This is a genomic window from Pseudomonas sp. PDM09, assembly GCF_014852305.1.
Lineage (GTDB): Bacteria > Pseudomonadota > Gammaproteobacteria > Pseudomonadales > Pseudomonadaceae > Aquipseudomonas.
Genome location: NZ_JACVBI010000006.1, coordinates 114,522 through 229,864, shown reverse-complemented (window position 1 = coordinate 229,864; position 115,343 = coordinate 114,522). Strand labels below are relative to the sequence as shown.

The window sequence follows — 115,343 nt, the reverse complement described above, 5'->3', positions numbered from 1 at the left end:
GGCTGGCCGGCAAGCTGACGATCCAGGTGCAGACCTCGGTCAACGGCAGCGAACAACGCTGGCAGCATCTGTTCGCGCGGATGTTCGACGGCCAGACACCGCCCGCGATGGCGATCGATATCCACGATTTCGGCGCCACCCCCGGCGTGGTGCGTTTGCGCCTGGAACAAGGTTTCGAGGAGATCGGTCATGACTGATAGCGCAGCCTTGCTGAATAAACACAGCTTCGTCGAACTCGGCGCCCGGCAACGGGCGAGAGCACTGCTCGACACCGGAACCTTCCGCGAACTGCTCGACCCGTTTCAGCGCGTCATGTCGCCATGGCTGTCACGCCAGGGCGTGGTGCCGCAAGCCGATGACGGCGTGGTGATCGCCAAGGGCAGCATCGGCGGTTTGCCGGTGGTGATCGCTGCCATCGAAGGCGCGTTTCAGGGCGGCAGCCTCGGTGAAGTCGGTGGGGCGAAAATTGCCGGCGCGCTGGAACTGGCCGCCGAGGACAACCGCAAAGGCATTCCCACTCGCGCCGTGCTGCTGCTGGAAACCGGTGGCGTGCGTTTGCAGGAGGCCAATCTCGGGCTGGCGGCGATTGCCGATATTCATGCGGCGATTGTCGATTTGCGCCAGTACCAACCGGTAGTTGGCGTGGTCGCCGGCAGCGTCGGCTGTTTTGGCGGCATGTCGATTGCCGCCGGGTTATGCAGTTATTTGCTGGTGACTCAGGAAGCGCGCCTTGGCCTCAACGGCCCTCAAGTGATCGAGCAGGAAGCCGGACTTGAGGAATACGACTCCCGCGATCGCCCGTTTATCTGGAGCCTGACCGGCGGCGAGCAACGTTTCGCCAGTGGTCTGGTGGATCGCTACGTGGCTGACGACGTGGCGCAGATTCAGCAGCAGGTCGGTGAATTGCTCCAGCAGGGCTTGCCGGCGCAGCAACGTAGCCGCCAGGCCGAATGGTTTCTGCAACGACTGGCCAAGCTGGACGCTGAACCACAAATCGAGCCGGCGACGGTTCGCGATCTGTATCAAGGAGAGCGCTCATGAGTTCGTATTCCCTGAGAGGCTTGAACTGGTTCAACGCCTTGAGTGCCGTCGCAAAACCGGTCGCGGGTTTGCCGGCATCGTTGAAAGTCGCCGATGGTTTGTTGGGTGAGCAGCCTGCGCGTTTTATCGCGGTGGTGGCCGATCCCGACAACCGTTTCGTCCGCGCTCGCAATGGCGAGGTCGGTTTGCTGGAAGGCTGGGGCCTGGCCAAAGCGGTGGATGACGTCATTGCCGCGGATAACGACAAACCTCAAAAACGCGCCTTGATCGCCATCGTCGATGTGCCGAGCCAGGCTTACGGCCGGCGCGAAGAAGCCCTCGGCATTCATCAAGCCTTGGCCGGTGCGGCGGACAGTTATGCCCGCGCCCGACTGGCCGGGCACGCAGTGATTGGTTTACTGGTGGGCAAGGCGATGTCTGGCGCCTTTCTCGCTCATGGCTATCAGGCCAACCGGCTGATCGCGTTGCGCGATCCGGGCGTGATGGTGCATGCGATGGGCAAGGCGTCGGCGGCACGAGTGACGTTGCGCAGTGTCGAAGAACTTGAAGCCTTGGCCGCCAGCGTGCCGCCGATGGCGTATGACATCGACAGCTTTGCCAGCCTGGGTTTGCTTTGGGAAACCCTGTCGGTGGATCAGATCGAGCAGCCGACCACGGCAGATCTGGCGCGGGTGAACGAGTGTCTGGTTCAGGCGATTGAAGATGTCGGGGCAGGTCGTCGCGATTTGAGCGGCCGCTTGGGTGCGAACAATCGCGCCGCGTCGAGCAAGGTTCGCCAACTGCTGAGAGAGCAGTGGTGAGCACGCTTCTGGCCCACGACCTGCTGTGGGGGATGACCCCGGAGCAGTTGCCTGCGGATGCGCCTGCGTGGGTGATCGAGTCGATCAGCGCGGGTCAGCCGGTGGTGGTTCGGCGCGCGATGACCGCACCGGATCAAATCGCGGTCGGGGTACGCGGACGCTTGCGCGAGCAGCGTTATGCAACGTCGATGGCGATCACGGCGATTTCACGTCGGGTAAGGCCGGAAGAGCTGTGTCATGTCGAGACGACTCGGGACCTGCCGGCCCTGCGAGCGCTGGCGCAATTGCGACCAATGCTCGACGCCTGCGGTTGGGTGTGGGGTGTCAGCGGCAGTGCCGGGTTTGAATTGGCCAGTGGTTTTGCGGCGTTGCATGAGCGCAGCGATCTCGATTTGATCCTGCGTACACCGCAACCGTTGAGCCGGCTTCAAGCGCGAGAGTTGGCGACTCTTCTCGGCGCCGCTGAGTGTCTGGTCGACATGCAACTGCAGACACCTTACGGCGCTGTGGCCTTGCGTGAATGGGCTGGCTCGTCGCAACGGGTGCTGCTCAAAAACGCTCAGGTCGCCTGCCTGGTCACCGATCCCTGGAACCCGCAGGAGCAAGCAGCGTGAGCAGTTTGCTGGTGTTCCCCGGCCAGGGCGCGCAGCAACCGGGCATGCTTCATCGCTTGCCTCGGGAAACGCTGATCGAGGCGAGCGAGGTGCTGGGTGAAGATGTTTTGTTGCTGGATTCCGCCGAGGCGTTGCAGTCGACGAGGGCGGTTCAGTTATGCCTGCTGATCGCCGGAGTCGCCGCTTCACGTCAGTTGTTATTGAGCGTGGATTACGTGGCCGGATTGTCCATCGGCGCCTATCCAGCGGCGGTGGTCGCCGGTGCCTTGAGCTTCAGCGATGCGTTGCATCTGGTCAGCCTGCGCGGTGAGCTGATGCAACAGGCTTATCCTCAAGGCTATGGCATGACCGCGATCATCGGTCTGGATCTGGTGACGGTGGAAAGGTTGCTGGCGCAGGTTCACAGCGTCGACACACCGGTTTACCTGGCCAACATCAACGCCGATAACCAAGTGGTGATTGCCGGCAGCGATGGTGCGATGAAAGCGGTTGCCGAGTTGGCGAAAGGTTGTGGTGCAGGTCTGGCCAAGCGTCTGGCGGTCAGCGTGCCATCCCATTGCCCGCTGCTGGAAGCACCGGCAAAAACCCTGGCCGAAGCTTTCGCCAAGGTGCAGTTGAAAACGCCGACCGTGGGTTACCTGAGCGGCAGTCGCGCCCGGCCCGTTATCAATCCCGAGGCGTTACGCGACGACCTGGCCTTCAACATGTGCCGTGTGGTGGATTGGCGGGGCACGGTGCAAAGCGCCTATGAGCGTGGCGTACATCTACAGATCGAACTGCCGCCCGGTGCGGTGTTGACCGGGCTGGCGCGCCGGGTGTTCGAGCAGGGCACCGTGATTGCCTTCGACGGTGCGCGGCTCGATACCTTGCAGGCGCTGTTGCGTGAGGAGGGAAGCCGCCAACCCTAGAACTCAGGCTGCGAACGACAAAAACAACAATTTCGACGATGCACTTTGAGGACTACAACAATGATTATTTACGGTGTGGCGCTGTTGGCGATCTGTACGCTGGCAGGGGTGATCATGGGCGATATGCTCGGCGCGTTGCTGGGCGTCAAATCCAACGTCGGCGGGGTCGGGATCGCGATGATCCTGCTGATTTGCGCGCGGTTGTGGATGCAAAAACGCGGCGGCATGACCAAGGATTGCGAGATGGGCGTCGGCTTTTGGGGCGCCATGTACATTCCGGTGGTGGTGGCGATGGCCGCGCAACAGAACGTCGTTACCGCCCTGCACGGCGGCCCGGTGGCGGTGCTGGCGGCGATTGGTTCGGTGGTGCTCTGTGGCTGCACGATTGCGCTGATCAGCCGGACCCACAAAGGTGAACCCTTGCCCGATGAACCGGCGGACATAACGTCGGTTGGCGCACCGGCAGGAGGTCGCTGATATGTGGGATCTCATCGAGAAAGGTCTGGAACATAACGGGTTGGTGACAGCGTTCGCGTTCGTTGGCGTGATCATGTGGGTGTCGGTGGTGTTGTCCAAACGCCTGACCTTCGGACGAATTCACGGTTCGGCGATTGCCATCGTCATCGGCCTGGTGCTGGCCTGGGTCGGCGGCACCATGACCGGCGGGCAAAAAGGCCTGGCGGATTTGTCGCTGTTTTCCGGTATTGGTTTGATGGGCGGCGCGATGCTGCGTGACTTCGCCATTGTCGCCACGGCGTTTGAGGTGCAGGCCACGGAAGCGAAAAAGGCCGGGATGATTGGTGTTATCGCGCTGCTGCTGGGCACGATCCTGCCGTTCATTGTCGGGGCGAGCATGGCCTGGGTATTCGGTTATCGCGATGCGATCAGCATGACCACCATTGGCGCAGGCGCGGTGACGTACATCGTCGGGCCAGTGACCGGGGCCGCGATTGGTGCCACGTCCGACGTGATGGCGTTGTCGATTGCCACCGGGCTGATCAAGGCAATTCTGGTGATGGTCGGCACACCGATGGCGGCGCGCTGGATGGGGCTGGATAACCCGCGCTCGGCGATGGTGTTTGGCGGGTTGGCCGGGACGGTGAGTGGGGTGACGGCAGGGTTGGCGGCAACGGATCGGCGGCTGGTGCCGTATGGCGCGTTGACCGCAACGTTCCACACCGGGCTTGGGTGCTTGCTTGGGCCTTCGTTGCTGTACTTCATCGTTCGCGGGATTGTGGGGTAGGGTCGAGAGTGACTGATCGTTCCCACGCTCCGCGTGGGAATACAGCCCGGGACGCTCCGCGTCCCAAAGCGGACGCAGAGCGTCCATTGAGGCATTCCCACGCAGAGCGTGTGAACGATCATTGGGTGGCCTGCCGATTGGCATACATCCGACACTCCGCCAGCAACGCCAGCAAATTCGGGTCACGCTCCTTGGCCTTCAGAAACACCACGCCGATATGCTGCTGCAACCGATACTTTTCCTGCAATGGAATCAGTTTCACCCGGTTCTCATACACCGCTGCAATCCTTCCCGGCAGCAACGCATAACCCACCCCCGAGCTGACCATGCTCAGCAGGGTGAAGATGTCGTTGACCTGCATCGCCACCTTCGGCTCGAACCCCGCCTGCTTGAACACCCGAATACCGTCCTGGTGCGTGGCGAAGCCTTGGGTCAAGGTGATGAATGTCTCGTTGCGCACCTCGGCCAGATCGACTTCTGTTCGTTGGGCAAAGGGCGAGTCAGCCGGGGTGGCGAGGAAGATGTCATCGGAAAACAGCGGAATCTGCTCGCAGTCCGGGTCGTTGACGCTGTCGTCCAGCGACACCAGGATCGCGTCGACTTCCATGTTCTTGAGCTTGTACAACAGGTCGATATTCGAGCCCAGGATCAGGTCGATATTGAGTTCGCTGCGGCGAATTTTCAGGCCCATGATCAGCTGCGGCACGGTCTTCACCGTCAGCGAATACAGTGACCCGAGTTTGAAACGCTCAGCGGAGAAACCGGCCGCTTCGCGGGTCAGGCGCACGCTTTCGAGCACGTCCTGAATCAGCTTCTGCGCCCGTTCTTCCAGCACATAAGCGCTTTCGAGTGGGGTCAGGTTGCGGCCTTCGTGTTTGAATAGCGGGCAACGCAGGGCGCTTTCCAGAGAATGGATGGCGCGGTGCACGCTGACGTTGCTGGTTTGCAACTCGGCAGCGGCGCGGGCCAGGTTGCCGGTGCGCATGAAGGCCAGGAACACCTCGAGTTTTTTCAGGGTCAACTCTTCATCGATCAGCATGGGCGTGACTCTTATTCGAATCGTTCGATTGTGCCCAATTGGCTGAGGTTTGGCTCGATGGCTTTTTGTAGGCGCTGCCGAAGGCTGCGATCTTTTGATCTTTGGCATCCTAAGATCAAGATCAAAAGATCGCAGCCTCGTTTCACTCGACAGCTCCTACACAGCTCCTACACAGCTTCTACACCGGTCTTACAGGGGCTTTGTGTTAATGAATTTTGAGGTGAGCAACGCATGTATCACGGGGAAAGATTGAACGCCTGGACGCATTTGGTCGGGGCGGTGGCGGCGTTTGTCGGCGGCGTGTGGCTGTTGGTGATTGCCAGTATGGACGGCAGTCCGTGGAAGATCGTCAGTGTGGCGATTTATGCGTTTACCTTGTTTGTGCTCTACAGCGCCTCGACCGTGTACCACAGCGTGCGCGGGCGCAAGAAAGCGATCATGCAGAAGGTTGATCACTTTTCGATTTACCTGTTGATTGCCGGCAGTTACACACCGTTCTGCCTGGTGACCTTACGCGGGCCATGGGGCTGGACGTTGTTCGGGATCGTCTGGGGGCTGGCGCTGATCGGCATCCTGCAAGAGATCAAACCGCGCTCGGAAGCGCGGATTCTGTCGATCGTGATTTACGCGGTGATGGGCTGGATCGTGCTGGTGGCGGTCAAGCCATTGCTGGCAGCGCTGGGGCCAGTCGGCTTTACCTGGCTGGCGTCGGGCGGGGTGCTGTACACCGTGGGGATTATCTTTTTTGCCCTCGATCATCGTTTGCGGCATGCGCATGGGGTCTGGCATTTGTTTGTGATTGCCGGGAGCTTGCTGCACTTTGTGGCGATTTTGTTTTATGTCCTCTGAGGCCATTACGGGATCAAGCGATCCAATTGCGCCTGCGCCTGTCGGCTGAACACCTGCAACAAGTCGCTCAAGGTGTGCGGCGGTGGTTCGTCGGCGCGGGTCACTGCGTACAGGGTGATCGGTAGCGCCGGGGCCAGGGGGCGAATCGCCGTAGTGGCGGGGGACGCACCGAGCGCGGTGAACGGGTCGATCACTGCTAGCCCGGCACCGGATTCAACCATCGCCCGCGCCAGCGAATAGGTCTGCACCGCGATGCGTACCTTTGGCGGCGGATTGACCGCTTCAAGGTAGCTGTCGAGTCTTGCGGCCAGCGGGTCGGCGCTGGATAAGCCAATCAGCGGCGCACCGGCCAGTTCGATCAACGGCAGCGGTTTACCGTGAGTGTCGTCGGGCCAAAAGCCCTTTGGCGCCAGCGCCACCAGCATCCCACAGGCCAGGGCCTGCGCCTTCAGGCCCGGATGATCGGGCAGTTGCAACGTCAGGGCGACATCCACTTCGCGCATTAACAGGTTCTGCATCAGCTCGCGGCTGTGGGCGCTGGACAGTTCGCAGGCGATTTGCGGGTAGCGTTGCGTCCATTCGTTGATCGCCGGCGGCAGCAGCGACAAGGCCAGTGCCGGGATCGCGCCAATCCGTACACTGTGGCCCGGCTCGCGGCGCAGGCTCTGGGCCAGACGTCGCACGCCTTGCAGGCTTTCGGTGACCTTGTCGACCTCGCGCTCAAGCTCCAGGGCTTCGGGCGTCGGCTGCAATTTGCCGCGCACCCGCAGGAATAACGCAAAGCCCAGTTGCTGTTCGGCGTGTTGCAGCACTTTGCTCACCGCCGGCTGCGACACGTGCAGCAACTGGGCGGCGCCACTGACCGAACCGGTCTGGCGAATGGCCTGGAAAATCTCGATGTGTCGCAGTCGCATGGCAAGTCCATAACCTTTGTTTATGGCTCAGGCATCTTTATGCATTGTTCAGCGTCTGTCACCTGGTCCTAAGCTGAGGGCACGTTTCAACAACGCTTAAGGACTGACATGGCTCAGCGGGTTTGCATCATCGGTGGCGGCGTCATCGGGCTGACAACGGCTTACGCACTGGTGCGCGACGGCATCGACGTGACGCTGATCGAGGCCCGGGATTCATTTGCCAGCGAGACCAGTTTCGCCAATGGCGGCCAGTTGTCCTACCGCTACGTCGCGCCACTGGCCGATGCCGGCGTACCGTTGCAGGCGCTGGGATGGATGTTGCGCGGTGATTCGCCCTTGAAGCTGCGCCCGCGTCTGGACCCGGCGCAATGGCGCTGGATGGCGTCCTTTCTGGCGGCCTGCCGGCGTTCGGTGAATCAGCGCAACGGCGCGCATCTGCTGCGCCTGGCGCTGCTGAGCCAGGCCACGCTGCAAGGCTGGCGCGACGAAGACCGCCTCGACGGTTTCGACTGGCGGCGCAACGGCAAACTGGTGACGTTTCGTGAAGCCGCAAGCTTCGAGCATGCACGCCAAGGGCTGGCTGATCCGCGACAGCAACAGGTGTTGTCCCGGGCCGAGTGCGCACAGCTGGAGCCGGCACTCGCCGAGGCGCCGTTCGTAGGGGCGATCTACACGCCCGATGAAGAAGTCGCCGACTGCCATGCGTTCTGCCAGCAACTGGTGGCCCGGCTCAAGGCGTCGGGGCGTTGCGAGTTTTTGCCGGGCCGCACGGTCACCGGCATTCGCCACGGGGGCGGCGCGGTGCAGGCCGTTGAAATGGGCGCGCAGGTGCTGCCTGTCGAGCAACTGGTGATCGCTGCCGGTCATCGCAGCCCGGCGCTGGCGTTGCCGGGTATGAACTTGCCGCTGTATCCGCTCAAGGGCTACAGCCTGACCATGCCGATCCGCGCCGAACACCGCGCGCCAGAGCTGAGCATCACCGATTACAACCGCAAGATCGTTTACGCCCGCATCGGTGCACAACTGCGAGTGGCGGCGATGGTCGACATTGTCGGTTTCGACCCGGCGCTCGATCCCAAGCGTCTGGCGCTGATCAAACGCCAGGCGCAGGAAACCTTGCCCAATGCCGGCGATTATGACGCCGCCATCGAATGGGCCGGCATGCGCCCGGCGACCCCCAGCGGCGTGCCGTTGATTGGCGCCACGGCGTACCGCAACCTCTGGCTCAACCTCGGCCATGGCGCCTTGGGTTTTACTTTGGCCTGCGGTAGCGCGCGGCTGCTGAGTGAGTTGATTGCCCGGCGCGCACCCTCGATCGAAATGCAGGGCCTCGCACCCCGCGTCGCCCGCTGCTAAACGCTTAACCCACAACGGAGAATAACAATGCAAAAAATCACGTTGATCGGCTGCACCCTCGGCCTGCTGCTCGCCAGTCAGGTCCAGGCCAACGAAGCGCCGCTGACCGGCACGCTGAACAAGGTTGCCAATGCCAAGAGCATCACGCTGGGCTATCGCGATGCGTCGGTGCCGTTCTCTTACGTGGGTGATCACACGGGGCAGCCGATGGGCTATTCGGTGGACCTGGCGAGCAAGATTGTCGAGCGCATCAAGCAAAAACTCGAACTGCCGGACCTGCAGGTGAAGTACAACCTGGTGACTTCGCAAACACGCATTCCGCTGGTGCAGAACGGCACGGTCGACCTTGAATGCGGCTCTACCGGCGTGACCGCCGAGCGCATGCAGCAAGTGGCGTTTTCCTATGGATTCATCTACGTGAAGGGGCAGTTGCTCACGGCGAAGGACAGCGGCATCAAGCGCTTCGCCGACTTGCGCGGCAAGAACGTCGTGACCACCGCCGGCACCACTAATGAGCGGTTTCTGAAGAGCTACAACGTCGATCACAAGATCGATATGTTCGTGATCAGCGCCAAGGACCACGGCGAAGCCTTCCAGATGCTGGAGTCAGGGCGGGCAGCGGCGTTCTACATGGACGATGCGTTGCTTTACGGCGAGCGCGCCAAGGCTCGCGATCCGCATAAGTGGGTCGTGGTGGGCGAGGAGCAATCGCGGGAAATCTACAGCTGCATGGTGCGCAAGGGCGATCCGCAATTTCTCGAGTTGGTGAACTCGACGCTCGCCGACTTGTACAGCTCAGGGGAAATCAACGGCATCTACAACCGCTGGTTCCAGCAGCCGATTCCGCCTAAAGGTTTGAACCTTGAGTTTCCGATGACCAGCGAGTTGAAAGCGATTATCGCCAAACCAGTGAGTGATCCGGTGCAGTAGTTCCTGAAAGATCGTTCCCACGCTCTGCGTGGGAATGCCTCTACGGACGCTCCGCGTTCGGCTTTTGATGGGCCGCGGAGCGTCCCGGGCTGCATTCCCACGCAGAGCGTGGGAACGATCAAACCTAAAAATCGCCCCATAACTGCTGGGCCACCGCCAACGCCACCACCGGCGCGGTTTCGGTGCGTAATACGCGAGGGCCGAGGCGGGCGGCATGGAAGCCGCCAGCCTTGGCCTGCTCGACTTCAGCGTCAGACAACCCGCCTTCCGGGCCGATCAGAAACGCCAGCGTCGCCGGTTTCGCATGGCTCACCAATGGCTCGGCCACCGGGTGCAGCACCAGCTTCAATTCGGCCTGCGTCTGCTTCAGCCAATCGGCCAACAGCAGCGGCGGATGAATCAGCGGCACCGATGAACGCCCGCATTGCTCGCAGGCGCTGATCGCCACCTGACGCCAATGCATCAGGCGTTTGTCGGCGCGCTCGTCCTTGAGGCGGACTTCGCAGCGGTCGGTGAAGATCGGGGTGATTTCGCTGACGCCCAGTTCGGTGGCTTTCTGAATCGCCCAGTCCATCCGTTCGCCACGGGACAAGCCCTGGCCGAGATGGACCGCAAGAGACGACTCGACCTGCCCGGCGAAGCTTTCATCGATTTGCACCACGACGCGCTTCTTGCCGACTTCCGCCAGCGTGCCGCGAAACTCATGGCCTGAGCCGTCGAACAATTGCACCGCATCACCCTCGGCCATGCGCAGCACGCGGCTGATGTAATGGGCCTGGGCCTCGGGAAGCTCGTGCTCGCCGATGCTCAAGGTGGCGTCGATAAAGAAGCGGGACAGTCTCATCAATGGTCTCTGTAATTCGTCTGAACTGATCGTTCCCACGCTCTGCGTGGGAATGCCTCACCGGACGCTCCGCGTCCGCTTTTGGGACGCAGAGCGTCCCCGGCTGCATTCCCACGCAGAGCGTGGGAACGAGAGAAACTAGCCCGGATCACGGTAGCCCGGATGAAAGTCCTTCGGCACCGCCACGCTGATGCTGTCACGGGTGGCGATGTCGATGCCTTCGCTGGCCACCTCGGCCAGAAAATCGATCTGCTCCGGAGTAATCACATATGGCGGCAGGAAATACACCACGCTGCCCAACGGCCGCAGTAAAGCACCACGCTCCAGCGCATGCTGGAAGACTCTCAAACCGCGACGCTCCTGCCACGGGTAAGCGGTCTTGCTGGCCTTGTCCTTGACCATCTCGATGGCCAGGACCATGCCGGTCTGGCGCACTTCGGCAACGTTCGGGTGATCGACCAGGTGCGCGGTGGCGGTGGCCATGCGTTGGGCCAGGGCCTTGTTGTTCTCGATGACGTTGTCTTCTTCGAAGATATCCAGCGTCGCCAATGCCGCCGCGCACGCCAGTGGATTGCCGGTGTAGCTGTGGGAGTGCAGGAAGGCGCGCAGGGTCGGGTAGTCGTCGTAGAAGGCGCTGTAGACCTCATCGGTAGTCAGCACCGCCGCCAACGGCAGGTAACCACCGGTCAGTGCCTTGGACAGGCAGAGGAAATCCGGACGGATGCCGGCCTGTTCGCAGGCGAACATCGTTCCGGTGCGGCCGAAGCCGACGGCGATTTCATCGTGGATCAGGTGCACGCCATAACGATCACAGGCGTCGCGGAGCAACTTCAGGTACACCGGGTGGTACATGCGCATCCCGCCAGCGCCCTGAATCAGCGGCTCCAGAATCACGGCGGCCACGGTGTCGTGATTTTCGGCCAGGGTCTGCTCCATGGCGTCGAACATGTTGCGCGAGTGTTCTTCCCAACTCATGCCCTCGGGGCGCAGGTAGCAGTCGGGGCTCGGCACCTTGATGGTGTCCATCAGCAGGGCTTTGTAGGTTTCGGTGAACAGCGGCACGTCGCCCACCGCCATCGCCGCCATGGTCTCGCCGTGGTAACCGTTGGTGAGGGTGACGAAGCGCTTTTTGTTCGGCTGGCCGCGGTTGAGCCAGTAGTGAAAGCTCATTTTCAGCGCGACTTCGATGCACGACGAACCGTTATCGGCGTAGAAGCACCGGGTCAGGCCTTCGGGCGTCATCTTTACCAGGCGCTCCGACAATTCAATCACCGGCTGATGGCTGAAACCGGCGAGGATCACGTGTTCCAGCTGATCGACCTGATCCTTGATGCGCTGGTTGATCCGCGGGTTGGCGTGGCCGAACACGTTGACCCACCAGGAGCTGACCGCGTCGAGGTAGCGTTTGCCTTCGAAGTCTTCCAGCCAGACGCCTTCGCCGCGCTTGATCGGGATCAGCGGCAGCTGTTCGTGGTCTTTCATCTGGGTGCAGGGATGCCACAACACCGCGAGATCGCGTTGCATCCACTGATTATTCAGGCCCATGTTCAGTCTCCTCGAGGCGGCTCGCTTGGTGCGCGGGCAAACAATCGCGCAAGCCTATGCAATGCGCGTCATCGGGACAACCCATTGTGTCGATTGAGCTACTTTGTATAAGGAGATAGACGTCGCTGGCGGCGTTTTGATGGCTGACGTATTCTTCGCGGTTCTTTGAGTCGTCTGACTCGTAAAACCGCTATTTCCTCGTGTATTTCCGGAGTTCGCTGAATGTCTGCTGGTTGGCTGCGCGCCTGTGCGCTGGTGATGTTGGGGCTGTTCAGCGTTTCGGCGCTGGCCAAGGATAAAACGGTGATCGTGGTCGGCGGCGGGCTTTCGGGCCTCACCGCGGCGTACGAGCTGCAGAACAAAGGCTGGCAGGTCACCCTGCTGGAAGCCAAACCGACGTTGGGCGGTCGCTCCGGCATGGCCACCAGTGAGTGGATCGGCAACGACAAGACCCAACCGGTGCTGAACAAGTACGTCTCGACGTTCAAGCTGACCACCACGCCAGCCCCTGAATTCGTGCGGACTCCGGGCTACCTGATCGACGGTGAATATTTCACCGCCGCCGATCTGGCGACTAAACAGCCGGCCACCGCCGAGGCGCTGAAACGCTACGAAAAGACTCTGGATGATCTGGCGCGTTCGATCGAAGACCCGCAGAACCCGGCCGCCAACAGCACGCTGTTCGCCCTGGACCAGATCAACGTGTCCAACTGGCTCGATCGCTTGAATCTGCCAGCCACTGCGCGTCAGTTGGTGAATCAGCAGATCCGTACCCGCTATGACGAACCTTCGCGCCTGTCGCTGCTGTACTTCGCACAACAGAGCCGCGTCTACCGTGGCGTTGCCGACCGTGACCTGCGCGCCTCGCGTCTGCCCGGTGGCAGCCCGGTGCTGGCCCAGGCCTTCGTCAAACAACTGAAAACCATCAAGACCAGCTCGCCGGTTTCGGCCATTACTCAGGACAAGGACGGCGTGACCGTGAAGGTCGGCAGTGTTGGCTATCAGGCCGACTACGTCGTGCTGGCCGTGCCGCTGCGTGCACTGAACAAGATCCAGATGACCCCGGCGCTGGATGCCCAGCACCTGGGCGCCATCAAAGGCACCAACTACGGCTGGCGTGACCAGATCATGCTGAAGTTCAAGACGCCGGTGTGGGAAAGCAAGGCGCGCATGTCTGGCGAGATCTACAGCAACACCGGCCTGGGCATGTTGTGGGTCGAGCCGGCCCTGAAGGGCGGCGCCAACGTGGTGATCAACCTGTCCGGCGACAACGCGCGTGTGATGCAGGCCTTCGGCGACAAGCAGATGGTTGATCAGGTACTGATTCGCCTGCATGCGTTTTATCCACAGGCACGCGGTTCGTTCACCGGTTATGAAATCCGTCGCTACAGCACCGACCCGTCGATGGGTGGCGCATACCTGGCCTTCGGCCCGGGTCAGATCAGCAAGTACTGGCGCCTGTGGGAGCGTCCGCTGCAGCGAGTAGCCTTTGCCGGCGAACACACCGACGCCTTGTACCCAGGCACTCTGGAAGGCGCATTGCGCACCGGTCAGCGTGCGGCCAGTCAGGTAGAAGACCTGGCGGCGGGCAAATCGTTTGAACCGGCGAAAGTTGTTCCGGCGGCGACCGCTGCAGCGGCAGGTGCAGTGGCGGCGAAGAAAGGTAACTTCTTCACCAACCTGTTCGGTGGTTCTGACGACAAACCGGAACCAGCCAAGGCGCCAGCACCCGTGGCACCGGTTGCTCCGGCACCCGCCCCTGTACCTGCGCCGACTCCAGCGCCAGCACCAGTTGAGGCGCCGAAGCCTGCGGCACCGGTGAAAGCAGAACCTGCCAGGAAAGCGCCGGCCAAAGCGCCAGTGAAAAAGCCGGCGGCCAAAGCCGAGTCCAAAAAAGCCCCGGTCAAGGCGACGGTGAAAAAGACTGAGCCGGTGAAGCCAGCGGTCAATACTGCTGCGAAGACCCCAGTGACGACTGAAACCAAGACGCAGTAAGTTCTGGAATCAAAAAAAGCGCGGCAGTGATGCCGCGCTTTTTTTATATCTTGCGTATGTCGCTGCTGATTTTTCTTTGACGCTAAGCTAGATCGACACTATGGACTTCGTCACTTTGGTAGTCGCTGACATAGGCATGGTTATGTTGATCAAGAACCATGTCATACGGTTCGGAAGCACCAGGGATGGGCACCCGGCGAACAATTTCATACGTGGCGGTATTAATTTCCACGACCTCTTTTTTGATTTGATCAACGGCATAAGCGTTTTTTTCGCCGAACACTATTTTCCCTTCGCAAGTCACAAAATCGAAATGCCTGGTGGTCGATAACCTAGGGTCCAGTACGGTCAGTTTTTGAGCGTCCAGACACACGATATACACTTCTTTGTCGTCGGGACTGACGGTAACTGCTGACGGATACCTCTCGGTTCTGATGATATCGAGGACTTTGAAAGTCTTGCTGCTGATGATCGTTAGTGCGTCCTGATAAGGGCCATCAGGAGAGTTTGTGCTGGAGATATAAAGACGCGAATCGTCCTGGCTGATATCCACACTTATGGAGGGGGAGGGTAATCCTCTCACTCTGCTCACCGCATAAGTGCGGGTATCAATAATTGCCAGCCACTCTTTGTTTTGTCGAACGGTGACGTAAACATGCTTGCCGTCTCGGCTCACGACGATTCCCCGAGGATATCTTCCCACCGTGACGTTACCCACCGCATAGGTTTCAGTATCAATAACCGAAACCGAACTTGACCCGTAGTTGGTCACATAAGCTCTTTTCCCTCCATGGGCAAGGACGATGTTTTGGGGGTAATGCTCGACGGCGATGGTGTGGATTACCTTTCTGTTCCGGGTGTTGATCACTGACACATTGCCTGAAATGTAATTGCAAACAAAAACCCGTGATCCATCGTTGTTGATGGCTATCCCTCGCGGCCCTGCCCCTACGGGTATCGAATTGGATAGGTTTCCCGTAATCGTGGGGGATGAACTCGAATGGTGACTCATGGTAGAACTCCTGTTCAGACGCTCGGGCTAACGCCCGAGATCAGGTTCATCAATGACCTGTAATGGTGGCTACTGTCAGATATGACAGTTCTGACGAGTGGTAAAGACTTTTTGGAAGCGAGCATGGGACAGCGTCTGTAGGTTTTTTCTTCTGGTTAACACTCTCTTAATATCTCGACCCCAAGGTCTTGATCGTATTTTTCGATATTTCAGAGCGAAATTTTCCGCTTTAAATCGATAGATAACTCGATAGTCTTGGGCGCAGTTCTTACAGGATTTGGGCAATGCAGCTACGTAACTCTTCTTCCCGCTACGGTTGGGTCAGCATCTTCATGCACTGGGGGGTGGCGCTCGCGGTCTTCGGCCTGTTCGCATTAGGGCTGTGGATGGTCGGTCTCGACTACTACAGTTCCTGGCGCAAAGATGCGCCGGATCTGCACAAGAGCATTGGCCTGGTGTTGTTCGCAGTCATGTTGCTACGGGTGTTGTGGCGCTTCATCAGCCCACCTCCACCGCCCCTGCAAAGTTATAGCCGCATGACGCGTCTTGGCGCCGTGTTCGGCCATGCCTTCCTCTATCTCGGGCTGTTCGCTGTGATGATTGCCGGTTACCTGATTTCCACCGCAGACGGTGTCGGGATCCCGGTGTTTGGCCTGTTTGAAGTGCCTGCACTGGTTTCCGGACTACCGGACCAGGCAGACACCGCGGGTGTGATCCATTTGTACCTGGCCTGGGCGCTGGTAATTTTTTCCGGCCTCCACGCGTTGGCAGCATTGAAACACCACTTTATCGATCGTGATGCGACCCTGACTCGAATGTTGGGACGCAAAGCCTGATGTTCAACCTCGACTCCAAAGGAATAGAAAGCATGTTGAAAAAGACGCTCGCCGCTCTGGCAATCGGTTCTGCTCTGCTGTCGGCTAACGTGATGGCGGCCGATTACGTTGTCGACAAAGAAGGCCAGCACGCCTTCGTTGATTTCAAGATCAGCCACCTGGGTTACAGCTACATCACCGGTACCTTCAAGGACATCGACGGCAAGTTCAGCTTCGACGCCGCCAAGCCTGAAGACAGCAAGATCGAGTTCAATGTGAATACCGCCAGTGTGTTCACCAACCACGCCGAACGCGACAAGCACATCGCCAGCAAAGACTTTCTGGACGTGGGCAAGTTCGGCAAGGCGACTTTTGTTTCCACCAGCGTCAAATCCACCGGCAAAAACGCCGCTGGCAAAGACACTGCCGACGTAACCGGTAACCTGACCTTGCTGGGTGTGACCAAGCCAATCGTGGTCAAAGCCACCTTCCTGGGTGAAGGTAAAGATCCATGGGGCGGCTACCGTGCCGGCTTCGAAGGCACCACCAGCATCAAGCGCTCCGATTTCGGCAAGCAGAAAGACCTGGGCCCAGCGTCCGACGCTGTCGAGCTGTACATTACGTTTGAAGGTGTGAAAGCGAAGTGAATTTCGCTGCTTGAACAAAAACGCCCCTGATCTCGCGATCCGGGGCGTTTTTTATTGGCGGGCAAAATCTGCACAGGCAATGCAAAACCTTGTGGGAGCGGACTTGCCCGCGATGGCGGTGGGTCAGGCAGCATAGATGTTTGCTGGACTGACGCGATCGCGGGCAAGCCCGCTCCCACAGGTTTTTTCGTCAGCCAGAAAAAATGCCCCGGATCGTGAGAACCGGGGCATTTTTCATATCAGCGATAAATCAGCGATTGCGTGTCAGCAAGGCTGGTTTTTCGCCGCGTGGACGGCCTGGCAGTTGATCCAGTTGCTCAGGTGTCGGGAAGCGATCGCTTTTCGACTCCTTGTGAATGATCTTCGGTGCCGGGCCCCGCGGGTTCTGCACGGCCGGTTCCGAACGAGGCTGCTCGTCACGGGCCGGGCGGCGGTTGCGGGACTCTTCGCGACGGGCCTGGCCGTCACGTGGGGCGCCGTTGCGTGGGCCGCTGCGCTTGGCCGGTGGGGTGCCGGTGGTTGCGCCGCTGCTGTTGCGCGGACCATTTTGGCGACCTTGTGGCTGACCGGTGCGCGGGGCACCTGCGCCTGCGCCTTGTGCCGGAGCGCCCGGACGGCGGCCACGGCCCTGAGCAGGTTTGGCTTGAGGCACGTAATCGACGCGGTTACCGAAGTTATCGACATCGTCGTCCAGGAACTCGTCCGGAGCACGGTCTGCGGCGGCACGAGGTGCCGGACGCTGTTGCTCACGGGCCGGGGTGCCTTCGCGAGGCTTGTGTTCACGGGCAGGGCGATCGCCACGGCCAGTGGCAGCAGGTTTTTCCTTGCCTCCCTTGTCCTTGCCTTTGTCTTTACGACCGCCACCACCACCGCTGCCGTTCGGACCATCGCCGCGCGGGCCACGTGGGTTGCGCGGGTTACGCACATCCGGACGCTCGCGAACTTCAGGTTTCTCGGCTTCCACAGCGCTGGAGTCGAAGCCCATCAGGTTGCCGTCGGCAATCTTCTGCTTGGTCATGCGCTCGATGCTTTTGAGCAGCTTTTCTTCGTCCGGAGCGACCAGCGAGATCGCCTCGCCCGAACGACCGGCGCGGCCGGTACGGCCGATACGGTGCACGTAATCTTCGTCGACGTTCGGAAGTTCGAAGTTGACCACGTGGGGCAACTGGTCGATGTCCAGGCCGCGAGCGGCGATGTCGGTGGCGACCAGGATGCGCACTTCACCGGCCTTGAAGTCGGCCAGGGCTTTGGTGCGGGCGTTCTGGCTCTTGTTACCGTGGATGGCGACGGCGGTGAGGCCGTGTTTGTCCAGGTACTCGGCCAGGCGGTTGGCGCCGTGCTTGGTGCGGGTGAACACCAGCACCTGTTCCCAGGCGCCAGCGGTGATCAGGTGCGCCAGCAGCGAACGCTTGTGGTTGGCTGGCAGACGGAATACGCGCTGTTCGATCCGCTCGACCGTGGTGTTCGGCGGCGTGACTTCGATGCGTTCCGGGTTGTGCAGCAGCTTGCCGGCAAGGTCGGTGATGTCTTTGGAGAACGTCGCCGAGAACAGCAGGTTCTGGCGTTTGCTCGGCAGGCGGGCGAGGACCTTTTTCACGTCATGGACAAAGCCCATGTCGAGCATGCGGTCGGCTTCGTCCAGCACGAGGATTTCCACGTGGGACAAATCGACGCTGCCTTGGCCGGCGAGGTCGAGCAGGCGACCGGGGCAGGCCACCAGCACGTCGACACCGCGGGACATGGCCTGAACCTGTGGGTTCATGCCGACGCCGCCGAAGATGCAGGCGCTGACGAACTTCAGGTCACGGGCATAGACCTTGAAGCTCTCGTGCACCTGGGCCGCGAGTTCGCGGGTTGGGGTCAGGACCAGTACGCGCGGTTGGCGCGGGCCGTGACGCTGGGATTTGTCCGGGTGACCGTTGGGGAACAACCGCTCCAGAATCGGGAGGGCGAAACCACCGGTTTTACCAGTACCTGTCTGTGCCGCAACCATCAGGTCGCGACCTTGCAACACGGCGGGAATGGCCCGCTGTTGCACCGGAGTAGGCTCGGTATAGCCCGCGGCCTCGATGGCGCGGACTAAAGCCTCGGAGAGACCGAGGGAAGCAAAGGACATGAGTAATCCTGTTTTAGTTAGGGCTTGGCCCAATGGGAGTCTTGCCTGGCGCGAATCGCGTTTAAGAGGACGCAATCCCGTCCGGTCCTGCTGGGCCTCGAAGGCTCGTCTGGAGCGCTCGCGCGGGCTGAAAAGCTGCGCTGTAGCGGGATCGAGATGCCTTGAACAAGTCCGAGCGTCCGGGCGTGAGCCTGGCGGGAAGGCCGGAGTATAACAGAGCAATCACTGCGCGCCGCTTTCCTGCTGCTCAACGGTTTTTCCGCCGGTTGCGGTGGCGCTGGCGGCCCGTGCTTCGGGGGCCGGGCCGGCGCCATAGCGGGCGCTCAGTTCGGCGTAGGCCGGCTCGCGCTTGAAGCGTTTGAGCTCGGCACCGAAACGCTGCACCAACAAATCCATCCCGGCATTGCGGCGTACCGCCAGGAACTGGCTTTGCTGGCTGATGATGATCGGGTTCTCGGTGATCTTGTCGCGGATGTTCAGTTGATCGAGCAAGTGCTGGCCAACCCGGCGATCAGTGATCAGCAGGTCGATGCGGCCTCGCACCAGTTTGCCGAAGTTGGCTTCATGGGTGGGTGCCGGCTCTTGGGTGAACAGCGTCGATTCGCTGAAGTCCTTGCTGTACAGGTAGCCCGGCGAGGTGCCGATGGTCAGGCCTTTCAGATCGTCCAGGGTGCGAAACGGATAGGGTCGCTCGTTGGCATAGAACATTACGAATTCGACTTGCGAGAGCGGTTCGCTGGGGTAGAGCAGAGTCGCGTCGCGTTCAGCGCTGTGGAAGATATCCAGCACGCCATCTGCCTGGCCTTGCTCAAGCATCGACAGGCAGCGTTTCCATGGCAGGAACTGCCACTCCACGTCGATTCCGAGGCGTTTGAAGACAATGGCGGTGGTTTCATAGTCAAGCCCCAAAGACTTGCCGTTTTCCTCATACACGTAAGGTGCCCAGGGTTCGGTGACAATACGCAACTTCTCGCCCCGAGCAGTGAGGCTCAGGCAAGTGAACAGAAGCACGGTCAGTAACTGAGCGATCAAAGGCATGGGATTGAGATTACGACGAGAAATCATAAAGAGCCAGAAACCGGATCCAGAAGCTCTGGTTCAGGGTATGGCTGCACAATAAAGGGGCGCCGGAAAGCAAAAGATCGCAGCCTTCGGCAGTTCCTACAGGGGGATACGTACCTCTGTAGGAGCTGCCGAAGGCTGCGATCTTTTGATCTTGCTTTAACGACGATTAACGCGGCAATTTCAGGTTATTCCACACCGCCAGGCTCGGCTCAGCCTGGTTTAGCGTGTAGAAATGCAGCCCTGGAGCGCCACCTTGCAGCAGGCGTTCGCACATCTGGGTGATGACTTGCTCACCAAAGCCTTGAATGCTTTGGGTGTCGTCGCCGTAGGCTTCCAGTTGCTTGCGGATCCAGCGCGGGATTTCCGCACCGCAAGCGTCGGAAAAACGCGCCAGCTTGCTGTAGTTGGTGATCGGCATGATCCCTGGCACGATCGGGATGTTCACACCCTTGGCCTGTACACGCTCGACGAAGTAGAAGTAACTGTCGGCGTTGAAGAAGTACTGGGTGATCGCACTGTTGGCGCCGGCGTTAGCCTTGCGCACGAAGTTGTTGAGATCGTCTTCAAAGTTGCGCGCTTGCGGATGCATCTCCGGGTAAGCGGCGACTTCGATGTGGAAATGATCGCCGGTTTCTTCACGAATGAATTCAACCAGGTCATTGGCGTGACGCATCTCGCCGCTGGCCATGCCCATGCCCGAGGGCAGGTCACCGCGAAGCGCAACGATACGCTTGATGCCGGCTGCCTTGTACTGGCTCAGCAGGCCGCGCAGGTCGTCCTTGCTATCGCCCACGCAAGACAGATGCGGTGCGGCAGGGACTTTGACTTCGCTTTCAAGCTGCAACACGGTGTTGAGGGTGCGATCACGGGTCGAGCCGCCAGCGCCGTAGGTGCAGGAAAAGAAGTCGGGATTGAAGGTCGCCAGGTGACGGGCAGTGGCGATCAGTTTTTCATGCCCAGCATCGGTCTTCGTCGGGAAGAATTCGAAACTGTAGCGACGGTCTTGGGACATGGTCATATCCTTGGAAACACGTAAGCCGGACGCTGGCCCCTGTAGGAGCTGCCGCAGGCTGCGATCTTTTAAGATCAAAAGATCGCAGGCTTCGCCAGCTCCTACAGAGAGCGGTCAGTCAGCGCCAATCAGTAGCGGTAAGCGTGCGGCTTGAACGGGCCTTCGACGGTCACGCCGATGTAGTCAGCCTGTTGCTTGGTCAGTTGAGTGACCACGCCACCGAAACCGCGGACCATTTCCAGGGCCACTTCTTCGTCGAGTTTCTTCGGCAGTACTTCAACGGTCAGACGCTCGGCTTTCTGGGCTGGCGACAGGTCGGCGTACTTCTGGCCGAACAGGAAGATCTGCGCCAGAACCTGGTTGGCGAACGAACCGTCCATGATGCGGCTTGGGTGGCCAGTGGCGTTGCCCAGGTTAACCAGACGGCCTTCGGCCAGCAGGATCAGGTAGTCGTCGTTCTGAGCGTCGAAAGCGCCAGGACCGGTGCGGTGAACCTTGTGAACCTGAGGTTTGACTTCTTCCCATGCCCAGTTCTTGCGCATGAAAGCGGTGTCGATTTCGTTGTCGAAGTGACCGATGTTGCAGACCACCGCACGCTTCTTCAGGGCTTTGAGCATGTTTGCGTCGCAAACATTGACGTTGCCGGTGGTGGTCACGATCAGGTCGATCTTGCCCAGCAGCGCTTTGTCGATGCTGGCTTCGGTACCGTTGTTGATACCGTCGATGAACGGCGAAACCAGTTCGAAACCGTCCATGCAGGCTTGCATGGCGCAGATCGGGTCGACTTCGGACACTTTAACGATCATGCCTTCCTGACGCAGGGACTGGGCCGAGCCCTTGCCCACGTCACCGTAACCGATGACCAGCGCTTGCTTGCCGGACAGCAGGTGGTCGGTGCCGCGCTTGATCGCGTCGTTCAGGCTGTGACGGCAGCCGTACTTGTTGTCGTTCTTGCTCTTGGTCACCGAGTCGTTGACGTTGATGGCCGGGATTTTCAGCTCGCCCTTGGCCAGCATGTCCAGCAGACGGTGAACGCCGGTGGTGGTTTCTTCGGTGACGCCGTGGACGCGGTCCAGGATCGCCGGGTATTTCTTGTGCAGCAGCTCGGTCAGGTCGCCGCCGTCGTCGAGGATCATGTTGGCATCCCAAGGCGCGCCATCTTTGAGGATGGTTTGCTCCAGGCACCACTCGTACTCTTCTTCAGTTTCGCCTTTCCAGGCGAAAACCGGGATGCCGGCAGCAGCGATAGCGGCAGCGGCCTGGTCTTGAGTCGAGAAAATGTTGCAGGACGACCAACGCACTTCGGCACCCAGGGCAACCAGGGTTTCGATCAGCACGGCAGTCTGAATGGTCATGTGGATGCAGCCGAGAATCTTCGCGCCTTTGAGCGGCTGCTCGGCGGAGTACTTGCGGCGCAGACCCATCAGGGCTGGCATTTCGGATTCGGCGATGATGGTTTCGCGACGGCCCCAGGCAGCCAGGGACATGTCGGCGACTTTGTAATCGTTAAAATCTACAGGCGTGATAACAGCGCTCATGATGAGCCTCCATTCGTAATGTATGCGAATGGGCGCCGTTGTGCGTTTAGTGTCTGGCCGTGGCCAGTCAACGCCCCATCCGAGCCTGACAGGTCGAACCTGCTGCAGCGCCCCTCGGACAGGTGGCGGGAAAACGGTAGCAAGTGAACATTACCGTTTTGAAACGGGGGCGATTATAGCGGGCTATGCTGATCTTCCAAAGCGTTTCTGTTGGTCAATGCCCGAACGGTAATCGAGACCATAGTCGATGCTTGATAGAGCTCTAGTCCGGGCTCTGCCATGATGGCCGGCATCAATCGGCAAGACGGTCAGGAGTGAGTATGAATTTCCACACCCGCAAATGGGTAAAACCCGAAGACCTCAACCCCAACGGCACGCTGTTCGGCGGCAGCCTGTTGCGCTGGATCGACGAAGAAGCGGCGATCTACGCCATCGTCCAGTTGGGCAATCAGCGTGTGGTCACCAAGTACATTTCCGAAATCAACTTCGTCAGTGCCTCGCGCCAGGGCGACATCATCGAACTGGGCATCACCGCCACCGAGTTCGGTCGCACCTCGATCACGCTGACTTGCGAAGTGCGCAACAAGATCACCCGCAAGAGCATCCTGACGGTAGAGAAGATGGTTTTCGTGAACCTGGGCGAAGACGGCCTGCCCGCGCCGCACGGCCGGACCGAGATCAGGTACGTCAAAGACCAGTTCAAGGATGATGTGATCGGCGGGTGAAATCGGCGGTGCGGTCTTCGCGAGCAAGCCCGCTCCCACATTCGATCCTCAGTGAGCAGATACTTTGTGTACGACAGAGATCCAGTGTGGGAGCGGGCTTGCTCGCGAAAGCGGTCTATCGGTCAGAGATGATTTAACGGATCACTGAACAGCTTCGAACCCCGCGTGTCGTAGTTAAACGACCTGCCACTGGTTCAGGAGTTTTATGGACACGCCCCAAGACGGCAAGACCCCGGACCTCTCGGCGCAAGAACAGCGCGAGGTCGACAAGAACCAGCCACCGCGCGCGGCGGTGCTGCACGAAATCATTCGCACCCAAGGCGATCAGGAGCTCGAGCGTAGCGTTGCGGCGCTGTGGTGGTCGGCCCTGGCTGCGGGCTTGACCATGGGCTTGTCGCTGATGGGCATGGGGCTGCTCAACTCGCGTCTGCCGGACGGCGAAGGCTTCAAGGTGATCGCCAGTTTCGGTTACTGCGCAGGTTTTCTCGCAGTGATTCTCGCCCGCCAGCAACTCTTCACCGAGAACACCCTGACTGCGGTATTGCCGATCATGAGCAAGCCTACGCTGGGTAATTTCGGTCGGTTGCTTCGGCTGTGGTCGGTCGTGCTGGTGGGTAACCTCTGCGGCACCTTGCTGGTGGCGTATGTGATGCTGCACCTGCCGATTTTCGACACCAAGACCGATCTGGCTTTCCTCGACATCGGGCGCAAGGTCATGGAGAACGACGCGAGCAAAATGTTCGCCAAAGGCATCATCTCCGGCTGGATGATCGCCACCATGGTCTGGATGATCCCGTCCATGGAAAGCGCCAAGATGTGGATCATCATCCTCATCACCTATTTCATGGCGCTGGGAGATTTCACCCACATCGTGGTCGGATCGGTCGAGGTCTCGTATCTGGTGTTTGCCGGCGAGTTGCCATGGAAGGATTTCTGGCTGGTGTTTGCAGGACCCACGCTGGTGGGGAACATCATCGGCGGCAGTTTTATCTTCGCACTGATCAGTCACGCGCAGATTCGCAGTGAAAGCGGGCCGCCGAAGACCTCTGCGCAGCGGAACCAGGAGCCCGAACCGCAGAAGATCAAAAAATGAAGGGTAAACGTACCTGATGCCAGTCAGTTCAAGGCGCGAAACCTGTGGGAGCGGGCTTGCTCGCGAAGGCGGTGTGTCAGGCGACATCAATCTTGACTGTGCCGCCGCCTTCGCGAGCGAGCCCGCTCCCACATGGATTGCGCTTAGCCAGACACATTGACCGCGACAGCACTGCGACGCTGCAGGTAGATGAAAAACAACGCCGTCAGCACCGTCAACCCGCTGACCAGTGCGCCGGTCCACGGCAAGTCCGCCAGGTCCGCGCCACTGGCCACAACCAGCCCGCCAATCCACGCACCGGCTGCGTTGCCGAGATTGAATGCGCTTTGATTCAACGTCGACCCGAGGTTTGGCGCTTCATGAGCCTGATCGATGATCAGCAATTGCAGGATCGGGCACAGCGCAAACGCGAAGATACCCCACAATACCAGTGTGATCGCCGCCGGGATCATTGAGTGACTGGTCTGACTGAAAGCGGCCAGCACGACGACCACCGCCAGTGCCATACCCACCAGAGAAGGCAGCAAGCGACTGTCCGCCAACCGGCCGCCGAGCATGCTGCCCGCCGTCAGACCGACCCCGAACAACAGCAACATGATCGTCACGCCATGCGGACTGACACCGGTGATGTCTTGCAGGATCGGCGCGATATAGGTGAACACGCTGAACAGACTGGTGGACGCCAACACGCTCATGCCCAGCGCCAGCAGCACGTTGACCTTGCCCAGCACTTTGAACTCGCTGGCCAGGTTGGCCTTGTCCATGGGGATTTCCTTGGGCAGCCAGACCCACTGTGCGATGGCCGCAATCACACCAATCACCGACACAGCCCAAAATGTCGAGCGCCAGCCAGCGTATTGCCCCAGCGCGGTGCCCAATGGAACGCCCAGCACGTTGGCCAGCGTCAGGCCGGTGAACATCATGGCAATCGCCTGGGCTCGTTTGTTCGGTGCCACCAGACCGGCAGCGACCACCGAGCCGATGCCGAAGAACGCACCATGGCACAGCGCGGTGATCACCCGCGCGGCCATCAAAGTGGCGTAGTTCGGCGCCAGGGCGCAGAGGATATTGCCGAGAATGAACATCAGCGTCATGCCCAGCAATGTGGCTTTGCGCGGCATGTTGGCGGTCCCGACCGCGAGGATCGGCGCACCGAACACCACGCCCAGGGCGTAACCGGTGATGAGCAGCCCCGCGTGAGGAATGCTCACGGCGAGGTCGCGGGCGACATCGGGCAGCAAGCCCATGATGACGAATTCAGTGGTGCCGATGCCGAAGGCGGCAACAGCCAGTGCAAGCAAGGCGAGTGGCATGCGCAAGGTCTCTGTCGGTAGTCTTGACGCTTTGATCAGGCATACGCAGGCCGACGACCGTTCTCGGTGAGAGCGGGCAGAGGCAGGAATTATTGGAATTAGTGTGTGCGCAACTGAGTGCGGCGTGGTCGCTTGCAGTATAAACAGCTGCGGACATATGGCGAATCAATTATCCAGCTGAACTCCGTAGGAGCTGTCGAGTGAAACGAGGCTGCGATCTTTTGATCTTGATTTTCCAGGAGCAAAAGATCGCAGCCTCGTTTCACTCGACAGCTCCTACAGAGGGCGGGACAAAATAAGGAGTGTGTCGTGCTGGCGACGGTTCTGGTGTTGGTAGCGGCGCTGTTGCACGCGGCGTGGAATACCCTGATCAAATTCAGTGCAGAGCGGCTGTTGGTGGTGGCCTGCATGGACAGCGTGGCGCTGCTGTTTGTCGCCCTGATGCTGCCCTTCGTGGCGCTGCCGCCACTGGAGATGTGGTCGTGGATTCTCGCGTCAGCGGCATTTGAGTTGCTCTATCGCTACCTGTTGATCCAGGCCTATCGGGTCGGCGATCTCGGTCTTGTCTATCCCTTGATGCGTGGCCTGTCGCCGCTGGTGGTGCTGGCACTGACGCTGATCTTCGCCGGGGAAGTGCTGACGGCTCAGCAGATCTTCGGCATTTTGCTGATCCCGTTCGGCATGTTGTGCCTGCTCTGGCAGGGCGGTGGCGGGGTGCGTCTGCCGTGGTCGATGCTGCCGGTGGTGGCACTGATCGGGTTGTGCATCGGTTGTTACACCTTCATCGATGGCCAGGCCTTGCGGCGCTGGTCCGATCCATTGGATTACCTGGTTTGGGTCACATTGCTCAGTGCCTGGCCGTTCCCGTTGCTGGCGCTGGTGCGCAAGCGCCCGGCGTTCAGGCTGTTCTGGCGCGAGCAGTGGCGGTTGGGCTTGGCGGTCGGGTTTTGCGTACTGTTCAGCTACGCTCTGGTGCTGTGGGCGATGCAGCTCGGCTCGATTGCTGAAGCCGCGGCGCTGCGCGAAATCAGTGTGATTCTGGTGGTGCTGTTTGGGATGCGCTATCTGGAAGAACCTTTCGGCAAGCCCCGGCTCTTAGCCTGTGGGCTGGTGCTGATCGGCATGTTGGTGATGAAGTTTTAGTCACCCTTGATGGAACTCGACTCTCTATAACTTGAAAGAAGGGACTGCGTTATGACGGTTGCTCTGTGGTGCATTTTGATTGCGATCTGCTTGCCATATTTATGCACAGGCGTCGCCAAGTTCAGCGGCGGCAAGTTCGGGCTGAAAGAGAATCACGATCCGCGGGCGTTTCTGGATTCGCTCCAAGGCGTGGCCAGGCGTGCGCATTCGGCGCAGTTGAACAGCTTCGAAGTGACACCGGCGTTTGCGGCAGCGGTGATCGTCGCGCACCTGGCCGGCAATGCCGAACTGGTGACGATCAATGTGCTGTCGGTGCTGTTCATCACCAGTCGGCTGCTCTACATCATTTGCTATCTGGCGGACTGGGCGATTCTGCGGTCGTTGGTGTGGGCCATTGGAGTGGGGTTGATTGTCAGTTTCTTTGTGGTGTCGGTTTAAAGGCAAGACCAAAAGATCGCAGCCTTCGCAGCTCCTACATTGGCCGCGTGCACCGCAATATCGCGGATGAACATCGATCCCTGTAGGAGCTGGCGAAGCCTGCGATCTTTGCTTTTAAAGTGTGTCAGCCACCTGCGGCACTTGCGGCAACGCCGCCCCCTTGGGCCAAAGCATCCAGATCTGTCCCTGCTGTTTCATGTCACCGGCCAATTGCCCGGCCGCATCCCCCGTGCCCCAGAACAGGTCCGCGCGAACCTCGCCGGTAATCGCGCCGCCAGTATCTTGCGCGGCCACCGGACGTACCAGTGCGCTGCCATCCGGGCGTGTGGTCGATAACCACAACAGGCTACCGAGTGGAATCACCTTACGGTCCACCGCCGCGCTATAACCTGCGGTCAGCGGGACATTCAGCGAGCCGCGCGGTCCTTCGTTGCTGTCGGGGTTGCGGGTAAAGAACACGTAGCTGGGGTTACTGCCGAGCAGTTCGGGAATGCGCGTCGGATTAGCCTTGGCCCAAGTGCTGATAGCACCCATGGTCACGTCTTCTTTCTTCAGCTCACCCTGGTCCACCAGCCAGCGGCCGATGGGTCGATACGGGTGGCCGTTCTGATCGGCGTAACCGACACGCAACTGACGACCGTCATCAAGCTGGATGCGACCCGAACCCTGGATTTGCAAAAACTGCAGGTTCATCGGGTCGGTCAGCCAGGCAATCACCGGCGCCTTCACGCCTTTGGTTTCAATGGTTGCCGCATCGTCGTATGGCTTGAGTACGCGACCTTCGAGCCTTCCCCGCAGGCGTTTGCCTTTGAGTTCCGGATAGATACTGTCCAGCGAGACGATGATCATGTCCTCGGGCACACCGTACACCGGGATGTTGGCTTCCTCGGTCTGGGTCAGGCTGCCGGGATACACCGGTTCGTAGTAACCGGTAATCAGGCCGTTGGGGTTGTCATTGGCGGCACGCAGGCCATAGACGTCCAGGTTCTGTTTGAGGAAACCGCGGATGTCATTGGCGGTTGGCTGCACATTGGCGGAAGCCGCACAGGTGCCGCCCCAGACCGGGTCGGCCTTGAGCCGGGTACAAGCGCTGCGCCACGAGCCGAAGCCAGCGACGAGGTCGTTGTCGGACACTGCCGGAAGCGCTTCCCAGGTGGCGCTGGAGTAGGTCGCCAGTGCGTGGGTTTTCGGTTTGCTGCTGTCGCCGCCGGTGCAACCTGCCAGTACGGCCACCATCGGAAGGGTCCAGGCCAGATTGTGACGCCATGCCTTGAAACGGCTGTTCATGGAGTAATTCCTTTGCCGGCTGCCTGAGTGCTCCATGCGCTCAAACAACCCGTATTGATAATAGGGCTATTGGTCTTTGCCGGTGACACGAGGATACTGGCCGCCGTTTCCAGTGACCTGAAGCCACCATGATTCTTAAAAGACTTTCCGTTGTATTGCTGGCCTGCCTGACCTTGTCCGCCTGCGGGGGGGTCGACCCGAACTCGCCGCTGGGTCAGCGCAAGGCGATCTTCAAGCAGATGCTCAAGACCGGCGAAGACCTGGGCGGTATGTTGCGTGGGCGTATTCCGTTCGATGGCCCGAAATTCGTCGACGGCGCCGTGAAACTTGATGCCTTGTCCCATGAACCGTGGAAACATTTCCCGCAGGTGCGCGAAGAGGATCACACCAGCGCCAAGGACGATGTCTGGCAGAAGCAGGCACGTTTCCAGGAGCTGGCCCGCACCCTTGAAGGCGCCACCGGTGAACTGGTGATTGCCAGCAAGGTTCAGCCCTACAAGGTCAGCAACCTGGGGCCGGCGGTGCAGAAAGTCGAAGATGCCTGCAGTGCCTGCCATAAAGAGTTTCGGGATCATTGATTGCAGAAAAGATCATTTATTTATCCAGCTCATCCAGTGCTTCCTGCAACTCCTTGCGTGATTGAGCCAGTTTGTCTTTGCGCTTGTTGATCTTCTCGGCGTCGCCTTTTTTCATCGCCTTCTCGAGGTCCGCCTGACGCGTGCTGACTTCGTGCTTGGCGTCGAGCACCTTGTTTTCCCGTTCCTTCTTCAAGGAAGCGTCGGTGCAATGGGCAGTGACTTCGTTCAGGGCGGTTTCCAGGCCAGCCTGTTGATCGGCGTTGCCGCGGGACTTGGCCAGTTCGATCTGGTTGATGATGCCTTGTTTTTTGGCGGCGCAGCCGGTCAGGCCCGGGGCATCTTCGTCGGCCATCAATGGAGCGGCCATCACGCTGCACAGGGTCAACACGGCAAGCGGTGAAAGAAGTTTCATAAAAGCTCCAGGTGAAAAATTCGATATAGCGATGGGCTGTTTGAGCGCATCGGCACCTTTGGGTTCCCGGTTCTCAGAGCGGGCTGGTGTCTAGAAACCGTCAATCCCGGCAACACGTAATGTCTCACTCAAGGCCAGGACCTGCGGGTCGCGGAAAAATGCGCTCAATTGCGCTGCGCGCCCCGGACCGATGCCGGCTTCGGCCTGCCATTGTTCGGTGTTTCGTTGTGCCAGCGCCTGCCATGAGTCGGCGAGGCGTGCCTGGCCAGTCGGCGGCAAACCCAGGGCTTTAAGCCAGCGAGCGAATGGGCGTTGCCGGGCGCTGTTGAAACTGTCCAAAAGACGAGCACTGCTGCGCTCACCGAAGCCGTCAATCTTAGCAAGCTCTTGCTCATCAAGGGTCAACCAATCGACCAGGCTGTCGAGGCGTTCGGCCTTGAGCAGTTTCTTCCAAGTGCCCGGCCCGACATGAGGCAAGGCCAGCCCCTGTTTGCCACTGAGCCAGCTCAGACGTGCGAGGAATTGGCTTTCGCATCCGGGTGTGGGCTGCCAGCAGCTTAAAGAATGAAACTCTGCCGCCAGCGGTACGTTCAATGCCGGGCGTTCGGTGCTGCGCAATACGACCCCATCGAGCCTGGGGATGGTCAGCCCCGCCAGGCTGATGGCGACCTGATCGCCGGGTCGGATGTCCAGCGCTTCCCAGCGTTGCAGGGAGCTGACACTGACGCGCCTGATCTGCCGGTCGTCGAGCATTACCGGTATCAGATCCAGCACCGGTGTGATCCGGCCGGTTCGTCCAATTTTGAAGTGGACCTTGCGCACCTCGGCCAGCGCCTGGGCAAAGGGGTATTTCCAGGCGACGCTCCAGTAAGGCGTTTTCGCCTGCCAGCGCTCGGCCGGTGGGCGCTGGTCCTGGCGCAGCACGACCCCATCGCTGGCAAAGGGCAGGGGCGAGCGATACCAGTGATCGCGCCAGCGTTCGGCATCGGCAAATGCCTCGATCGGCTGACTGTAGGGTGCCGTACTCGGGAACCCCAGGTTGTCCAGAGCTGCCACCCGGTCGGGCAGGCTTTTCGGGCCTTGCGGCCAATCCCAGACAAACAAACCGATACCGGCGGCCTGCTCGGAGCTCAGCGCCTTGCGTGCCATCAACCCGGCCACCGTGGCGCGGGCATTGAGGCTGCCGGCCTCGGCTTGTACGTGTTCGGTCAGGCGCCAATAGAGTTCGCCTTGGAGCAGCAAGTCCAGCGACTGCGAAAGTTTTTGAGGGATGGCGGCGATCTGGCGTGCCGAGGCTGTCCAGTCCTGGCCGTTTACCCCGTCCCCCCGACTGATCGCCCGGTGCAACCAGCCATTGCGATAAATCAACGTCACCGCCACACCGTCAACCTTGGGCTGAATCCACACCTCGCCCCGATCTTTCAGCCAGGCTTCGACGGCGCGCCCATCGCGCAGTTTTTCCAATCCGGTGTGGGCGATGGGGTGAGCAACCGTGCCGCCGGCCGTACGCAATGGTTCGTCGGAGGGGGCTGAATCAAAACACTCGCGCCATTCGGTCAGTCGTGCACGGGACTGATCATAGAGTTCATCGGCGATCAGCGATTGGCCTTCACGGTGGTAGCTGTCGTCCCAGCGATCGATTTGCAGTTGCAGGGTGGTGATTTCTTCCTGTGCGCGAACCGGTGGCCAATCGGGGCATTCGGCGGCATTGGCGGTCTGGCTGGCGAAGGTCAGCAGGAAAGCGAAAAACAGGCGCAGGTTGGGCAGCATCGAGAGCGTCCTTGCTCGTTGGGATGCTTGAAGGCTAGATCAGTACTGATAGGCGCGAAGGGTGGTTTTTTTGCTGAGTGTTTCTGGCATGAGACAGAGGTGACTGGGCTGGCCTCTTCGCGAGCAAGCCCGCTCCCACATGGGATCTCCTGTGTACACAGATGCGGTGAACGACCGAGTTCAAATGTGGGAGCGGGCTTGCTCGCGAAGGCGGCGACACGGTCTCAAGCAGCAAGGCAATAAAAAGCCCCGCACGGCGAACCGTGCGGGGCTTTGGGTACCGCAGGAAAAGTCTTACAGGCCGGCAGCGACACGCAGGTCGTCGGCGCGGTCGGTTTTTTCCCAAGTGAAAGTGGTGAACGTATCGTCGCCCACAGTCTTGGTAGCCGGAGTGCGACCGAAGTGGCCGTACGCAGCGGTTTCCTGGTACATCGGGTGCAGCAGGTCAAGCATGGTGGTGATCGCGTATGGACGCAGGTCGAACACTTCGCGAACCAGTTTGACGATCTTGTCGTCGCTGATTTTACCGGTGCCGAAGGTGTTCAACGAAATCGACGTAGGCTGGGCAACACCGATCGCGTAGGAAACCTGAATCTCGCAACGCTCGGCCAGGCCGGCCGCGACGATGTTCTTGGCCACGTAACGACCAGCGTAGGCCGCCGAACGGTCTACTTTCGATGGATCCTTGCCGGAGAACGCGCCGCCGCCGTGACGGGCCATGCCGCCGTAGCTGTCGACGATGATCTTGCGACCGGTCAGGCCGCAGTCGCCCACCGGGCCACCGATGATGAATTGGCCGGTCGGGTTGATGTGGAACTGGGTGTCTTTGGACAGCAGCTCGGCAGGCAGTACGTGCTTGACGATCAGTTCCATCACGCCTTCGCGCAGGTCTTTGTACGATACGTCAGGGTTGTGCTGGGTCGACAACACAACGGCGTCGATACCGACAACCTTGCCGCCTTCGTAACGGCAAGTGACTTGCGACTTGGCGTCCGGGCGCAGCCAAGGCAGCAGGCCGGATTTACGGGCTTCAGCCTGGCGTTGAACCAGTTGGTGCGAGAAGGTGATCGGTGCTGGCATCAGCACGTCGGTTTCGTTGCTGGCGTAGCCGAACATCAGGCCCTGGTCGCCGGCGCCCTGGTCTTCAGGCTTGGCACGGTCAACGCCCTGGTTGATGTCGGGGGACTGCTTGCCGATGATGTTCATCACGCCGCAAGTTGCACCGTCGAAGCCGACATTGGAGCTGTTGTAGCCGATGTCGAGAATCACGTTACGGACGATGTCTTCCAGATCGACCCAGGCCGACGTGGTGACTTCACCTGCGATGATTGCAACGCCGGTTTTTACCAGTGTCTCGACCGCTACACGGGCGAATTTGTCTTCAGCAATGATGGCGTCCAGCACCGCATCGGAAATCTGGTCGGCGATTTTGTCCGGATGCCCTTCAGACACGGACTCGGAGGTGAAGAGGGAGTATTCGCTCATCTCGATTTTTTCCTGAATTTACCGATGGTGAGTGTCGCCAGTCGGTCGCTGAAAATGGCGGACCTGAATCTGGAAACCATTACGTAAGCCTACATAGAGGCTTTCCCCGGGAATGAGTCCCGCAGCGGTGGCCCAACGGGCCAGATCGTCCTGTTCAAACCCCAACCACAGATCACCGCAGGCCTCCCTGGCCCAACTCTGGTTGTGGCTACATAACTCTGTCACGAGCAGGCTACCGCCCGGTTGCAGCAAGTCGGCCATGCGCTTGAGTGCTTCGGCCGGCGCAGCGAAATGGTGCAGTACCATGTTCAGTACAACGCAATCAGCCTTGAGGCTTACGCCGTTCAATGCATCGGCCAATTGCAGGCTGACGTTAGCCAGCATTTCACGTTCGCAAACCTGACGGGCCAGATCGAGCATCGCAGGGCTGTTGTCCAGCGCCGTGACTTGAACGAAACGATGCGCCAGCTCCGGCAGAAAACCGCCATCGCCGGGGCCTACTTCGATCGCCGTGGCGCCAGGGCCGAAACTCAGCTTGTCGAGCAGTGCCACCACGCTTTCGCGGTATTGCGCCAGGCCGGCAATCAAGTCTTGCTGGGCGCGAAACTTCTCTGCGACCCGTGAGAAAAAGTCCTGGCTGGCCGCCGCTCGCTGCCCGTGGACCTGACCGATCCGCGACTGAACGTCAGTCGGCAGGGTCAGGTTGTCCACTTCTTCCAGCAGTGCTGCATGCAGCTTGCCGCCCGGCAGATCGGTGTGGGGCAGGGCGCGGCGGTAGAAAATCGCATTGCCTTCACGACGGGTCGCCACCAGGTCGGCCTGGGCCAAAACCTTGAGGTGATGACTCATGCCAGACTGGCCAATGCCGAAGATCTGCGCCAGTTCCAGTACGCCGAACGAATCGTTGGCCAGCGCGCGCAATACATTCAGCCGCAGAGGATCGCCGCCGGCCTTGCACAGGGCCGCCAGTTCATCGCAATCGTCATGTCGAATGGAAGGCACGCGTAAATTCATAAGGCCAGCAGTCTAGTTACGGTCGGAAATCATCGCAAGAGCAATATCAAAAAGTTTTGATATTGCTCGATAGATGGCACTTTTCAGCGTTAGGTTTAGTCAGCAAACGAACAGCGGAAAGGTTTCATCAGTCGAATACGCTGTTATCCATTGGAAAAACGCCTTCGGATGACTATCTGTCATTGCCCCGAAGGCGGTCGGTGAGGGAAAATGCTCGCCTTTTTTCCGTTTCGTTTTATTAACTCTCGATTCAATATCCGCAGGAGAACAGCGATGCCCAGCCGTCGTGAGCGTGCCAACGCCATTCGTGCCCTCAGCATGGATGCCGTGCAAAAAGCCAACAGCGGCCATCCCGGTGCCCCTATGGGTATGGCGGATATCGCCGAAGTACTTTGGCGTGACTACCTGAAGCACAACCCGAGCAATCCATCGTTCGCCGACCGTGACCGCTTCGTGCTGTCCAACGGTCACGGTTCGATGTTGATCTACTCGCTGCTGCACCTCACCGGCTATGACCTGTCGATCGATGACCTGAAAAACTTCCGCCAGCTGCACAGCCGCACTCCGGGTCACCCGGAATACGGCTACACCCCAGGCGTTGAAACCACCACCGGTCCACTGGGTCAAGGCCTGGCCAATGCCGTGGGTTTCGCGTTGGCGGAAAAAGTCCTGGCGGCGCAGTTCAACCGTCCCGGCCATAACGTCGTCGATCACCACACCTACGTGTTCCTGGGTGATGGCTGCATGATGGAAGGCATTTCCCACGAAGTCAGCTCCCTGGCCGGTACCTTGGGCTTGGGTAAACTGATTGCCTTCTACGATGACAACGGCATCTCCATCGACGGGGAAGTCGAAGGCTGGTTCACCGACGACACGCCGAAGCGTTTCGAGGCCTACAACTGGCAGGTGATCCGTAACGTCGACGGTCATGACCCGGAAGAAATCAAGATCGCCATCGACACGGCCCGCAAAAGCGAGCAGCCGACGCTGATCTGCTGCAAGACCACCATCGGTTTCGGTTCGCCAAACAAGCAGGGCAAGGAAGACTGCCACGGTGCCCCGTTGGGTGACGCGGAGATCGCTCTGACCCGTGAAGCACTGAAGTGGAACCACGGCCCGTTCGAAATCCCGGCCAATATTTATGCCGAGTGGGACGCCAAGGAATCCGGTCGCGCGGCCGAAGCCGAGTGGGATCAGCGTTTCGCTGCTTACTCCGCGGCCTTCCCGGAGCTGGCCAACGAACTGATTCGTCGTCTGAGCGGTGACCTGCCGGAAGACTTCGCGGAAAAAGCGGCTGCTTACATCGCTGAAGTCGCGGCCAAGGGCGAAACCATCGCCAGCCGTAAAGCCAGCCAGAATGCCCTGAACGCGTTCGGCCCGCTGTTGCCGGAACTGCTGGGCGGTTCGGCTGACCTGGCCGGTTCCAACCTGACCCTGTGGAAAGGTTGCAAAGGCGTCACCGCCGAAGACGCCAGCGGCAACTACATGTACTACGGTGTTCGCGAGTTCGGCATGAGTGCGATCATGAACGGCGTGGCCCTGCACGGCGGCCTGGTGCCTTACGGCGCGACCTTCCTGATGTTCATGGAATACGCCCGCAACGCGGTGCGCATGTCGGCGCTGATGAAGAAGCGCATCATCTATGTGTTCACCCACGACTCCATCGGTCTGGGCGAAGACGGCCCGACTCACCAGCCGATCGAGCAACTGGCCAGCCTGCGCTGCACGCCGAACCTCGATACCTGGCGTCCAGCCGATGCCGTTGAATCGGCAGTGGCCTGGAAATGCGCGCTGGAGCGTGACGACGGTCCGTCGGCACTGATCTTCTCCCGTCAGAACCTGCAGCACCAAACCCGTGATGCCGTGCAGATCGAGTGCATCAATCGCGGCGGCTACGTGCTGAAAGACTGCGCAGGCGAGCCTGAGCTGATCCTGATCGCCACCGGTTCGGAAGTCGGCCTGGCCGTTCAAGCCTTCGACAAACTGACCGAGCAAGGCCGCAAGGTGCGTGTTGTTTCGATGCCGTGCACCAGCGTCTTCGAAGCCCAGGACGCCGGCTACAAGCAAGCGGTTCTGCCATTGCAGGTCAGCGCGCGTATCGCCATCGAGGCCGCCCATGCGGACTACTGGTACAAGTACGTGGGCCTGGAAGGGCGTGTGATCGGCATGACCACCTACGGCGAGTCGGCGCCTGCGCCTGCGTTGTTCGAAGAGTTCGGCTTCACCCTGGAAAACATCCTGGGTCAGGCTGAAGAGCTGCTGGAAGACTAAGTCCAGGTGATGTATTGCCTGTTCTGACGCTATCGCGGGCAAGCCCGCTCCCACAGGGATTTACACCGTCCATGTGGGAGCGGGCTTGCCCGCGATGGCAATAGAACATTCAACGCAACACTGACGGATTCACCACGGTAATCGAGAACCCCATGCCTCAACCGCGTCCTTACAAAGTTGCACTCAACGGCTACGGCCGGATTGGTCGTTGCGTCTTGCGTGCGTTGTTTGAGCGAGGCTCGACGGCAGGGTTCGAAATTGTCGCGATCAACGATCTGGCCGACATGGCCAGCATTGAATACCTGACACGCTTCGACTCCACACACGGGCGGTTTCCCGGTGAGGTGAGGGTCGAGGGCGATTGTCTGCATATTAAAGGCGACTGCGTGAAGGTCCTGCGCAGTGCCACCCCCGAAGGCATCGATTGGGCGTCACTGGGCGTCGATCTGGTGCTGGAGTGCTCCGGCGCCTATCACACGCGTGCCGATGGCCAGCGCTTCCTCGACGCTGGCGCGCCACGGGTGCTGTTCTCCCAGCCGATGGCCAGCGAGGCAGATGTCGACGCCACCATCGTCTACGGTGTGAACCAGGATTGCCTGACCGGCGATGAGCTGCTGGTATCAAACGCGTCCTGCACCACCAACTGCGGCGTGCCGCTGTTGCGCCTGCTGGATCAGGCCATTGGTCTGGAATACGTGTCGATCACTACCATCCACTCGGCAATGAATGATCAACCGGTCATCGACGCCTATCACCACGAAGACCTGCGCCGCACCCGTTCGGCGTTCCAGTCGGTGATTCCGGTGTCCACTGGTCTGGCGCGAGGCATTGAACGCCTGCTGCCGGAACTTGCCGGGCGAATTCAGGCCAAAGCCGTGCGGGTGCCGACGGTTAACGTGTCCTGCCTCGACATTACGATGCAGACCGTAAGCGATACCGACGCCACCGAGGTCAACCGGATTCTGCGCGAGGCCGCCACCCATGGCCCGCTCAAGGGCCTTCTGGCCTACACCGAGTTGCCTCACGCCAGTTGTGATTTTAATCATGACCCACATTCGGCCATCGTCGATGCCAGTCAGACCCGCGTTTCCGGCCCTCGGCTGGTGAACATCCTGGCCTGGTTCGACAACGAATGGGGTTTTGCCAATCGAATGCTGGACGTTGCAGAACACTATTTGCAAACAGCTGCACCACAACCAAAACCTGCTCTCTAAAACAGCTATCCAGGAAATGCGACCCATGACCGTGTTGAAGATGACCGACCTCGATCTGCAAGGTAAGCGCGTACTGATCCGCGAAGACCTCAACGTCCCAGTCAAGGACGGTGTTGTCACCAGCGATGCGCGAATCCTGGCTTCGCTGCCGACCATCAAGCTGGCCCTGGAAAAAGGCGCGGCCGTGATGGTCTGCTCGCACCTTGGCCGTCCGACCGAAGGCGAGTTCTCGGCCGAAAACAGCCTCAAGCCAGTCGCTGACTACCTGAGCAAAGCCCTGGGCCGCGAAGTGCCGCTGGTGTCCGATTACCTGGGCGGCGTCGACGTGAAAGCCGGCGACATCGTTTTGTTCGAAAACGTGCGCTTCAACAAGGGCGAGAAAAAGAACGCTGACGAACTGGCCAAGCAATACGCGGCCCTGTGCGACGTGTTTGTGATGGACGCCTTCGGCACCGCTCACCGCGCCGAGGGTTCGACCCACGGCGTGGCCAAGTTCGCCAAAGTCGCCGCTGCTGGCCCGCTGCTGGCCGCCGAACTGGACGCACTGGGCAAGGCCCTGGGCGCCCCGGCGCAGCCAATGGCCGCTATCGTTGCCGGTTCCAAAGTGTCGACCAAACTCGACGTGCTCAACAGCCTGAGCCAGATATGCAATCAGTTGATCGTCGGCGGCGGCATTGCCAACACGTTCCTGGCCGCTGCCGGTCACCCGGTCGGCAAATCCCTGTACGAGCCGGACCTGCTGGACACCGCCCGTGAAATCGCTGCCAAGGTCAGCGTTCCGCTGCCGGTCGACGTGGTGGTTGCCAAGGAATTCGCTGAAAGCGCTACCGCGACCGTCAAGCTGATTGCCGACGTGGCCGCAGACGACATGATCCTGGACATCGGCCCACAGACCGCGGCGAATTTCGCCGAGCTGTTGAAGTCGTCCAAGACCATCCTGTGGAACGGCCCGGTGGGCGTGTTCGAATTCGACCAGTTCGGTAACGGCACCAAAGTGCTGGCCCAGGCCATCGCAGAAAGCTCGGCGTTCTCCATCGCTGGTGGCGGCGACACCCTGGCGGCCATCGATAAATATGGCGTTGCCGAGCAGATCTCCTACATTTCTACCGGCGGCGGCGCGTTCCTCGAATTCGTTGAAGGCAAAGTGCTGCCGGCCGTTGAAGTTCTGGAAAGCCGGGCCAAGGCCTGAGGCCGCGCATTTGACCAGGCAAAGGAGTGTTCACATGGTCAGGACCTTAATGCTGTTGATTGCCGCGGGTATGCTGGCGGCTTGCGGGAGTAACCCGAAAGCCACGCCGGAACCCGCGCCGCAAACACAGGAAAAAGGCTGCTACCAGGCCGACTGGCAAGCGGAAACCAACCCGGTGATCAACAAGCGCTCCGGGCCCGACGGCCTGGACAAATACGAGACACAGGTCCCGGCCAAGGAACATGGTTGCCCTTGAGGGGTCAGACTCTTTACTCAAGGCGGGCGGCGTGTGCCGTCAGCCGAGGAACATGGATGAAAGGCTTTATCGCCGTTGCGGCACTGGCATTGCTGGCAGGTTGCGCCAATTTGAACCTGTTCAACGCTGCCGAGCCAGCGGACAGCTGGACCACCTGGACCTGCGACAGCCAGGCCAAAGTGCTCTGGCGCTACACTGACATCAACCGCAAGGAAGTCGACGTTCGTCTGGGCGGTGCCGATCAGGTCTACCGCTTGAAGCTTGAACCGGGCGCCGAAGGTTCGCTGTACAGCAACGACATGCTGGCGTTTCACGTAAAAGGTGAGGAAGGCCTGGTGTACTGGGTCGCCACCAATGATTTGATTGGCCGCGGTTGTAAAGCCGAGTAACACGATTGATTTGATTCACAGCGATCCAAATGTGGGAGCGGGCTTGCTCGCGAAGGCGGTGGATCAGCTTGCATGGATGTTGAATGTATAACCGCATTCGCGAGCAAGTCGGATCGCCGCACCGCCGCTCCCACAGTGGTTTTCTGTAGTTCTTGAGATTTTGCACCACCGAATTCGCAGCCCGGGCCAACCCCCGATCTGCAATAACTTGAATAGCCGCCGCCGCTACGGCAGGCTGGCACGATTAACGACCCTCAACCGGGAGAGACACACACAATGGCACTTATCAGCATGCGCCAGATGCTGGACCACGCAGCCGAGTTCGGCTACGGCGTTCCAGCCTTCAACGTCAACAACCTTGAGCAGATGCGCGCCATCATGGAAGCCGCTGACAAGACTGACTCCCCGGTGATCGTCCAGGCTTCGGCCGGTGCTCGCAAATACGCAGGCGCTCCGTTCCTGCGTCACCTGATCCTGGCAGCCATCGAAGAATTCCCGCACATCCCGGTGTGCATGCACCAGGACCACGGCACCAGCCCTGACGTCTGCCAGCGCTCCATCCAGTTGGGCTTCAGCTCGGTGATGATGGACGGCTCCCTGGGCGAAGATGGCAAGACCCCGACCGACTACGACTACAACGTCCGTGTCACCCAACAAACCGTAGCCATGGCTCACGCCTGCGGCGTTTCGGTAGAAGGCGAGCTGGGCTGCCTGGGTTCGCTGGAAACCGGCATGGCCGGTGAAGAAGACGGCATCGGCGCCGAAGGCGTTCTGGATCACAGCCAAATGCTGACCGACCCGGAAGAAGCCGCTGACTTCGTCAAACGCACCCAGGTCGACGCCCTGGCCATCGCCATCGGCACCAGCCACGGCGCCTACAAGTTCACCAAGCCACCGACCGGCGACGTGCTGGCCATCGACCGCATCAAAGAAATCCACAAACGCATCCCGAACACCCACCTGGTAATGCACGGTTCGTCTTCGGTTCCGCAAGAGTGGCTGGCGATCATCAACCAGTACGGCGGCGACATCAAAGAAACCTACGGCGTACCGGTTGAAGAAATCGTCGAAGGCATCAAGCACGGCGTGCGCAAGGTCAACATCGACACCGACCTGCGCCTGGCCTCCACCGGCGCGATGCGTCGCCTGATGGCTACCAACCCAAGCGAGTTCGATCCGCGTAAGTTCTTCGGCGCGACCGTGACGGCGATGCGTGATGTTTGTATCGCACGTTATGAGCAGTTTGGTACGGCGGGTAATGCCTCGAAGATCAAACCGATCTCGTTGGAAGCGATGTATCAGCGGTATTTGAAGGGTGAGTTGAACGCTAAGGTTAACTAAGCCTTAGCGTTAAACCGCTGATTCAAGAAACCCGCCGAGAGGCGGGTTTTTTTGTGGGTGATTATTCTTTCAACCATCAAGTGCAGGAATTGAAATCCTTGACTTGAGACCGGCTAATGGGTGTCCCCTTATTGATGCTTATTGGTTCGGCGAAAATAAACCGGTTTCGGGAAACCACTTGCGGATTTCCGCTTCGGTCAAAATATAGAGCTTCGCTATAATATTTATTCAGATAAGTTATAAAAAACTGTCATTTGTTGCAGGTGACTTAATTGCTTGCGCCTATAACATTGTTGTTGTCCGAGCATTTTGTTCGGTTTACATCGAGGTTGTGATTATGTCCAAAGGAAAACAAAATCCAGCTTTACAGCGTGCCTATCTTTCGGAAAATACTCCGAAAGGCAATTACTACAGCGTTTTGATTAGCTTTGCTGATTATGATACCGGTCACATTGAAGGTAAGTGGGGAAAAAATCAGGCCCCCACTTCTCCTTTAGGTGCTTCAGGTTATCACCGGCTTGATGCCAGCGATGAGTCGTGTGTTAGATTAACGTTTGACGAAAATGAAAGTTGTATTTTGTTATCCATAAATCAGGAATACAAGAGGCTGTCTGGCGAACTCTACAATAAGCAGGATGGCTCTAAAGCTCATGTGGTTTTCAATCAGTCTTAGGCTGGGTATAAAAAATAGCCCGTTAATTGGGTCGGAATATAGTTGGGCGATTCCAGATGTTAACTAAATTGAATTGAGGTGTGAGCTATGAAAGAAGTTCCTAGTCTTCAGGCTACTTATTTCAGTGAGCCTGTCAATGGTACTTACTATACGCTTGGAATAAGATCAGTTGATCATGATGGTGGGAAAATTATCGGGCGTTGGGGGAAGGGGCAATTTATGGGGCACAGTTTATATTCTGGTTGGCTGCATTGGAATGGCCAAGCAAGTACGATCTATCTTGATATGGTATTCGACGTATGCAATTTGCAGTCGGATGATAGGAGCTTTAATAGATTGTACGGGACGATTAGGGGTGTTGTTGACGCTGAAAGCTATCCTATTGTGTTCAATAAATCTAAAGACGAAATTGTTGAAGGATAATTGGTTTGCGTAGAATTCGACCGACGTAGATTTTTCGGCGCAACCGCGATGCGTGATGTATGTAACGCTTCTTATGAAGCGTTCGGTGCTGCTGGTAATGCTTCGAAGATCAAGCCGATCTCTCTCTGCAAGCGATGTTCCAGAATTATCTGAAAGGTGAGTTGAACACCAAGGTTAACTGAGGCTGAGCATTAGTTCGCTGATTCAAGAAACCCGCCGCGAGGCGGGTTTTTTTGTGGGCTGTGGGCGGACTTTGCGTTAATCCCGTGTAGATGAAAGTAAAGTCTTGGTTCTTTAGTTATGTCGATTATTTCAAAGATGTATTAAGCACTGTCATTTATTACAGGTGATTGGGTGAGAGATATTACCTATGCTGGTCGTGCAATCACAGAGGAGCCAATTAAATAGATCGGTTTCCTTTCTCTCCGTTTATATGTTGAGGTGGATAATGAAAGTTAAGGAAGATAAGAGCGGTATGAAGGTGGACGGTGAATTCACGGCTATTTTTTACAATGAGTCCGGCAATGAATCAGGAGTCTTCAAGGCAGATCGAATTTATGGGGTAATGGACGGCGATATATTCAATGTAAATGCATACGATAAAGATAATCTTATAAAATTCCAGATTCCGCAGGGCTTTGGTATCAAAAAGCACGAATTGACGGACAAGGGGGAATTTTTATTTATGTCTGATCCTGCGGATGCCGAGCGTTGGTACGCTCAGTCGGGATATGTGGATATCGAAAATAATGATGTCGCTGACTATCGAGGTGGTTTTCATGTAAAAAAGCGTTCGGAGGGTGATACGGATAAGTCAGCCATGAAAGGAGAATATCGGCTCGACTTTTCCGCAATCAAGAAGGCGGCAAAGTAAAGGCAGAGTAGAAACCAAAAGGGGACTGATTGATTTAATCGTCCCTTATTCAGTGAGTTGAACGCTAAGGTTAATTAAGCCTGAGCGTTAAGCTGAATTGATAAAAACCCGCCGAGAGGCGGGTTTTTATTGGGGGCAAGTTGTTCGCATCACCCGAGCCGCGATTACTCCTTCAATTCGACGTGGTCCAGCGCCTGGTTCACCGCCAGTTCGCCGAGCATGACCACTTGGGCGATGCCCAGCAGGGTCTTGCGATGGGAGGTCTCCAGCAGCGCCGCGAAATTGTTGAGCATGGTGGTGGCCGAGCCGAGTGTTTCGCTGGCGTTGGCCAGCAGGGATTCGGTGTTGTACTTCGGGTTGGCCAAGTACATGGGCTCGGGTTCGTTGGTGGTGGCCATGATGTTGGCGGCCGGGTTGAGGTATTGGTCGAGGGCGCGCTCGGCGGCTTCGTGGAATTTTTTTGAATCGGGGGATTCGTAGGGGGATGCCGGGTCGGTGACCGGCGGATGCGGCGTTGATTTTGTCATTTGCTCGAAACCTGATTGGAGTGCCCCCTCTTTGGCTACTAATCAAAGTGGAGGCAACTGTACGCAGGTTAGTAGACCGGGGTTTCGAGCAGGCCGGCGCACCCGAAGGTGCCCTGCGCACAGTTACCATCAAGCGCAGGAATCGGAATCCCTGACTGACAGATGCTTGTGCACCAAGCTCGAAACCACGGGCTACTAAACCCGATCACTGGAAATCAGTGACGCGAATCAAGTTACCGGTGGGCTTCAAGGCGCACAAGCCGGCGGATTCTGGCGTACCTGTAGGCGGTGACGCAAGCCGTTGTAGGCTTCATGAAGTAACGCTGAGTGTCTTTAAACGTGGGCGTTTAAGTGGGGCCAGATGCCGGTCAGTGAAGTGATGGAGTTGGACATAAAGAACCTGTGGCGAGGGAGCAGTCCTACGGGTTTTGTAGATGCCAAGTTCGTTCTTTGCCCGTAGCAGCTGTCGAGCTTGCGAGGCTGCGTTCGGCTGCATCGCAGTCGCAAAATCAGGCTTCACGTTTTTTCAGGTAAAACGTATGTGCCGGACGGCGGCCGCTTCGCGGCCGAACGCAGCCTCGCGGGCTCGGAAGCTGCTACAGGAGATCGAGTCGCCTCAGGTATCGTGATCGATATCCAGCTTGCTGAACGTCACTTCCCCGCCTTCGCTGGTGTACCCGGTGTTGTCCTGCACGTAGACGCCGGCCTTGAAGTACAGCGGTTTATCACGCCACATCGCGCTGATGTCGGTGTCCCACTGGTAGCCCGCCGCACTGATGCCCAATGCGCCTCCGGGGCTGAGGTGGATGAGGTAGGAAAATTCCCGGTCGAGTTTTACGCCAGTGGCGATGGTGATGACCCGGGCGGTGTCGTCGTCGGGGTGCATGCGGACTTTGGCGACGATGTTGCCGGTCGCGCTGTAGTCCTTGTATTGATACTCGACTTTCACCATGGGCTTCTGGCTGTTGTAGGCGTGGATCTGGCCAATGACGATCTTGCCCGTGCTGGGTACCTTGCTGACCGTAAGGGTCGCACGCAGAAAGTTGTCCGCGTCGGGGTAGTACCAGTTTTTCAGCGTGCCATTGCTGTAGGTTTCGCGCAGTTCGGTGCGAGGGTAAATCGCGTTTTCAGTGCGGGTGCCGGTTACCGGGGACCAGAAAAACAAGGTGCCGGTGTCGGAGTGGAAGTACTGATCCTTGAAGCCGTCCACCAGTTTGGTTGTTTCGACGGTGTACGGCGGACTGCCGACAGGAACGCTGAGGTTCCAGGTTGCGAGATCGATCATATTCAAGCTTCCACTTTTTTCTGTACGCACGTGCAAGAAGCTCTAGCTCGCGCCTTCGGGCTGTCTTTATAAACGTAGAACGGTTGTTTGTTAATGCCCATTTGGCAGATGGTTGACGTCAACATCCTGTCGAAATGCCATCTTTCCCGGTTTACGGGGGCTGTAGGACTGACCGTTAGTCGGCTATATGAAACTTACTGAAGTGATGGCACACCGGTAGCTTCTGCTTTTGTGGATCCAGGTCTAGAGTGAAGTCGCATTATGTGTCCGGTTTTCACAAGAGGCCCGGCCTGAGGTCCCGAACAAGAGATGCAGCATGGAATGCGCACAACCTATGCCAGCTGAAGGCAGCTCAATCCTTTTAATTGTTGATGATTACCCCGAAAACCTGATCAGCATGCGCGCGTTGTTACAGCGCCAGGACTGGCAGGTCATCACCGCGGCTTCCGGGTTTGAAGCGCTCAGCCTGTTACTCGAACACGATGTCGACCTGGTACTGCTGGACGTGCAGATGCCGGGTATGGACGGTTTCGAAGTGGCGCGCCTGATGCGTGGCAGTCAGCGAACCCGCCTCACGCCGATCATTTTTCTTACCGCCAACGAACAATCCCAGGACGCCGTGATCAAGGGCTACGCCAGTGGCGCGGTGGATTACCTGTTCAAACCGTTCGACCCGCAAATTCTCAAACCCAAAGTCCAGGCCCTGCTCGAGCATCAGCGTAATCGCCGTGCCTTGCAGCAGTTGAGCCATGACCTGGAAGTCGCTCGTGCCTTCAATGCCTCGGTGCTGGATAACGCCGCCGAAGGCATTCTGGTGGTGGGCGAGGACGGGCTGATTCGCTTTGCCAATCCGGCGATGTCCCGCTTGCTCAATGCCACGGTGCATGAGCTTCAAGGCAAGGAGTTTCTGGATTTCCTGCAAAAGCCGCACATTCCGATCTGGGCTGACTCCGAATTGTTTGCCGGCTACAAGCGCGGTGAAACCCTGCGCCTGCACGATGCGTTACTGCGTACCGCGCCCGGTCAGCAAGTGCCGGTGGCGTTGTCCTGCGCGCCTTTGCCCACCGAGCAACGTGCCATGGTAGTGACGGTGCTGGACATGTCGGTGGTTCACCATCTGCATCAGCAGCTGGAGTTTCAGGCGGTGACCGATCCACTGACCGGGCTGCTCAATCGCCGGGGTTTCTATCAGACCGTTGAAAACCTGCTGCTGCGCGGCGAACGCTCCGACAGCACGTGGGTGCTGTTGTACCTGGACCTCGACGGCTTCAAGCGGGTCAATGATTCCCTCGGCCACGATGCGGGCGACCGGGTGTTGCGTTGGGTGTCCGAGCAGCTGAAGGCATGTCTGCGGCCCTTCGATATTCTGGCGCGGATGGGGGGCGATGAGTTCACCGCGCTGCTGGATCTTGAGCTCCCCGAGCACGCGGCAAAAATTGCCGAGAAGCTCATCGAGCGGGTGTCGATCTGTCAGCAAATCGAAGGCATGGACATCGCCTTGGGCGCCAGTATCGGCATCGCCACTTATCCCGATTGTGGGGCTAATCTCGACGGGTTGATGCGCGCGTCCGACATCGCCATGTACGAAGCCAAGCGTGCCGGGCGTCAGCAATATCGCTTCTACGATCACGAAATGAACGGCCGGGCGCGCTCGCGGCTGATGCTCGAAGAGAGCGTGCGCACGGCCATCGAGAACCGTGATTTCAACCTGGTGTATCAGCCTCAGGTGGCCATTGCCGACGGGCAGATTCGCGGGTTCGAGGCGTTGCTGCGCTGGCAGCATCCGAGTGTCGGCGATGTACCGCCGGGGCTGTTTTTGCCGTTGCTGGAAGAGGCGCGGTTGATCAGTCGCCTGGGTAGCTGGATTTATCATCGTGGGGCCAAACAGCGAAAAGCCTGGGAAATTTTGTTTGCCGAAGATCTGGTGCTGGGCGTCAGTTTGAGCAGCACGCAATTTGGTTTGCCCAATCTGGTCACCGAGCTGCGCCAGGTGCTGGAGCGCCATGGTTTGAAACCGCGGCAGCTGGAGGTCGAGGTCACGGAAGAGGCCTTGATGCTTAACCCCGACGAAACCCGTAAACAGCTGCGTTTGCTGCGCAATTTGGGAGTGCGGGTGGCGCTGGATGATTTTGGTTCCGGAGCTTGTTCGCTGGCGCACTTGCGCGACCTGGAACTGGACACGCTCAAACTCGACCGGCATTTGATCGCCCGGTTGCCGGGATCCGAACGGGATGCAGCGCTGGCGCGCAGTGTCATCGACTTGTGCAAACAGTTCGGCCTGCTAGTCATCGCTGAAGGGGTGGAGACCGTGGAGCAATATGAATGGCTGCAAGCCAACGGTTGCCAGTATGTGCAGGGGTTTCTGGTCGCGCGGCCGTTGATGGCCGAGGACACCCGTCACTTTGTCGAGCCGTTCGACTGGAGCGCGCTGACGAGTTGAATTCGTTACACTGGCGACCTTTTCGTGACTCGTGTTGCCGCCCCAATGACCGCGTTGAAATACCTCCAGGCCTATCCCGCCAAGTTGCAGGACCAGGTGCGCCAGATGATCGCCGAAGGTCGGCTGGGCGACTACCTGAGCCAGCGATATCCGCAAAAGCACGGGGTGCAGAGCGACAAGGCGCTGTACACCTATGCCTTGGACCTCAAGCAGGAATACCTGCGTAACGCCCCGGCGATCGACAAGGTGTTATTCGACAACCGTCTGGACCTGACCCACCGCGCGCTCGGCCTGCACACCGCGATCTCCCGGGTACAGGGCGGCAAGCTCAAGGCCAAGAAAGAAATTCGCGTGGCCTCGTTGTTCAAGGACGCGCCCTCCGAGTTTCTGAAAATGATCGTGGTGCATGAATTGGCGCATTTCAAAGAGTCGGATCACAACAAGGCGTTCTACAAGCTGTGCGAACACATGTTGCCGGGGTATCACCAGGTGGAGTTCGATTTGCGGGTGTACCTGACGTGGCGGGATATGCAATAGAAGATCAGGATCAAAAGATCGCAGCCTTCGGCGGCGCCCACAGGCGCGTAGGAGCTGCCGAAGGCTGCGATCTTTTGATCTTGATCTTGATCTTGATCTTCTAATAAGGAGCGCATGGATGGACGTGAGCAAGACCAAAAGCAGCTTCTACCGCCGGTTGTACGTGGCGTACCTGATCGACAGCGGGCTGGCCAGCAGCGTCCCGGCGTTGACCGAAGTCACCGGCATGCCTCGGCGCACGGCCCAGGACACCATTGCGGCATTGGCGGATCTGGATATCGTTTGTGAATTCGAGCAGGAAGAAGGCGCGCGCAATCATGCGGGGCGCTATCGGATTCGCGAGTGGGGGGCGATTGATCGGGGGTGGATCGAGCGCAATCTGCGGCAGATCAAAGCGGTGTTGGAATATCCCTGAGATTTTGTGGTGTTGCGGCTGACGCCTTCGCGAGCAAGCCCGCTCCCACACTGGATCGCCGTGAATACAAAACAGGTGCATATCGCAGATCAAATGTGGGAGCGGGCTTGCTCGCGAAGAGGCCTTTATGGGCGACGCATCCCGATATGCGGAATGTCATCTTCCAGGTATTCCTCACCCACCACCACAAACCCGTACCGCCCGTAATACCCCTGCAAATGCGCCTGGGCCGAGAGGTAGACCGGCACTTCAGGCCAGTGCTTTTCGGCCTGTTTCAATGCCTGGCTCATCAACTCATGCCCAAGCCCGGTGCGGCGTGCAGCGGGAGCAATGATCACCCGGCCAATCACCACGTCGCCGCCCTGTAACTCCGGGTCGAGCAAGCGCAGGTAAGCCACCAGACGATCCCCGTCCCAGCCCATCAGATGGCAAGTGTCACCTTCCAGATCCTGGCCGTCGATGTCCTGATAAAGGCATTTCTGCTCGACGATGAACACCTCCGCGCGCAGCTGCAAAATGGCATAAAGCTGCTCTTTACCCAGATCGCTGTGGTGCTTGCAGACCCAATCGATTGTCATCTTCAGATTCCTTGAACAACGTGCTCCGATACTAAGCGTCCTGAGGCGGGATGTCTTTATGGCAAAGAAATCTGTGACAAAGGCCAAAATGCCATCATTCATTTCTCGCGAGATTGTCTTCTTTGTGTAATCTGCGATGCAGCGCTGTGCAATGTCGTCGATAAGCTAATGTTAGGACCTGGGTTTCGCCGCTAAAGGGGCCTTGGAGTTTTGGCTGAAAACACGTCGGGCAACCCGCCCGCTAAGGATTTTCTGGCATGCCGCGATTGCATCGAGCGTTTGCTTTGATTGGATTGCTGTTGCTGACACAGAGTGCGGCAGCGCAAAAGCTGCGTCTGGTAGCCGATGCCTGGCCACCCTTTACCGACGCCACGCTGGTCAATGGCGGACTGGCCACGGACATCGTTAGCACCGCGCTGGCCCGGGCCGGTTATGGCAGTGATTTCGAACAGGTGCCGTGGGCGCGAGCCTTGTTTGGGATAGGCGAGGGGCGTTACGACGTGCTGGTCAACGCCTGGTACACCGATGAGCGCACGAAGCTGGGGCAGTTTTCCGGCGAGTACCTGCTCAATCGCGTGCGCTTTCTCAAGCGCAAAGACACGCCGATCGAATTCAACAACCTGCAACAACTGCACACTTTCCCGATAGCGGTAGTACGCGGTTATGCCTATTCGCAAGCATTCGACGACGATGTGTCGCTGCAGAAAGTACCCGTGCATAGCTTCGCCATGGCCGTACGCATGGTCGCGGCCGACCGGGTCAAGCTGACTCTGGAAGACGAGTTTGTCGCCCGGTATTACCTGGCTCGGGAGTCATTCAAGGTACGCAATGCCGTGGAGTTTTTGCCCAAGCCATTGAGCGAGAACAGCCTGCATATTCTGGTGAGCCTGAAGAACCCGCAGCATGAACAGATCGTTGCCGGTTTCGACCGTGAGATTGCGGCGATGAAGGCTGATGGGAGTTATGAGAAGTTGCTCAGGCAGCATGGGATGTAAGTGCCGGGTATTGTGGTGTGGCCGATGACGCCTTCGCGAGCAAGCCCGCTCCCACATTAGATCTGCGGTGAACATTTATTTTATGAACACTACAGATCTAATGTGGGAGCGGGCTTGCTCGCGAAGAGGCCAGCCCGGTCACTAAAAATCTCAAGCCCCGCTCGTATCCTTGATCAAATGCGCCGCCAACGTCCGCAACGGCCCCAGCTGCCGGCAGATCAACGCCAGTTGCGTCTGCACCAACCGCTGCCCTTCATCGATCTCATCCGGCATTTGTTCCAGCCCATTGGCCAGCGCTTCTTCCTCATCACTCTGAATCGCAATCGGCTGTTTGCTCGCCAGTCCTTGGGCGATTTCGTTGAGGCTGGCAGCCAGGCTCACGCCGGCGCCATCGATCAAATGCTCGCGCACCTCCGTTGGCAGTTGGGTTTCGCGGTGTGCCCCCAGCCCCGACAAATAGCTGAGCAAGGTGTGCGACAGCACCAGGAAACGAAACCCGACGTCCGCTTCCTTACGAAAGTGCCCCGGCTCCATCAGCATATTGGCCAGCGTCGTCGACAACGCGGCATCGGCGTTGTGCGCGTTGCGCCGGGCCAGGCGATAAGCCAGGTCGTCGCTTTTGCCGGCGGCGTATTGCTGCATGATCTGGCGCAGGTAAATGCTGTTGCAGGTGAGGGTGTTGGCCAGCACTTTGTTCAGGCGTCGACCCTGCCAGTCCGGCAGGAACAGGAATACCGCCAGCCCGGCGATCAGACTGCCGAGCAAGGTATCGAACAGTCGCGGCAGAAGCAGCCCATAACCATCGCCCACCTGGTTGAAGCAGAACAACACCATGAGCGTGATCGCGGCAGTCGCCAGGGTGTAGCGGGTGGTGCGGTTGGTAAAGAACACCACCCCGGCAAGGATGGCGAAGCTCGACTGAATCAACGGGTTCGGGAACAGATCGAATAGCGCCCAGGCCACGGTCAGACCGATGGCGGTGCCGATAATCCGCTGCCCGAGTTTGCGCCGGGTGGCGCCGTAGTTCGGCTGACAGACAAACAGCGTGGTGAGGATGATCCAGTATCCCTGCGACGGGTGGATCAAATGCACCATCGCATAGCCAATGCTTAGCGCCAGGGGCAGGCGCAGGGCATGGCGGAACAGCAATGAGGTCGGCGTCAGCTGCGTGCGCAAACGTATCCAGACATCCTTGAGGCTGCGTGGCGAACGGTCGAGCAAGCTGCTGTCGGTGGCGTCTGCGAGCGCATCGGGGTTGCTGGCGTCGCTGAGCAAACGGTCGAGGGTACCGAGATTGGCGGCCAGCGCTCGCAACGAACGCAACAGGCCGCGCCAGGCCGGATTGCTCTGGATACGAAGGTGTTCGAGGGAGGCGTGCAGGTCGCTCAGGGCCTCGGCGAAGCTTGCGTCGTAGGTGAACGGCTGGCGCATCTGGATCGATTCGGCCAGCGCGCGGCAAGCCTTGCCTTGCTGGCGCAGCAGGCGCTGACAGCGGAACAGCACGTCGCTGTGGAAGAACGCTTCGGCCAGCGCGTTATAGGGGTAGTGCGAGGAACTGGCTCGCTCGTGAATGTCCTGGGCGAGGAAGTACAGCTTCAGATAACGGCTGACTTTCACCCCCGGCCGACCGTCGCCGACCCGATGCAGAATGATTTCCTTGGCGGCGTTCAGGGCTGCCACCACCCGACCATTCTGTTGGGCCAGTTCCAGGCGCTGCGCTTGCACGTCCATCTGCCGGATCGGTTCGAACAGCGACGATTTCAGCTTCAAGTAATAACCCAGTTCACGGAACAACCGCGCCAGGCTTTGCTGCACCGGCTGGTTGGAAAACAGCGCCTGCCACAGCACCGAGAGCAAGCCGTACCAGGCCGCACCGGCCACCAGCAGCACCGGTTCGTGCCAGAAATCAGTGACCGCGCCACCGCGCTGGTCCACGCCGATCATGGTGTAGACCGACAGAATCAACGTTGCCGAAGCAATCGCGCCATAACGTTCGCCCAGCGCGCCGAGCATGGTCAGGCAGAAGCTGGCCAGGGCAAAGGCGATGATAAAAAGGACGGGGTAGGGGAAGAGCAGTTCGACGGACAGGGCCGCGACCATGAAACACACCAGCGTCACGGCCAGCGCGTTGAGGCGACCCTGCCAACTGTCGTCGGTCTCGGCCAGGGCGCTGGCGATGATCCCCAGGAACAACGGGATCAGCAGCCCCATTTCATCCTGATACCAACACAGCGCCATGCTGCCGGTCAGGGCGATGAATACCCGCACGCTGTAGCTGAATTTATCCAGCGCCCAGAGGCGGCGCAGAGACTGCCGAAATGTGGTCGATGACATGAAGTGCGAAGGCCTTCCGAGGCAATGACGCTAAATTGAGCCACTAATGACGCCGACGCAATGGCGCCGATCACATCTGACAGCAAAATCTGTTCCTTCCCTGGCGAACATGGGTTTATCACCTTGGAATGAAATCCCCTGTAGGAGCTGCCGAAGGCTGCGATCTTTTGATCTTGCGTTTAAAAAGCAAAGTCAAAAGATCGCAGCCTCGTTTCACTCGACAGCTCCTACACAGTCCTGCAGCGAGTGATGTGGTCAGACGAATTGCGCGGCGGCGTAGCCTGAAGCCCAGGCCCACTGGAAATTGAATCCGCCCAGATGCCCGGTAACGTCGAGCACTTCACCGATGAAGTACAGGCCGGGGCTTTTCAGCGATTCCATGGTCTTGGACGACACTTCGCGAGTGTCGACGCCGCCCAGGGTCACTTCGGCAGTGCGGTAGCCTTCAGTGCCGGCCGGTACGACTTTCCAGCTCGCCAGTTTTTCGGCGATGTCCGCCAGCTCGGCGTGGGTGTACTGCTTCATCGGTTTGGAGACGAACCAGTTGTCCGCCAACAGGTTGGCCATTTTCTTGGTGAAGATTTCACCGAGCAGGGTTTTCAACTCGCTGTTGGGACGTTCGGCCTGCTGCTGTTGCAGCCAGGTCGGCACGTCGTGATCCGGCATCAGGTTGATTTCCACCGTGTCGCCGGACTCCCAGAACGACGAAATCTGCAAGATCGCCGGTCCGCTGAGGCCTCGGTGGGTGAACAGGATGTTTTCGCGGAAACTCTGGTCGTTGCAGCTCACCAGGCAGTCCACCGACGTACCGGACAGCTCGGTGCAAAGCTCCTTGAGCTGATCGGTGATGGTGAACGGCACGAGGCCTGCGCGGGTTGGCAGCAGATCATGACCGAACTGTTTGGCCACTTGATAACCGAAACCGGTGGCACCGAGGGTCGGAATTGACAAGCCGCCAGTGGCGATCACCAGGGATTCACACGTGACCTGGCCCAGCGTGGTATCCAGCAGATAACCGCTTTCCAGCTTCTCGATGGTCTGGATCGAGGTGTCCAGGTGCAGGCTGACGCCGACCTGATCGCATTCATCGAGCAGCATTTGGAGGATGTCGCTGGATTTGTTATCGCAGAACAACTGGCCGAGTTTCTTCTCGTGGTACGGCACGCCATGTTTGGCCACCAGACCGATGAAATCCCACTGGGTGTAGCGCGCCAGCGCGGATTTGCAGAAGTGCTCGTTCTGCGAGAGGAAATTGCCCGGTTCGGTGTACATGTTGGTGAAATTGCAGCGGCCACCGCCCGACATGAGGATTTTCTTGCCGGCCTTGTTCGCATGGTCAAGCAACATCACTTTGCGCCCGCGCCCGGCGGCGGTCAGCGCACACATCAACCCTGCGGCGCCAGCGCCAATGATCACGACTTCGGTAGAGCGCAAAACGGTGTCCTCACACAATGATCGTTCCCACGCTCTGCGTGGGAATGCCGCCATGGACGCTCTGCGTCCGCTGTTATGTGACGCGGAGCGTCACGGGATGCATTCCCACGCAGAGCGTGGGAACGATCGGGTTAGAGGATACGCACGCGCAGCGAGCGGCCTTTGATTTTACCGTCGTTCAGGCGCTGCAAGGCTTGCTTGGCGATCCCGCGTTCCACGGCCACATAGGCCTGGAAGTCGAAAATCGCGATCTTGCCGACCTGGGCGCCCGGGATGCCGGCATCGCCGGTCAGCGCACCGAGAATGTCGCCCGGACGTACCTTGTCTTTACGGCCAGCGCCGATGCACAGCGTGCTCATCACCGGCAGCAGCGGTGCGCCGCCCTGGGATTTGAGGTTGCTCAGCTGATCCCAGCTCAACGGCGACTTCTGCAGCTGCTCGATAGCTTGGGCGCGGTGGGCTTCGGACGGTGCGACCAGGCTGATCGCGATGCCTTTCTCGCCCGCACGACCGGTACGGCCGACACGGTGGATGTGGATTTCCGAGTCACGGGCCAGTTCGACGTTGATCACCATGTCTAGCATATCGATGTCCAGACCGCGCGCGGCGACATCAGTGGCAACCAGCACCGAAGTGCTGCGGTTGGCGAACATGGCCAATACCTGATCGCGGTCACGCTGTTCCAGATCACCCTGCAGACCGACGGCGGAGATGCCTTTGGAGGTCAGGTGATCAACGGTTTCCTGAACCTGCTGCTTGGTGAAGCAGAAGGCCACGCAGGACGCCGGACGGAAATGCGCGAGGACTTTGACCACCGCGTCCATGCGCTCTTCCGGAGAGATCTCGTAGAAGCGCTGCTCGATCTGCGTATCGTCGTGGAACGCCTCGGCCTTCACGATCTGAGGGGTGCGCATGAATTTCGACGCCAGTTGCTTGATGCCCACCGGGTACGTGGCGGAGAACAGCAGGGTCTGGCGGCGCTCCGGGGTCTGGGCGATGATTTCTTCGATGGAATCGTAGAAACCCATGTCGAGCATGCGATCGGCTTCGTCGAGGATCAGCGTGTTCAGGCCATGGAGCACCAGCGAACCCTTGCGCAGGTGCTGCTGGATACGCCCCGGGGTGCCGACGATGATGTGCGCGCCGTGCTCCAGCGAGCCGATCTGCGGGCCGAAGGACACGCCGCCACACAGGGTCAGGACCTTGATGTTGTCTTCGGCGCGGGCCAGACGACGGATTTCCTTGGCGACTTGGTCAGCCAGCTCGCGAGTCGGGCAAATGACCAGCGCCTGACAACCGAAGAAGCGCGGATTGATCGGGTTCAGCAAGCCGATACCGAAGGCGGCGGTTTTGCCGCTGCCGGTCTTGGCCTGGGCGATCAGGTCCATCCCCTTGAGGATCACCGGCAAGCTTTGCGCCTGGATCGGCGTCATCTGGGCATAACCGAGGGAGTCGAGGTTAGCCAGCATGGCGGCGGACAGCGGCAAAGTATTAAAAGCGGTGGCGATGGTGGTCACGGGACTGGCCTGCAAAACAAAATGTCGCGCAGTGTATCAGTCTCATGGCCATTCGCCTGAAGTTTCCGGACGAGAAGTCGTAGCAGCTGCCGAGGCACGAGGCTGCGTTGCGTGTCCGCAGGACCGCCTTAGGGGGGCCGCTTCGCAGCCCGACGCAGTCTCGTGCCTCGGCAGCTGCTACAAATCAGTGCTCGATATCGTGCTCGCGGCTGACCATCCGTCGGCCATCCTTGGGCGAAAGCTGCGAGAAGATCGTTGCAGCCAGCATCGCCATGATTCCGACCGTCACAAACGTCAGCTGGAACGCGCCCAGAACCGTGTCCACGCCGTCATTGCCGATCTCTGCCGTGAAGCCACCGAGCAGGGCGCCGGCGCAGGCCACACCGAGGCTCAGGGACAATTGCGCGACCACCGACAGCAAACTGTTGCCGCTGCTGGCGCTGGCGTCGTCGAGGTCGATCAGGGTGACGGTGTTCATCGCGGTGAACTGCAAGGAGTTGATCGCCCCCAGAACCGCCAACTGAGCCAGCAGCAGCCAATACGGCGTCTGCTCGCTGACCAGGCCCATGCTGGCCAGCATGATCCCCAGCGCCAGTGTGTTGCCGGTCAGCACGCTGCGGTAGCCGAAGCGTTCGATCAGCGGCCGCGCCACCGACTTGGCGACCATTGCGGCTGCAGCCAGGGGCAGCATGCTCATCCCGGCCTGAGACGGCGAGTAACCCAGCGCCACTTGCAGCAGCAACGGCACCAGAAAGGGCAGGGCGCCGCTGCCGAGGCGAGCGAACAGGTTGCCGAGGATGCCCACGGCGAAGGTCCGGGTCTTGAACAGTGATGGCGCAAACAGCGGATTGTCGATGTGCCCGGCCCGCAGCCAATACGCCGCCAGACACGCCATGCCGCCAAACAGCAGCAACATCACCCGCAAGTGCGGCAGGTGCAGTTCGCCGAGGCCTTCCATGGCGATGGTGATCAGCACCATCGCCGCACCGAACAGCAAAAAGCCCAGGCTATCAAAGCGGGTGCGTTCACTGCCGCGCAGGTCAGGGATGAATTTCCACACCGCGTAGCAACCGAGGACACCTACCGGCAGGTTGATCAGAAAGATCCAATGCCAGGTCAGGTATTGCACCATCCAGCCGCCCATGGTCGGGCCGATCAGCGGGCCGAGCAGGCCGGGAATGGTAATGAACCCCATGATCCGCACCAGCTCCGAGCGCGGATAGGCGCGCAGCACCACCAAACGCCCGACCGGCAACATCAACGCGCCACCGAGGCCCTGGATCACCCGGGCGCCGATGAGCATGCTCAGGGTGCTGGACAAGGCGCAAAGCAATGAGCCGAAGCTGAACAGGAGGATCGCACCGAAGAAGATTTTCCGGGTGCCGAAGCGGTCGGCGATCCAGCCGGAGGCGGGGATCAGTAAGGCGACGGTGAGCATGTAGGCGATGATGACGCCCTGCATGCGCAGCGGATCTTCGGCCAGGTCCCGGGCCATGGCGGGGAGGGCGGTATTGAGGATAGTCCCGTCGAGGGACTGCATGAAGAAGGCAATGGCCACAACCCACGGTACCCAGCGGGCGGTGGCGGCGTCGAGAGGTGGGCGGTTGGGCATGGGACCTCTTGTGGGCGGAGATGATCGTTCCCACGCTCCGCGTGGGAATGCATCCTGTGACGCTCTGCGTCACGCCTGCAATGGGACGCGGAGCGTCCCGGGCGGCGTTCCCACGCAGAGCGTGGGAACGATCTGGGTCAGAGCGTCAACGTCAGTCGGCTGACGAGCGCACCGGGCAATAACGCCGAAGCAGTCGCCCGCTGACTGTAGGTGCTGGCCGACAGCAGCAATTCACGCTCCTCGGTCAACGCTTCCAGCTGCGAACCGAGCAGGCTGTAGACGCTGTCATCGAAACGCATGGTGCTGACCGGTGCCTGAATCTCGCCGTTCTCGACCCAGAAGGTCGCAAATCGCGTCATGCCGGTCAGGCGCGCCGCCGGTTGGTCCGAGTAGTTCAGGTACCACAGGTTGCTGATGTAGAGCCCGGTGCCGAGGCGCTTGAGGATGTCCGCCTGCGCAAGATTACCGCCTTGCATGACCAGCGCCGTCGGGTATTCGTGGCTGCTGGCGCCGTTGGCGATAAGGTCGTATTCGGCAGCGCTGCGGGAATTGATCAGTCGGGCATTGGCCATGCCTTTGGCGATCAACCCCAGATCATCGCGAGGATAACCTTCGTCGGAAAACGCCGGGCTCAAGGAACCGCTGACCTGCTCACTCAACCATACGCTGGGGCTGAAGCAGGCTTCGCTGGCGTAGAACTTCTGCAACGGGCTCTGTTTGCTGGCAATCGCCTGGGCCGAAAAACCGCCCCAGCTCAACATGCCCATGATTTCTTCCAGCGCTGCCGGCGCCAGGTAGGCGCGGTATTCGCCGGGCGCCAGCGTGCGCAATGGCCGCCCCAGAAACGCCAATTGCTCGCGGGCCTGCTGGAAGCGCCTGGCAAACCCTTCGCTGCTCCAGTCGTGCCCGGCATAGCTGGCCTTCACCGCCTGACCGTTTTCATGAAACAGGCTGAAATCGAAGTTGAAGCTGTTGGCCTGATGCCAGCCGAACGCGCCCGAGGAACTGGCGAAACCGCGACTGATCGGCCCGGCGGCATAGAAGCCGACCAGATCCAGGCCTTCGGCAGCCTGGGTGATTTCAGCGACCACTTGCTCGGTGTCCGGCAGCGGATGCTCCTGCACGTTGTTGCTCTGCCAGTCGTTCTGGTTAAGCAGCAGGTATGGATCCTGAGGCAACAGTGGCAAGGTTTCGCGCAACTGTTGCAGGCCTTCGGCCAGACGCTGAAGATCGACTTCGTGGTCGCCCGACAACGTGATATTCAGATCGGCATGACGACCATCGTTAATCAGTTTGAACCCGACACTCGCCTGCTGCACCTGCCCGGCCTGACGGACCTTGGCGTGGTTGAAACGCACGAAAGCCGACGACTCGGCGGCGTAGCTGAGGGTGAATTGCTCCGGCGTGCGCAGTGCATTGCGCAACCAGTTGACCAGGGCCTTGAACGACTCGGCCTGGCTATTTGAAGTGCTCGTGGCAGTACTCATCAGGCATCTCCCCCAAACACATCCACATGGCTGAACACACAGGCCGGCGACGCATGGCCGACGCGGATCACCTGATTCGGTTCGCCCTTGCCGCAGTTCGGCGTGCCTAGCACTTTGACGGTGTTGGCATCGCCGACAGCGCTGAGGCTTTTCCAGAACTGTGCGGAAATCGCCCGGTAGTTCGGGTTCTTCACCACACCCTTGAGTTCGCCGTTTTCGATCAACTGGCCCCATTCGCAACCGAACTGGAATTTGTTGCGCGCATCGTCGATGGACCACGAACGGTTGGTGCTCATCAAAATGCCGTGCTCGATGTTGCCGATCAGCTGTTCCAGCGGCTGATCGCCGGGCTCGATGTTGAGGTTGGCCATGCGGTCGATCGGCGGACGATTCCAGCCGCAGGCGCGGCTGTTGGCAACGCCATCCATGCCGGCACGAAATTGCGACAGCGCGCCGCCCAATGGCCGCAGCAACAAACCTTCTTTAATCAGAAATTGTTTGCTGGCGGCGCTGCCGTCGTCGTCATGGCCGTAGCTGGCGAGTTGCTCGGGGATGTCCGGGTCGAACGTCACGTTGAGCAGTTCGGAGCCGTATTGCAGGCTGCCGAAGTCTTCTGCCTTGACGAAACTGGTGCCGGCGTAATTGCGCTCATCGCCCAGGATGCGGTCCAGTTCCAGCGGGTGACCGATGGACTCGTGGATCTGCAGCATCATTTGATCGGGCATCAGCAGCAAGTCGCGCGGGCCTTGCGGGGTGTTCGGCGCCAGCAGCAATTGCAGCGCCTGATCGGCGACTTTCGGGCCGGCACCGATCAGGCCGCAACGGCTGATCACATCAAAGCCGCCCTGCTGGCCGAAGTTCTCGCGGCCCAGGCTACGGGTCTGGCTGTCGCTGCCGTCGAAGGCGGTGACGTCCATGCTCGGGTAGACGAAACGCTGGGCCTGACGCAGCTCGGCGCCGGCGCTGTTGAGGTAGATTTGCTCGACGTTGGTGATGCCGATGCTCGCCTGCCAGTTCACCAGTCGCTCGTCCTTGGGCACGGCGGCGGATTCGGCGCCGAGCAACTGGTAGCAATCGCTCAGGGACGGGAAGGGCTGGTCGAGATTGGGTGATAAGTAGTCGGCGCGGTCGCTGGAGACGGCTTGCTCGCGCAGGTCGAGCAGGGCGTGAGGCCTGAGTCGACGGGCTTGTTGCTCGGCTTTCTCCAGCGCGGCTTGCAGACCGGATTGGGACAGGTCATTGGTCGCGGCATAGGCTTCGACGCCGTTGACCCGAACGGTCAGCATCGCGCCTTCGTCACGGCTCAGGCTCGGCGGTTCGGCGACGTTCTTGCGCACCGACAGGTACTGGCCGGACTCGCGCACATAACGCAACGAAAAGAATTCAGCGCCCGTGCGCAAGGCAGCAAAACGCTGCTTGAGCTGGGGGTGGAAATCGAACATTCGGGAACCTCCTTGGCATGGAGTTGCGATGTATCGGTATTGCGAGGGGGAGAAACGTTTGCGTGGCGCTAGATTAGGCCTGCGCAAGGGGAGGATCAAGGGCGTAGCGGAGTAAGAGAGGATTGCCCGGTATGGAGCAGGAAATTATGTATTGTTTGTTGGGGCCCCTTCGCGAGCAAGCCCGCTCCCACATTTGATCTCTGGCGTTCACAAAATTTGTGTTCACTACCGATCTAATGTGGGAGCGGGCTTGCTCGCGAAGGCCGCGCCTCGGTATTACGCCTTACTGAGCAGTCAGGCTCACATCCCGCAACGGCTTGCCACGCACCGGTGCATCACCGGCCACGTAGTAAGCAGCCTTGCTACGCGGCAATGGCTTGCGACCGCGGATCTTGTCGGCGATTTTCTCGGCCATCATGATTGTTGGCGCGTTCAGGTTGCCGGTGGTGATGATCGGCATGATCGAGGCATCGACCACGCGCAGGGCTTGCATGCCGTGCACACGACCTTCGCCATCGACCACGGCCATCTCGTCGGTGCCCATCTTGCACGAGCAGGACGGGTGGAACGCGGTTTCGGCGTGTTCGCGGATGAACTTGTCCAGCTGCTCATCGGTTTGCACCTCGATGCCCGGGCTGATTTCGCGGCCACGGAAGGCGTCCAGCGCTGGTTGCTGCATGATTTCACGGGTCAGGCGGATGCCATCGCGAAATTCCTGCCAGTCCTGCTCGGTGGCCATGTAGTTGAACAGGATGCTCGGGTACTCGCGCGGATCCTTGGACTTGGCCTGGATGCGACCTCGGCTTGGAGAACGCATGGAGCCCATGTGCGCCTGGAAGCCGTGCTCTTTCACACCGTTGCTGCCGTTGTAGTTAATCGCCACCGGCAGGAAGTGGTACTGAATGTTCGGCCAATCGAATTCCGGACGAGTGCGGATGAAACCACCGGCCTCGAACTGATTGCTGGCGCCGATGCCGGTGCCGTTGAACAGCCACTCGGCACCGATGGCTGGCTGGTTGTGCAGCAGCAGCGAGGGGTACAGCGAAACCGGTTGGGTGCAGGCATATTGCAGGTACAGCTCAAGGTGATCCTGCAGGTTTTCACCAACGCCTGGCAGGTCGTGGACCACCGGGATGTCGAGTTTTTTCAGCAGTTCGGCCGGGCCGACGCCGGAGCGTTGCAGAATCTGCGGCGAAGCGATGGCTCCGGAGCACAGCAATACTTCTTTGCGGGCGCGGGCTTCAACGCGCTCTTCAGCGGCGCCGATCAGGTAACGCACGCCGACCGCACGCTTGCCTTCGAACAGGATCTTGTCGGTCAGGGCATGGGTGACGATGGTCAGGGTCGAACGCTTCTTGGCGACGTCCAGGTAACCACGCGCGGTGCTGGCGCGACGGCCGTTCGGCGTCACGGTGCGGTCCATCGGGCCGAAACCTTCTTGCTGGTAGCCGTTGAGGTCTTCGGTGCGCGGGTAACCGGCTTGCACGCCGGCTTCAACCATCGCGTGGAACAACGGGTTGTTGCCGGCTTTCGGCGTGGTCACGCTGACCGGACCGTCGCCACCGTGGTAGTCGTTCGGGCCGATGTCACGGGTTTCCGCCTTGCGGAAATACGGCAGACAGTCGAGGTAGGTCCAGTCTTCCAGACCGGGCAGCTTCGACCAGTTGTCGTAGTCCATGGCGTTACCACGGATGTAGCACATGCCGTTGATCAGCGAAGAACCACCCAGGCCCTTGCCGCGACCGCATTCCATCCGGCGACCGTCCATGTGTGGCTCTGGATCGGTTTCATAGGCCCAGTTGTAGCGACGACCTTGCAGCGGGAATGCCAGGGCGGCCGGCATTTGCGTGCGGAAATCCAGACGGTAATCCGGGCCGCCCGCTTCGAGCAGCAGGACGGTGACGCCTTCGTCTTCAGTCAGACGGGTCGCCAGGGTGTTACCGGCCGAGCCGGCACCGATGATGATGTAATCGAATTCTTGGGACATTGAATGCACCCTCTTTGAAGTTGGTCAGGTCGGCGAGTGCTTCGCACTCGATCGCCAGCAGGCTGGCTCCCACATTGGAATGCGTACTCCTGGGAGCCAGCCTGCTGGCGATGACGGCCTTGCAGGCGAAGCAAATACCGCCTTAGAAAACCGAGGCGTAATCGCCCAGTTCGACCTGTACCGATTTGATGCGTGTGAAGTTGTTCAGCGAGCTGATGCCGTTCTCACGGCCCACGCCCGACTGCTTGTAGCCGCCGACCGGCATCTTCGCGTCGGACTCGCCCCAGGCGTTGATCCAGCAGATACCGGCTTCCAGTTGATGAATCACACGGTGAGCGCGGTTCAGGTCTTTGGTGACAACGCCAGCCGCCAAACCGAACTCAGTGTCGTTGGCGCGACGGATCACTTCTTCTTCGGTTTCGTACGTCAGGATGCTCATCACCGGGCCGAAGATTTCATCGCGAACGATGGTCATCTCGTCGGTGCAGTCGGTGAACACGGTCGGTGCCACGAATGCGCCTTTGGCGAATTCGCCTTCGGTCAGACGGCTGCCGCCGCACAGAACGCGAGCGCCTTCTTCCTTACCTTTGGCGATGTAACCCAGCACGCTTTCCATGTGGGCGAAGCTGACCAGAGGACCGAAGTTGGTGTTCTCGTCTTCCGGGTTGCCGACGCGGATGCGGGCAACGCGCTCAACGATCTTGGCTTCGAACGCGGCTTTCAGGTGGCTCGGTACGAACACGCGAGTGCCGTTGGTGCAGACCTGACCGGAGCTGTAGAAGTTGGCCATCATTGCGGTGTCGGCGGCGCGATCCAGGTCGGCGTCGTCGAAGATGATCAGCGGGGATTTGCCGCCCAGTTCCATGGTCACGTCTTTGAGCGACGAAGCGGAAGCGCTGGCCATGACCTTCTTGCCGGTGTCGGTGCCGCCGGTGAAGGAGATTTTTTCGATGCGTGGGTGTTCGGTCAGCCAGGTGCCGACTTCACGGCCACTGCCGGTCAGAACGTTGAACACACCGGCTGGCAGGCCAGCTTCGGTATAGATCTCGGCCAGTTTCAGGGTAGTCAGGGAAGTGACTTCGCTTGGCTTGAAGATCATCGCGTTACCGGCCGCCAGGGCCGGTGCGGATTTCCACAGGGCGATCTGGATCGGGTAGTTCCACGCGCCGATACCGGCCACGACGCCCAGCGGCTCGCGACGGGTGTAAACGAAAGACGTGGTGCGCAGCGGAATCTGCTCGCCTTCGATGGCCGGCACCAGGCCTGCGTAGTACTCCAGCACGTCAGCGCCGGTGACGATATCGACGTAACGGGTTTCGGAGTACGCCTTGCCGGTGTCCAGAGTTTCCAGAGCGGCCAGTTCATCGTTGCGCTCGCGCAGGATGTCGACAGCGCGACGCAGGATGCGCGAACGCTCCATGGCGGTCATTGCAGCCCAGATTTTCTGACCCTTTTCGGCGCTGACCACAGCGCGCTCAACGTCTTCCTTGGTTGCACGTTGTACGGTTGCGAGGACTTCACCGTTAGCCGGGTTGATGGCTTCGAAAGTGGCGTCGCTGCTGGCGTCGGAGTAACCGCCATCGATGTAGAGTTTTTGCAGTTCGAAACGGGCCATAAAGTCCTCGCAAGTGCATAAGTGGTTGGCGTTGACCACCGGGCGAGCCGTGTAGCAGTGGCGTCGCGGTCGGTAGCGGTTCAGGTGCTGAGCGGTTCTGTGTGCTCTAACTCACCTGCTTGGCCAGTTGGAAATCCATGTATTCGTAAGCGATCTGGTGCGCCTGCCCGGTGTCGAAAGCATCTCCCGACAGCGCGCCGCGCAACCACAAACCGTCAATGAGGGCTGCCAGGCCGCGGGCGGCGCTGCGCGCTTGATCAAGCGGCAACACACGGCGGAACTGGCAGCACAGGTTGGAATACAGACGGTGATCGTTGATCCGCTGCAACCGGTGCAAAGACGGGTGGTGCATGCTGGTGGCCCAGAAGGCCAGCCAGGTTTTCATTGCCGGGCCATTGACCTGGCTGGCGTCGAAGTTGCCTTCGATAATCACCTGAAGGTGAGCCCGTGGGCTGGTGTCCTCCAGCGCCTGACGGCGCGCGGTGACGTTCTCGCTGAGGACACTCATCAGATACTGCGCCGTGGCGGCGATCAGGCCGTTCTTGTCCTGAAAGTAGTGACTGATGATGCCATTCGAGACACCGGCCAAACGGGCGATCAGCGCAATGCTGGCGTCCCCCATGCCGACCTTGTCGACAGCCTGTAACGTGGCTTCGATCAATTGCTGGCGGCGGATGGGTTGCATACCGACCTTGGGCATCTTGCACATCTCCTTAGGCCTTCCGGTGGACGAAAAACGGCTACCGGATTGTGGGCCAGTCTATTTTGTTTTGATTGAACGTTCAATCAACAAAGAATAAGATCTGCGACAAATCGTCGCTACCTACAGGTTTTTCCTACGTGTAGTTGGCGGAAAAACGACATCCCAAAATGCTCGAAACCCATACGCGCAGGCGTCCCAAGGGTTTCGGGCTTTTTTCGGGGTGTCTTTATATCACCCGCCGGTCGGCTGCCAACTAACCGATTGGTCGGGTAACGCGCTGCCTTGTGTTCTTCTCTCGCACTGCCTGGAGCATCTGTGCCATGAGTTCTGCCTCTCTAATAAAGACCCCACCCGAGAAGGTGACGGTCAACGGTTGGGTGTTTTACACCTCTACCGCGTTGATTCTGCTGTTGACCGCCATTCTGATCATCGCCCCGCAAGAGGCCGGCAGAATGCTCGGCATTGCCCAGGCCTGGTTGTCCCGCAGCTTCGGCTGGTACTACATGGTGGTGATCGCCGCTTATCTGGTTTTTGTGGTTGGCCTGGCGTTTTCGTCCTACGGCAAGCTCAAGCTGGGCAGCAAGGACGACACCCCGGACTTCAGCTACGGCGCCTGGGCGGGGATGCTGTTCTCGTCGGGTATCGGCATCTCGTTGCTGTACTTCGGTGCTTCCGAACCGCTGGATCATTACTTCAATCCGCCGGAAGGCGTGGCTGGCAGCAATCTCGCGGCTCGTCAGGCGGTGCAACTGACGTTCCTGCATTGGGGCCTGCATGGCTGGGCGATCTACGCACTGGTCGGCCTGGCCGTGGCGTACTTTGCTTACCGTCATAACCAGCCGCTGGCGTTGCGGTCGGCGCTGTATCCGCTGGTCGGCGAGCGTTGGGTCAAAGGCGCGGCCGGTCATGCGGTGGACGGCTTCGGCATGTTCGTGACCTTGCTGGGGCTGGTGACGAACCTGGGGATTGGTTCGCTGCAAGTGTCGTCGGGGCTGGAAAACCTGTTCGGCATGGAACACAGCAACACCAACCTGCTGATCGTGATCATCGTGATGAGCACCGTGGCGACCATCGCCGCTGTGTCCGGTGTGGAAAACGGCATCCGCCGCCTGTCCAACCTGAACATCGTGCTGTTCAGCGGTCTGCTGATTTTCGTGCTGCTGTTCGGCCCGACCCTGCACCTGCTCAACGGCTTTGTGCAGAACATCGGCGACTACCTGAACGGCGTGGTGCTGAAGACGTTCGACCTCTATGTGTATGAAGGCGACAGTGAGAAGTCTGACCGCTGGTTGGGCCTGTGGACTCTGTTCTACTGGGCCTGGTGGATTTCCTGGGCCCCATTCGTCGGCATGTTCATTGCGCGTATTTCCCGTGGTCGCACGGTGCGTGAATTGGTGGCCGGCGTGTTGCTGATTCCGCTGGGCTTCACCCTGGCATGGCTGTCGATTTTCGGTAACTCGGCCCTGGACCTGGTGATGAACCATGGGGCGGTGGAACTCGGGAAGACGGCGCTGGAACAGCCATCGATGGCGATCTACCAATTGCTTGAGCATTACCCGGCGTCGAAAATCGTGATCGGCGTGTCGATTTTTGTCGGCTTCGTGCTGTTCCTGACCCCGGCGGATTCCGGCGCGGTGATGATGGCCAACCTTTCCTGCAAGGGCGGTAATGTTGACGAAGATGCGCCGCACTGGCTGCGGATTTTCTGGTCGGCGGTGATCACTCTGGTGACCATCGGTCTGTTGTTCGCCGGTAACTTCGAAGCCATGCAAACCATGGTGGTGCTGGCGGGGCTGCCGTTCTCGGTAGTGCTGGTGTTCTTCATGTTCGGCTTGCACAAGGCCATGCGCCAGGACGTGCAAATCGAACAGGAGCAAGCGGAACTGGCAGCGCGTGGTCGTCGTGGTTTCAGCGAGCGTCTGACCCAGCTGGATCTGCAACCGAACCAGTCGATTGTTCAGCGTTTCATGGACAAGCGCGTGAGCCCGGCGCTGGAAGACGCGGCTGTGCAATTGCGTGCTCAGGGCCTGGATGTGCAGACGTTGCTGGGCAAGGCCAAGCGCTGCATGGGCGTGCGGATCGAGATGGAAGAGGGCAACCCTTTTGTCTACGAAGTGAGCCTGGACGGTTATCTGGCGGCGGCGAGTGACACGGTGTCTGCTGAAAGCGCTGATGAACCGCGCGCACGTTACTACCGCGCCGAGGTGTACCTGCATAACGGCAGCCAGGATTACGACCTGATGGGCTTCACGCAGGATCAGATCACCCGTGACGTGCTCGATCAGTTTGAAAGCCATCGGCAGCTGCTTGGCCGGGTTTATAGCTGAGTAATCGAGGACGCGGTGTTTCGGTCCGAAGCACCGCGTCGGCTTCATCGCCAGCAGCCTGGCTCCCACAAGAGATGCAATCCAATGTGGGAGCCAGCCTGCTGGCGATGGGGTCTTCAACTCCAAAACCGCATTACCCGATATCCCATAAACAAAAACGCCGCGATCTCTCGCGGCGTTTTTGTGTCTGCTGCTTCTTACCCCAGGTTCTTGCCGAGCAGCGCGTGATACAGCTCGCTGTCGCCCAGGATTCCGACAACCTTGTTGTTGTCATGCAACACCAGCTTATTGCCGGTCTGGTAACGAATCTGCAACGCATCGCGCATGCCGATGTTGGAATCCACCAATGTTGGCCGACGGCCCAAACCTTCAACCGCTTGCCCCGGTATCCAGTTCTGCAGGTCCAGGCTCGAACCGTTCTGGCGTGCGCCTTTGATGGTGTTGCCTTCGGCCAGGTCCAGCCACGAATCGCCGCCCGGATCCAGGCACACCGAACCGTTGATGCGTTTGCAGTTGTCCAGGGTGCGCATCAGGCTGCGACCGCACAATACGTTCAGCGGATTGGTGTGGGCGACGAAGGTGCGCACGTAATCGTCCGCAGGATTGAGGACGATTTCTTCCGGCTTGCTGTACTGGATGATCCGGCCGTCTTTCATGATGGCGATACGGCTGCCGAGCTTCAGGGCTTCATCGAGGTCGTGGCTTACGAAAACGATGGTCTTGCTCAGTTTGCGTTGCAGCTCCAGCAGTTCGTCTTGCAGACCTTGGCGAATCAGCGGGTCGAGGGCCGAGAACGGTTCGTCCATCAGCAGAATGTCGGCGTCCATCGCCAGCGCTCGGGCCAGGCCGACACGCTGTTGCATACCACCGGAGAGCTCATTGGGTTTCTTGTTGCGCCACTGGGTCAGGCCCACCAGTTCGAGTTTTTCATCGACCAGTTTTTTCCGTTCCTTCTCCGGCCGGCCCTGCATTTCCAGACCGAAGCTGATGTTCTCGCGCACCGTCAGCCAAGGCATCAGGGCGAACTTCTGGAACACCATCGCGATGCGCTTGGTGCGCATCATTTTCAGTTCCGCCGGCGTGCACGAGGCGATGTCGATCTGCTTGCCTTCGTGCTCGACGAACAACTTGCCACGGCTGACGGTGTTAAGGCCGTTGATGCAGCGCAACAGGCTGGATTTACCAGAGCCGGACAGGCCCATCAGTACGCAGATTTCACCTTTTTCGACGTCCAGGCTGGCCTTTTCGACACCGACGATTTGCCCGGTCTTTTTCAGAATCTCGTTGCGGGTCATGCCCTGGTCGAGGAGTTTGAGCGCCTCGCGCGGGTCTTTGGAGAAGATCACGTCCACGTCTTCGAAGCGAATAATGCTCATGCGTCACCCCCTACTTTAGCGTCGGGTTGTTTGCAGATACGGTCGAGCATGATCGCCAGCAGTACGATCGCCAGGCCTGCTTCGAAGCCCAGGGCGATATCAGCAGTGTTCAGTGCGTTGACCACGGGTTTGCCCAGGCCATCGGCGCCCACCAGTGCCGCAATCACCACCATCGACAACGACAGCATGATGCACTGGGTGATACCGGCCGCGATGCTTGGCATGGCGTGGGGCAGTTCGATTCGCGAGAGCAGCTGACGGCGCGAGCAGCCAAAGGCCTTGCCGGCGTCCATCAGTTCGTCCGGAACATCGCGGATACCCAGGTAGGTCAGGCGGATGGGCGCGGCAATCGCGAACACCACCGTCGAAATCAGACCCGGGACCACACCCAGACCGAAGAGGGTCAGGGTAGGAATGAGGTACACGAAGGTTGGCACGGTCTGCATCAGATCGAGCACCGGCCGCATCACTGTGTAGAACATCGGTTTGTGCGCGGCGACGATGCCCAACGGCACGCCGATCAGCACGCACACCAGGGTGGCGAACAACACCTGGGCGAGGGTTTCCATGGTTTCCTGCCAGTACCCCAGATTGAGGATCAGCAGAAAGGAGGCGATGACGAAAACGGTCAGGCCCCATTTGCGTTGGATGAAGTGTGCCAGTAGCGCGATGAGGCCGATCAATGCCAGCGGGTTGAACCAGGTCAGCGCAAAAGTCACGCCGTGGATCATCGTTTCCAGTGACACGGCGATTGCGTCGAAGGTGCTGGCGCCGTTTTGCGTCAACCATTCAACGAAGCCCGCGATGTACTGGCCTAAAGGTATTTTCTGATCAATCAGCATGGTAGTGAACGTCCGCATGCAAGGGAATAAACAGCCCGGGCGAGCGAACTCGCCCGGCGTAAGCATTACTGCGCAAGCTTGGCTTTTACGGCCTCCAGGCCAGGTTTACCGTCAATGGTGGTCACGCCAGCAAGCCAGGTATCGAGTACCTGTGGATTCTTTTTCAGCCAGGCCTTGGCGGCCGCGTCAGGCTTCATTTTGTCGTCCAGGACGTTGCCCATCAGCGTGCTTTCCATGTCGAGGGTAAACACCAGGTTTTTCAGCAACTGACCGACGTTGCTGCATTCCTGTGCGTAACCCTTGCGGGTGTTGGTGTAGATGGTCGCCTGGCCGAAGTTCGGGCCGAAGTATTCGTCGCCGCCGGTCAGGTACTTCATCTTGAATCGCGTGTTCATCGGGTGCGGTTCCCAGCCCAGGAACACCACGGCGGTGTTGCGGCGCTGGGCGCGATCGACTTGCGAGAGCATGCCTGCCTCGCTGGACTCGACCACCTTGAAGCCGGCGTCTTTCAGGCCGAAGGCGTTCTTGTCGATCATGCTCTGGATCAGGCGGTTGCCGTCGTTACCCGGTTCGATGCCATAGATCTTGCCGTCGAGTTCTTTCTTGAACTTGGCGATGTCGGCGAAATCTTTCAGACCTTTGTTATACAACTCTTCGGGGACGGCGAGTGTGTATTTTGCGTTTTCCAGATTAGCGCGCAGCGTGTCCACGGTGCCGGCATCGCGATAGGCCTTGATGTCGTTTTCCATGGTCGGCATCCAGTTGCCGAGGAACACGTCCATGTTCTTGCCGTCGGCCAGGGACTTGTAGGTCACCGGCACGGAAATCATCGTGGTCTTGGTCTTGTAGCCCAGGGCATCGAGAACGACGCTGGTGGTGGCGGTAGTGACGGTAATGTCCGTCCAGCCGACATCGGAGAAGTTTACGGTGCTGCATTGGGCCGGTTCTGCGGCTTGAGCCAGAAACGGCAGACTCAGCATGGCGGCCAACAACAACGACGGGGAACCTTTCATAAGGGGCGACTCCTTGGTGTTTTTTTTGGCAGTGTTCCGACTGGACCACCGCACTTATCTGTTGCGGTTGGATGGCGTTTTGGAGACATCTCTACCACGGCGCCTAGCAATCGAGTCGATATGATCATGTACCAGTGAAAATCTGACGCCTACAGGGTGCGTCGTAACCAGTACAGGGATGGTCGCATCCAGTGTCGGTAACGTCGTTTACAGCTTTTTTCAGCCCGTTTTGCCCCGCTGATCCGCAAAAAAACGGCGAAAACACTGCGTAAGCGGCTTGCGGCGCTAGCGGGCATGAGTGCGTCGGTGTGAGACGTTGAACGACATGACAAAAGCCTGATGATGCGGCCATCTCGGCGGATTGCAGCTTGAGCGTAGCAGCTCCGTCACTGGGCGCTTTTGCGCCTGGAGCAGGCACATCCAGGAGTTCAGCAGTAATGGCTATCAGCGTTTTCGACTTGTTCAAAATCGGCATCGGCCCTTCCAGTTCGCACACCGTGGGGCCTATGCGCGCCGCGGCGCTGTTCGTGCAAGGTTTGCGTGAACAGGGACTTTTGGAGCAGGTGTGTCGCGTCGAAGTTCAGCTTTATGGGTCGCTTTCGGCCACCGGCATCGGTCATGGCAGCGACAACGCGGTGATCATGGGGCTGATGGGCGAGTGGCCGGATGCGATCGATCCGTCGCAAATCGGCATCCGCATCGAGGCCCTGCGTGAAACCAATACCCTATTGCTCGACGGTCGCTTGTCGGTCCCGTTCATCTGGGCCCGGGATATGCGATTGATCGACGAGAACCTGCCGTTCCATCCCAACGCCATGACCCTGGTTGCCGAAGGCGATCACGGCGAGTTGCATCGCGACACCTACTATTCCATCGGCGGCGGTTTTGTCGTCGATGAGGCACAGGCTTCCAGCGGCGTGGTGGATCTGGATAGCACCGTGCTGCCTTACGACTTCTCCAGTGCCGTCGAGCTGCTCAGTCTCTGCAAGCAGCACAACCTGCGCGTTGCAGAGCTGATGATGGCCAACGAGAAAGTCTGGCGCAGCGAAGAGGAAATTCGCGCCGGCCTGATGAAACTCTGGCGCGCGATGCAAGATTGCGTGGAGCAAGGCCTCAAGCACGAAGGCATCCTGCCCGGTGGCCTGAATGTGCGTCGTCGCGCGGCCAAACTGCACCGCAGCCTGCAAGAACTGAACAAGCCCAACGTGATCGGCTCGACCTTGAGCGCCATGGAGTGGGTGAACTTGTTCGCCCTGGCGGTCAACGAAGAAAACGCTGCTGGCGGGCGCATGGTTACGGCGCCGACCAACGGCGCGGCGGGGATCATTCCGGCGGTGTTGCACTACTTCATGAAGTTCAGCGAGGCAGTGACCGACGCCAACGTGGTCGATTACTTCCTCAGTGCCGCAGCGGTGGGGATCCTGTGCAAGAAGAACGCCTCGATCTCCGGTGCCGAGGTCGGGTGCCAGGGTGAAGTCGGTTCGGCCTGCGCCATGGCGGCGGCCGGGTTGGCGGAGATTCTCGGGGCCACCCCGGAGCAATTGTGCAACGCGGCGGAAATCGGCCTGGAACACAACCTCGGCCTGACCTGCGACCCAGTGGGTGGCCTGGTGCAAGTGCCGTGCATCGAGCGCAATGCGATTGCCGCGGTGAAAGCGATCAACGCGGCGCAGATGGCGCTGCGGGGTGACGGTCAGCACTTTATCTCGCTGGATCGGGTGATCCGCACCATGCGTGATACCGGTGCCGACATGCACGACAAATATAAAGAGACATCGCGCGGTGGGTTGGCGGTTAGCGCGGTTGAGTGTTGAATCAGTAATACCGAGTCGCCTGCTTCGCGAGCAAGCCCGCTCCCACATTGGATTTGTGCATGACGCTGATTAAATGTGGGAGCGGGCTTGCTCGCGAAGGGGCCAGACCAGTCAAAACTGCGCACTAAGTGAACACCTGCACCAAAACGCGCCACCTTTTAGCGCGTCGCAAACAGGTAAGCCTGTCTTCCCCAGTCAGGGATCCAATTCAAGCCTGACCGTCCGTCACCTGTGCTTGCGGTGACACTCTCCTCAGGAGCGTCGCAGCCCTGTTCCCACAAGTGCTACCGATTTGCTCACAGGCAACGGGGTAGCGGGTTTGCGGCCTCTAATGGCACTTATGACCTCTTATCTCTGCGCGCCATATCTAGACGCATCGCGACGTCGTTTTCAGGAGTTATTGAACACGCATTCAATTTTAGGCATGGCAATTGCTCTGTCATTACAAAGCCCGTCTCCCACGCGAGAACGATGGCAATAAAAAGAGCCTCCGCCTGAGGCCATCACCCGCTTTGTGTGAGGAGATACCGCGATGACGACGTTCAACTCCGGGGCTCAACCCCAGAACCGTGCGCCTCAATCCATCGGCTTTTTGCTGCTGGACAATTTCACGCTTATTTCTCTGGCCTCCGCAGTAGAACCTCTGCGCATGGCCAACCAATTGTCCGGCCGCGAGCTGTATCGCTGGACCACACTCACCGTCGATGGCGGTCAGGTCTGGGCCAGTGACGGACTGCAAATCACCCCCGACGCCTCCATGCACAAAGCGCCTCCCCTGGACACTGTCATTGTCTGCGGCGGCATCGGTATTCAGCGTACTGTTACCCGTGAACACGTGTCGTGGCTGCAAAGCCAGGCGCGTCAGCACCGTCGTCTCGGCGCGGTCTGCACCGGCAGCTGGGCCCTGGCTTGCGCCGGTCTGCTGGACGGTTTCGATTGCAGCGTGCACTGGGAATGCCTGGCGTCGATGCAGGAAGCTTTCCCGCGGGTGGCCATGAGCACCCGTCTGTTCACCCTCGATCGCAACCGTTTCACCAGCTCCGGCGGCACCGCGCCGCTGGACATGATGCTGCACCTGATCAGCCGCGATCACGGTCGTGAACTGTCGGCCGCGATCTCGGAAATGTTCGTCTACGAGCGCATCCGCAACGAGCAGGATCACCAGCGCGTGCCGCTCAAGCACATGCTCGGCACCAACCAGCCGAAGTTGCAGGAAATCGTGGCGTTGATGGAAGCCAACCTCGAAGAGCCGATCGACCTCGACGAACTGGCGGTGTACGTCGCTGTTTCGCGTCGTCAGCTGGAGCGGTTGTTCCAGAAATACCTGCACTGCTCGCCGTCGCGTTACTACCTGAAACTGCGCCTGATCCGCGCTCGGCAACTGCTCAAGCAAACGCCGATGTCGATCATCGAAGTGGCGTCGGTATGTGGTTTCGTGTCTACGCCACACTTCTCCAAGTGCTACCGCGAATACTTCGGCATTCCGCCGCGCGACGAGCGCGTGGGTTCCAACACCACGCAACAAGTGGCGATGATGCCTCTGCCGCAAGCGCTGGTGCTGTCGCCATTGTCCGGGCCGCTGTCGGCGTTGAGTCAGGCGCGTAATGAATCGACGTTTGCTAGCGTAAGGCTTTGATGCTCTGATCGTTCCCACGCTCTGCGTGGGAATGCCTCAATGGACGCTCTGCGTCCGCTTCGGCAGGGACGCGGAGCGTCCCGGGCTGCATTCCCACGCAGAGCGTGGGAACGATCACTATCAGGCGCTACGGCTTTGCTGATACTCCGCCAGCGCCGGCAGCAATTGCTTGTCGATCGCCTGGCGCACGGCCGGCAGGATGGTCGCGCTGCTGGTGTACATCTGCTTCACCATAGTGCGCAGCGTCATCGCCCGCTCATCGTTCAAGCCTCGCACCGCACACTCGCAAGCCTGTTCGGCTGTAGAGCCATTCGGCACTTGAAAACCCAACGATTTCAGCTGGCCCAACAGGTCTTCCTGGTCAATCAAATCGGCGTGCATCATGACGCAATCCTTCTTCAGGGAACGGTGTCGTGGCTCGATTCTGGTAGGGGCTGGGGATGGCGGCAAGGACGATTTGTCGCAATGGCCGCAATACCTATGAACAGGTCGTTTTCGGCTAACTTGCCCTGCATGGGAATGGGCACACTGGATTCAGCTGGCTTCACGAAGGTTTGGTCACCCTCGCGCAACAGCTCCTCAACAGTACCCTCCTCAGCTCCGATCCTGTCACGGCTTGATCGGGGTTTTTTTTGCCTGTGAATCAGCTGGAAACTTGGTGTCTGGGCGGGCGCCATCGCGAGCAGGCTCGCTCCCACAGGTAACCTGCAGCGGCCTCATTATTTGTGTACGACACAAATCCAATGTGGGAGCGAGCCTGCTCGCGATGAACGATGACGCGGTCTAGCGCTGCAATACAAGGATCCGCGACAGCAATTCATCCCGGTCGACATAACACCCCTGGAAATGCCGGGCGCCGGTAGCGGGGTCGAAAGCGTTGCGGGCGTGCAGGGTACGGCGGTTGTCGAAGCACCACAGCTCACCGGGTTTGAGCCGCGTCATCACCCGGAAGCGCGCCTCGCGGGTCATCGCAATGAAGCGCCGGTAAGCGCGATACAGCTTGGGCATCTGCTCGACTGAAGCATCGAACGGCCCACGCAGAAAGTTCGCCATACGGATTTCCGACACCTGCCCGAAAGCATCCAGGGCGATGATCGGCGCCAGACAGCGGTAGTCGCTATGGCGGTCCTTGTTGCGGAACTCCACGGGAATCTCACACAAGGCCTGAAACGCCTCGGGATCTTCCTGGCGCAAGGCTTGGGCGATGGCAAAACCGTCGACGAAAATGCTCTCGCCACCGTCGGCGTCATTGACCAGGCAATGCAGAAATTGCAGCCCCGGTTGCAGCTCCCGAGTGGGCAGGTCGCTGTGCAGCGGCAGGTTGAAGGCGGTGTAGGCATTGCTGTCGGCATCGGCCTTGGATTGCACGTTGAACAGCACACCGAAATTGCTCTCACGGATGAACGAAATCCGTTGGGCGATCAGCTTCAGCGAGCCCGGCTCAGTCGGTACGCCGCGAACCTGGGTCAGGCCGATGTCGCGCACGGCCAGCAGCCATTGCAGCAAGGCATCGTTGTCGTCCATCAACGCCTGATAGTCGAACACTGGCAGCTTCAGCTGGCTGTCCCACAGCTTGCTTTTCGGTTTGGCAGCCCGGCGTTCGGCCCGGGACTCGTCGTCATAAGCGTGGGCGCGCAGCCAGCCCGGGTCGAAGCGGCTGAGATGGCCGTCCTGCCAATCGACACACAGGCAACCTTCCGCATCGATTCGAGCGCTGTCGGGGATCAGACTTTCCGCGACATCGACGATTTCCAGCACTTGCTCGCGAGTCACCGTGTAGACGCACTGCGGGCATGGGCAGTTGTCCCGTAGCCATTGATGATGAAAAGGGCTGACCCGACCGTCCGCCCACTGCACTTGAATGCGGTCCGCCAGGGTGTGCACGGCAGTCAACGCGCTGATCAACGGGTAGGTGCGGAAATCGGCAAAAGCGGCGGCGGTGTTCATGACGAGCTCCTTGTTATTTTGGTAAAGCGATCACTCGGCCGATGAAGGCGGGGGCGGGCAGGTCGGCTTGCTCGGCAACAATGGCTTGCAGCTTGCTCAAGGTTTCTTCGCTGAACGGTGCGGATCGAGGCCCGGCAAGATCGACGTGCAACAGCATTTGTTCATTGCCCGCCAGCTCCTTGTCACCGCCCACCAGATGCAGGCTGTGGTAGAGGTGCAGGCGCTTGCGGTCATGGCCGATGATCTGGGTGTGCACTTCGACGTCGGCATCGAGCTTCACTTCGTGCAGGTAGTTGAGGTGCAGCTCGAGGGTGAACAGCGAATTGCCGCTGGCTTCGCGGTTGTTGCTGTCCATGCCCAGTCGATCCATCAGCGCGTCGGTGGCGTAGCTGAAAATCAGCAGATAGAAGGCATCGCGCAGATGGCCGTTGTAGTCGACCCAATCGGGGATGATTTTGGTTTGGTAGGTGGTGAGGGTGGGCATGGTGTAGGTTCCAACATGAGTGGTGACTGGACTGCCGTCTTCGCGAGCAAGCCCGCTCCCACAGTTGATTTGAGGTGTGAATACAATCTATGTCACCCAGCAGATCCCCTGTGGGAGCGGGCTTGCTCGCGAAGGGGCCAGGCCTGCTGGCCCATAAGCCTGGGGTTACTCGTTAAATGCCATCCCATGCTTCTCTTTGGTGGTTTTCACCGCCTCCAGCACTGCCAGCAAACAATCATCACGATAGCGCTCCAGCGCCGAGATGCTGTGCTTACCCAGTTGATCACTGGTGCCATCCACCACGTCATCGATCAATTTGTCGGTCAGCTCCGGTGCGGGCAGATAGGTCCAGGGCAACTGCAACGCCGGCCCGAACTGCGCCATGAAGTGCCGCATGCCCGCGTCGCCGCCCGCCAGGGTGTAAGTCAGGAAGGTGCCCATGAACGACCAGCGCAGGCCCGCGCCAAAACGAATCGCATCGTCGATTTCACCGGTGGTCGCCACACCGTCGTTAACCAGATGCAGCGCCTCACGCCACAGCGCTTCGAGCAAACGGTCGGCGATAAAGCCGGGTACCTCCTTGCGCACATGCAGCGGGCGCATGCCCAAGGATTCATAGACTTTCATTGCCGCTTGAACCGCTTGCGGCGCGGTATTTTTGCCACCGACCACTTCTACCAATGGCAGCAGGTAAACCGGGTTGAACGGGTGCCCGACCACGCAGCGTTCCGGGTGCGTCGAGCTCTCGTAGAACTCGCTCGGCAACAGCCCCGACGTACTGGAACCGATCAAGGCATTGGGCTTGGCCGCCGCGCTGATTTTGCTATGCAGTTCCAGTTTCAGCTCCAGTCGTTCGGGAGCACTTTCCTGGATGAAATCTGCATCGCGAACGCATTCTTCGATAGTGGCGACAAAGCGCAGACGATCCTGCGACGCACCGGGTGCCAGGCCTTGCTTCTCCAGCGCGCCCCAGGCATTGGCGACGCGCTTGCGCAGGGCCGCTTCGGCACCGGGCGCCGGGTCCCAGGCCACCACGTCGAGGCCGTGGGCGAGGGCGCGGGACACCCAGCCGCTGCCGATGACACCGCTGCCCAGGGCGGCGAAGGTTTTGATATCAGTGATAAAGCTCATGGTCAATTCCTGAATTTGGCTCGGAAAAAACTGTGGGAGCGAGCCTGCTCGCGATGGCGTCGGTACATCCGATGCATCAATTGAGGCAGGTAAACCGCTATCGCGAGCAGGCTCGCTCCCACAGGGGGAAAGTGTGTAAGGGTTAACCGCGCTTGGTCAGGCCCATTTTTGTCCGGCCTTCCGCCGGGGTCAGAACACGGGCGCCGAGGCGGCTGAGGATTTCCGAGGCGCGCTCGACCAGTTGGCCGTTGGTCGCCAATACGCCCTTGTCCAGCCACAGGTTGTCTTCCAGACCGACCCGCACATTGCCACCCAGCAGCACCGCTTGCGCCGCCATTGGCATTTGCATGCGACCGATGCCAAACCCGGCCCAGACCGCATCAGCCGGCAGGTTGTCGACCATGGCTTTCATGGTGGTGGTGTCGGCCGGCGCGCCCCACGGGATGCCCAGGCAGAGCTGGAACAACGGGTTATCGAGCAGGCCTTCCTTGATCATCTGTTTGGCGAACCACAGGTGACCGGTGTCGAAGATTTCCAGCTCGGCCTTCACGCCCAGCTCTTGAATGCGTTTGGCGCCAGCACGCAGCTGTGCCGGGGTGGACACGTAAATGGTGTCGCCGTCACCGAAGTTCAGGGTGCCGCAATCCAGGGTGCAGATTTCCGGCAGCAGTTCTTCGACGTGGGCCAGACGGGTCAGCGGGCCGACCAGGTCGGTGTTCGGGCCGAACTCCATCGGGTTCTCGCCCGCGCCGATTTCCAGGTCACCGCCCATGCCGGCGGTGAGGTTGACGATGATGTCGACGTCGGCCTCGCGGATACGCTCCATCACTTCGCGGTACAGCGCCACGTCACGGCTGAACTTGCCGGTTTGCGGGTCGCGAACGTGGCAGTGGACCACGGTGGCGCCAGCCTTGGCGGCTTCCACGGCGGCCGCGGCGATTTGTTTCGGGGTGACCGGCACGTGTGGGCTTCTGGCGGTCGTGTCGCCAGCACCGGTGAGTGCGCAGGTGATGATGACGTCGTGGTTCATGAGGCGGTTCCTTACAGGCGTGATTTTTGGGCGTGGCTCAGGGCGTGACGATTCCGTTCGCAGCCCGGCGGGGCTGCGAATCGGTGGTTCATTTCAGGTTTATTTACTGGTCAGTTTCAGGTTTTCAGCCGCCGGTTTGCCGTCGAAGGTGGTCACGCCTTCGAGCCAGCGTTGCTTGTCTTGCGGGTGATCCTTGAGCCATTGCTTCGCCGATTCGAAGGCGTCTTTGTGATCCAGCAATGGCTGCATCATCCGGCTCTCGTCTTCGGCGGTGTAGGTCAGGTTGCTCAGCAAACGACCAATGTTCGGGCATTGCTCGGCGTATTTCGGCGCGGTGACCGTCCAGACGGTGGCCATGCCTTCGTTCGGGCCGAGGGCGTCTTCGCTGCCAGTGAGGTAAGTCATCTGCACGTTGACGTTCATCGGGTGCGGTGCCCAGCCAAAGAACACCACGGCTTCCTTGCGCCGCACGGCGCGATCCACCGCCGCGAGCATGCCGGCTTCGCTGGACTCGACCAGCTGGAACTTGCCCAGGCCAAACTGGTTCTTGGCGATCATCGCCTTGATCTGAGTGTTGGCGCCCGAGCCAGGCTCGATGCCGTAGATCTTGCCGCCCAGTTCTTTTTCGAACTTGGCGATGTCGGCGAAGGTTTTCAGGCCTTTGTCGGCGAGGTAAGTCGGAACGGCGAGGGTGGCGCGGGCATCCTTGAGGCTAGGTGCTTCCAGCACTTTGACCTGCTTGGCATCGACGAACGGGGTGATGGTCTGGGTCATCAGCGGGTTCCAGTAGCCCAGGAACAAGTCCAGACGCTGGTCGCGAATGCCGGCGAAGATGATTTGCTGGGAGGCGCTGGTCTGCTTGGTGTTGTAGCCGAGGCCATCGAGCAAGACCTGGGTCATGGCACTGGTGGCAATCACGTCGGTCCAGTTCACCACGCCCATGCGCACGTTCTGGCACGATGCGGGTTCGGCCGCCATGACGCTGGCGCTCAAGAAAGCGGTACCGCTGAGTGCAAGAACACAGCTGCTGATCAGTCGTTTCATGTCGGGTTCCTCGGCAGGTCGTTATTGTGGGTTCCGGTGTCTGATGCGCCGGTGATGCCAAGTTACGCAGCAAAGCCCCCGTGAAAACGCACTGCGGCGACCAGCTCTTGCACTGCAGCGACCTGAGCCCTTGAATGCCGGTTGCAAGTGGCGTATCAACGTCCACACGCTAACCGCCCTCTCGTTACCCGGCCTCTTTTTACCTGCTAAGCGAGTGCGCTCCATGTCCCAGGATTTCTACTTCTTGTTGATGCCGGGTTTTTCGGCGATCGGTTTTATCTCGGCCATCGAGCCGCTGCGGGTCGCCAATCGCTTTCGCGGCGAGTTGTACCGCTGGCATGTGTTGAGCGCCGATGGCGGAGCGGTTTTGGCCAGTAACGGCATGTCGGTCAACGCCGATGCGGCGCTGGAACCCCTGAAGAAAGGCGCGACCTTGCTGGTGGTCGCCGGTTTCGAGCCGCTGAAGTTCACCACTCCGGCACTGGAGCATTGGTTGCGTCGTCTGGACATCGAAGGCGTGACCCTCGGCGCTATCGACACCGGCAGCTTCATCCTCGCTGAAGCCGGTCTGCTCGATGGCCATCGCCTGACCTTGCACTGGGAAGCCATCGACGCCTTCAAGGAGTCTTATCCACAGCTCAGCGTCACTCAGGAGCTGTTCGAGATCGACCGTCGGCGCATCACCTCTGCCGGCGGCACGGCCTCCATCGACCTGATGCTCGACCTCATCGGCCAGGCCCACGGCCCGGAACTGGCGATCCAGGTCAGCGAACAATTCGTACTCGGGCGCATCCGTCCGCGCAAAGACCACCAGCGCATGGAAGTCGCCACGCGTTATGGCATCAGCAACAAGAAGCTGGTGCAGGTGATCGGGGAGATGGAGCAGCACAGCGAACCGCCACTGAGTACGCTGGCGCTGGCGGAATCGATCAAGGTCACCCGGCGTCAGCTGGAACGCCTGTTTCGCCTGCATCTGAACGACACGCCAAGCAATTTCTACCTGCGGTTAAGGCTGGAGAAGGCGCGGCAGTTGCTGCGTCAGACGAACATGAGTGTGTTGGAAGTGAGCATCGCGTGCGGATTTGAATCGCCGTCGTATTTCACCCGAAGCTATCGGGCGAGATTCGAGCGCTGCCCGCGTGAAGACCGACGACGGCTCGGAGATGGGCGGGAGCTGGTCTGAACTTAAGTTTTGACAACACCAGAGAATCCTGTGGGAGCGAGCCTGCTCGCGATGGCGGTCTGTCATTCAAGTTGATGTCGACTGATCCACCGCTATCGCGAGCAGGCTCGCTCCCACAGTTTTGATCTGTCTTACTTTTTCATCAGCGCCGAGCACGCCGCCTTGTAAGCCTCATGCTGATACTTGTTCAGCGTCTCCGGCAGTGCAAAATCGAACTTCTTGTTCTGCGCATTGATGGTCTGCGGCGACAGCAGCGTCACCTCGCAATTTTCCAGCAGCTGGAAAATCCCCTCGATTTTGAACGTAGTCGGCCCACCGGCGAACTCGCCTTTCTTGCTGCGCTTCTTGATCGCGATCCGGTCGATAGAGTTCTCACGAACGAACGACGCCACCTGAGCGGCGAAGACTTTGACGTTGGCGGCTTCGTCGTCCTCATCGAGGGCGATTTTCCTGGTGGCGAGGGCGACGTGACTGAGCGCCTGACCGTCGAGGGAGGCCACGGCGATGATCGCTTCGCTGCCTTTGATTTCGATGCCGCAGATTTTCATTTCAATCCCTTTTCCTGATGCTGGCGTTCAGCTTACAACTCTAGTTGGTTGGCGGTGATGCCAAAAGCTGCGGCAATTTTTTCACGGGTTGCCTTGCGGGGCTTGGCGACCGTTTCTTGCTGGGCTAAAGCCGGTTGGGAAATACCCATGCGTTTGGCAACTTCATCCTGCGTAAGGTTCAGGTGTTCGCGCCAGGCGCGAATGGGCGTCGCGCCATCGACGATGCGACTGACCACTTCGTGGGGGATCAGATCGGGCTCGATCTTCTGCGCCACATACTGCGCGTAGGGAATGACCACGAACGCCGGTTTTCCCTCCGCGTCGTTGATGATTTGAATCTGAGTAGGTGCGTTCATCGCGTTTTTTGACCTCTTGAATACTGACCACTTTGATCGCGCCATCCCAGTCGAACATAACCCGATAACTACCGACTCGCAGTCGATAGGCGTAGTCATGACCGACCAGTGCTTTGACGTTGCCTACATCAGGCATGCCAGCTAGCGCCGTGATGGCATCACGAACCTGGATCTGATGAACGGAATGCAATTTCAAGAGCTGCTTAACGGCCTTTCGAGTCCAGTGAATGCTGTTCATGGAGAATATAAGTCTTTTATAAGATTTTGCGAATCTTTACTTATATTTTTCAGGTGGCCAACAAACGAAATTTGTCGGGATGTTGCTCGAAAATAGCTGCTTTAACCCTTACCCAGCGGGAGTTGTAGGTTTGCTCGGTGAAACCTGTGGGAAAGGACTTGATTGAAGGTAAAAGCTGGTAGGGCTACCAGCTTTCGACGGACGATTCAGGATCACTCCTGCCCAATCGACTCCAAAAACTCCGACCGCTCGTCACTCATGCGCGCTATGCAATCATTCTGCGCAATGGTGAACGCTTTGCTACCGCTGGTCGCCGGAAATGCGTCCACTGCGCAATCGGCATCCCGGGTTTTCAGCCATTGCTGTTGTGCGGTTTTGATTTTGGCGGTGATGTCGGTCAGTTGCGCCTTGTTGTTGCCATAAAGCGTTTGCATGCGCTCGGTCAGGCTCTGATAGTTGTCGCTCAGCAGCTGTTCGGCGGTGGTTCTGCTGTAGGCCGAGCATTCCAGGGTCTGGATTTCGTTTTCGACAGCGTCGCAAGGGTTGTCGTCGGCCTCTTCAGCTGCGTGTACGCCAGTCGCTATCAGTGCCAAAACCAGGAAGATCGATTTCATTGCGTCGCCGCCCTTAATTCAGTGATTACATCCAGTGATGCGGCGAATTCTGGCCCAAGCGGGCGGTGTTGGATAGGTAGGCAATGACGCCTGTTGACGACCCTTTGTCGCAGATTGACGCTTTCGGCAAACCCCCTGTCGTTTTTGCACCCGGCTACCCCTGCACCGAGGCATATGCTGGCCCCAAAGCGCCGGCACACGATTCGGCGCATGAATCGCTAATAGGGGACAGCCTGATGAGCCCAGCCGAATTGCACGCCGACAGCATCGTTATCGACGGGCTGATTATTGCCAAGTGGAACCGCGAGCTGTTTGAAGACATGCGCAAAGGCGGTCTGACCGCGGCCAACTGCACCGTGTCGGTGTGGGAGGGCTTCCAGGCCACTGTCAACAACATTGCCGCCAGCCAGAAGCTGATCCGCGAGAACAGCGACCTGGTGATTCCGGTGCGCACCACCGCCGATATCCGCAAGGCCAAGGAGCAGGGCAAGACCGGTATCCTCTTTGGCTTCCAGAATGCTCACGCGTTTGAAGACCAGATCGGCTACGTTGAGGTGTTCAAGCAGCTGGGCGTCGGTATCGTGCAGATGTGCTACAACACCCAAAACCTGGTCGGTACCGGTTGCTACGAGCGCGACGGCGGCCTGTCGGGTTTCGGTCGTGAAATCGTCGCTGAAATGAACCGCGTCGGCGTCATGTGCGACCTGTCCCACGTCGGCTCGAAAACGTCCGAAGAAGTCATCCTCGAATCCAAGAAGCCGGTTTGCTACTCCCATTGCCTGCCGTCGGGTCTGAAAGTACACCCGCGCAACAAATCCGATGAAGAACTGAAGTTCATCGCTGATCACGGCGGTTTCGTGGGTGTGACCATGTTCGCGCCGTTCCTGGCCAAGGGCATCGATTCGACCATCGACGACTACGCCGAAGCGATCGAATACACCATGAACATCGTCGGCGAAGACGCCATCGGCATCGGCACCGACTTCACCCAGGGCCATGGCCAGGACTTCTTCGAATACCTGACCCATGACAAGGGCTACGCCCGCCGTCTGACCAGCTTCGGCAAGATCATCAACCCGCTGGGCATCCGCACCGTGGGCGAGTTCCCGAACCTGACCGAGACCCTGCTCAAGCGCGGCCATTCCGAGCGGGTGGTGCGCAAGATCATGGGCGAGAACTGGGTGAATGTCCTGAAAGACGTCTGGGGCGAATAAGCCACCGCATTTCTGAATCCTTTCCCCCGGCCGTCCGTGCCAGGGGCAACACAACGAATTTTCTGGAGTTAAGTTTCTATGGCCAAGATCGCCCCGCAATTGCCAATCGAAGTCGACAGCGAAACCGGTGTCTGGACCTCCGACGCCCTGCCGATGCTGTATGTGCCGCGTCACTTCTTCGTCAACAACCACATGGGCATCGAGGAAGTGCTGGGCGCCGACGCCTACGCTGAAATCCTCTACAAGGCCGGCTACAAGTCCGCCTGGCACTGGTGTGAAAAAGAAGCTGAATGCCACGGCCTGGAAGGCGTTGCAGTGTTCGAGCACTACATGAAGCGTCTGTCGCAACGCGGCTGGGGCCTGTTCAAGATTCAGGACATCGACCTCGACAAAGGCACCGCCAGCGTCAAGCTCGAACACTCCGCATTTGTCTACGTGTACGGCAAGGTCGGGCGCAAGGTCGACTACATGTTCACTGGCTGGTTCGCCGGTGCCATGGACCAGATCCTGGCCGCTCGCGGCAGCAAGATCCGCACTGTCGCCGAACAAGTCTACGGTGGCTCCGAAGAAGGCCACGACGACGGTTTGTTCACCGTCAAGCCGTTGTAAGTCGAGGACCCCGCCATGGCTTTCGAAGCAATGTTCCAGCCGATCCAGATCGGCAAACTGACCATCCGCAACCGCGTGCTCAGCACCGCGCACGCCGAGGTCTACGCCACCGACGGCGGCATGACCACCGACCGGTACGTCAAGTATTACGAAGAGAAAGCCAAGGGCGGGATCGGCCTGGCGATTTGCGGCGGTTCCTCCAGCGTGGCCATCGACAGCCCCCAAGGCTGGTGGAAGTCGGTCAACCTGGCCGACGACCGGATCATTCCGCACTTCCAGAACCTAGCCGATGCCATGCACAAGCATGGCGCCAAGATCATGATCCAGATTACCCACATGGGCCGACGCTCGCGCTGGGACGGCGAGCATTGGCCAACCCTGCTGTCGCCGTCGGGCATCCGTGAACCGGTGCACCGCGCGACCTGCAAAACCATCGAGCCGGAAGAAATCTGGCGGGTGATCGGCAACTACGCAAGCGCAGCCGCGCGGGCCAAGGCCGGTGGCCTGGACGGCGTCGAGCTGTCTGCCGTGCACCAGCACATGATCGACCAGTTCTGGAGCCCGCGGGTCAACAAGCGTACCGATGAATGGGGCGGCAGCTTCGAAAACCGCATGCGTTTCGGCCTGGAAGTGATCAAGGCTGTGCGCAAGGAAGTCGGTCCGGACTTCTGCGTCGGCATTCGTCTGTGCGGTGACGAGTTCCACCCGGACGGCTTGTCCCACGAGGACATGAAGCAGATCGCCAAGTACTACGACGACACCGGCATGATCGACTTCATCGGCGTCGTGGGCTCGGGTTGCGACACCCACAACACCTTGGCCAACGTTATTCCGAACATGAGTTATCCACCGGAGCCATTCCTGCATTTGGCCGCCGGTATCAAGGAAGTGGTGAAGGCCCCGGTTTTGCACGCGCAGAACATCAAGGATCCGAACCAGGCGACCCGTATTCTGGAAGGCGGCTACGTCGACATGGTCGGCATGACCCGCGCCCACATTGCTGACCCGCACCTGATTGCCAAAATCAAAATGGGTCAGGTCGACCAGATCAAGCAATGCGTCGGCGCCAACTACTGCATCGACCGTCAGTACCAGGGCCTGGACGTCTTGTGCATCCAGAACGCCGCGACTTCCCGTGAATACATGGGCGTGCCGCACATCATCGAGAAATCGACCGGCGTGAAACGCAAAGTCGTGGTGGTCGGTGCCGGTCCTGCCGGGATGGAAGCGGCTCGCGTGTCGGCCGAACGTGGCCACGACGTGACCCTGTTCGAGAAAAAAGAATTCATCGGCGGGCAGATCACCACCGCGTCGAAAGCTCCACAACGGGACCAGATCGCGGGTATCACTCGCTGGTTCCAGCTGGAACTGGCGCGCTTGAAAGTCGATCTGCGCCTGGGCGTGGCGGCGGATGCGGCGACCATTCTCGACCTGCGTCCGGACGTGGTGGTGCTCGCCGTTGGCGGTCATCCGTTCCTGGAACAGAACGAACATTGGGGCGCGGCTGAAGGCCTGGTGGTCAGTAGCTGGGACATCCTCGATGGCAAGGTCGCACCGGGCAAGAACGTGCTGGTCTACGACACCATCTGCGAGTTCACCGGGATGTCGACGGCTGACTTCCTCGCCGACAAGGGCAGCCAGGTCGAGATCGTCACCGACGACATCAAACCGGGCGTGGCCATCGGCGGTACGTCGTTCCCGACTTACTACCGCAGCATGTACCCCAAAGAAGTGATCATGACCGGCGACATGATGCTGGAGAAGGTCTACCGCGAAGGCGACAAGCTGGTGGCGGTGCTGGAAAACGAATACACCGGCGCCAAAGAGGAGCGGGTGGTGGACCAAGTCGTCGTCGAAAACGGCGTGCGTCCGGACGAAGAAATCTACTACGCCATGAAGGAAGGCTCGCGCAACAAAGGCCAGATGGACATCGAAGCCCTGTTCGCGATCAAGCCACAACCTTCGTTGAGCCAGGCGGGCGACGGCTACTTGCTGTTCCGTATCGGCGACTGCGTGGCCCAGCGCAACACCCACGCGGCGATCTATGACGCGTTGCGGTTGTGCAAGGATTTCTAAGCCGGTGAGCTGATCGTTCCCACGCTCTGCGTGGGAATGCAGCCCGTGACGCTCCGCGTCACATTCAAAAGCGGACGCAGAGCGTCCGGTGAGGCATTCCCACGCAGAACGTGGGAACGATCAATGAGTCCCGTGGGAGCTCCACATGTTGAACACCCTTCTTCCAATCCTGTTGTTCGCTGCCTTGGGCCTGGCTGTCCTGGGCGCGTTGCGGCGGGTGGCAATGTGGCGTCAGGGCCGGGCGTCGAAAGTCGACCTGATCGGTGGCCTGTTCGCCATGCCCAAACGCTACATGGTCGATTTGCACCATGTCGTCGCGCGGGACAAATACATCGCCAACACCCACGTCGCTACGGCCGGTGGTGCGGTGGCGTCCATTGTGCTGGCGATTGTGGTGCATGGTTTTGGCCTGCATAACCGCATCCTCGGTTATGCACTGCTGCTGATGTCGGCGGTGATGTTTGTTGGCGCGATCTTTATGTTCCTGCGCCGTCGCAACCCACCGGCCCGCTTGTCCAAAGGCCCGTGGATGCGCCTGCCGAAAAGCCTGATGGCGTTCTCGGCATCGTTCTTCCTGCTGACCCTGCCGGTCGCCGGCATCCTTCCGGAAAACTTCGGTGGTTGGGTGGTGGCTGCGATCCTCGGCGTCGGTGTGCTGTGGGGCGTTAGCGAACTGTTCTTCGGCATGACCTGGGGCGGGCCGATGAAGCACGCCTTCGCCGGTGCCTTGCACCTGGCCTGGCACCGTCGCGCCGAGCGTTTTGGTGGTGGTCGTTCCACCGGTTTGAAGCCGCTGGATCTGAATGACCCGAACGCGCCACTGGGCGTGGAAAAACCTAAGGATTTTACCTGGAACCAACTGCTCGGCTTCGACGCCTGCGTGCAGTGCGGTAAATGCGAAGCCGCGTGCCCGGCGTTCGCCGCCGGCCAGCCACTGAACCCGAAAAAACTGATTCAGGACATGGTCGTTGGCCTGGCCGGTGGCACCGATGCCAAATTCGCTGGTAGCCCTTATCCAGGCAAAGCAATTGGCGAACACGGTGGCAATCCGCATCAACCAATCGTCAACGGTCTGGTGGACGCTGAAACCCTGTGGTCCTGCACCACTTGCCGTGCCTGCGTCGAGGAATGCCCGATGATGATCGAGCACGTCGACGCCATCGTCGACATGCGCCGCCATCTGACCCTGGAAAAAGGCGCGACCCCGAACAAGGGCGCCGAAGTCCTGGAAAACCTGATCGCCACCGATAACCCTGGCGGCTTCGCGCCGGGCGGGCGGATGAACTGGGCGGCGGATTTGAACCTGAACCTGCTCAGCGAGAAGAAATCCACCGACGTGTTGTTCTGGGTCGGCGACGGTGCCTTCGACATGCGCAACCAGCGCACCTTGCGTGCCTTCGTCAAAGTGCTGAAAGCGGCCAAGGTCGACTTTGCGGTGCTGGGGCTTGAAGAGCGTGACAGTGGTGACGTGGCACGACGCCTGGGCGATGAAGCGACCTTCCAACTGTTGGCCAAGCGCAACATCCAGACTTTGGCCAAATACAGCTTCAACCGCATCGTCACCTGCGACCCGCACAGTTTCCACGTGCTGAAAAACGAATACGGCGCCTTCGACGGCAACTACCTCGTGCAGCACCATAGCACTTACATGGCGGAGATCATTGGCGAAGGCGCCCTGAACCTGGGCCAGCACAAAGGCAGCAGCGTGACCTATCACGACCCGTGCTACCTCGGTCGCTACAACGGCGAATACGAGGCACCGCGCGAAGTACTGCGCGCCCTGGGCATCGAGATCAAGGAAATGCAACGCTCCGGTTTCCGTTCGCGCTGCTGCGGCGGCGGTGGCGGTGCACCGATCACCGACATTCCAGGCAAGCAGCGGATCCCCGACATGCGCATGGAAGACATCCGCGAAACCGGAGCCGAACTGGTGGCCGTGGGTTGCCCACAGTGCACCGCGATGCTCGAAGGCGTGGTCGAACCGCGTCCATTAATCAAGGACATCGCCGAACTGGTGGCCGACGCCTTGCTCGAAGACGCCGCGCCGGGAAAGCCTTCGGCACCGGCCAAACGTGAACCTGCGGAGGTGCATTGATGAGCGACATTATCCGCCGCGACCCACGCGCCGAATGGATCGCCCGCAACCGTCTGCACCCGCTGCACGCGGCCATGCAACCGGCGCAACACAGCTGGATGGGGCCTAACGGTGTCATCCGCAAGAACCCTCACGGGATCGGTTTTATCGGCCCCAACGGCATCAAGCGAATCGACCGCAGCGGCGCTCAGCAGGGCGGGGCGACCAAACGCTCGGCGGCGGTTGAAGTGCAATTGCCGCTGCATCAAGTGGCTGCACCTGCGTTCTACATCAGCGTGGTGCCGGACATGGTCGGCGGCCGCTTGAGCAGCCACGACCGCGACTTGCTCGGCCTGGCCCATCAGTTGGCCGGCAAGGACGGCGCGGTACTGGCGGTGGTCTTCGGTGAGCACAAGGAAAACGCCTTCGCTACGGCTGGCGTGGATCGCTTGCTGGTGCTTGAGGGCGACGAATTCAGCGGTTATGCACCGGAACAACGCGTCCAGGGCCTGCGGGCTGTGGATAACCAGTTCAGCCCCCGCCACTGGTTGCTGCCGGACAGCCGCAGCGGTGGCGGCGAATTGGGTCGACGCTTTGCCGCGGCACTGGGCGAACGCCCGGCCACGCGGGTCTGGCAGGTCAAGGATCAGGAATGCATCGGCCGTGCCGGTGCTGGTTTGCAGGATCTTGCACGTCCGGTGGCACGCTTGATCCTGGCTGCCGTCGAATGCGCCGAACCGGTCAGCGAAACCCGTCACGAAGCCTTGCCAGTGGAGTTATCCACAGCGGTCGCACGCAGCCTGTCGCGGATCGAAGATCTGGGCGCAGTGGCGGTGGACCCGGCGGCGATTCCGATGGCCGAAGCAGAGTTCATCTTCTCGGGCGGCAACGGGGTCAAGGACTGGGGACTTTTCCACAGGACGGCCGAGGCATTGGGCGCGACCGAAGGTGCGTCGCGAGTGGCGGTGGACGACGGTTTCATGGCCCGCGACCGTCAGGTCGGTGCGTCTGGCACTTGGGTGACGGCACGGGTTTACGTGGCGGTGGGCATTTCCGGCGCGATCCAGCACCTGCAAGGCATCGGTGCCTGCGACAAGGTGGTGGCGATCAACCTCGATCCTGGCTGCGACATGATCAAACGGGCCGACCTGTCGGTGATCGGTGAGAGCGCCGAGATTCTTCAAGCCTTGATCGATGCGGTAGAGGCTTACCGCAATGAAGCCAAGCGCGATGCGGCTTAAGGAAAGGAAAGGGTTATGAGCACGAAAATCATCAGCCTGGTGTCCATCGGCGCCCACCCGACCTCCGGCCGGCCACGCCGCGCCGAGCAGGATGCACGAGCGGTTGAACTGGGCCTGCAACTGGCTGGGGATAACCTGCAAGTGCTGCATGCCGGCGACGTCGCCGAACCGGCATTGCGCGCTTATCTGGGCATGGGCCTGGAGCAGCTGCATGTGCTGGAACAACCGGAAGGTGCTGACGCGCTGCCTGCGTTGACCGCGTATTTGCGTGATGCCGGGGCGCAAGTGGTGCTGACCGGCAGCCAGGCGGAAACCGGCGAAGGCTCGGGCATGTTGCCGTTCCTGCTGGCGGAAAGCCTTGGCTGGCCGCTGGTGGTGGGGTTGGCGCAGGTCGAATCCATCGACGGCGGTTCGGCGCTGGTGCTGCAGGCCTTGCCGCGCGGGCAGCGTCGGCGCTTGAAAGTACGCCTGCCGTTTCTGGCGACTGTGGATAACGCGGCGCCCAAGCCTCGGCAGAGTGCCTACGGCCCGGCGCGGCGCGGGGTGTTGCAGGCGGATGAAGTCGAAGTGATCGACGATGAACTGCTGGCGGTGGCCACGCTGCAACCGGCCAAGCCACGGCCCAAACGCTTGAAAGTGATCAAGGCCAAGAGTGGTGCAGACCGCATGAAAGCCGCGACAGCCAAGGCCAGTGGCGGAGGCGGGCAAGTACTCAAGGGCGTGACCGCGCAGGCGGGCGCTGAAGCCATTCTCAAGTTGTTGATTGAAGAAGGCGTGGTTCGCTAAACCTGGACAAACACAAAACCTGTGGGAGCGGGCTTGCTCGCGAAGGGGTCATCAGCTTCAACATCATCGTTGACTGACACACCGCTTTCGCGAGCAAGCCCGCTCCCACAGAGTGCTCGTGCCCGAACGGGTGAAATACCGGAAACGCAGAACCTGAAAATCATCTCACCGAAGTTTATGGGGAAATAATGGCTGTTGAATTTCGTCCGGCATTGCGCACGGATGCGCGCGAGATCGCCCGTTTGTTCCAGATTTCATCAGAGGGTGCTTCGGATTACATCTGGAGCCAACTGGCGCAGCCCGGGCAAGATCTGCTGGAAGTGGGTGCCACTCGTTACGCCCGTGAAGACGTGGATTTCTCCTATCAGAACTGCCTGATCGCGCAGGCCGAAGGAAAGGTCATCGGCATGCTGCACAGCTACGCGATGCGCCACGATCCTCAAGCCGCTCCCGTGACCGACCCGGTCCTGGCGCCGTATGCCACGATGGAAATCCCCGACACCCTTTATATTTCGAGCCTGGCCCTGCATGAGGGCTGGCGCAATCAGGGCTTGGGCAAACAATTCCTCGCCTACGCCTACGACCGTGCCAACCGGTTGGGGCTCAACGGCTTGAGCTTGATCGACTACTCGGCGAACACTGGCGCCCGGCGGTTTTATGAGCGTCATGGCTTCCGGATCGTCGATACCTGCCAGATTACGCCCCACCCAATGATTCGGGTTACGGGTGAGGCTTATTTGATGTATCGGCCTTAAGGCTGAGCCCTGTTCGTGTGGGAGCGGGCTTGCTCGCGAAAGCGGCGGGTCAGTCGACATCGATGTTGAATGTCAGTCAGCCTTCGCGAGCAAGCCCGTTCCCACACGGGTTCTATGTCGATCATCGATTGTGTGCACACCAACAAGTCACTGTGGTTACCCACAATCCCTGTTAGCGCTTCTGTGGATAACATGTTCGCGCCTCGCTACACCCCATACCCAGCAAGCCCTCCAGCCCTCCGTACAAAAAACAACCAGCCTAACCCACGGTTTTTTCGAGCTTTTTCCACAGAGTAAGGTTGCTCACACGTCGATACTTGCCCCCAATCTCTGTTGGCGCTTCTGTGGATAAGATGTTCGCTGTCCGCCACAGGCTATATAAACCGTGGCTTTCAGTGAGTTGATCAAATAATGTTCAATTCGTCGTTTTCCCTCGTTAATCCTCCCGCAAACCCCGAATTCTCACGGCTTTCAGCGGTTTTCCACAGAGCCTGCAAAGTTGCCCCCAAAGTCTGTTGGCGCTTCTGTGGATAAGGTGTTCGCCATCCTCTACACGTCATATAAACCGTGCCCTGCGCACTTCTGATCAAAAAACGATCGGTGCCTGCATAAAACCCTGTTTCCGGATAAGTCACGGTTTTTCTTCATTTTTTGTGAATGAATTTGGGCTCTCGTCCACAGTTGTCCCCAATAGCTGTGGGTGGAGATGTGGATAACTTGTTCGCTAAACCCTGCAAGCCACAGCCCCTATAGGCTACAACGCGATAGATCAGATTTCATACAGTTCTAAGGCCCTTCTTGACTTCGATCTGTCGCCTGTCTTCACTCTCATGGCACAAGGACAGCCGTCACTTATCCACATCTGGTTCAGGGAGAACGCGTGATGGATAGCCAGCCACATCGCTCGCACCCAAACCCCTGCGTGACCTGTGTACCGACACCCGCCACCTTGCTGCGTAAACGGATTCACCGTCGCGCCACCAATCAGCGCGCTCGCCTATAGCGCCTGAAGCCTTTCCCCATACCCTGACGCCGCTGCCATTGAGGCCCGACCGTGCCCGGTGACCAGGCGTTTGTTCGTCTATCGATTGCAGGCAACCACAGAGTTGCCCATCTGCCTGAGAGGAAATGACCCATGACACGGATCGCCACCCCCATCAGTGACATCAAGGAACATTACGACGTGATCGTCATCGGCTCCGGCTACGGCGGCGGGATCGCGGCGTCGCGCCTGTCCCGGGCCGGCAAGCGGGTGTGCCTGCTGGAGCGGGGCCGGGAAATCCAGCCCGGCGAATACCCCAACACGATGCTGGCGGCCACCGAAGAGCTGCAAGTCCATGACCCGGACGGGCACATCGGTTCGCGCACCGGGTTGTTCGACCTGCACGTCAACGCCCAGCAGAACGTGGTGGTCGGTTGCGGCCTGGGCGGCACGTCGCTGATCAATGCCAACGTTGCGCTGGAACCGGAACCTGGTGTGTTCGACGATCCACGCTGGCCGCTGGCGGTGCGTGAACACCGCGACACGCTGCTCAAGGATGGGTACGCCCGGGCTCGGGAGATGCTCAAGCCCAATCCCTACCCAAGCACCTCTCCGGTGCTGCCGAAACTTGAAGCCAACAAAAAATCTGCGGACTACCTCAAGCAAGGGGCGCATTTCTACAAGCCGCCGATCAACGTGACCTTCGACAAACTGCCGAACAACCTCAACCACGTCGGCGTCGAGCAATTACCGTGCAACCACTGCGGCGACTGCGTGTCGGGCTGTAACAACAAGGCCAAGAACACCACGCTGATGAATTACCTGCCGGACGCCTGGAATCACGGCGCGGAGATTTTCTGCCAGGCCGAGGTTCGGCATCTGGAGCGCGACGCCGACGGCGACGGCTGGATCGTGCACTTCCAATACCTGGACAGTGGCCGTGAGAAGTTCTCGGCACCGACGCTGTTCGTCAAAGCTGACATTGTCGTGGTGTCGGCGGGCACCCTGGGCTCCACCGAAATCCTCCTGCGCTCTCGGGACAAAGGCTTGTCGACGTCCAATCAGCTTGGCGAGAACATGAGCGGCAACGGTGACATCCTTGGCTTTGGCCACAACTGCGACCAAGCGATCAACGGCATCGGTTTCGGCGCGCATCCGGCCAGTGAAATGAAACCGGTCGGCCCGTGCATCACCTCGATCATCGACCTGCGCACCGAAGGCGACTGGCGCAGCCGCATGGTCATCGAAGAAGGCTCGATCCCCGGCGCGCTAGGCCGGCCCATGGTGCCGAGCATGGCCGCGTTCGCCGGGTTGATCGGCAAGCCCACCGACGACAGTTTCACCGGCAAGCTCAAGTACGCGGAGCGCGAAACCGAAAGCTTTCTGCGCGGCCCATATCATGGCGCCCTGCACAACATGCAGACCTACCTGATCATGAGCCACGACGACGGCAAGGGGCGCATGGTGCTCGACAGCAAGGATCAGCTGCGCATCGACTGGCCGGGTGTTGGCGAGCAGGAAAACGTGAAGATTGGCAACGACCGGCTGCACCAGAGCACCAAGGCGTTGGGCGGGATCTGGGTCGAGAACCCGATCTGGACCGAGCTGCTCAAACACAGCATCGTTTCCGTTCACCCGTTGGGCGGCTGTGTAATGGGCGAGGACGCGGAGCAGGGGGTGGTCAACCACAAGGGACAGGTGTTCAGCAGCGCCAGTGGCACCAATGTCTATGCCGGGTTGTATGTGGCCGACGGTGCGGTGATTCCGACTTCCCTGGCGGTCAATCCGCTGCTGACCATCTCCGCCGTGAGCGAGCGCAACATGGGCCTGCTGGCGGCCGATCGCGGTTGGCACATCGACTACACGCTGCCCTCGGCACCGCGCAAACAGGTGGCGCCACCGACCCTCGGCGTGCAGTTCACCGAAACCATGAAGGGCTATTTCTCCAAGGACTTCACTCAGCCTCAAGGCACTGATCTCAAGCTCTACGAAGCGGCGGCCAAACGCGGCGAGTCGGAGAACTCGCCGATCGAGTTCACCCTGACCATCACCGCCAACGACCTCAACCGCATGATCAAGGAGCCGGAACACGCTGCGACGCTGGTCGGCACGCTCAATGCGCCGGGTCTGTCACCGGAACCGCTGACCGCCAGCAATGGCGTATTCAACCTGTTCGAGGAGTATCAGGAACAGGTCGGCGTACGGCACATGAATTACGACATGAAACTGACCGCCGAGGACGGCAGCGATTATTACTTCAGCGCGTTCAAAACCGTGCCCGAAGACAACGGCGTGCTGAACGTCTGGCACGACACCAGCACCCTCTACGTGACGCTGTATCGCGGGTCGGACAAGACCGGTGAAGTGCTGGGTTCGGGGGTGATGCACATCCATCCAGCCGATTTCGCCAAGCAGATGACCACCATGAAGGTGCTCAACGCGCGCAACGAACGCGAGCGCATCGACGGTCTGGCGCGGTTCGGCAAGTTCTTCGCCGGCATCTTGTGGGAGAGCTACGGCGGGGTGTTCGCGGGTGACATCTACTTCAACCCTGACGCACCTGCGCGGCAGAAACGCCCATTGGATGCGCCGATCCCGAGCGTGCAGTTCTTCCAGACCGAAGACAACGTACAGCTACGCCTGACCCGCTATCAGGGTGGCGGCAAAGGGCCGGTGATGCTGGTGCATGGCTTGGGCGTGGGCTCGAATATTTTCTCCACCGACACCATCCAGACCAACCTGCTGGAGTTCTTGTGCAAGCACGAGTACGACGTCTGGCTGCTGGATTTCCGGGTCAGCATTCTGATACCGGCCAGCAAGCACGAATGGAACGGCGATCAGATTGCGCAGTACGACTTCAAGGCTGCCATCGCGCAGATCCAGCTAGCGACCAAGGCGGCGGACGTGCAATGCGTGGTGCATTGCTACGGGGCGACGACTTTCTTCATGTCGCTGCTGGCCGGGTTGCAGGGGGTGCGTTCGGTGGTGTGTTCGCAAATTGCCGCGGATACGGTGGTCGCCACGGCAACGGGGCTCAAGGCCGGCCTGCACCTTCCAGGGATGCTCGACGCCATCGGCATCAAATCCCTCACCGCGTATGCCGACAACAAGGAGAGCTGGTTCAACAAGCTTTACGACAAAGCCCTCAACGGGTATGCCCGCATCGAGGCTCAGGGTTACTGCACCAACCCGGTGTGCCATCGCATCACCTTCATGTACGCGTCGCTGTACCGCCACGACACGCTCAACGAAACCCTGCATGACAACCTGCATGAGTTGTTCGGTGAGTCGAACATGCAGACCTTCGAGCACTTGGCGTTGATCCTGCGTAAAGGTCATCTGGTGGACTTCAAGGGCCAGGACGTCTACATGCCGCACTTCGACCGGTTGACCATGCCGATCTGCTTCATCAGTGGCGAAGACAACCAGTGCTACCTGCCGGAAAGCACGCTCAAGACTTATGAGCGCGTGTGCAAAGCCCATGGACCGGAGCGCTACAGCCGGCATGTGGTGCCGGGTTACGGGCATATCGACTGCATGTTCGGCAAGAATGCGGTGGTCGATGTGTACCCGATCATCCTGCAACACCTGGAGAAAACCGCCCTCGGCTAGCTGATCGTTCCCACGCTCTGCGTGGGAATGCCGCCATGGACGCTCTGCGTCCGCTTGTGTGACGCAGAGCGTCACGGGATGCATTCCCACGCGGAGCGTGGGAACGATCTGGGGAAAAAATATGGACAGTTACATCCGCTGGTTTCAACGCTTCATCTGGCTAGGCATCGTGATGAATATGGTCTTCGCGATTCCGGCGCTGTTCGCGCCGGCGTTGCTGACTTCGATGCTCGGGATGCCGCCGCAACTCTCCGATCCGTGGCTGGAAAACGCCGGCATGCTGCTGGTGGGGATCAGCCTGTTCTACATGCCGTCTGGCTTCAATGCACCACGATACGTGGTGCATTCGTGGCTGTGCGTGTTGTCGCGACTGGTCGCCGTGGCGTTCTGGATCTACCTGATCAACACCAGCAACCAGGCCCAGGTATTCGTGCCGATGCTGCTGGGTGATCTGAGCATGTTCCTGATCCTCGGGGTTCTGCTGTACCTGGGCAGCGCGCCGGCCAATCGGCCCCTGGCGTTACTTCGCGACGGCTGGCATGCGTGGCGCGCAGCCTGGGCGCGACGCTGGCAGCGGCACAGCTTCAAGGTCGCCACGCTGGTCGTGGTGCTGGCGCTGGGGTTTATCGGCTACGAAACCTGGTACCAGATGCTGCGGGTGGTGCCGGCAGAGCAGTACGCCTCCGATGAGGACCACTACAAATACGGCGCCATCGGCCTGGGCATCGAAGCGCGGATTCCCTATTACCTGTTCGCCGTGTTACCGCAGATGTGCCCGGATAAACTGCCGAAACCCGGTGGTTACGAAGTTTTCGGTTTCCTCTACGAGAACGGCAAGGACCTGCCGATCGGCATGGCCAAGCGGCAGATCGGCTACCCGACCGTGGAGCCCAACTGCGCCCTGTGCCACACCGGTTCCTACCGGGCCAATACCAGCGACGTCGCCATCCCGGTGGCCACCGCGCCGGCCAATACCCTGCAACTGCAGGCCTTCCAGTGGTTCGCCTACAATTGCGCCAGCGATCCGAAATTCACCCCTGATGCGGTGATGACGGCAATCAACAGCAAGTTCCAGCTCGGGTTTTTCGAGCGCTTGTACAACCGCTACGTGATCATTCCGATGGCCACGAGCGCGCTGGTCAAGCAGAAACAGGCCTATGCCTGGCAACGTCTGCGCGCACCGCAAGGGCCGGGGCGCACCGACACCTTCAACCCGACGAAAATGGTGGTGTTCGGCTTCCCGGATGACTCGACCATCGGCACCGTCGACTTGCCGCAAGTGTGGAACCAGAAGCCTCGGGAGTCGCTGTACCTGCACTGGGACGGTAACAACAACGACATCCATGAGCGTAACTACGCGGCGGCCATGGCCGTGGGCGCAACGCCGGAGTCGGTGTTGCCGGCCAGCTTCAATCGAGTGACCAACTGGTTGCTGGGCCACAAGGCGCCGGCGTGGCCGTTCGCGCTGGATCAGGCCAAAGTCGCGCGGGGCAAACCGGTCTGGGAAAACAACTGCGCCGGTTGCCATGATTTCGGCCGCACCGACACCGGTCAGGTCACCACCAGCATTGATGAACTGGGCACCGATCCCCATCGGCTGAACTCGTTCACCACAGGTTTAGTGACGGCTTTCCATGGCTTCAAGAAATCGCCGTTCGACTTTGGCGCCTATCGCAAGACCCAGAGCTACAGCAACACGCCCACCGACGGCGTCTGGTTGCGCGCACCGTACTTGCACAACGGTTCGGTACCGACCCTGTGGGACTTGCTCCAACCACCGGAAAAAAGACCGCTGGTGTTCTTCACCGGCTCTGATGTGTACGACCAGGACAAAGTCGGCTTCGTCACCAGTGGCCAGCAGATGAAGGCCTCGGCGGACTTCAAGTACGACACCCGTCTGGAGGGCAACCACAACGGCGGCCACCTGTACGGCACGCAACTGTCGGAACTCGATAAGCGGGCGCTCATCGAGTTCATGAAAACCCTGTAATTCCACTACGGATGGAGGAAAGCGACATGTCATTGGTCAGTCATTGGGAACACGAGTACGACAAGGTCAAAGTGCGGCTGCATGGTTTGCTCACGCGCGTGGAAATGGCCTGGATGAAGCTTGTCAGTGAGCTCGAACCCCAGGAGTTCGAAGCCATCATTGCTCTGCTCAAACGCGGCCACGATCAGGCGCAGTACGTGCTCAAGCACGGCGAGTTACCGGACGATCAGCCGGGCGTGCCGTGGGAGTTGGCCCATGGTTTGTCGATCCTGCGCATCGGCAATGCCAGTCCGTTGCCGCAATCGGTGGATGAGCTACAAACCCGAGTGCTGAAGGACGGCAGTCTGCTCGGTTGCCGCAAATGGGAACTGCTCGACCTGTTATGGAGTGAGGCCCTGCTGAAATGGATCGAAAACCTGCGGCATCACGCGCCGTTTGCCACTGACCCGGCACTGGTGAAAATGGATCGCGACGTGACCCTGGCGATCGCCGGCGACTGGGGCACCGGACCGTTCGACAGCCATGCCCCGGCGGTGGCGGTGGCGAATCAGATGCAACTGGCCCGGGCCAATTTCACCATTCACCTGGGGGATGTGTATTACGCCGGCACCCATTCCCAGGAAGACGTGGACATGGCCGGCTGGCCGATGGGCACGCAGGGCTCTTTCACTCTCAATTCCAACCACGAGATGTACAGCGGCGCCCACGGCTATTTCAAGGAACTGGCCAAGCGTTTTCCGGCGCAGCAGGGCACCAGTTACTTCGCGCTGTACAACGATGATTGGCTGGTGATCGGCCTCGACACGGCGTATGCCTCGGACGCCATGAACCTGTACATGGATGGCACCCTGAACCAACCGCAGATCGACTGGATGAAAAGCCTGCCCCTACGCAAGAAGATCATGGTGCTCAGTCATCACCAGGGCTTCGACATTTCCGGGCACAACAAGACCGCGCTGTATCAACCCGTCTGCGATGCCTTGGGCCGCGAGCCGGATTACTGGTATTGGGGGCATTTGCACAACGGCATCTGCTACGCCGCTCAAGGCGGGTTGCATGCGCGCTGCGCCGGGCATGGGGCGATTCCCTACGGCAATGCCAGCGAGCTGAGCGGGCATGCGCGGGTGCTGTGGTCGGAAACGCAAAATGCGCGGGACGAGGCGTACCCGGATCGGGTGTTGAACGGTTATGTGAAGGTGCGGCTGGTGGGGGAAAACATCGAAGAGACGTTTATTGGCGAGGATGGGTCGGTGCGGTGGTCTTCGTCAGCCCATTGATCGTTCCCACGCTCTGCGTGGGAATGCAGCCCGGGACGCTCTGCGTCCCAGAAGCAGAACGCAGAGCGTCCGTTGAGGCATTCCTTTGCTGCGCGTGGGAACGATCAGCGTGACAGATCAGCCCTGAACCGGAACGCCTTTGAGGTACGGCGCAGGCTCGGCCCCAAGGTTGTTCAGCAACCGCTCGCTGTACCAGTCCACAAAGTTCACCACGCCAAACTCATAGGTCTTGGAGTAAGGCCCTGGCTGGTACGCGGTGGAGTTGATGCCGCGCTGGTTTTCTTCGGCCAGGCGACGGTCCTGGTCGTTGGTCGCATCCCAGACCTGGCGCATGCGCTCCACGTCGTAGTCCACACCTTCGACCGCATCCTTGTGCACGATCCACTTGGTGGTGACCATGGTTTCCTGAGCGCTGATCGGCCACACGGTGAACACGATGATGTGGTCGCCCATGCAGTGGTTCCATGAGTGCGGCAGGTGCAGGATGCGCATCGAGCCCAGGTCCGGGTTCTTGATGCGGCCCATGAGCTTGGCGCAGCCCTGTTTGCCGTCCATGGTCATCGACACGGTGCCCTTGAGCAGCGGCATGCGCACGATGCGGTTACGCAGGCCGAAACTGGCGTGGGCGTAAGGGATCTTCTCGGCTTCCCAGGCAGCGGCCGAAGCAGCGACGTGGTCCTTGAAGGCCTGGTCGGCACGCGGGTCGGTGACGTCGTCCCATTCCAGCAGGGTTTTCAGCAGTTCCGGGTGCGATGCGTTGCAGTGGTAGCACTCGCGGTTGTTTTCCAGCACCAGTTTCCAGTTGGCTTTCTCCATCAAGGTGGTTTGCACCGCCACCTTGGTGTTCTCCATGTCGTACGGTTCCATGTAATGGCTGAGCGTCGACAGGAAGTCATCAATGGCCGGCGGGTTTTCCGACAGGCTGATGAAGATGTAGCCGCCAGCGGTTTTCACGTTCACCGGTTTGAGGCCGTACTGCTTCATGTCGAAGTCGGCGCCCATTTCGGTACCGGCGAACAGCAGGCGACCGTCCAGCTCATACGTCCACTGGTGGTAGTGGCAGACCAGTTTGGCGACTTTGCCTTTTTCACTGGTGCACAGCCGTGAACCGCGGTGACGGCAGACGTTGTGGAACGCATGGACCACGCCTTCGGCGCCACGAATCACGATGATCGGGTTCTTGCCGACTTGCAGGGTCAGGTAGTTGCCCTTGGTCGGGATTTCGCAGGTCATGCCGGCGATCAACCACTCTTTCTGAAAGATTTCCTGCATGTCGATATCAAACAGCCGCTCGTCAGAGTAAAACGGCTGCGGCAGCGAGAAAGTGCGCTCGCGTTCTTGCAGCATCTGCGCGGTGGCCTTGCGTGCGGGTTCCAGCGGATCGCCCAGGCTGATTTTTGCGGTGACGTCCATCGATTTGATCCTCAAGGCCATTCTGTGTGGCCGGCGAAAGTGGCTAATCAGGTTTGCTACGCAAGGTGTAAAGATTATGTCTTGGTATGGGGCGAGTGTGGGGCCGGCGCTCGCCAGAACCTTATCCATGGGCGACATGGCCCAATCTGTTCCCGACGCGCAACCCCCGGTAATTGGGGGCTGGTCGCGATAAGTATGTGAATGTCGCAGATAGGTAAATGGAGGGGCTGCGCTATACGCAGAATCGCCAACATAAAGGCCGGTAGTCGGCCGTGGAGAACAGCATGTCCAACAGCTTCCTGAATCCGGTAACCACCCAGACCTGGGCCAATGGTCGACACATTGTCCGTTGCGTCAAAGTCATCCAGGAAACCTGGGATGTGCGCACCTTCTGCTTCATGGCCGACCAGCCGATCCTGTTCTTCTTCAAGCCCGGGCAGTTCGTCACCCTGGAGCTGGAAATCGACGGCGTGCCGATCATGCGCTCCTACACCATTTCCAGCTCGCCGTCGGTGCCGTACAGCTTCTCGGTGACCATCAAGCGCGTGCCGGGGGGCAAGGTGTCCAACTGGCTGCACGACACCCTGCATGAAGGCCAGGAGCTGGCGGTGCACGGGCCGGTCGGGCTGTTCAACGCCATGGACTTCCCCGCGCCGAAAGTGCTCTACCTTAGCGGCGGCGTCGGTATTACGCCGTGCATGTCCATGGCCCGTTGGTTCTACGATACCAACGGCAATGTCGACATGGTATTCATCCACAGCGCCCGTTCACCGAAAGACATCATTTACCACCGCGAGCTGGAACACATGGCGTCGCGGATCGATAACTTCAGCCTGCACCTGATCTGCGAGAAGCATGGTCTGGGCGAGCCGTGGGCCGGTTATCGCGGTTACCTGAACCACAAGATGCTCGAACTGATGGCGCCGGACTTCCTTGACCGTGAAGTCTTCTGCTGCGGCCCGACCCCGTACATGAACGCGGTCAAGCGCATGCTTGAGGCGGCGGGTTTCGACATGAAGCGTTATCACGAGGAATCCTTCGGCGCGACGCCAGCGGAAGCCCGTGCCGATGCGGTGGAGCAAGCCGAGCAAGCGGCGGATGCTCCAGAAATCGACGCGGCGGATCTGCATCAGGTGGAATTCACCGCGTCCGGCAAAAGCATTCGCGTGGCGCCGGGCGAAACCGTGCATGCGGCGGCGGCCAAGCTTGGCCTGCTGATCCCGAAAGCCTGCGGGATGGGGATTTGCGGGACGTGCAAGGTGATGAAACTGGGCGGCGAGGTTGAAATGGACCACAACGGCGGGATTACCGAGGAAGACGAGGCCGAAGGGTTCATCCTGTCGTGCTGTAGCGTGCCGAAGGGCGACGTGCGGATCGAGTTTTGAACCTGTGGGAGCGGGCTTGCTCGCGAAGGCGGCGGCACAGTCAACATTGATGTTGCCTGACACACCGCTTTCGCGAGCAAGCCCGCTCCCACAATGGTTGGTATTTCAGTCCACAAACAGGTCTGGCATCAGCTTGTCTTTGGTGTCGGGCTCAAAGCGGTAATGATCGAATTCGGTCACGCCATGCTCCCGCAGAATCTCCTCATCAATCAGCAACCGCCCGGTGATGCTGCGACCACTGCTGCTCAGAATCGCGTAAGCCGCATCCGCCATGATCGCCGGCGTGCGCGCATGTTTGAACGACTCGCGCGACCCCAGCTGAAACTCGATGGCAGCCGTGGCGATCATGGTCTGTGGCCATAGGGAATTGACGCTGATGCCGTAGTTGGCAAATTCCTCACTCATGCCTAACGTCAGCATGCTCATGCCGTATTTGGTCACTGTGTAAGGGCTGTATTGGGCGAACCACTTGGTGGCCAGATTCAGCGGCGGCGACAGGTTGAGGATGTGGCCGGCGGTTTTTTTCAGATAGGGCAGGGCGGCCTGGCTGCACAGCAGCACGGCGCGGGTGTTGATCTGGTGCATCAGGTCGAAGCGCTTGAGTTCGATGTGTTGCACACCGGTCAGCTTGATCGCCCCGGCATTGTTGATCAGCGCATCGATGCCGCCGAAATGTGCGCTGGCGTCGGCCATGGCCTGGCGCACGGCAACTTCATCACGCACATCCACCTGCAAGGCCAACGCCTTGCCTCCCGCGGCTTCAACTTCCGCCGCCACGCTGAAGATGGTGCCTGGCAGTTTGGGGTGAGGGGTGGCGCTTTTCGCGGCAATCACGATGTTGGCCCCGTCCTTTGCTGCCCGTAGCGCAATCTCACGCCCGATGCCACGGCTGGCGCCGGTGATGAACAGGGTTTTGCCTTGTAGTGACATGCATACGCTCCTGATTGTTGTTATCTGAGCGGATCGAAACAGCTCGCCAGTCAATGTAGACCAACTCCCCGAAACTGATCGTTCCCACGCTCCGCGTGGGAATGCCTCTCGGGACGCTCCGCGTTCCTGCCTCACCGCCGATGCAATGCCAAACACTGTTGTGACGCAGAGCGTCACGGGCTGCATTCCCACGCGGAGCGTGGGAGCGATCAGGTTGGGGGGCTATGAGCCTCAATACCAACGCTGTATCTCGATCAGCCCCTCCATCCCTGCATAATTCCTCGCACTGGAATAGCGCCAATGCTCCGGCAGATCTACGTACCCACGCTTCACCGGGTTGTAGTGGATGTAATCCAGTTTCTGGCACATCACAGTTTCGCTGTACACCATTTCCGCGTGTGACCCTTCCTGCCAGAGCTGATAAACCCTGTCCTGTTTGTGTGCACGTTTGCAGAAACGCAGGCGCCGCAACGCGCGCTCTGCGCCTTTGTTTTGCAGATCGTCGATGATTTGGCGGGCGGTGAAGGATTTGAACTGGCGCAGGCATTTGCTCAGGTCTGGAGCTTCGGCAACGAAATGCAGATGGTTTTCCAGGACGACGTAACCATACAGCTTTAGACCTTGGTGGGTTTGTTGATGGCGCCAGCAATTGAGCAAGTGATCGACAATGTAGGGGGCGGATAAACAGTGGGAGCCATTCCATGATTGTGCAGGTCAGGAAATGGGGTTTGTCGGGTTCGGTGATGGTGTAGCGGCTTCGGCCCATGGGTGCATTCCTTTGCGGGGGAATGACTAGGGTGAGGGAGGTGAAGTAGTGGGGCTAGCGGACAGCGCCGCAGAGAGCGTGGGAAATGTCGACGTGTCTCTACATGATCGTTCCCACGCTCTGCGTGGGAATGCAGCCCGTGACGCTCTGCGTCACAACGGTATTGGGACGTCAGCGGTGAGGCAGGAACGCGGAGCGTCCCCAGAGGCATTCCCACGCAGAGCGTGGGAACGATCAGTACGATCAGGCCGACATCACGTGCCGAATATCCGTCGCCAATTCCCGCACGCGTTCTTCTTCGGTGTCCCACGAGCACATGAAGCGTGCGCCGCCGTTGCCGATGAAGGTGTAGAAGCGCCAGCCCTTGGCGGTCAGCGCGGCGATTGCCGGTTCCGACAGTTGCAGGAACACGCCGTTGGCCTGCACCGGGAACATCAGTTCCACGCCAGGAATATCGCTCACCAGTTCGGCCAGCAGCTGCGCGCAGTGATTGGCGTGGCGGGCGTATTTGAGCCAGGCGTCGTTTTCCAGGATCCCGACCCACGGCGCCGAGAGGAAGCGCATCTTCGACGCCAGTTGCCCGGCCTGCTTGCAGCGGTAATCGAAGTCTTCGGCCAGTTTGTGGTTGAAAAACAGAATCGCTTCGCCCACCGCCATGCCGTTTTTCGTGCCGCCGAAGCACAGCACGTCAACGCCGGCCTTCCAGGTCAGGTCGGCTGGCGAGCAGCCAAGAAATGCGCACGCATTGGAGAAGCGTGCGCCGTCCATGTGCAGGTTCAGGCCCAGTTCTTTGCAGGTGACACTGATGGCGCGGATTTCTTGCGGGGTGTACACGCTGCCGACTTCGGTGGCCTGGGTCAGGGTCACTACGCGGGGTTTGGGGTAGTGGATGTCCTGGCGCTTGAGGGCGATTTCGCGGATCGACTCCGGCGTCAGCTTGCCGTTTTCGGTGCGGGCGATGAGCAGCTTGGAGCCGTTGGAGAAAAACTCCGGTGCGCCGCATTCGTCGGTTTCGACGTGGGCGGTTTCCGAGCAGATCACGCTGTGGTAACTCTGGCACAGTGACGACAGGGCCAATGAGTTGGCCGCGGTGCCGTTGAAGGCGAAGAACACTTCGCAGTCGGTTTCGAACAGTTTGCGGAATTGATCGGACGCGCGAGCGGTCCACTCATCGTCGCCATAAGCGCGCTGGTGGCCGTGGTTGGCCTGTTCCATGGCAGCCCAGGCTTCAGGGCAGATACCGGAATAGTTGTCGCTGGCGAATTGTTGGCTCTTGTCGGTCATGGCCGGCTTCCTTGGTCGAGGCTCTTATGGTGAAGAGCATCGTGGTCAATGATGGTGCGCACTTTACCCAAGATCGTCAGGAGAGCACACGGGATGATGCTGTCAGAAAAATACACGGTTGACGGGCAATTATGCACATGACGCAACGGGATGGGGCGCTGGATCTGCTCAAGTGGCTGGCGCTGCTGAGCATGGTGCTCGATCACCTGCGATATGTCGGTTACTCCATCGATCTGCTGTATGTGCCGGGCAGGTTGGCGTTCCCGTGGTTCTGTCTGGCGATGGCGGCGAACCTGTCGCGAGTCCGTGCAGTCACGGCCGACGGCCAGTGGCGTTACCTCGGTTGGTTGTTGCTGTTTAGCGCTGTAAGCGAAATCCCCTACCGGATGTACATTCCTGATCTCAAAACCTTAAACGTATTGCCCACGTTGGTTCTGGGTTTGTTGGTCGCCCGTGGCTGGCAGCACAGGATGCTTCAGCCGCGGCTATTGGCGGCGGGTGCCTTGTTGCTGGCGGCGCTGTTCCCGGAACGACTGATGTTCGGATTCTTCGGTGTGCTGATGCCGCTGGCGATGTTGCTGGTGATTAACCGCCCCTGGTATCTCAGTCTGCTGCCGGGGCTGGTCTGCCTGGCGGCCAATCAATGGCAAGTGCTGTATTACTCCGCCAGACTTCACAACAGTGCAGCCATCCTCGGCATTGCCGCTTGTCTGATTGCGCCACTGTTGGGTCTGCTGCTATTGCGACATGCCCAAGGCGTTCAACCACCACCGATGCGCCGTTGGGCGTATGCGCTCTATCCTGCGCATTTCCTTATCTTGCTAGTCCTGCGCCACGCCCTCGCATAACCCTGTGGGAGCGGGCTTGCTCGCGAATGCGCCGGGCCAGTCAACATCAGTGTCGGATGACAAACCGCATTCGCGAGCAAGCCCGCTCCCACAGGGGATCCTGGCTGCTTCAAGGGTTGTGTTCGGCATGCCATTTCTCGCCATGTCGTAAACGCACCTTTGCGTGGCGTCCATAGGCATTTGACCTGTCTGCGCCGGTCATACCATCGCTTCCAAAGGGCACTGCCGTAACGCCAGTGCCTTACCGAGACGAATGGCGCATAGATGCCGCTGGGAGAGACGCGATGTTCAGCAAGCAAGACCAGATCAAGGGTTACGACGATGCACTGCTGGCGGCGATGAATGCCGAGGAGCAACGCCAGGAAGATCACATCGAGCTGATCGCGTCCGAGAACTACACCAGCAAGCGCGTGATGGAAGCGCAAGGCAGCGGCCTGACCAACAAATACGCCGAAGGCTATCCGGGCAAGCGCTACTACGGTGGCTGCGAGCACGTCGACAAGGTCGAAGCCCTGGCCATCGAGCGCGCCAAGCAATTGTTCGGTGCCGACTATGCCAACGTTCAGCCGCACTCCGGCTCTTCGGCCAACAGCGCCGTGTACCTGGCCCTGCTGCAAGCCGGCGACACCATCCTCGGCATGAGCCTGGCCCATGGCGGTCACCTGACCCACGGCGCCAAAGTGTCGTCCTCGGGCAAGCTGTACAACGCCGTGCAGTACGGCATCGACACCAAGACCGGCCTGATCGATTACGACGAAGTCGAGCGCCTGGCCGTCGAGTGCAAGCCGAAGATGATCGTTGCCGGCTTCTCTGCCTACTCCAAGACCCTGGACTTCCCGCGCTTCCGTCAGATCGCCGACAAGGTCGGTGCGCTGCTGTTCGTCGACATGGCTCACGTTGCCGGTCTGGTCGCTGCCGGCCTGTACCCGAACCCGCTGCCTTACGCCGACGTGGTCACCACCACCACCCACAAGACCCTGCGCGGTCCGCGTGGTGGCCTGATCCTGGCCAAGGCCAACGAAGAAATCGAGAAAAAGCTCAACGCTGCCGTGTTCCCCGGTGCTCAGGGCGGCCCGCTGATGCACGTCATCGCCGGTAAAGCCGTGTGCTTCAAGGAAGCGCTGGAGCCTGGCTTCAAGGCTTACCAGCAACAAGTGATCGACAACGCCCAAGCCATGGCCGGCGTATTTATCAAACGCGGCTACGATGTAGTGTCCGGCGGTACCGATAACCACCTGTTCCTGGTCAGCCTGATCCGTCAGGGCCTCACCGGTAAAGAGGCGGACGCAGCACTCGGTCGCGCCCACATCACCGTGAACAAGAACGCTGTCCCGAACGATCCACAGTCGCCGTTCGTGACCTCCGGCCTGCGTATCGGCACCCCGGCGGTGACCACTCGCGGCTTCAAGGTTACCCAGTGCGTTGAACTGGCCGGCTGGATCTGCGACATCCTCGACAACCTCGGCGATGCCGATGTCGAGGCCAATGTCGCCAAGCATGCGGCAGCCCTGTGCGCGGACTTCCCGGTTTATCGCTGAGCGCGGTTTTGGAGTAAATGACTATGCAACGCTATTCGGGCTTCGGCCTCTTCAAACACTCCCTCAGCCATCACGAAAACTGGCAGAAGATGTGGCGCACGCCGACCCCGAAAAAGGTCTATGACGTGGTCATCGTCGGCGGTGGCGGGCATGGTCTGGCGACCGCCTACTACCTGGCCAAGGAACACGGCATCACCAACGTGGCCGTGGTCGAGAAAGGCTGGCTGGGCGGCGGTAACACCGCCCGCAACACCACCATCGTTCGCTCCAACTACCTGTGGGACGAGTCGGCGCACCTGTACGAACACGCGATGAAATTGTGGGAAGGCCTGTCCCAGGACCTGAACTACAACGTGATGTTCTCCCAGCGTGGCGTTTACAACTTGTGCCACACGCTTCAAGACATTCGTGATTCCGAGCGTCGGGTCAGCGCCAACCGCCTCAACGGCGTGGACGGCGAACTGCTCGATGCCAAACAAGTGGCCGACGAGATTCCGTACCTCGACTGCTCCAAGAACACTCGCTACCCGGTGATGGGCGCAACCGTCCAGCGTCGCGGCGGCGTGGCCCGTCACGATGCCGTGGCGTGGGGCTTTGCCCGTGCCGCCGATGCCTTGGGCGTGGACCTGATTCAACAAACCGAAGTGATCGGCTTCCGCAAGGAAAACGGCGTGTGCATCGGTGTTGAAACCAACAAGGGCTTCATCGGCGCCAAGCGCGTCGGTGTGGTCACTGCCGGTAACTCCGGCCACATGGCCAAACTCGCCGGTTTCCGTCTGCCGATCGAATCGCACCCGCTGCAAGCGCTGGTGTCCGAGCCGATCAAGCCGATTATCGACAGCGTGATCATGTCCAACGCCGTACACGGTTACATCAGCCAGTCCGACAAGGGCGACCTGGTGATCGGCGCCGGTATCGACGGCTACAACGGCTACGGCCAGCGTGGTTCGTACCCGGTGATCGAGCACACCATCCAGGCCATCGTCGAGATGTTCCCGGTGTTGTCCCGCGTACGCATGAACCGTCAGTGGGGCGGCATCGTCGACACCACCCCGGATGCATGCCCGATCATCTCGAAAACCCCGGTACCGAACATGTTCTTCAACTGCGGTTGGGGCACCGGTGGCTTCAAGGCCACACCTGGCTCGGGCAACGTGTTTGCCGCGAGTCTGGCCAAGGGTGAAATGCACCCATTGGCTGCACCTTTCTCCATCGACCGTTTCCATAGCGGTGCGTTGATCGACGAACACGGCGCTGCAGCAGTCGCCCACTAACAGGAGAAATCCCTATGTTGCATATCTTCTGTCCTCACTGTGGCGAACTGCGCTCTGAAGAGGAATTCCATGCATCCGGCCAGGCGCACATCCCGCGTCCACTGGACCCGAACAGCTGCACCGACGAGGAGTGGGGCGACTACATGTTCTTCCGCGACAACCCTCGCGGTCTGCACCACGAGCTGTGGGATCACGTCGCCGGTTGCCGTCAGTACTTCAACGTCACCCGTGACACCGTGACCTACGAGATTCTCGAAACCTACAAGATCGGCGCCAAGCCGCAGTTCACCGACAAGACCGACAGCCCGAAAGCGGCCGCCACGGCTCTGGGAGAGAAGGTATGAGCCAGATCAATCGCCTGTCCAACGGCGGACGCATCGACCGCAACAAAGTGCTGAGCTTCACCTTCAACGGCCAGGTCTACAAAGGCTTTGAAGGCGACTCCCTGGCCGCAGCCCTGCTGGCCAACGGTGTCGACATCATCGGCCGTAGCTTCAAGTACTCGCGCCCACGCGGCATCTTCGCCGCCGGTGCCGAAGAGCCGAACGCTGTGCTGCAGATCGGTGCGACCGAAGCCACGCAGATCCCGAACGTGCGCGCCACGCAACAAGCGCTGTATCAAGGTTTGGTCGCCACCAGCACCAACGGCTGGCCAAGCGTGAACAACGACATGATGGGGATTCTCGGCAAGGTCGGCGGCAAGCTGATGCCGCCGGGCTTCTACTACAAAACCTTCATGTACCCGCAATCGTTCTGGATGACCTACGAGAAGTACATTCGTAAGGCTGCCGGCCTTGGCCGCTCGCCGACCGAGAACGATCCGGACACCTACGACTACATGAACCAGCACTGCGACGTGCTGATCGTCGGCGCTGGCCCTGCGGGTCTGGCGGCTGCGCTGGCGGCTGCCCGCAGCGGTGCGCGAGTGATCCTGGCCGATGAGCAGGAAGAGTTCGGCGGCAGCCTGCTCGATTCCCGCGAAAGCCTCGACGGCAAGCCTGCCACCGAGTGGGTCGCCAGCGTCATCGCCGAGCTGAAAAACACCCCGGACGTGCTGCTGTTGCCGCGCGCCACGGTCAACGGTTACCACGACCATAACTTCCTGACCATTCACGAGCGCCTCACCGATCACCTCGGTGACCGTGCCCCGATTGGCCAGGTGCGTCAGCGCATCCACCGGGTTCGCGCCAAGCGTGTAGTGCTGGCGACCGGTACTCACGAACGTCCACTGGTTTACGGCAACAACGACGTGCCGGGCAACATGCTCGCCGGCGCTGTGTCGACTTATGTTCGTCGTTACGGTGTGGCACCGGGCAAGAAGCTCGTGCTGTCGACCAACAACGATCACGCCTACCGCGTGGCGCTGGATTGGCTCGACGCCAGTCTGCAAGTGGTGGCCATCGCCGATGCCCGCAGCAATCCTCGCGGTGCGCTGGTGGAAGAGGCTCGCGCCAAAGGCATTCGCATCCTGACCGGCAGCGCCGTGATCGAGGCCCGTGGCAGCAAGCACGTCACTGCCGCTCGCGTTGCCGCAATTGACGTAAAAGCACACACCGTGACCAGCCCGGGTGAGTGGCTCGAATGCGACCTGGTCGCCAGTTCCGGCGGTTACAGCCCGGTGGTTCACCTGGCATCGCACTTGGGCGGCAAGCCGATCTGGCGTGAAGACATCCTTGGTTTCGTACCGGGTGAAGCACCGCAGAAACGTGTGTGCGTCGGTGGCATCAACGGCGTCTACGGCCTCGGCGATTCGCTGGCCGATGGTTTTGAAGGTGGTGCTCGCGCCGCCAGCGAAGCCGGTTTCGGCAAGGTCGAAGGCGTACTGCCCAAAGCCCTGAGCCGTCTGGAAGAGCCAACTTTGGCGCTGTTCCAGGTGCCTCACGAAAAAGCCACTGCCCGTGCGCCGAAGCAATTCGTCGACCTGCAGAACGACGTCACCGCTGCCGCCATCGAACTGGCGACCCGCGAAGGCTTCGAGTCGGTCGAGCACGTCAAGCGTTACACCGCGCTGGGTTTTGGTACTGACCAGGGCAAGCTCGGCAACGTCAACGGTCTGGCCATTGCCGCCCGTTCGCTGAACGTGACCATCCCGCAGATGGGCACCACCATGTTCCGCCCGAACTACACGCCGGTGACTTTCGGCGCCGTGGCCGGTCGTCACTGTGGGCACATCTTCGAGCCGGTTCGTTTCACCGCGCTGCATCACTGGCACGTGAAGAACGGTGCTGAATTCGAAGACGTCGGTCAGTGGAAACGTCCTTGGTACTTCCCGAAAAACGGTGAAGACCTGCACGCGGCGGTAAAGCGCGAATGCAAAGCCGTGCGCGACAGCGTCGGCCTGCTGGACGCTTCGACCCTGGGCAAGATCGACATCCAGGGCCCGGATTCGCGTGAGTTCCTCAACCGCATCTACACCAACGCCTGGACCAAGCTCGATGTGGGCAAGGCCCGTTACGGCCTGATGTGTAAAGAAGACGGCATGGTGTTCGACGACGGCGTGACTGCATGCCTGGCCGACAACCATTTCGTGATGACCACCACCACCGGCGGCGCTGCTCGCGTGCTGCAATGGCTGGAAATCTACCACCAGACCGAATGGCCAGAGCTGAAGGTGTACTTCACTTCGGTCACTGACCACTGGGCGACCATGACCCTGTCGGGGCCGAACAGCCGCAAGCTGCTCAGCGAAGTCACCGACATCGACTTGAGCAACGAAGCCTTCCCGTTCATGACCTGGAAAGAAGGTCTGGTCGGTGGTGTGCCAGCGCGGGTGTTCCGGATTTCGTTTACCGGTGAGCTGTCGTACGAAGTCAACGTGCAGGCCGACTACGCCATGGGCGTGCTGGAAAAAATCGTCGAGGCCGGCAAGCAGTACAACCTGACTCCGTACGGCACCGAAACCATGCACGTTCTGCGGGCAGAGAAGGGCTTCATCATCGTCGGTCAGGACACTGACAGCTCGATGACCCCGGACGACCTGAACATGGGCTGGTGTGTCGGTCGCACCAAACCATTCTCGTGGATCGGCTGGCGTGGCATGAACCGCGAAGACTGCGTGCGTGATCAACGCAAACAGCTGGTCGGTCTGAAGCCGATCGATCCAACCAAATGGCTGCCGGAAGGGGCGCAACTGGTGTTCAACACCAAGCAAACCATCCCGATGACCATGGTCGGTCACGTGACTTCCAGTTACCTGCACAACTCCCTGGGCTATTCGTTTGCCATGGGTGTGGTCAAGGGCGGCTTGAAGCGCATGGGTGAGCGGGTGTTCGCACCGCTGGCCGACGGCAGCGTGATCGAGGCGGAAATCGTTTCTTCGGTGTTCTTCGATCCGAAAGGCGATCGCCAGAATATCTGACACTGATCGTTCCCACGCTCCGCGTGGGAATGCATCCCGGGACGCTCCGCGTCCCAAGAGCGGACGCAGAGCGTCCATGGCGGCATTCCCACGCAGAGCGTGGGAACGATCAACAAAAGAAAGGTGCTTTATGACCGCAGCCAATGTTTACCAACAACGCCCAACCACCGGGGCCAAGGCCGAGTCGTCGCTGCATCATGCCGACCTCGCCAGCCTGGTGGGCAAGGGTCGCAAGAACGCCGGCGTGATCGTGCGTGAGAAAAAACTCCTCGGTCACCTGACCATCCGTGGCGATGGTCACGATGCCGCGTTCGCCGCCGGCGTGCACAAGGCCCTCGGCCTGGAACTGCCTGCCGCGCTGACCGTGGTGATCAAAGGCGAAACCAGCCTGCAATGGATGGGGCCGGATGAATGGCTGCTGATCGTGCCAACCGGTGAAGAATTCGCTGCCGAGAAAAAGCTGCGTGAAGCACTGGGCGACCTGCACATCCAGATCGTCAACGTCAGCGGCGGCCAGCAGATCCTCGAGCTCAGCGGCCCGAACGTACGCCAGGTGCTGATGAAATCCACCAGCTATGACGTGCACCCTAACAACTTCCCGGTGGGCAAGGCTGTCGGCACGGTGTTCGCCAAGTCGCAATTGATGATCCGCCATACCGCCGAAGACACCTGGGAGCTGCTGATCCGTCGTAGTTTCTCGGATTACTGGTGGTTGTGGTTGCAGGATGCTGCCGCTGAATACGGCCTTAGCGTCCAGGCCTGACATGATCGTTCCCATGCTCTGCGTGGGAATGCATCCCGGGACGCTCCGCGTCCCAAAGCGGACGCAGAGCGTCCATGGCGGCGTTCCCACGCAGAGCGTGGGAACGATTAGTTTCGCTACAGGAGTCACCGCACTATGAGCCGCGCCCCAGACACATGGATTCTGACCGCCGATTGCCCTAGCGTCCTCGGCACCGTGGATGCGGTGACCCGCTTTCTGTTCGAGCAGGGCTGCTACGTCACCGAGCACCATTCCTTTGATGACCGGCTCTCGGGTCGTTTTTTCATTCGCGTGGAATTTCGTCAGCCTGATGGCTTCGATGAGCAAGCTTTCCGCGCAGGTTTGGCAGAGCGTGGTGACGCCTTCGGGATGGTCTTCGAACTGACCCCGCCGCATCACCGGCCGAAAGTGGTGATCATGGTGTCCAAGGCCGATCACTGCCTCAACGACTTGCTCTACCGTCAGCGCATCGGCCAGTTGTCGATGGACGTGGTCGCCGTGGTTTCCAACCACCCGGACCTCAAGCCGTTAGCCGACTGGCATCAGATTCCGTACTACCATTTTCCCCTGGACCCGAACGACAAGCCGTCCCAGGAGCGTCAGGTCTGGCAGGTGGTCGAAGAGTCCGGCGCCGAACTGGTGATTCTTGCGCGCTACATGCAGGTTCTGTCCCCAGAGTTGTGCCGCAAACTCGACGGCAAGGCGATCAACATTCATCACTCCCTGCTGCCGGGTTTCAAGGGTGCCAAGCCCTATCACCAGGCTTACAACAAGGGCGTGAAACTGGTCGGCGCCACAGCGCATTACATCAACAACGACCTGGACGAAGGCCCGATCATCGCCCAGGGCGTGGAGGCTGTGGATCACAGTCATTACCCCGAAGATTTGATCGCCAAGGGGCGGGATATCGAAGGGCTGACCCTGGCGCGGGCCGTTGGTTATCACATTGAACGACGGGTGTTTTTGAACGCCAATCGCACCGTCGTTCTTTAGATCGCCATCGCTAGCAGGCTAGCTCCCACATTGAAATGCGTACCCTTGTGGAAGCTAGCCTGCTAGCGATGGCGCCATAACAAACAACACAAGACACACAGGCAATAACCCGAGCAATCAACGCGCCGCCGCTCCATGGCGACGCGACCGCTACATAAAAACAACAGCGAGGTGAAAGCATGTCTGGTAATCGTGGTGTGGTGTATCTCGGCGCTGGCAAGGTCGAAGTACAGAAAATCGACTATCCCAAAATGCAGGACCCGCGCGGCAGGAAGATCGAGCACGGCGTCATCCTGCGCGTAGTGTCCACCAACATCTGTGGTTCCGATCAGCACATGGTGCGCGGGCGTACCACCGCTCAGACCGGTCTGGTGCTGGGCCACGAGATCACGGGTGAAGTGATCGAGAAGGGCAGCGGTGTCGAGAACCTGCAGATCGGCGACTTGGTGTCGGTTCCTTTCAACGTTGCCTGTGGCCGTTGCCGTTCGTGCAAAGAGCAACATACTGGCGTCTGCCTGAGCGTTAACCCGGCGCGTCCGGGCGGTGCCTATGGTTACGTCGACATGGGTGACTGGACCGGTGGCCAAGCCGAATACGCGTTTGTGCCGTATGCCGACTTCAACCTGCTGAAACTTCCAGATCGCGACCGGGCCATGGAAAAAATCCGTGACCTGACCTGTCTCTCCGACATCCTGCCCACTGGTTACCACGGCGCAGTGACTGCCGGCGTTGGCCCTGGCAGCACCGTGTACATCGCCGGCGCCGGCCCGGTTGGCCTGGCAGCTGCCGCTTCCGCTCGTCTGCTGGGTGCTGCGGTGGTGATCATCGGTGACGTCAACCCGATCCGCCTGGCCCATGCCAAGGCTCAGGGTTTCGAAATCGCCGACCTGTCGACAGACACCCCACTGCACGAACAAATCGCTGCACTGTTGGGCGAACCGGAAGTGGACTGCGCCGTCGATGCCGTAGGCTTCGAAGCTCGCGGTCACGGCCATGCCGGCGTGAAGCACGAGGCTCCGGCCACCGTGCTCAACTCGCTGATGGGTGTGGTTCGCGTGGCGGGCAAAATCGGTATCCCCGGCCTCTACGTCACTGAAGACCCGGGTGCGGTGGATGCCGCCGCGAAAATGGGCAGCCTGAGCATTCGCTTCGGTCTGGGCTGGGCCAAATCCCACAGCTTCCACACCGGCCAGACCCCGGTGATGAAGTACAACCGCCAACTGATGCAAGCCATCATGTGGGACCGCATCAAGATTGCCGACATCGTGGGTGTCGAAGTCATCAGCCTCGACGACGCCCCGCGTGGTTATGGCGAGTTCGATGCGGGCGTGCCGAAGAAGTTTGTGATCGATCCGCACAAGATGTTCAGCGCGGCGTAAGGCTGGGAGCAAGACGGGAAGAAGGGCGACAGTGATGTCGCCCTTTTTTATGGAGCACCGCAGCCTGCGCTTTCAGGTTCTGCCGGGTTGTTCACAGGCCAGTTTGGCGGGAGCAGGCGTGCCATTCATCGTATGGATTCGGGGTTCCACGACTGGGGGGGAACATGCCAGCAGATGCCCGGTCTAATCGGCAGTTTTGCTGCCCTGCCGGGTGGTTCTCATGGCACAAGAGGATGTCTGGATGAACGTTTCACGCGGTTTTGCGCTGGCATCGCTCATGGCTGTTGCTTCGTTGACGACGCTGGCCGCCAGCCCGGCCTTTGCACAGTTCAGCCTCAGCGATGCGGCCAATGCGGTTACGGCGATGCAGGGTAACGAGGACGATGAGAGCGGCGAGAGCGACGAGAGCGAAGACGCCGTGGCAGCGCTCCCCAAGGCTGCCGGTTTGCTCACTACCCTGGGGTCTCAGCTCAACGTCACGGCAGAACAGGCCGTGGGTGGTGCCGGTGCGATGCTGGGGCTGGCCAGGAACCAACTCAGCGGCCAGGACTTCACCGAGCTGAGCAAAAATGTGCCGGGCCTCGATCAGATCGCCGGCAACAGCGCTCTCAGTGGCTTGAGCGGATTGGGTGGGCTGCTCGGCGGTGGTGTCGACAAGAACCCTTTGCTCAATGGTTTGCTGGGTAACGTCAAGGACACCAAGGACCTGAACAACGCGTTCAGTGCCCTGGGCATGGACACCGGCATGATCGGCCTGTTTGCCCCGGTGATTCTGCAATACCTCGGTCAGCAAGGCGTCGCCGGTTCGCTGCTGCAAAATCTTGGCGGAATCTGGGGCACTGGCACCGGCACCGGCATAGGTAGCTGAGTCAGCCCTCGGCGCGCAGGGCCTTGATACGCTGGTCCTTCTCGATCCAGAGCTGGTTCACCCAGTTCTGGACGTGTTCGCGTAACACCGGATCGTTTTCGTAATCGCCTTGCCACAGCGCCGGGTCCAGTTCACGTGTCTGGATATCGATGATGATCCTGGGCACGTTGCCGCTGATCAAATCCCAGAACCCAGGGATCTTCTGCTGTGGATACACCACCGTCACATCAAGAATGGCATCCAGCTGTTCGCCCATCGCCGCCAGCACAAAAGCCACGCCGCCAGCCTTGGGCTTGAGCAGGTGGGTGAAGGGTGACTGCTGCTGGGCGCTTTTCGCCGAGGTGTATCGAGTGCCTTCCAGATAATTGACCACTGTCACTGGCTGACGCTTGTACAGCTCGCAGGCCTCTTTGGTGATCTCCAGGTCCTTGCCGGCCAGCTCCGGGTTCTTTGCCAGAAACGCCTTGGTGTAGCGCTTCATGAACGGATAGTCCAACGCCCACCAGGCCAGGCCCAGGAACGGCACCCAGATCAGTTCTTTCTTGAGGAAGAATTTGAAGAACGGCGTACGCCGGTTAAGCGCCTGGATCAGCGCCGGGATATCGACCCAGGACTGATGGTTGCCGATTACCAGATACGAGGTGTCGCGGCGCAGATCATCGCCGCCGCGGATGTCCCATTGGGTGGGGATGCACAGTCGGAAGATCAGTTTGTCGATTTCGGCCCAGGTTTCGGCGATCCACATCACCGCTGTCGAGGCGTAATCGCGAAAACGCCCGGGCAGGATCAGTTTGAGCACTGCGAACACCATCAAAGGCCCGAACAGCACCAGGGTGTTAAGCAACAGCAGCAGGGTAACGAAACAGCCGGTGAGCAGGCGGCGCATAAGTAACTCTTGAAAGCGTTTGGGCGCGCCATGATAAGCAGCTTCAGGCGACAGGCCAAATCGGTGGTGACGAATGTTTCACGCTTGTGGCGGTATGTTGAACTGACATAGCGATCGTTCCCACGCTCTGCGTGGGATGCAGCCCGGGACGCTCCGCGTCCCCAAAGCGTGACGCAGAGCGTCACATGAGGCATTCCCACGCAGAGCATGGGGAACGATCATCCACACAACGGTCTAAAATCCCGCTGCCCACTCTTCAAGGAAGCCCCCTACGTGAAATCTCTCCTTGCACTGCTTTCCCTCGTGGCCCTGCCGGTCCTGGCCGCTGAACCGACCCTGTACGGGCGTTACGAATACATCGCGCTGCCGGAAATCGGCGG

99 protein-coding genes, 3 pseudogenes and 1 riboswitch (2 of these 103 cut by a window edge) are annotated in these 115,343 nt (G+C 59.7%); of the genes and pseudogenes, 57 read left to right on the top strand and 45 right to left on the bottom strand.

Going from position 1 to position 115,343, the window contains the following annotated elements; translation table 11 throughout:
- The 7 genes in view from IB250_RS16510 to madM are tightly spaced (at most 60 nt apart) and all read left to right on the top strand, a layout consistent with a single transcriptional unit that may run on beyond the window.
- A protein-coding gene (locus tag IB250_RS16510; RefSeq protein ID WP_007941972.1) for a malonate decarboxylase subunit delta crosses the window boundary here: on the top strand, window positions 1-197 show its 3' portion. 103 nt of this gene lie to the left of the window's left edge; only the last 197 of its 300 coding nucleotides appear in the window; its start codon lies beyond the left edge, outside the window; it ends in the stop codon at window positions 195-197.
- On the top strand, window positions 190-1,041 hold the full coding sequence (locus tag IB250_RS16505; RefSeq protein WP_192344900.1) for a biotin-independent malonate decarboxylase subunit beta: 852 nt from the start codon (window positions 190-192) through the stop codon (window positions 1,039-1,041). The genes IB250_RS16510 and IB250_RS16505 overlap by 8 nt, the downstream gene beginning before the upstream one ends.
- Complete coding sequence (gene mdcE / locus IB250_RS16500) at window positions 1,038-1,841, top strand: biotin-independent malonate decarboxylase subunit gamma (RefSeq protein WP_192344899.1); 804 nt, start codon at window positions 1,038-1,040, stop codon at window positions 1,839-1,841. The genes IB250_RS16505 and mdcE overlap by 4 nt, the downstream gene beginning before the upstream one ends.
- Window positions 1,835-2,455 (top strand): malonate decarboxylase holo-ACP synthase, encoded by a 621-nt coding sequence (locus IB250_RS16495; RefSeq protein ID WP_192344898.1) that lies wholly within the window; start codon window positions 1,835-1,837, stop codon window positions 2,453-2,455. The genes mdcE and IB250_RS16495 overlap by 7 nt, the downstream gene beginning before the upstream one ends.
- Window positions 2,452-3,363: a malonate decarboxylase subunit epsilon gene (mdcH, locus tag IB250_RS16490; RefSeq protein ID WP_192344897.1), complete on the top strand. Its 912-nt coding sequence runs from the start codon at window positions 2,452-2,454 to the stop codon at window positions 3,361-3,363. The genes IB250_RS16495 and mdcH overlap by 4 nt, the downstream gene beginning before the upstream one ends.
- A 60-nt stretch (window positions 3,364-3,423) precedes the next feature.
- Entirely contained in the window at window positions 3,424-3,840 is a 417-nt protein-coding gene (gene madL / locus IB250_RS16485) for a malonate transporter subunit MadL (RefSeq protein ID WP_007897996.1), read from the top strand.
- Window position 3,841: 1 nt separating this feature from the next.
- Entirely contained in the window at window positions 3,842-4,606 is a 765-nt protein-coding gene (gene madM / locus IB250_RS16480) for a malonate transporter subunit MadM (protein ID WP_192344896.1), read from the top strand.
- A gap of 118 nt (window positions 4,607-4,724) precedes the next feature.
- Here the strand turns inward: madM and IB250_RS16475 are convergent, their stop codons facing one another.
- Window positions 4,725-5,645 carry a LysR substrate-binding domain-containing protein gene (locus tag IB250_RS16475; protein ID WP_192344895.1) on the bottom strand — a complete coding sequence of 307 codons (921 nt, stop codon included), beginning with the start codon at window positions 5,643-5,645 and terminating at the stop codon, window positions 4,725-4,727.
- 231 nt (window positions 5,646-5,876) lie between these two features.
- On the opposite strand from IB250_RS16475, the gene trhA reads away from it, so the two are divergent.
- Entirely contained in the window at window positions 5,877-6,494 is a 618-nt protein-coding gene (trhA, locus tag IB250_RS16470) for a PAQR family membrane homeostasis protein TrhA (RefSeq protein ID WP_192344894.1), read from the top strand.
- A 5-nt stretch (window positions 6,495-6,499) separates the two neighbouring features.
- Here the strand turns inward: trhA and IB250_RS16465 are convergent, their stop codons facing one another.
- Entirely contained in the window at window positions 6,500-7,408 is a 909-nt protein-coding gene (locus IB250_RS16465) for a LysR family transcriptional regulator (RefSeq protein WP_192344893.1), read from the bottom strand.
- Window positions 7,409-7,516: 108 nt separating this feature from the next.
- Between IB250_RS16465 and IB250_RS16460 the strand changes: the two genes are divergently transcribed.
- On the top strand, window positions 7,517-8,764 hold the full coding sequence (locus IB250_RS16460) for a D-amino acid dehydrogenase (protein ID WP_192344892.1): 1,248 nt from the start codon (window positions 7,517-7,519) through the stop codon (window positions 8,762-8,764).
- 27 nt (window positions 8,765-8,791) lie between these two features.
- Window positions 8,792-9,694, top strand: coding sequence for a transporter substrate-binding domain-containing protein (locus IB250_RS16455; protein WP_192344891.1), 903 nt, complete (start codon window positions 8,792-8,794; stop codon window positions 9,692-9,694).
- Between the two features lie 124 nt (window positions 9,695-9,818).
- Here IB250_RS16455 and IB250_RS16450 read toward each other — a convergent pair whose 3' ends face one another.
- Both IB250_RS16450 and IB250_RS16445 read right to left on the bottom strand, forming a co-directional pair.
- Entirely contained in the window at window positions 9,819-10,538 is a 720-nt protein-coding gene (locus tag IB250_RS16450; RefSeq protein WP_192344890.1) for a 16S rRNA (uracil(1498)-N(3))-methyltransferase, read from the bottom strand.
- A gap of 138 nt (window positions 10,539-10,676) precedes the next feature.
- Complete coding sequence (locus IB250_RS16445) at window positions 10,677-12,083, bottom strand: adenosylmethionine--8-amino-7-oxononanoate transaminase (RefSeq protein ID WP_192344889.1); 1,407 nt, start codon at window positions 12,081-12,083, stop codon at window positions 10,677-10,679.
- Between the two features lie 222 nt (window positions 12,084-12,305).
- Between IB250_RS16445 and IB250_RS16440 the strand changes: the two genes are divergently transcribed.
- A complete protein-coding gene (locus IB250_RS16440) occupies window positions 12,306-14,078 on the top strand; it encodes a flavin monoamine oxidase family protein (protein ID WP_192344888.1) in 1,773 nt (590 codons plus the stop codon).
- Between the two features lie 82 nt (window positions 14,079-14,160).
- Here the strand turns inward: IB250_RS16440 and IB250_RS16435 are convergent, their stop codons facing one another.
- Window positions 14,161-15,090, bottom strand: a complete 930-nt coding sequence (locus IB250_RS16435; protein ID WP_192344887.1) for a YncE family protein — start codon at window positions 15,088-15,090, stop codon at window positions 14,161-14,163.
- A 284-nt stretch (window positions 15,091-15,374) separates the two neighbouring features.
- On the opposite strand from IB250_RS16435, the gene IB250_RS16430 reads away from it, so the two are divergent.
- On the top strand, window positions 15,375-15,926 hold the full coding sequence (locus tag IB250_RS16430) for a cytochrome b (protein ID WP_192344886.1): 552 nt from the start codon (window positions 15,375-15,377) through the stop codon (window positions 15,924-15,926).
- A gap of 32 nt (window positions 15,927-15,958) precedes the next feature.
- Complete coding sequence (locus IB250_RS16425; RefSeq protein WP_192344885.1) at window positions 15,959-16,552, top strand: YceI family protein; 594 nt, start codon at window positions 15,959-15,961, stop codon at window positions 16,550-16,552.
- A gap of 250 nt (window positions 16,553-16,802) precedes the next feature.
- On the opposite strand, the gene IB250_RS16420 is transcribed toward IB250_RS16425, so the two are convergent.
- The 4 genes from IB250_RS16420 to ahcY all read right to left on the bottom strand — a co-directional run bounded on the left by IB250_RS16420 (window position 16,803) and on the right by ahcY (window position 22,283).
- Entirely contained in the window at window positions 16,803-18,668 is a 1,866-nt protein-coding gene (locus IB250_RS16420; RefSeq protein ID WP_192344884.1) for a DEAD/DEAH box helicase, read from the bottom strand.
- Between the two features lie 222 nt (window positions 18,669-18,890).
- On the bottom strand, window positions 18,891-19,706 hold the full coding sequence (locus IB250_RS16415) for a substrate-binding periplasmic protein (protein WP_192345010.1): 816 nt from the start codon (window positions 19,704-19,706) through the stop codon (window positions 18,891-18,893).
- Window positions 19,707-19,899: 193 nt separating this feature from the next.
- Window positions 19,900-20,745, bottom strand: a complete 846-nt coding sequence (metF, locus tag IB250_RS16410; protein ID WP_123500174.1) for a methylenetetrahydrofolate reductase [NAD(P)H] — start codon at window positions 20,743-20,745, stop codon at window positions 19,900-19,902.
- Between the two features lie 128 nt (window positions 20,746-20,873).
- On the bottom strand, window positions 20,874-22,283 hold the full coding sequence (gene ahcY / locus IB250_RS16405; RefSeq protein ID WP_007898042.1) for an adenosylhomocysteinase: 1,410 nt from the start codon (window positions 22,281-22,283) through the stop codon (window positions 20,874-20,876).
- A 23-nt stretch (window positions 22,284-22,306) separates the two neighbouring features.
- A riboswitch (S-adenosyl-L-homocysteine riboswitch) is annotated at window positions 22,307-22,405 on the bottom strand.
- A 198-nt stretch (window positions 22,406-22,603) separates the two neighbouring features.
- On the opposite strand from ahcY, the gene IB250_RS16400 reads away from it, so the two are divergent.
- Together IB250_RS16400 and IB250_RS16395 are read left to right on the top strand one after the other, a co-directional pair.
- Window positions 22,604-23,008 (top strand): acyl-CoA thioesterase, encoded by a 405-nt coding sequence (locus tag IB250_RS16400; protein ID WP_192344883.1) that lies wholly within the window; start codon window positions 22,604-22,606, stop codon window positions 23,006-23,008.
- A 205-nt stretch (window positions 23,009-23,213) separates the two neighbouring features.
- Window positions 23,214-24,101, top strand: a complete 888-nt coding sequence (locus IB250_RS16395; RefSeq protein ID WP_192344882.1) for a formate/nitrite transporter family protein — start codon at window positions 23,214-23,216, stop codon at window positions 24,099-24,101.
- A gap of 143 nt (window positions 24,102-24,244) precedes the next feature.
- Here the strand turns inward: IB250_RS16395 and IB250_RS16390 are convergent, their stop codons facing one another.
- Entirely contained in the window at window positions 24,245-25,414 is a 1,170-nt protein-coding gene (locus tag IB250_RS16390) for an MFS transporter (protein WP_192344881.1), read from the bottom strand.
- Between the two features lie 309 nt (window positions 25,415-25,723).
- Between IB250_RS16390 and IB250_RS16385 the strand changes: the two genes are divergently transcribed.
- Both IB250_RS16385 and IB250_RS16380 read left to right on the top strand, forming a co-directional pair.
- The gene (locus tag IB250_RS16385; RefSeq protein ID WP_192344880.1) at window positions 25,724-26,557 is read left to right on the top strand and encodes an EamA family transporter; all 834 of its coding nucleotides are present in this window, start codon (window positions 25,724-25,726) and stop codon (window positions 26,555-26,557) included.
- A gap of 51 nt (window positions 26,558-26,608) precedes the next feature.
- Entirely contained in the window at window positions 26,609-26,995 is a 387-nt protein-coding gene (locus IB250_RS16380) for an MAPEG family protein (RefSeq protein ID WP_192344879.1), read from the top strand.
- 114 nt (window positions 26,996-27,109) lie between these two features.
- Here IB250_RS16380 and IB250_RS16375 read toward each other — a convergent pair whose 3' ends face one another.
- Complete coding sequence (locus IB250_RS16375; RefSeq protein WP_192344878.1) at window positions 27,110-28,282, bottom strand: murein transglycosylase A; 1,173 nt, start codon at window positions 28,280-28,282, stop codon at window positions 27,110-27,112.
- 128 nt (window positions 28,283-28,410) lie between these two features.
- Here IB250_RS16375 and IB250_RS16370 point away from each other — a divergent pair, with 128 nt between their 5' ends.
- Window positions 28,411-28,860: a c-type cytochrome gene (locus tag IB250_RS16370; RefSeq protein WP_008074839.1), complete on the top strand. Its 450-nt coding sequence runs from the start codon at window positions 28,411-28,413 to the stop codon at window positions 28,858-28,860.
- A 16-nt stretch (window positions 28,861-28,876) separates the two neighbouring features.
- Here the strand turns inward: IB250_RS16370 and IB250_RS16365 are convergent, their stop codons facing one another.
- From IB250_RS16365 to IB250_RS16350, 4 genes are all read right to left on the bottom strand, one after another.
- The gene (locus tag IB250_RS16365) at window positions 28,877-29,272 is read right to left on the bottom strand and encodes a DUF1090 domain-containing protein (protein ID WP_007894925.1); all 396 of its coding nucleotides are present in this window, start codon (window positions 29,270-29,272) and stop codon (window positions 28,877-28,879) included.
- Window positions 29,273-29,362: 90 nt separating this feature from the next.
- Window positions 29,363-31,042, bottom strand: a complete 1,680-nt coding sequence (gene ligB, locus IB250_RS16360; RefSeq protein ID WP_192344877.1) for an NAD-dependent DNA ligase LigB — start codon at window positions 31,040-31,042, stop codon at window positions 29,363-29,365.
- A gap of 294 nt (window positions 31,043-31,336) precedes the next feature.
- A complete protein-coding gene (gene metK / locus IB250_RS16355; RefSeq protein ID WP_123500165.1) occupies window positions 31,337-32,527 on the bottom strand; it encodes a methionine adenosyltransferase in 1,191 nt (396 codons plus the stop codon).
- Window positions 32,528-32,545: 18 nt separating this feature from the next.
- On the bottom strand, window positions 32,546-33,541 hold the full coding sequence (locus IB250_RS16350) for an ArsR/SmtB family transcription factor (RefSeq protein WP_192344876.1): 996 nt from the start codon (window positions 33,539-33,541) through the stop codon (window positions 32,546-32,548).
- Between the two features lie 273 nt (window positions 33,542-33,814).
- Here IB250_RS16350 and tkt point away from each other — a divergent pair, with 273 nt between their 5' ends.
- The 10 genes and pseudogenes from tkt to IB250_RS16300 all read left to right on the top strand — a co-directional run bounded on the left by tkt (window position 33,815) and on the right by IB250_RS16300 (window position 42,171).
- A complete protein-coding gene (tkt, locus tag IB250_RS16345; RefSeq protein WP_008074843.1) occupies window positions 33,815-35,812 on the top strand; it encodes a transketolase in 1,998 nt (665 codons plus the stop codon).
- Between the two features lie 152 nt (window positions 35,813-35,964).
- Window positions 35,965-37,026: an erythrose-4-phosphate dehydrogenase gene (gene epd, locus IB250_RS16340; RefSeq protein WP_007894931.1), complete on the top strand. Its 1,062-nt coding sequence runs from the start codon at window positions 35,965-35,967 to the stop codon at window positions 37,024-37,026.
- Window positions 37,027-37,051: 25 nt separating this feature from the next.
- A complete protein-coding gene (locus IB250_RS16335) occupies window positions 37,052-38,215 on the top strand; it encodes a phosphoglycerate kinase (protein WP_007894933.1) in 1,164 nt (387 codons plus the stop codon).
- A 34-nt stretch (window positions 38,216-38,249) separates the two neighbouring features.
- Window positions 38,250-38,471, top strand: a complete 222-nt coding sequence (locus IB250_RS16330; RefSeq protein WP_192344875.1) for a hypothetical protein — start codon at window positions 38,250-38,252, stop codon at window positions 38,469-38,471.
- Between the two features lie 56 nt (window positions 38,472-38,527).
- A complete protein-coding gene (locus IB250_RS16325; RefSeq protein WP_192344874.1) occupies window positions 38,528-38,860 on the top strand; it encodes an MliC family protein in 333 nt (110 codons plus the stop codon).
- Between the two features lie 276 nt (window positions 38,861-39,136).
- Window positions 39,137-40,201, top strand: coding sequence for a class II fructose-bisphosphate aldolase (gene fba, locus IB250_RS16320; protein ID WP_007894938.1), 1,065 nt, complete (start codon window positions 39,137-39,139; stop codon window positions 40,199-40,201).
- A gap of 337 nt (window positions 40,202-40,538) precedes the next feature.
- On the top strand, window positions 40,539-40,874 hold the full coding sequence (locus IB250_RS16315; RefSeq protein WP_192344873.1) for a hypothetical protein: 336 nt from the start codon (window positions 40,539-40,541) through the stop codon (window positions 40,872-40,874).
- Window positions 40,875-40,961: 87 nt separating this feature from the next.
- Entirely contained in the window at window positions 40,962-41,297 is a 336-nt protein-coding gene (locus IB250_RS16310; protein ID WP_192344872.1) for a hypothetical protein, read from the top strand.
- A gap of 12 nt (window positions 41,298-41,309) precedes the next feature.
- Window positions 41,310-41,479: pseudogene (locus IB250_RS16305) on the top strand (fructose-bisphosphate aldolase); the annotation flags it as partial.
- 266 nt (window positions 41,480-41,745) lie between these two features.
- Complete coding sequence (locus tag IB250_RS16300; protein ID WP_192344871.1) at window positions 41,746-42,171, top strand: hypothetical protein; 426 nt, start codon at window positions 41,746-41,748, stop codon at window positions 42,169-42,171.
- A gap of 164 nt (window positions 42,172-42,335) precedes the next feature.
- On the opposite strand, the gene IB250_RS16295 is transcribed toward IB250_RS16300, so the two are convergent.
- A complete protein-coding gene (locus IB250_RS16295) occupies window positions 42,336-42,698 on the bottom strand; it encodes a DUF6124 family protein (RefSeq protein ID WP_192344870.1) in 363 nt (120 codons plus the stop codon).
- Between the two features lie 616 nt (window positions 42,699-43,314).
- Entirely contained in the window at window positions 43,315-43,983 is a 669-nt protein-coding gene (locus tag IB250_RS16290) for a polysaccharide lyase family 7 protein (protein ID WP_192344869.1), read from the bottom strand.
- A gap of 316 nt (window positions 43,984-44,299) precedes the next feature.
- On the opposite strand from IB250_RS16290, the gene IB250_RS16285 reads away from it, so the two are divergent.
- The 3 genes from IB250_RS16285 (at window position 44,300) to IB250_RS16275 (ending at window position 47,375) form a co-directional block, all read left to right on the top strand.
- Window positions 44,300-46,423: a putative bifunctional diguanylate cyclase/phosphodiesterase gene (locus IB250_RS16285; RefSeq protein WP_192344868.1), complete on the top strand. Its 2,124-nt coding sequence runs from the start codon at window positions 44,300-44,302 to the stop codon at window positions 46,421-46,423.
- A 45-nt stretch (window positions 46,424-46,468) separates the two neighbouring features.
- Window positions 46,469-46,960 carry a M48 family metallopeptidase gene (locus tag IB250_RS16280; RefSeq protein ID WP_192345009.1) on the top strand — a complete coding sequence of 164 codons (492 nt, stop codon included), beginning with the start codon at window positions 46,469-46,471 and terminating at the stop codon, window positions 46,958-46,960.
- A gap of 118 nt (window positions 46,961-47,078) precedes the next feature.
- Window positions 47,079-47,375: a winged helix-turn-helix domain-containing protein gene (locus tag IB250_RS16275; protein WP_007894945.1), complete on the top strand. Its 297-nt coding sequence runs from the start codon at window positions 47,079-47,081 to the stop codon at window positions 47,373-47,375.
- 125 nt (window positions 47,376-47,500) lie between these two features.
- On the opposite strand, the gene IB250_RS16270 is transcribed toward IB250_RS16275, so the two are convergent.
- Window positions 47,501-47,953 carry a GNAT family N-acetyltransferase gene (locus tag IB250_RS16270; RefSeq protein WP_192344867.1) on the bottom strand — a complete coding sequence of 151 codons (453 nt, stop codon included), beginning with the start codon at window positions 47,951-47,953 and terminating at the stop codon, window positions 47,501-47,503.
- Between the two features lie 257 nt (window positions 47,954-48,210).
- On the opposite strand from IB250_RS16270, the gene IB250_RS16265 reads away from it, so the two are divergent.
- Window positions 48,211-48,948, top strand: coding sequence for a substrate-binding periplasmic protein (locus IB250_RS16265; RefSeq protein WP_192344866.1), 738 nt, complete (start codon window positions 48,211-48,213; stop codon window positions 48,946-48,948).
- Between the two features lie 150 nt (window positions 48,949-49,098).
- Here IB250_RS16265 and yccS read toward each other — a convergent pair whose 3' ends face one another.
- The 9 genes from yccS to betI all read right to left on the bottom strand — a co-directional run bounded on the left by yccS (window position 49,099) and on the right by betI (window position 63,076).
- The gene (gene yccS / locus IB250_RS16260) at window positions 49,099-51,282 is read right to left on the bottom strand and encodes a YccS family putative transporter (RefSeq protein WP_192344865.1); all 2,184 of its coding nucleotides are present in this window, start codon (window positions 51,280-51,282) and stop codon (window positions 49,099-49,101) included.
- Between the two features lie 255 nt (window positions 51,283-51,537).
- Window positions 51,538-52,716 (bottom strand): NAD(P)/FAD-dependent oxidoreductase, encoded by a 1,179-nt coding sequence (locus tag IB250_RS16255; protein ID WP_192344864.1) that lies wholly within the window; start codon window positions 52,714-52,716, stop codon window positions 51,538-51,540.
- Window positions 52,717-52,847: 131 nt separating this feature from the next.
- On the bottom strand, window positions 52,848-54,185 hold the full coding sequence (dbpA, locus tag IB250_RS16250) for an ATP-dependent RNA helicase DbpA (protein WP_238542572.1): 1,338 nt from the start codon (window positions 54,183-54,185) through the stop codon (window positions 52,848-52,850).
- 232 nt (window positions 54,186-54,417) lie between these two features.
- Entirely contained in the window at window positions 54,418-55,845 is a 1,428-nt protein-coding gene (mdtD, locus tag IB250_RS16245; RefSeq protein ID WP_192344863.1) for a multidrug transporter subunit MdtD, read from the bottom strand.
- A 137-nt stretch (window positions 55,846-55,982) separates the two neighbouring features.
- Window positions 55,983-57,332: a TldD/PmbA family protein gene (locus tag IB250_RS16240; protein ID WP_192344862.1), complete on the bottom strand. Its 1,350-nt coding sequence runs from the start codon at window positions 57,330-57,332 to the stop codon at window positions 55,983-55,985.
- Complete coding sequence (locus tag IB250_RS16235) at window positions 57,332-58,774, bottom strand: TldD/PmbA family protein (protein WP_192344861.1); 1,443 nt, start codon at window positions 58,772-58,774, stop codon at window positions 57,332-57,334. The genes IB250_RS16240 and IB250_RS16235 overlap by 1 nt, the downstream gene beginning before the upstream one ends.
- Window positions 58,775-59,057: 283 nt before the next feature.
- Window positions 59,058-60,761: a choline dehydrogenase gene (gene betA, locus IB250_RS16230; protein ID WP_192344860.1), complete on the bottom strand. Its 1,704-nt coding sequence runs from the start codon at window positions 60,759-60,761 to the stop codon at window positions 59,058-59,060.
- 142 nt (window positions 60,762-60,903) lie between these two features.
- Window positions 60,904-62,376, bottom strand: a complete 1,473-nt coding sequence (gene betB / locus IB250_RS16225; RefSeq protein WP_192344859.1) for a betaine-aldehyde dehydrogenase — start codon at window positions 62,374-62,376, stop codon at window positions 60,904-60,906.
- A gap of 106 nt (window positions 62,377-62,482) precedes the next feature.
- Window positions 62,483-63,076, bottom strand: a complete 594-nt coding sequence (gene betI, locus IB250_RS16220; RefSeq protein ID WP_192344858.1) for a transcriptional regulator BetI — start codon at window positions 63,074-63,076, stop codon at window positions 62,483-62,485.
- Between the two features lie 380 nt (window positions 63,077-63,456).
- Between betI and IB250_RS16215 the strand changes: the two genes are divergently transcribed.
- A complete protein-coding gene (locus IB250_RS16215) occupies window positions 63,457-65,406 on the top strand; it encodes a BCCT family transporter (RefSeq protein WP_229768770.1) in 1,950 nt (649 codons plus the stop codon).
- Window positions 65,407-65,603: 197 nt separating this feature from the next.
- On the opposite strand, the gene choV is transcribed toward IB250_RS16215, so the two are convergent.
- The 3 genes from choV to IB250_RS16200 form a co-directional block, all read right to left on the bottom strand.
- Window positions 65,604-66,782 (bottom strand): choline ABC transporter ATP-binding protein, encoded by a 1,179-nt coding sequence (gene choV / locus IB250_RS16210; RefSeq protein ID WP_052966693.1) that lies wholly within the window; start codon window positions 66,780-66,782, stop codon window positions 65,604-65,606.
- On the bottom strand, window positions 66,779-67,624 hold the full coding sequence (choW, locus tag IB250_RS16205; RefSeq protein ID WP_007907521.1) for a choline ABC transporter permease subunit: 846 nt from the start codon (window positions 67,622-67,624) through the stop codon (window positions 66,779-66,781). Before choW ends, choV begins: the two co-directional genes overlap by 4 nt.
- 65 nt (window positions 67,625-67,689) lie before the next feature.
- Window positions 67,690-68,637, bottom strand: a complete 948-nt coding sequence (locus tag IB250_RS16200; RefSeq protein ID WP_008072543.1) for a choline ABC transporter substrate-binding protein — start codon at window positions 68,635-68,637, stop codon at window positions 67,690-67,692.
- A gap of 437 nt (window positions 68,638-69,074) precedes the next feature.
- On the opposite strand from IB250_RS16200, the gene IB250_RS16195 reads away from it, so the two are divergent.
- Complete coding sequence (locus IB250_RS16195) at window positions 69,075-70,451, top strand: L-serine ammonia-lyase (RefSeq protein ID WP_192344857.1); 1,377 nt, start codon at window positions 69,075-69,077, stop codon at window positions 70,449-70,451.
- Window positions 70,452-70,983: 532 nt separating this feature from the next.
- Window positions 70,984-72,087 (top strand): GlxA family transcriptional regulator, encoded by a 1,104-nt coding sequence (locus IB250_RS16190; RefSeq protein ID WP_008072536.1) that lies wholly within the window; start codon window positions 70,984-70,986, stop codon window positions 72,085-72,087.
- Window positions 72,088-72,207: 120 nt separating this feature from the next.
- Here IB250_RS16190 and IB250_RS16185 read toward each other — a convergent pair whose 3' ends face one another.
- The 6 genes from IB250_RS16185 to IB250_RS16160 all read right to left on the bottom strand — a co-directional run bounded on the left by IB250_RS16185 (window position 72,208) and on the right by IB250_RS16160 (window position 77,723).
- Window positions 72,208-72,471, bottom strand: coding sequence for a hypothetical protein (locus IB250_RS16185; protein ID WP_017341203.1), 264 nt, complete (start codon window positions 72,469-72,471; stop codon window positions 72,208-72,210).
- 399 nt (window positions 72,472-72,870) lie between these two features.
- Complete coding sequence (locus IB250_RS16180; protein WP_192344856.1) at window positions 72,871-74,034, bottom strand: gamma-butyrobetaine dioxygenase; 1,164 nt, start codon at window positions 74,032-74,034, stop codon at window positions 72,871-72,873.
- A 13-nt stretch (window positions 74,035-74,047) separates the two neighbouring features.
- Window positions 74,048-74,518, bottom strand: a complete 471-nt coding sequence (locus tag IB250_RS16175; protein WP_123497253.1) for a thioesterase family protein — start codon at window positions 74,516-74,518, stop codon at window positions 74,048-74,050.
- Window positions 74,519-74,683: 165 nt separating this feature from the next.
- On the bottom strand, window positions 74,684-75,649 hold the full coding sequence (locus tag IB250_RS16170) for an L-carnitine dehydrogenase (RefSeq protein ID WP_192344855.1): 966 nt from the start codon (window positions 75,647-75,649) through the stop codon (window positions 74,684-74,686).
- Between the two features lie 142 nt (window positions 75,650-75,791).
- Window positions 75,792-76,679 (bottom strand): 3-keto-5-aminohexanoate cleavage protein, encoded by an 888-nt coding sequence (locus IB250_RS16165; protein ID WP_064680182.1) that lies wholly within the window; start codon window positions 76,677-76,679, stop codon window positions 75,792-75,794.
- A gap of 99 nt (window positions 76,680-76,778) precedes the next feature.
- Complete coding sequence (locus IB250_RS16160) at window positions 76,779-77,723, bottom strand: choline ABC transporter substrate-binding protein (RefSeq protein WP_192344854.1); 945 nt, start codon at window positions 77,721-77,723, stop codon at window positions 76,779-76,781.
- Window positions 77,724-77,946: 223 nt separating this feature from the next.
- On the opposite strand from IB250_RS16160, the gene IB250_RS16155 reads away from it, so the two are divergent.
- Window positions 77,947-78,906 carry a GlxA family transcriptional regulator gene (locus tag IB250_RS16155; protein WP_192344853.1) on the top strand — a complete coding sequence of 320 codons (960 nt, stop codon included), beginning with the start codon at window positions 77,947-77,949 and terminating at the stop codon, window positions 78,904-78,906.
- A 131-nt stretch (window positions 78,907-79,037) separates the two neighbouring features.
- On the opposite strand, the gene IB250_RS16150 is transcribed toward IB250_RS16155, so the two are convergent.
- The 4 genes and pseudogenes from IB250_RS16150 to IB250_RS16135 form a co-directional block, all read right to left on the bottom strand.
- Window positions 79,038-79,454 (bottom strand): DUF3010 family protein, encoded by a 417-nt coding sequence (locus IB250_RS16150; protein WP_008008110.1) that lies wholly within the window; start codon window positions 79,452-79,454, stop codon window positions 79,038-79,040.
- 32 nt (window positions 79,455-79,486) lie between these two features.
- Window positions 79,487-79,810: a helix-turn-helix domain-containing protein gene (locus IB250_RS16145; RefSeq protein WP_192344852.1), complete on the bottom strand. Its 324-nt coding sequence runs from the start codon at window positions 79,808-79,810 to the stop codon at window positions 79,487-79,489.
- Window positions 79,797-80,048, bottom strand: a pseudogene (locus IB250_RS16140) (type II toxin-antitoxin system RelE family toxin); the annotation flags it as partial. The pseudogene IB250_RS16140 and the gene IB250_RS16145, both read right to left, overlap by 14 nt.
- Window positions 80,049-80,260: 212 nt before the next feature.
- A complete protein-coding gene (locus IB250_RS16135) occupies window positions 80,261-80,662 on the bottom strand; it encodes a lysozyme inhibitor LprI family protein (protein ID WP_192344851.1) in 402 nt (133 codons plus the stop codon).
- Window positions 80,663-80,898: 236 nt separating this feature from the next.
- Between IB250_RS16135 and IB250_RS16130 the strand changes: the two genes are divergently transcribed.
- The 10 genes from IB250_RS16130 to IB250_RS16085 all read left to right on the top strand — a co-directional run bounded on the left by IB250_RS16130 (window position 80,899) and on the right by IB250_RS16085 (window position 97,278).
- The gene (locus IB250_RS16130; protein WP_007907542.1) at window positions 80,899-81,876 is read left to right on the top strand and encodes a dipeptidase; all 978 of its coding nucleotides are present in this window, start codon (window positions 80,899-80,901) and stop codon (window positions 81,874-81,876) included.
- A gap of 78 nt (window positions 81,877-81,954) precedes the next feature.
- Window positions 81,955-82,485: a DUF5943 domain-containing protein gene (locus tag IB250_RS16125; RefSeq protein ID WP_007926354.1), complete on the top strand. Its 531-nt coding sequence runs from the start codon at window positions 81,955-81,957 to the stop codon at window positions 82,483-82,485.
- 15 nt (window positions 82,486-82,500) lie between these two features.
- Complete coding sequence (dgcA, locus tag IB250_RS16120; protein WP_007907545.1) at window positions 82,501-84,561, top strand: dimethylglycine demethylation protein DgcA; 2,061 nt, start codon at window positions 82,501-82,503, stop codon at window positions 84,559-84,561.
- A gap of 145 nt (window positions 84,562-84,706) precedes the next feature.
- Window positions 84,707-86,656, top strand: a complete 1,950-nt coding sequence (dgcB, locus tag IB250_RS16115; protein WP_192344850.1) for a dimethylglycine demethylation protein DgcB — start codon at window positions 84,707-84,709, stop codon at window positions 86,654-86,656.
- Window positions 86,656-87,876 (top strand): electron transfer flavoprotein subunit alpha/FixB family protein, encoded by a 1,221-nt coding sequence (locus tag IB250_RS16110; protein WP_192344849.1) that lies wholly within the window; start codon window positions 86,656-86,658, stop codon window positions 87,874-87,876. The genes dgcB and IB250_RS16110 overlap by 1 nt, the downstream gene beginning before the upstream one ends.
- A gap of 15 nt (window positions 87,877-87,891) precedes the next feature.
- Window positions 87,892-88,662 (top strand): electron transfer flavoprotein subunit beta, encoded by a 771-nt coding sequence (locus tag IB250_RS16105; RefSeq protein ID WP_030128552.1) that lies wholly within the window; start codon window positions 87,892-87,894, stop codon window positions 88,660-88,662.
- Window positions 88,663-88,850: 188 nt separating this feature from the next.
- Entirely contained in the window at window positions 88,851-89,417 is a 567-nt protein-coding gene (locus IB250_RS16100; RefSeq protein WP_192344848.1) for a GNAT family N-acetyltransferase, read from the top strand.
- Between the two features lie 1,135 nt (window positions 89,418-90,552).
- Entirely contained in the window at window positions 90,553-94,011 is a 3,459-nt protein-coding gene (locus IB250_RS16095) for a GMC oxidoreductase (RefSeq protein ID WP_192344847.1), read from the top strand.
- A 121-nt stretch (window positions 94,012-94,132) separates the two neighbouring features.
- On the top strand, window positions 94,133-96,001 hold the full coding sequence (locus IB250_RS16090) for a hypothetical protein (protein WP_192344846.1): 1,869 nt from the start codon (window positions 94,133-94,135) through the stop codon (window positions 95,999-96,001).
- A gap of 26 nt (window positions 96,002-96,027) precedes the next feature.
- Window positions 96,028-97,278, top strand: a complete 1,251-nt coding sequence (locus tag IB250_RS16085) for a metallophosphoesterase (RefSeq protein WP_192344845.1) — start codon at window positions 96,028-96,030, stop codon at window positions 97,276-97,278.
- 117 nt (window positions 97,279-97,395) lie between these two features.
- Here IB250_RS16085 and gbcA read toward each other — a convergent pair whose 3' ends face one another.
- A complete protein-coding gene (gene gbcA, locus IB250_RS16080) occupies window positions 97,396-98,691 on the bottom strand; it encodes a glycine-betaine demethylase subunit GbcA (protein ID WP_123497279.1) in 1,296 nt (431 codons plus the stop codon).
- Between the two features lie 284 nt (window positions 98,692-98,975).
- Here gbcA and gbcB point away from each other — a divergent pair, with 284 nt between their 5' ends.
- Complete coding sequence (gbcB, locus tag IB250_RS16075; protein ID WP_123497283.1) at window positions 98,976-100,076, top strand: glycine-betaine demethylase subunit GbcB; 1,101 nt, start codon at window positions 98,976-98,978, stop codon at window positions 100,074-100,076.
- Between the two features lie 105 nt (window positions 100,077-100,181).
- Here the strand turns inward: gbcB and IB250_RS16070 are convergent, their stop codons facing one another.
- The 3 genes and pseudogenes from IB250_RS16070 to IB250_RS16060 all read right to left on the bottom strand — a co-directional run bounded on the left by IB250_RS16070 (window position 100,182) and on the right by IB250_RS16060 (window position 103,056).
- On the bottom strand, window positions 100,182-101,006 hold the full coding sequence (locus IB250_RS16070; RefSeq protein WP_192344844.1) for an SDR family oxidoreductase: 825 nt from the start codon (window positions 101,004-101,006) through the stop codon (window positions 100,182-100,184).
- Between the two features lie 231 nt (window positions 101,007-101,237).
- Window positions 101,238-101,772, bottom strand: a pseudogene (locus tag IB250_RS16065) (REP-associated tyrosine transposase).
- 243 nt (window positions 101,773-102,015) lie between these two features.
- The gene (locus tag IB250_RS16060) at window positions 102,016-103,056 is read right to left on the bottom strand and encodes a low specificity L-threonine aldolase (protein WP_192344843.1); all 1,041 of its coding nucleotides are present in this window, start codon (window positions 103,054-103,056) and stop codon (window positions 102,016-102,018) included.
- Between the two features lie 131 nt (window positions 103,057-103,187).
- Between IB250_RS16060 and IB250_RS16055 the strand changes: the two genes are divergently transcribed.
- From IB250_RS16055 to IB250_RS16015, 9 genes are all read left to right on the top strand, one after another.
- Window positions 103,188-103,904 (top strand): TraX family protein, encoded by a 717-nt coding sequence (locus tag IB250_RS16055; RefSeq protein WP_192344842.1) that lies wholly within the window; start codon window positions 103,188-103,190, stop codon window positions 103,902-103,904.
- 284 nt (window positions 103,905-104,188) lie between these two features.
- Window positions 104,189-105,442, top strand: coding sequence for a serine hydroxymethyltransferase (glyA, locus tag IB250_RS16050; protein WP_192344841.1), 1,254 nt, complete (start codon window positions 104,189-104,191; stop codon window positions 105,440-105,442).
- 23 nt (window positions 105,443-105,465) lie between these two features.
- Entirely contained in the window at window positions 105,466-106,716 is a 1,251-nt protein-coding gene (locus IB250_RS16045) for a sarcosine oxidase subunit beta (RefSeq protein ID WP_007907561.1), read from the top strand.
- A gap of 14 nt (window positions 106,717-106,730) precedes the next feature.
- Entirely contained in the window at window positions 106,731-107,060 is a 330-nt protein-coding gene (locus IB250_RS16040; protein WP_008008142.1) for a sarcosine oxidase subunit delta, read from the top strand.
- Window positions 107,057-110,074 carry a sarcosine oxidase subunit alpha gene (locus IB250_RS16035; protein ID WP_192344840.1) on the top strand — a complete coding sequence of 1,006 codons (3,018 nt, stop codon included), beginning with the start codon at window positions 107,057-107,059 and terminating at the stop codon, window positions 110,072-110,074. Before IB250_RS16040 ends, IB250_RS16035 begins: the two co-directional genes overlap by 4 nt.
- Window positions 110,075-110,204: 130 nt before the next feature.
- On the top strand, window positions 110,205-110,837 hold the full coding sequence (locus IB250_RS16030; protein WP_038981143.1) for a sarcosine oxidase subunit gamma: 633 nt from the start codon (window positions 110,205-110,207) through the stop codon (window positions 110,835-110,837).
- A 135-nt stretch (window positions 110,838-110,972) separates the two neighbouring features.
- On the top strand, window positions 110,973-111,830 hold the full coding sequence (gene purU, locus IB250_RS16025) for a formyltetrahydrofolate deformylase (protein WP_007907570.1): 858 nt from the start codon (window positions 110,973-110,975) through the stop codon (window positions 111,828-111,830).
- A 179-nt stretch (window positions 111,831-112,009) separates the two neighbouring features.
- Window positions 112,010-113,209, top strand: a complete 1,200-nt coding sequence (gene fdhA, locus IB250_RS16020) for a formaldehyde dehydrogenase, glutathione-independent (protein WP_007907573.1) — start codon at window positions 112,010-112,012, stop codon at window positions 113,207-113,209.
- 241 nt (window positions 113,210-113,450) lie between these two features.
- Window positions 113,451-114,077 carry a DUF2780 domain-containing protein gene (locus IB250_RS16015; RefSeq protein ID WP_192344839.1) on the top strand — a complete coding sequence of 209 codons (627 nt, stop codon included), beginning with the start codon at window positions 113,451-113,453 and terminating at the stop codon, window positions 114,075-114,077.
- A gap of 1 nt (window position 114,078) precedes the next feature.
- Here the strand turns inward: IB250_RS16015 and IB250_RS16010 are convergent, their stop codons facing one another.
- Window positions 114,079-114,963: an acyltransferase gene (locus IB250_RS16010; protein ID WP_192344838.1), complete on the bottom strand. Its 885-nt coding sequence runs from the start codon at window positions 114,961-114,963 to the stop codon at window positions 114,079-114,081.
- A 273-nt stretch (window positions 114,964-115,236) separates the two neighbouring features.
- Here IB250_RS16010 and IB250_RS16005 point away from each other — a divergent pair, with 273 nt between their 5' ends.
- A protein-coding gene (locus IB250_RS16005; RefSeq protein WP_192344837.1) for an ATP-dependent zinc protease crosses the window boundary here: on the top strand, window positions 115,237-115,343 show its 5' portion. The gene runs 400 nt beyond the window's last position; only the first 107 of its 507 coding nucleotides appear in the window; the start codon lies at window positions 115,237-115,239; the stop codon falls past the right edge of the window.

Coding starts and splice junctions, on each gene's coding strand:
- IB250_RS16015 (WP_192344839.1), top strand. CDS start 113,451: ATGAACGTTTCACGCGGTTTTGCGCTGGCATCGCTCATGGCTGTTGCT.
- IB250_RS16435 (WP_192344887.1), bottom strand. CDS start 15,090: ATGAGTCACCATTCGAGTTCATCCCCCACGATTACGGGAAACCTATCC.
- IB250_RS16380 (WP_192344879.1), top strand. CDS start 26,609: ATGACGGTTGCTCTGTGGTGCATTTTGATTGCGATCTGCTTGCCATAT.
- IB250_RS16290 (WP_192344869.1), bottom strand. CDS start 43,983: ATGATCGATCTCGCAACCTGGAACCTCAGCGTTCCTGTCGGCAGTCCG.
- IB250_RS16295 (WP_192344870.1), bottom strand. CDS start 42,698: ATGACAAAATCAACGCCGCATCCGCCGGTCACCGACCCGGCATCCCCC.
- IB250_RS16270 (WP_192344867.1), bottom strand. CDS start 47,953: ATGACAATCGATTGGGTCTGCAAGCACCACAGCGATCTGGGTAAAGAG.
- IB250_RS16165 (WP_064680182.1), bottom strand. CDS start 76,679: ATGAACCACGACGTCATCATCACCTGCGCACTCACCGGTGCTGGCGAC.
- IB250_RS16200 (WP_008072543.1), bottom strand. CDS start 68,637: ATGAAAGGTTCCCCGTCGTTGTTGTTGGCCGCCATGCTGAGTCTGCCG.
- IB250_RS16040 (WP_008008142.1), top strand. CDS start 106,731: ATGTTGCATATCTTCTGTCCTCACTGTGGCGAACTGCGCTCTGAAGAG.
- dbpA (WP_238542572.1), bottom strand. CDS start 54,185: ATGCTGGCTAACCTCGACTCCCTCGGTTATGCCCAGATGACGCCGATC.
- IB250_RS16010 (WP_192344838.1), bottom strand. CDS start 114,963: ATGCGCCGCCTGCTCACCGGCTGTTTCGTTACCCTGCTGCTGTTGCTT.
- ahcY (WP_007898042.1), bottom strand. CDS start 22,283: ATGAGCGCTGTTATCACGCCTGTAGATTTTAACGATTACAAAGTCGCC.
- trhA (WP_192344894.1), top strand. CDS start 5,877: ATGTATCACGGGGAAAGATTGAACGCCTGGACGCATTTGGTCGGGGCG.
- IB250_RS16095 (WP_192344847.1), top strand. CDS start 90,553: ATGACACGGATCGCCACCCCCATCAGTGACATCAAGGAACATTACGAC.
- fdhA (WP_007907573.1), top strand. CDS start 112,010: ATGTCTGGTAATCGTGGTGTGGTGTATCTCGGCGCTGGCAAGGTCGAA.
- IB250_RS16285 (WP_192344868.1), top strand. CDS start 44,300: ATGGAATGCGCACAACCTATGCCAGCTGAAGGCAGCTCAATCCTTTTA.
- IB250_RS16100 (WP_192344848.1), top strand. CDS start 88,851: ATGGCTGTTGAATTTCGTCCGGCATTGCGCACGGATGCGCGCGAGATC.
- IB250_RS16390 (WP_192344881.1), bottom strand. CDS start 25,414: ATGCCACTCGCCTTGCTTGCACTGGCTGTTGCCGCCTTCGGCATCGGC.
- IB250_RS16235 (WP_192344861.1), bottom strand. CDS start 58,774: ATGTTCGATTTCCACCCCCAGCTCAAGCAGCGTTTTGCTGCCTTGCGC.
- mdcE (WP_192344899.1), top strand. CDS start 1,038: ATGAGTTCGTATTCCCTGAGAGGCTTGAACTGGTTCAACGCCTTGAGT.
- dgcB (WP_192344850.1), top strand. CDS start 84,707: ATGTTGAACACCCTTCTTCCAATCCTGTTGTTCGCTGCCTTGGGCCTG.
- yccS (WP_192344865.1), bottom strand. CDS start 51,282: ATGTCATCGACCACATTTCGGCAGTCTCTGCGCCGCCTCTGGGCGCTG.
- IB250_RS16135 (WP_192344851.1), bottom strand. CDS start 80,662: ATGAAATCGATCTTCCTGGTTTTGGCACTGATAGCGACTGGCGTACAC.
- IB250_RS16430 (WP_192344886.1), top strand. CDS start 15,375: ATGCAGCTACGTAACTCTTCTTCCCGCTACGGTTGGGTCAGCATCTTC.
- IB250_RS16145 (WP_192344852.1), bottom strand. CDS start 79,810: ATGAACGCACCTACTCAGATTCAAATCATCAACGACGCGGAGGGAAAA.
- IB250_RS16180 (WP_192344856.1), bottom strand. CDS start 74,034: ATGAACACCGCCGCCGCTTTTGCCGATTTCCGCACCTACCCGTTGATC.
- fba (WP_007894938.1), top strand. CDS start 39,137: ATGGCACTTATCAGCATGCGCCAGATGCTGGACCACGCAGCCGAGTTC.
- IB250_RS16160 (WP_192344854.1), bottom strand. CDS start 77,723: ATGAAACGACTGATCAGCAGCTGTGTTCTTGCACTCAGCGGTACCGCT.
- IB250_RS16505 (WP_192344900.1), top strand. CDS start 190: ATGACTGATAGCGCAGCCTTGCTGAATAAACACAGCTTCGTCGAACTC.
- betA (WP_192344860.1), bottom strand. CDS start 60,761: ATGTCCCAAGAATTCGATTACATCATCATCGGTGCCGGCTCGGCCGGT.
- betB (WP_192344859.1), bottom strand. CDS start 62,376: ATGGCCCGTTTCGAACTGCAAAAACTCTACATCGATGGCGGTTACTCC.
- gbcA (WP_123497279.1), bottom strand. CDS start 98,691: ATGGACGTCACCGCAAAAATCAGCCTGGGCGATCCGCTGGAACCCGCA.
- gbcB (WP_123497283.1), top strand. CDS start 98,976: ATGTCCAACAGCTTCCTGAATCCGGTAACCACCCAGACCTGGGCCAAT.
- IB250_RS16265 (WP_192344866.1), top strand. CDS start 48,211: ATGCCGCGATTGCATCGAGCGTTTGCTTTGATTGGATTGCTGTTGCTG.
- ligB (WP_192344877.1), bottom strand. CDS start 31,042: ATGCTGCCCAACCTGCGCCTGTTTTTCGCTTTCCTGCTGACCTTCGCC.
- IB250_RS16370 (WP_008074839.1), top strand. CDS start 28,411: ATGATTCTTAAAAGACTTTCCGTTGTATTGCTGGCCTGCCTGACCTTG.
- IB250_RS16475 (WP_192344895.1), bottom strand. CDS start 5,645: ATGCTGATCGATGAAGAGTTGACCCTGAAAAAACTCGAGGTGTTCCTG.
- IB250_RS16425 (WP_192344885.1), top strand. CDS start 15,959: ATGTTGAAAAAGACGCTCGCCGCTCTGGCAATCGGTTCTGCTCTGCTG.
- IB250_RS16035 (WP_192344840.1), top strand. CDS start 107,057: ATGAGCCAGATCAATCGCCTGTCCAACGGCGGACGCATCGACCGCAAC.
- IB250_RS16395 (WP_192344882.1), top strand. CDS start 23,214: ATGGACACGCCCCAAGACGGCAAGACCCCGGACCTCTCGGCGCAAGAA.
- IB250_RS16455 (WP_192344891.1), top strand. CDS start 8,792: ATGCAAAAAATCACGTTGATCGGCTGCACCCTCGGCCTGCTGCTCGCC.
- IB250_RS16365 (WP_007894925.1), bottom strand. CDS start 29,272: ATGAAACTTCTTTCACCGCTTGCCGTGTTGACCCTGTGCAGCGTGATG.
- epd (WP_007894931.1), top strand. CDS start 35,965: ATGCCTCAACCGCGTCCTTACAAAGTTGCACTCAACGGCTACGGCCGG.
- IB250_RS16090 (WP_192344846.1), top strand. CDS start 94,133: ATGGACAGTTACATCCGCTGGTTTCAACGCTTCATCTGGCTAGGCATC.
- choV (WP_052966693.1), bottom strand. CDS start 66,782: ATGAGCATTATTCGCTTCGAAGACGTGGACGTGATCTTCTCCAAAGAC.
- betI (WP_192344858.1), bottom strand. CDS start 63,076: ATGCCCAAGGTCGGTATGCAACCCATCCGCCGCCAGCAATTGATCGAA.
- IB250_RS16085 (WP_192344845.1), top strand. CDS start 96,028: ATGTCATTGGTCAGTCATTGGGAACACGAGTACGACAAGGTCAAAGTG.
- IB250_RS16400 (WP_192344883.1), top strand. CDS start 22,604: ATGAATTTCCACACCCGCAAATGGGTAAAACCCGAAGACCTCAACCCC.
- IB250_RS16445 (WP_192344889.1), bottom strand. CDS start 12,083: ATGGGCCTGAATAATCAGTGGATGCAACGCGATCTCGCGGTGTTGTGG.
- IB250_RS16055 (WP_192344842.1), top strand. CDS start 103,188: ATGCACATGACGCAACGGGATGGGGCGCTGGATCTGCTCAAGTGGCTG.
- IB250_RS16110 (WP_192344849.1), top strand. CDS start 86,656: ATGAGCGACATTATCCGCCGCGACCCACGCGCCGAATGGATCGCCCGC.
- IB250_RS16150 (WP_008008110.1), bottom strand. CDS start 79,454: ATGAAAATCTGCGGCATCGAAATCAAAGGCAGCGAAGCGATCATCGCC.
- IB250_RS16310 (WP_192344872.1), top strand. CDS start 40,962: ATGAAAGAAGTTCCTAGTCTTCAGGCTACTTATTTCAGTGAGCCTGTC.
- IB250_RS16375 (WP_192344878.1), bottom strand. CDS start 28,282: ATGAACAGCCGTTTCAAGGCATGGCGTCACAATCTGGCCTGGACCCTT.
- IB250_RS16195 (WP_192344857.1), top strand. CDS start 69,075: ATGGCTATCAGCGTTTTCGACTTGTTCAAAATCGGCATCGGCCCTTCC.
- IB250_RS16275 (WP_007894945.1), top strand. CDS start 47,079: ATGGACGTGAGCAAGACCAAAAGCAGCTTCTACCGCCGGTTGTACGTG.
- tkt (WP_008074843.1), top strand. CDS start 33,815: ATGCCCAGCCGTCGTGAGCGTGCCAACGCCATTCGTGCCCTCAGCATG.
- IB250_RS16335 (WP_007894933.1), top strand. CDS start 37,052: ATGACCGTGTTGAAGATGACCGACCTCGATCTGCAAGGTAAGCGCGTA.
- IB250_RS16130 (WP_007907542.1), top strand. CDS start 80,899: ATGAGCCCAGCCGAATTGCACGCCGACAGCATCGTTATCGACGGGCTG.
- glyA (WP_192344841.1), top strand. CDS start 104,189: ATGTTCAGCAAGCAAGACCAGATCAAGGGTTACGACGATGCACTGCTG.
- IB250_RS16155 (WP_192344853.1), top strand. CDS start 77,947: ATGTCCCAGGATTTCTACTTCTTGTTGATGCCGGGTTTTTCGGCGATC.
- IB250_RS16300 (WP_192344871.1), top strand. CDS start 41,746: ATGAAAGTTAAGGAAGATAAGAGCGGTATGAAGGTGGACGGTGAATTC.
- IB250_RS16030 (WP_038981143.1), top strand. CDS start 110,205: ATGACCGCAGCCAATGTTTACCAACAACGCCCAACCACCGGGGCCAAG.
- IB250_RS16415 (WP_192345010.1), bottom strand. CDS start 19,706: ATGCCTTTGATCGCTCAGTTACTGACCGTGCTTCTGTTCACTTGCCTG.
- IB250_RS16170 (WP_192344855.1), bottom strand. CDS start 75,649: ATGAGCTTTATCACTGATATCAAAACCTTCGCCGCCCTGGGCAGCGGT.
- IB250_RS16240 (WP_192344862.1), bottom strand. CDS start 57,332: ATGAGTACTGCCACGAGCACTTCAAATAGCCAGGCCGAGTCGTTCAAG.
- IB250_RS16440 (WP_192344888.1), top strand. CDS start 12,306: ATGTCTGCTGGTTGGCTGCGCGCCTGTGCGCTGGTGATGTTGGGGCTG.
- choW (WP_007907521.1), bottom strand. CDS start 67,624: ATGCTGATTGATCAGAAAATACCTTTAGGCCAGTACATCGCGGGCTTC.
- IB250_RS16190 (WP_008072536.1), top strand. CDS start 70,984: ATGACGACGTTCAACTCCGGGGCTCAACCCCAGAACCGTGCGCCTCAA.
- IB250_RS16450 (WP_192344890.1), bottom strand. CDS start 10,538: ATGAGACTGTCCCGCTTCTTTATCGACGCCACCTTGAGCATCGGCGAG.
- IB250_RS16070 (WP_192344844.1), bottom strand. CDS start 101,006: ATGTCACTACAAGGCAAAACCCTGTTCATCACCGGCGCCAGCCGTGGC.
- IB250_RS16330 (WP_192344875.1), top strand. CDS start 38,250: ATGGTCAGGACCTTAATGCTGTTGATTGCCGCGGGTATGCTGGCGGCT.
- IB250_RS16125 (WP_007926354.1), top strand. CDS start 81,955: ATGGCCAAGATCGCCCCGCAATTGCCAATCGAAGTCGACAGCGAAACC.
- IB250_RS16045 (WP_007907561.1), top strand. CDS start 105,466: ATGCAACGCTATTCGGGCTTCGGCCTCTTCAAACACTCCCTCAGCCAT.
- metK (WP_123500165.1), bottom strand. CDS start 32,527: ATGAGCGAATACTCCCTCTTCACCTCCGAGTCCGTGTCTGAAGGGCAT.
- madM (WP_192344896.1), top strand. CDS start 3,842: ATGTGGGATCTCATCGAGAAAGGTCTGGAACATAACGGGTTGGTGACA.
- IB250_RS16280 (WP_192345009.1), top strand. CDS start 46,469: ATGACCGCGTTGAAATACCTCCAGGCCTATCCCGCCAAGTTGCAGGAC.
- IB250_RS16185 (WP_017341203.1), bottom strand. CDS start 72,471: ATGATGCACGCCGATTTGATTGACCAGGAAGACCTGTTGGGCCAGCTG.
- IB250_RS16175 (WP_123497253.1), bottom strand. CDS start 74,518: ATGCCCACCCTCACCACCTACCAAACCAAAATCATCCCCGATTGGGTC.
- purU (WP_007907570.1), top strand. CDS start 110,973: ATGAGCCGCGCCCCAGACACATGGATTCTGACCGCCGATTGCCCTAGC.
- metF (WP_123500174.1), bottom strand. CDS start 20,745: ATGTCCCAAGACCGTCGCTACAGTTTCGAATTCTTCCCGACGAAGACC.
- IB250_RS16315 (WP_192344873.1), top strand. CDS start 40,539: ATGTCCAAAGGAAAACAAAATCCAGCTTTACAGCGTGCCTATCTTTCG.
- mdtD (WP_192344863.1), bottom strand. CDS start 55,845: ATGCCCAACCGCCCACCTCTCGACGCCGCCACCGCCCGCTGGGTACCG.
- dgcA (WP_007907545.1), top strand. CDS start 82,501: ATGGCTTTCGAAGCAATGTTCCAGCCGATCCAGATCGGCAAACTGACC.
- madL (WP_007897996.1), top strand. CDS start 3,424: ATGATTATTTACGGTGTGGCGCTGTTGGCGATCTGTACGCTGGCAGGG.
- IB250_RS16460 (WP_192344892.1), top strand. CDS start 7,517: ATGGCTCAGCGGGTTTGCATCATCGGTGGCGGCGTCATCGGGCTGACA.
- IB250_RS16420 (WP_192344884.1), bottom strand. CDS start 18,668: ATGTCCTTTGCTTCCCTCGGTCTCTCCGAGGCTTTAGTCCGCGCCATC.
- IB250_RS16350 (WP_192344876.1), bottom strand. CDS start 33,541: ATGAATTTACGCGTGCCTTCCATTCGACATGACGATTGCGATGAACTG.
- IB250_RS16325 (WP_192344874.1), top strand. CDS start 38,528: ATGAAAGGCTTTATCGCCGTTGCGGCACTGGCATTGCTGGCAGGTTGC.
- IB250_RS16105 (WP_030128552.1), top strand. CDS start 87,892: ATGAGCACGAAAATCATCAGCCTGGTGTCCATCGGCGCCCACCCGACC.
- IB250_RS16465 (WP_192344893.1), bottom strand. CDS start 7,408: ATGCGACTGCGACACATCGAGATTTTCCAGGCCATTCGCCAGACCGGT.
- IB250_RS16060 (WP_192344843.1), bottom strand. CDS start 103,056: ATGACCGACAAGAGCCAACAATTCGCCAGCGACAACTATTCCGGTATC.